Annotated in this window: 101 protein-coding genes, 7 tRNA genes, 3 pseudogenes and 1 riboswitch (1 of these 112 cut by a window edge); of the genes and pseudogenes, 67 read left to right on the top strand and 44 right to left on the bottom strand. The window is 65.5% G+C overall.

Features of this window, described 5'->3' with window-relative positions; translation table 11 throughout:
* Positions 1-1,965, bottom strand: partial view of a DNA gyrase/topoisomerase IV subunit A gene (locus ACZYZE_RS11875; protein WP_463907856.1) — the 5' portion only. 555 nt of this gene lie to the left of the window's left edge; only the first 1,965 of its 2,520 coding nucleotides appear in the window; the start codon lies at positions 1,963-1,965; its stop codon lies beyond the left edge, outside the window.
* A 67-nt stretch (positions 1,966-2,032) separates the two neighbouring features.
* Between ACZYZE_RS11875 and ACZYZE_RS11870 the strand changes: the two genes are divergently transcribed.
* The 3 genes from ACZYZE_RS11870 (at position 2,033) to ACZYZE_RS11860 (ending at position 6,798) form a co-directional block, all read left to right on the top strand.
* Positions 2,033-4,723 (top strand): bifunctional acetate--CoA ligase family protein/GNAT family N-acetyltransferase, encoded by a 2,691-nt coding sequence (locus tag ACZYZE_RS11870; protein WP_459317208.1) that lies wholly within the window; start codon positions 2,033-2,035, stop codon positions 4,721-4,723.
* Positions 4,724-4,820: 97 nt separating this feature from the next.
* Entirely contained in the window at positions 4,821-5,564 is a 744-nt protein-coding gene (locus ACZYZE_RS11865; RefSeq protein ID WP_463907854.1) for a DUF5998 family protein, read from the top strand.
* Between the two features lie 16 nt (positions 5,565-5,580).
* The gene (locus ACZYZE_RS11860) at positions 5,581-6,798 is read left to right on the top strand and encodes an alkaline phosphatase family protein (protein ID WP_463907852.1); all 1,218 of its coding nucleotides are present in this window, start codon (positions 5,581-5,583) and stop codon (positions 6,796-6,798) included.
* Between the two features lie 410 nt (positions 6,799-7,208).
* Here the strand turns inward: ACZYZE_RS11860 and sepH are convergent, their stop codons facing one another.
* The gene (gene sepH, locus ACZYZE_RS11855; protein ID WP_463907850.1) at positions 7,209-8,561 is read right to left on the bottom strand and encodes a septation protein SepH; all 1,353 of its coding nucleotides are present in this window, start codon (positions 8,559-8,561) and stop codon (positions 7,209-7,211) included.
* 359 nt (positions 8,562-8,920) lie between these two features.
* Between sepH and ACZYZE_RS11850 the strand changes: the two genes are divergently transcribed.
* Positions 8,921-9,220 carry a DUF4193 domain-containing protein gene (locus ACZYZE_RS11850; protein ID WP_459317212.1) on the top strand — a complete coding sequence of 100 codons (300 nt, stop codon included), beginning with the start codon at positions 8,921-8,923 and terminating at the stop codon, positions 9,218-9,220.
* Here ACZYZE_RS11850 and ACZYZE_RS11845 read toward each other — a convergent pair.
* Complete coding sequence (locus ACZYZE_RS11845; protein WP_459317213.1) at positions 9,217-9,702, bottom strand: DUF3093 domain-containing protein; 486 nt, start codon at positions 9,700-9,702, stop codon at positions 9,217-9,219. The two genes, ACZYZE_RS11850 and ACZYZE_RS11845, sit on opposite strands and share 4 nt — an antisense overlap.
* A 111-nt stretch (positions 9,703-9,813) precedes the next feature.
* Here ACZYZE_RS11845 and dut point away from each other — a divergent pair, with 111 nt between their 5' ends.
* The 4 genes from dut (at position 9,814) to ACZYZE_RS11825 (ending at position 12,395) form a co-directional block, all read left to right on the top strand.
* Positions 9,814-10,344, top strand: a complete 531-nt coding sequence (dut, locus tag ACZYZE_RS11840) for a dUTP diphosphatase (RefSeq protein WP_459317214.1) — start codon at positions 9,814-9,816, stop codon at positions 10,342-10,344.
* 164 nt (positions 10,345-10,508) lie between these two features.
* Positions 10,509-11,237 carry a DUF3710 domain-containing protein gene (locus tag ACZYZE_RS11835; protein WP_459317215.1) on the top strand — a complete coding sequence of 243 codons (729 nt, stop codon included), beginning with the start codon at positions 10,509-10,511 and terminating at the stop codon, positions 11,235-11,237.
* Complete coding sequence (locus tag ACZYZE_RS11830; protein ID WP_459317216.1) at positions 11,230-11,652, top strand: single stranded DNA-binding domain-containing protein; 423 nt, start codon at positions 11,230-11,232, stop codon at positions 11,650-11,652. The genes ACZYZE_RS11835 and ACZYZE_RS11830 overlap by 8 nt, the downstream gene beginning before the upstream one ends.
* On the top strand, positions 11,649-12,395 hold the full coding sequence (locus ACZYZE_RS11825) for a DUF3159 domain-containing protein (RefSeq protein WP_463907848.1): 747 nt from the start codon (positions 11,649-11,651) through the stop codon (positions 12,393-12,395). Before ACZYZE_RS11830 ends, ACZYZE_RS11825 begins: the two co-directional genes overlap by 4 nt.
* Before the next feature lie 112 nt (positions 12,396-12,507).
* Here ACZYZE_RS11825 and ACZYZE_RS11820 read toward each other — a convergent pair whose 3' ends face one another.
* Positions 12,508-13,266 carry a potassium channel family protein gene (locus ACZYZE_RS11820; protein ID WP_459317218.1) on the bottom strand — a complete coding sequence of 253 codons (759 nt, stop codon included), beginning with the start codon at positions 13,264-13,266 and terminating at the stop codon, positions 12,508-12,510.
* Positions 13,267-13,938: a potassium channel family protein gene (locus ACZYZE_RS11815; protein WP_459317219.1), complete on the bottom strand. Its 672-nt coding sequence runs from the start codon at positions 13,936-13,938 to the stop codon at positions 13,267-13,269.
* Between the two features lie 191 nt (positions 13,939-14,129).
* Between ACZYZE_RS11815 and ACZYZE_RS11810 the strand changes: the two genes are divergently transcribed.
* The 7 genes from ACZYZE_RS11810 to ACZYZE_RS11780 all read left to right on the top strand — a co-directional run bounded on the left by ACZYZE_RS11810 (position 14,130) and on the right by ACZYZE_RS11780 (position 24,602).
* Positions 14,130-16,106, top strand: a complete 1,977-nt coding sequence (locus ACZYZE_RS11810; RefSeq protein WP_459317294.1) for an APC family permease — start codon at positions 14,130-14,132, stop codon at positions 16,104-16,106.
* Positions 16,103-17,449: a class I SAM-dependent RNA methyltransferase gene (locus tag ACZYZE_RS11805; protein ID WP_463907846.1), complete on the top strand. Its 1,347-nt coding sequence runs from the start codon at positions 16,103-16,105 to the stop codon at positions 17,447-17,449. The genes ACZYZE_RS11810 and ACZYZE_RS11805 overlap by 4 nt, the downstream gene beginning before the upstream one ends.
* A gap of 155 nt (positions 17,450-17,604) precedes the next feature.
* Complete coding sequence (locus ACZYZE_RS11800) at positions 17,605-20,415, top strand: aconitate hydratase (protein WP_463907844.1); 2,811 nt, start codon at positions 17,605-17,607, stop codon at positions 20,413-20,415.
* A gap of 237 nt (positions 20,416-20,652) precedes the next feature.
* Positions 20,653-22,626, top strand: a complete 1,974-nt coding sequence (dxs, locus tag ACZYZE_RS11795) for a 1-deoxy-D-xylulose-5-phosphate synthase (protein ID WP_463907842.1) — start codon at positions 20,653-20,655, stop codon at positions 22,624-22,626.
* Positions 22,627-22,722: 96 nt separating this feature from the next.
* On the top strand, positions 22,723-23,280 hold the full coding sequence (locus ACZYZE_RS11790) for a hypothetical protein (protein WP_463907840.1): 558 nt from the start codon (positions 22,723-22,725) through the stop codon (positions 23,278-23,280).
* A gap of 54 nt (positions 23,281-23,334) precedes the next feature.
* Positions 23,335-23,553, top strand: a complete 219-nt coding sequence (locus ACZYZE_RS11785; RefSeq protein ID WP_459317224.1) for a helix-hairpin-helix domain-containing protein — start codon at positions 23,335-23,337, stop codon at positions 23,551-23,553.
* 71 nt (positions 23,554-23,624) lie between these two features.
* Entirely contained in the window at positions 23,625-24,602 is a 978-nt protein-coding gene (locus ACZYZE_RS11780; protein WP_459317225.1) for an aldo/keto reductase, read from the top strand.
* 87 nt (positions 24,603-24,689) lie between these two features.
* Here ACZYZE_RS11780 and ACZYZE_RS11775 read toward each other — a convergent pair whose 3' ends face one another.
* From ACZYZE_RS11775 to ACZYZE_RS11735, 9 genes are all read right to left on the bottom strand, one after another.
* The gene (locus tag ACZYZE_RS11775) at positions 24,690-26,867 is read right to left on the bottom strand and encodes a 3-hydroxyacyl-CoA dehydrogenase NAD-binding domain-containing protein (RefSeq protein ID WP_463907837.1); all 2,178 of its coding nucleotides are present in this window, start codon (positions 26,865-26,867) and stop codon (positions 24,690-24,692) included.
* Positions 26,864-28,135, bottom strand: coding sequence for a thiolase family protein (locus ACZYZE_RS11770; protein ID WP_463907970.1), 1,272 nt, complete (start codon positions 28,133-28,135; stop codon positions 26,864-26,866). The genes ACZYZE_RS11775 and ACZYZE_RS11770 overlap by 4 nt, the downstream gene beginning before the upstream one ends.
* Positions 28,136-28,319: 184 nt before the next feature.
* A complete protein-coding gene (locus tag ACZYZE_RS11765; protein ID WP_463907836.1) occupies positions 28,320-29,675 on the bottom strand; it encodes an HRDC domain-containing protein in 1,356 nt (451 codons plus the stop codon).
* Positions 29,676-29,772: 97 nt separating this feature from the next.
* Complete coding sequence (locus tag ACZYZE_RS11760; protein WP_459317295.1) at positions 29,773-30,420, bottom strand: DUF3000 domain-containing protein; 648 nt, start codon at positions 30,418-30,420, stop codon at positions 29,773-29,775.
* Positions 30,421-30,514: 94 nt separating this feature from the next.
* Positions 30,515-31,603: a threonine aldolase family protein gene (locus ACZYZE_RS11755; RefSeq protein WP_459317296.1), complete on the bottom strand. Its 1,089-nt coding sequence runs from the start codon at positions 31,601-31,603 to the stop codon at positions 30,515-30,517.
* Positions 31,604-31,666: 63 nt separating this feature from the next.
* The gene (locus tag ACZYZE_RS11750) at positions 31,667-32,428 is read right to left on the bottom strand and encodes an SDR family oxidoreductase (RefSeq protein WP_463907834.1); all 762 of its coding nucleotides are present in this window, start codon (positions 32,426-32,428) and stop codon (positions 31,667-31,669) included.
* A complete protein-coding gene (locus tag ACZYZE_RS11745; RefSeq protein WP_463907832.1) occupies positions 32,425-33,849 on the bottom strand; it encodes a DUF6421 family protein in 1,425 nt (474 codons plus the stop codon). The genes ACZYZE_RS11750 and ACZYZE_RS11745 overlap by 4 nt, the downstream gene beginning before the upstream one ends.
* Before the next feature lie 290 nt (positions 33,850-34,139).
* On the bottom strand, positions 34,140-34,598 hold the full coding sequence (gene msrB / locus ACZYZE_RS11740; RefSeq protein WP_463907968.1) for a peptide-methionine (R)-S-oxide reductase MsrB: 459 nt from the start codon (positions 34,596-34,598) through the stop codon (positions 34,140-34,142).
* A 44-nt stretch (positions 34,599-34,642) separates the two neighbouring features.
* Positions 34,643-35,131: a hypothetical protein gene (locus ACZYZE_RS11735; RefSeq protein WP_459317231.1), complete on the bottom strand. Its 489-nt coding sequence runs from the start codon at positions 35,129-35,131 to the stop codon at positions 34,643-34,645.
* A 197-nt stretch (positions 35,132-35,328) separates the two neighbouring features.
* Between ACZYZE_RS11735 and ACZYZE_RS11730 the strand changes: the two genes are divergently transcribed.
* Complete coding sequence (locus tag ACZYZE_RS11730; RefSeq protein WP_459317232.1) at positions 35,329-36,654, top strand: alpha/beta hydrolase family protein; 1,326 nt, start codon at positions 35,329-35,331, stop codon at positions 36,652-36,654.
* A 76-nt stretch (positions 36,655-36,730) separates the two neighbouring features.
* Here ACZYZE_RS11730 and ybaK read toward each other — a convergent pair whose 3' ends face one another.
* The 3 genes from ybaK to ACZYZE_RS11715 are packed head-to-tail and all read right to left on the bottom strand — an operon-like array spanning position 36,731 to position 38,678.
* A complete protein-coding gene (ybaK, locus tag ACZYZE_RS11725) occupies positions 36,731-37,228 on the bottom strand; it encodes a Cys-tRNA(Pro) deacylase (RefSeq protein WP_459317233.1) in 498 nt (165 codons plus the stop codon).
* 13 nt (positions 37,229-37,241) lie between these two features.
* Complete coding sequence (locus ACZYZE_RS11720; protein ID WP_459317234.1) at positions 37,242-37,700, bottom strand: SufE family protein; 459 nt, start codon at positions 37,698-37,700, stop codon at positions 37,242-37,244.
* Positions 37,701-37,760: 60 nt separating this feature from the next.
* A complete protein-coding gene (locus tag ACZYZE_RS11715; protein ID WP_459317235.1) occupies positions 37,761-38,678 on the bottom strand; it encodes a sulfurtransferase in 918 nt (305 codons plus the stop codon).
* Between the two features lie 225 nt (positions 38,679-38,903).
* On the opposite strand from ACZYZE_RS11715, the gene zapE reads away from it, so the two are divergent.
* Positions 38,904-39,941 carry a cell division protein ZapE gene (gene zapE, locus ACZYZE_RS11710; RefSeq protein WP_459317236.1) on the top strand — a complete coding sequence of 346 codons (1,038 nt, stop codon included), beginning with the start codon at positions 38,904-38,906 and terminating at the stop codon, positions 39,939-39,941.
* A 152-nt stretch (positions 39,942-40,093) separates the two neighbouring features.
* Here the strand turns inward: zapE and ACZYZE_RS11705 are convergent, their stop codons facing one another.
* The 6 genes from ACZYZE_RS11705 to ACZYZE_RS11680 all read right to left on the bottom strand — a co-directional run bounded on the left by ACZYZE_RS11705 (position 40,094) and on the right by ACZYZE_RS11680 (position 41,071).
* A complete protein-coding gene (locus tag ACZYZE_RS11705) occupies positions 40,094-40,363 on the bottom strand; it encodes an antitoxin (protein ID WP_459317237.1) in 270 nt (89 codons plus the stop codon).
* Positions 40,364-40,526: 163 nt separating this feature from the next.
* Positions 40,527-40,601: transfer RNA gene (locus ACZYZE_RS11700), tRNA-Val, on the bottom strand.
* A gap of 38 nt (positions 40,602-40,639) precedes the next feature.
* Positions 40,640-40,712, bottom strand: a tRNA-Gly gene (locus tag ACZYZE_RS11695).
* Between the two features lie 55 nt (positions 40,713-40,767).
* Positions 40,768-40,842: transfer RNA gene (locus ACZYZE_RS11690), tRNA-Val, on the bottom strand.
* Positions 40,843-40,881: 39 nt separating this feature from the next.
* Positions 40,882-40,952, bottom strand: a tRNA-Cys gene (locus tag ACZYZE_RS11685).
* A 46-nt stretch (positions 40,953-40,998) separates the two neighbouring features.
* Positions 40,999-41,071 (bottom strand) — tRNA-Gly (locus tag ACZYZE_RS11680).
* A 283-nt stretch (positions 41,072-41,354) separates the two neighbouring features.
* Between ACZYZE_RS11680 and ACZYZE_RS11675 the strand changes: the two genes are divergently transcribed.
* The 14 genes from ACZYZE_RS11675 to hisF all read left to right on the top strand — a co-directional run bounded on the left by ACZYZE_RS11675 (position 41,355) and on the right by hisF (position 53,219).
* Positions 41,355-41,426, top strand: a tRNA-Val gene (locus ACZYZE_RS11675).
* A gap of 127 nt (positions 41,427-41,553) precedes the next feature.
* Positions 41,554-42,399 carry a cytochrome gene (locus ACZYZE_RS11670; protein ID WP_459317238.1) on the top strand — a complete coding sequence of 282 codons (846 nt, stop codon included), beginning with the start codon at positions 41,554-41,556 and terminating at the stop codon, positions 42,397-42,399.
* A gap of 79 nt (positions 42,400-42,478) precedes the next feature.
* A complete protein-coding gene (gene def / locus ACZYZE_RS11665; RefSeq protein WP_459317239.1) occupies positions 42,479-43,060 on the top strand; it encodes a peptide deformylase in 582 nt (193 codons plus the stop codon).
* Positions 43,057-43,977 (top strand): methionyl-tRNA formyltransferase, encoded by a 921-nt coding sequence (gene fmt, locus ACZYZE_RS11660; protein WP_459317240.1) that lies wholly within the window; start codon positions 43,057-43,059, stop codon positions 43,975-43,977. Before def ends, fmt begins: the two co-directional genes overlap by 4 nt.
* Positions 43,974-45,620, top strand: coding sequence for an RsmB/NOP family class I SAM-dependent RNA methyltransferase (locus ACZYZE_RS11655; RefSeq protein ID WP_459317241.1), 1,647 nt, complete (start codon positions 43,974-43,976; stop codon positions 45,618-45,620). Before fmt ends, ACZYZE_RS11655 begins: the two co-directional genes overlap by 4 nt.
* 75 nt (positions 45,621-45,695) lie before the next feature.
* A complete protein-coding gene (gene rpe / locus ACZYZE_RS11650) occupies positions 45,696-46,352 on the top strand; it encodes a ribulose-phosphate 3-epimerase (protein ID WP_459317242.1) in 657 nt (218 codons plus the stop codon).
* A 496-nt stretch (positions 46,353-46,848) separates the two neighbouring features.
* Positions 46,849-47,000: riboswitch (FMN riboswitch) on the top strand.
* Positions 47,001-47,156: 156 nt separating this feature from the next.
* On the top strand, positions 47,157-48,350 hold the full coding sequence (gene ribD / locus ACZYZE_RS11645; RefSeq protein WP_463907828.1) for a bifunctional diaminohydroxyphosphoribosylaminopyrimidine deaminase/5-amino-6-(5-phosphoribosylamino)uracil reductase RibD: 1,194 nt from the start codon (positions 47,157-47,159) through the stop codon (positions 48,348-48,350).
* Complete coding sequence (locus ACZYZE_RS11640; RefSeq protein WP_459317244.1) at positions 48,350-49,000, top strand: riboflavin synthase; 651 nt, start codon at positions 48,350-48,352, stop codon at positions 48,998-49,000. Before ribD ends, ACZYZE_RS11640 begins: the two co-directional genes overlap by 1 nt.
* Before the next feature lie 65 nt (positions 49,001-49,065).
* A complete protein-coding gene (gene ribB / locus ACZYZE_RS11635; protein ID WP_463907966.1) occupies positions 49,066-49,740 on the top strand; it encodes a 3,4-dihydroxy-2-butanone-4-phosphate synthase in 675 nt (224 codons plus the stop codon).
* 13 nt (positions 49,741-49,753) lie between these two features.
* Positions 49,754-50,449: a GTP cyclohydrolase II gene (gene ribA, locus ACZYZE_RS11630; protein WP_459317245.1), complete on the top strand. Its 696-nt coding sequence runs from the start codon at positions 49,754-49,756 to the stop codon at positions 50,447-50,449.
* 68 nt (positions 50,450-50,517) lie between these two features.
* Complete coding sequence (gene ribH / locus ACZYZE_RS11625; protein WP_459317246.1) at positions 50,518-51,003, top strand: 6,7-dimethyl-8-ribityllumazine synthase; 486 nt, start codon at positions 50,518-50,520, stop codon at positions 51,001-51,003.
* A gap of 131 nt (positions 51,004-51,134) precedes the next feature.
* Positions 51,135-51,398, top strand: coding sequence for a phosphoribosyl-ATP diphosphatase (locus ACZYZE_RS11620; protein ID WP_024367461.1), 264 nt, complete (start codon positions 51,135-51,137; stop codon positions 51,396-51,398).
* 135 nt (positions 51,399-51,533) lie between these two features.
* Complete coding sequence (hisG, locus tag ACZYZE_RS11615; protein WP_459317247.1) at positions 51,534-52,376, top strand: ATP phosphoribosyltransferase; 843 nt, start codon at positions 51,534-51,536, stop codon at positions 52,374-52,376.
* Positions 52,377-52,442: 66 nt separating this feature from the next.
* Complete coding sequence (gene hisF / locus ACZYZE_RS11610; protein ID WP_463907825.1) at positions 52,443-53,219, top strand: imidazole glycerol phosphate synthase subunit HisF; 777 nt, start codon at positions 52,443-52,445, stop codon at positions 53,217-53,219.
* A 110-nt stretch (positions 53,220-53,329) separates the two neighbouring features.
* On the opposite strand, the gene ACZYZE_RS11605 is transcribed toward hisF, so the two are convergent.
* Complete coding sequence (locus ACZYZE_RS11605; RefSeq protein WP_459317299.1) at positions 53,330-53,974, bottom strand: TIGR03085 family metal-binding protein; 645 nt, start codon at positions 53,972-53,974, stop codon at positions 53,330-53,332.
* A 173-nt stretch (positions 53,975-54,147) separates the two neighbouring features.
* Between ACZYZE_RS11605 and hisI the strand changes: the two genes are divergently transcribed.
* The 14 genes and pseudogenes from hisI to ACZYZE_RS11535 form a co-directional block, all read left to right on the top strand.
* Positions 54,148-54,582: a phosphoribosyl-AMP cyclohydrolase gene (gene hisI, locus ACZYZE_RS11600; protein ID WP_459317249.1), complete on the top strand. Its 435-nt coding sequence runs from the start codon at positions 54,148-54,150 to the stop codon at positions 54,580-54,582.
* Between the two features lie 101 nt (positions 54,583-54,683).
* Positions 54,684-56,249, top strand: a complete 1,566-nt coding sequence (locus ACZYZE_RS11595) for an anthranilate synthase component I (RefSeq protein ID WP_459317250.1) — start codon at positions 54,684-54,686, stop codon at positions 56,247-56,249.
* Complete coding sequence (locus ACZYZE_RS11590) at positions 56,246-56,869, top strand: Trp biosynthesis-associated membrane protein (protein WP_459317251.1); 624 nt, start codon at positions 56,246-56,248, stop codon at positions 56,867-56,869. The genes ACZYZE_RS11595 and ACZYZE_RS11590 overlap by 4 nt, the downstream gene beginning before the upstream one ends.
* A gap of 114 nt (positions 56,870-56,983) precedes the next feature.
* Positions 56,984-57,271: an HGxxPAAW family protein gene (locus ACZYZE_RS11585; RefSeq protein ID WP_459317252.1), complete on the top strand. Its 288-nt coding sequence runs from the start codon at positions 56,984-56,986 to the stop codon at positions 57,269-57,271.
* Positions 57,272-57,273: 2 nt separating this feature from the next.
* Positions 57,274-58,092, top strand: coding sequence for an indole-3-glycerol phosphate synthase TrpC (gene trpC / locus ACZYZE_RS11580; protein WP_459317253.1), 819 nt, complete (start codon positions 57,274-57,276; stop codon positions 58,090-58,092).
* A gap of 95 nt (positions 58,093-58,187) precedes the next feature.
* On the top strand, positions 58,188-59,525 hold the full coding sequence (gene trpB / locus ACZYZE_RS11575) for a tryptophan synthase subunit beta (RefSeq protein WP_459317254.1): 1,338 nt from the start codon (positions 58,188-58,190) through the stop codon (positions 59,523-59,525).
* Entirely contained in the window at positions 59,522-60,355 is an 834-nt protein-coding gene (trpA, locus tag ACZYZE_RS11570; RefSeq protein WP_459317255.1) for a tryptophan synthase subunit alpha, read from the top strand. The genes trpB and trpA overlap by 4 nt, the downstream gene beginning before the upstream one ends.
* A gap of 3 nt (positions 60,356-60,358) precedes the next feature.
* Positions 60,359-61,624 (top strand): prolipoprotein diacylglyceryl transferase, encoded by a 1,266-nt coding sequence (gene lgt, locus ACZYZE_RS11565; RefSeq protein WP_463907822.1) that lies wholly within the window; start codon positions 60,359-60,361, stop codon positions 61,622-61,624.
* A 263-nt stretch (positions 61,625-61,887) separates the two neighbouring features.
* The gene (gene gltB, locus ACZYZE_RS11560) at positions 61,888-66,504 is read left to right on the top strand and encodes a glutamate synthase large subunit (RefSeq protein WP_459317257.1); all 4,617 of its coding nucleotides are present in this window, start codon (positions 61,888-61,890) and stop codon (positions 66,502-66,504) included.
* Complete coding sequence (locus ACZYZE_RS11555; RefSeq protein ID WP_459317258.1) at positions 66,497-67,954, top strand: glutamate synthase subunit beta; 1,458 nt, start codon at positions 66,497-66,499, stop codon at positions 67,952-67,954. Before gltB ends, ACZYZE_RS11555 begins: the two co-directional genes overlap by 8 nt.
* A 306-nt stretch (positions 67,955-68,260) precedes the next feature.
* The gene (locus ACZYZE_RS11550) at positions 68,261-68,953 is read left to right on the top strand and encodes a winged helix-turn-helix domain-containing protein (protein ID WP_463907819.1); all 693 of its coding nucleotides are present in this window, start codon (positions 68,261-68,263) and stop codon (positions 68,951-68,953) included.
* Positions 68,954-69,035: 82 nt separating this feature from the next.
* Positions 69,036-69,515, top strand: coding sequence for a thioredoxin-dependent thiol peroxidase (bcp, locus tag ACZYZE_RS11545; RefSeq protein WP_463907817.1), 480 nt, complete (start codon positions 69,036-69,038; stop codon positions 69,513-69,515).
* A gap of 530 nt (positions 69,516-70,045) precedes the next feature.
* Entirely contained in the window at positions 70,046-71,566 is a 1,521-nt protein-coding gene (gene pyk / locus ACZYZE_RS11540) for a pyruvate kinase (RefSeq protein ID WP_463907816.1), read from the top strand.
* A gap of 664 nt (positions 71,567-72,230) precedes the next feature.
* A pseudogene (locus ACZYZE_RS11535) lies at positions 72,231-72,401 on the top strand (pyruvate kinase); the annotation flags it as partial.
* Between the two features lie 91 nt (positions 72,402-72,492).
* Here the strand turns inward: ACZYZE_RS11535 and ACZYZE_RS11530 are convergent.
* Entirely contained in the window at positions 72,493-72,933 is a 441-nt protein-coding gene (locus ACZYZE_RS11530) for a DUF302 domain-containing protein (protein WP_459317260.1), read from the bottom strand.
* 146 nt (positions 72,934-73,079) lie between these two features.
* Between ACZYZE_RS11530 and ACZYZE_RS11525 the strand changes: the two genes are divergently transcribed.
* Both ACZYZE_RS11525 and ACZYZE_RS11520 read left to right on the top strand, forming a co-directional pair.
* The gene (locus tag ACZYZE_RS11525) at positions 73,080-73,448 is read left to right on the top strand and encodes a YidH family protein (protein WP_459317261.1); all 369 of its coding nucleotides are present in this window, start codon (positions 73,080-73,082) and stop codon (positions 73,446-73,448) included.
* Positions 73,448-73,831 (top strand): DUF202 domain-containing protein, encoded by a 384-nt coding sequence (locus tag ACZYZE_RS11520; protein ID WP_463907813.1) that lies wholly within the window; start codon positions 73,448-73,450, stop codon positions 73,829-73,831. Before ACZYZE_RS11525 ends, ACZYZE_RS11520 begins: the two co-directional genes overlap by 1 nt.
* A 64-nt stretch (positions 73,832-73,895) precedes the next feature.
* On the opposite strand, the gene ACZYZE_RS11515 is transcribed toward ACZYZE_RS11520, so the two are convergent.
* Complete coding sequence (locus ACZYZE_RS11515) at positions 73,896-74,501, bottom strand: ANTAR domain-containing response regulator (protein WP_459317263.1); 606 nt, start codon at positions 74,499-74,501, stop codon at positions 73,896-73,898.
* A 206-nt stretch (positions 74,502-74,707) separates the two neighbouring features.
* Here ACZYZE_RS11515 and ACZYZE_RS11510 point away from each other — a divergent pair.
* Positions 74,708-74,789 (top strand) — tRNA-Leu (locus ACZYZE_RS11510).
* An 87-nt stretch (positions 74,790-74,876) separates the two neighbouring features.
* On the top strand, positions 74,877-76,007 hold the full coding sequence (locus tag ACZYZE_RS11505; protein WP_463907811.1) for a tyrosine-type recombinase/integrase: 1,131 nt from the start codon (positions 74,877-74,879) through the stop codon (positions 76,005-76,007).
* A gap of 20 nt (positions 76,008-76,027) precedes the next feature.
* Here the strand turns inward: ACZYZE_RS11505 and ACZYZE_RS11500 are convergent, their stop codons facing one another.
* Positions 76,028-76,273 carry a hypothetical protein gene (locus ACZYZE_RS11500; protein WP_463907810.1) on the bottom strand — a complete coding sequence of 82 codons (246 nt, stop codon included), beginning with the start codon at positions 76,271-76,273 and terminating at the stop codon, positions 76,028-76,030.
* A 78-nt stretch (positions 76,274-76,351) separates the two neighbouring features.
* On the bottom strand, positions 76,352-76,591 hold the full coding sequence (locus ACZYZE_RS11495) for a helix-turn-helix domain-containing protein (protein WP_463907808.1): 240 nt from the start codon (positions 76,589-76,591) through the stop codon (positions 76,352-76,354).
* 267 nt (positions 76,592-76,858) lie between these two features.
* Here ACZYZE_RS11495 and ACZYZE_RS11490 point away from each other — a divergent pair, with 267 nt between their 5' ends.
* Positions 76,859-77,332, top strand: a complete 474-nt coding sequence (locus ACZYZE_RS11490) for a hypothetical protein (protein WP_463907806.1) — start codon at positions 76,859-76,861, stop codon at positions 77,330-77,332.
* On the opposite strand, the gene ACZYZE_RS11485 is transcribed toward ACZYZE_RS11490, so the two are convergent.
* Positions 77,286-77,609 (bottom strand): ArsR/SmtB family transcription factor, encoded by a 324-nt coding sequence (locus tag ACZYZE_RS11485; RefSeq protein WP_463907804.1) that lies wholly within the window; start codon positions 77,607-77,609, stop codon positions 77,286-77,288. The genes ACZYZE_RS11490 and ACZYZE_RS11485 overlap by 47 nt on opposite strands.
* A gap of 311 nt (positions 77,610-77,920) precedes the next feature.
* On the opposite strand from ACZYZE_RS11485, the gene ACZYZE_RS11480 reads away from it, so the two are divergent.
* The 3 genes from ACZYZE_RS11480 to ACZYZE_RS11470 all read left to right on the top strand — a co-directional run bounded on the left by ACZYZE_RS11480 (position 77,921) and on the right by ACZYZE_RS11470 (position 80,596).
* On the top strand, positions 77,921-78,706 hold the full coding sequence (locus ACZYZE_RS11480) for a hypothetical protein (RefSeq protein ID WP_463907802.1): 786 nt from the start codon (positions 77,921-77,923) through the stop codon (positions 78,704-78,706).
* A 268-nt stretch (positions 78,707-78,974) separates the two neighbouring features.
* Positions 78,975-79,484 carry a hypothetical protein gene (locus ACZYZE_RS11475; protein WP_463907800.1) on the top strand — a complete coding sequence of 170 codons (510 nt, stop codon included), beginning with the start codon at positions 78,975-78,977 and terminating at the stop codon, positions 79,482-79,484.
* The gene (locus ACZYZE_RS11470) at positions 79,484-80,596 is read left to right on the top strand and encodes a C40 family peptidase (protein ID WP_463907798.1); all 1,113 of its coding nucleotides are present in this window, start codon (positions 79,484-79,486) and stop codon (positions 80,594-80,596) included. The genes ACZYZE_RS11475 and ACZYZE_RS11470 overlap by 1 nt, the downstream gene beginning before the upstream one ends.
* A gap of 310 nt (positions 80,597-80,906) precedes the next feature.
* Here ACZYZE_RS11470 and ACZYZE_RS11465 read toward each other — a convergent pair whose 3' ends face one another.
* From ACZYZE_RS11465 to ACZYZE_RS11445, 5 genes and pseudogenes are all read right to left on the bottom strand, one after another.
* Positions 80,907-81,407 (bottom strand): DUF559 domain-containing protein, encoded by a 501-nt coding sequence (locus ACZYZE_RS11465; RefSeq protein ID WP_463907964.1) that lies wholly within the window; start codon positions 81,405-81,407, stop codon positions 80,907-80,909.
* A 60-nt stretch (positions 81,408-81,467) separates the two neighbouring features.
* Positions 81,468-82,364 (bottom strand): annotated as a pseudogene (locus tag ACZYZE_RS11460) (zinc-ribbon domain-containing protein); the annotation flags it as partial.
* 66 nt (positions 82,365-82,430) lie between these two features.
* The gene (locus ACZYZE_RS11455; RefSeq protein ID WP_463907796.1) at positions 82,431-83,117 is read right to left on the bottom strand and encodes an 8-oxoguanine DNA glycosylase OGG fold protein; all 687 of its coding nucleotides are present in this window, start codon (positions 83,115-83,117) and stop codon (positions 82,431-82,433) included.
* On the bottom strand, positions 83,114-85,231 hold the full coding sequence (locus ACZYZE_RS11450) for an exonuclease domain-containing protein (RefSeq protein WP_463907795.1): 2,118 nt from the start codon (positions 85,229-85,231) through the stop codon (positions 83,114-83,116). The genes ACZYZE_RS11455 and ACZYZE_RS11450 overlap by 4 nt, the downstream gene beginning before the upstream one ends.
* 163 nt (positions 85,232-85,394) lie before the next feature.
* Positions 85,395-86,057 carry a hypothetical protein gene (locus ACZYZE_RS11445; RefSeq protein ID WP_463907793.1) on the bottom strand — a complete coding sequence of 221 codons (663 nt, stop codon included), beginning with the start codon at positions 86,055-86,057 and terminating at the stop codon, positions 85,395-85,397.
* Positions 86,058-86,362: 305 nt separating this feature from the next.
* Between ACZYZE_RS11445 and ACZYZE_RS11440 the strand changes: the two genes are divergently transcribed.
* The 3 genes from ACZYZE_RS11440 to ACZYZE_RS11430 all read left to right on the top strand — a co-directional run bounded on the left by ACZYZE_RS11440 (position 86,363) and on the right by ACZYZE_RS11430 (position 89,750).
* Complete coding sequence (locus tag ACZYZE_RS11440; protein ID WP_463907791.1) at positions 86,363-86,692, top strand: histone-like nucleoid-structuring protein Lsr2; 330 nt, start codon at positions 86,363-86,365, stop codon at positions 86,690-86,692.
* A 305-nt stretch (positions 86,693-86,997) separates the two neighbouring features.
* Complete coding sequence (locus ACZYZE_RS11435) at positions 86,998-87,948, top strand: SIR2 family protein (RefSeq protein ID WP_463907789.1); 951 nt, start codon at positions 86,998-87,000, stop codon at positions 87,946-87,948.
* Positions 87,945-89,750: an ATP-binding protein gene (locus ACZYZE_RS11430; protein ID WP_463907787.1), complete on the top strand. Its 1,806-nt coding sequence runs from the start codon at positions 87,945-87,947 to the stop codon at positions 89,748-89,750. Before ACZYZE_RS11435 ends, ACZYZE_RS11430 begins: the two co-directional genes overlap by 4 nt.
* A 326-nt stretch (positions 89,751-90,076) precedes the next feature.
* Here ACZYZE_RS11430 and ACZYZE_RS11425 read toward each other — a convergent pair whose 3' ends face one another.
* The 6 genes from ACZYZE_RS11425 to ACZYZE_RS11400 form a co-directional block, all read right to left on the bottom strand.
* The gene (locus tag ACZYZE_RS11425) at positions 90,077-90,499 is read right to left on the bottom strand and encodes a hypothetical protein (RefSeq protein WP_463907785.1); all 423 of its coding nucleotides are present in this window, start codon (positions 90,497-90,499) and stop codon (positions 90,077-90,079) included.
* Positions 90,496-90,774, bottom strand: coding sequence for a hypothetical protein (locus ACZYZE_RS11420; protein WP_463907783.1), 279 nt, complete (start codon positions 90,772-90,774; stop codon positions 90,496-90,498). Before ACZYZE_RS11420 ends, ACZYZE_RS11425 begins: the two co-directional genes overlap by 4 nt.
* Before the next feature lie 431 nt (positions 90,775-91,205).
* Entirely contained in the window at positions 91,206-91,580 is a 375-nt protein-coding gene (locus ACZYZE_RS11415; RefSeq protein ID WP_463907781.1) for a hypothetical protein, read from the bottom strand.
* Positions 91,577-91,915, bottom strand: coding sequence for a hypothetical protein (locus ACZYZE_RS11410; protein WP_463907780.1), 339 nt, complete (start codon positions 91,913-91,915; stop codon positions 91,577-91,579). Before ACZYZE_RS11410 ends, ACZYZE_RS11415 begins: the two co-directional genes overlap by 4 nt.
* A 40-nt stretch (positions 91,916-91,955) precedes the next feature.
* Positions 91,956-93,254: a Y-family DNA polymerase gene (locus ACZYZE_RS11405; RefSeq protein WP_463907778.1), complete on the bottom strand. Its 1,299-nt coding sequence runs from the start codon at positions 93,252-93,254 to the stop codon at positions 91,956-91,958.
* Between the two features lie 47 nt (positions 93,255-93,301).
* On the bottom strand, positions 93,302-93,733 hold the full coding sequence (locus tag ACZYZE_RS11400) for a LexA family protein (RefSeq protein ID WP_463907776.1): 432 nt from the start codon (positions 93,731-93,733) through the stop codon (positions 93,302-93,304).
* A 220-nt stretch (positions 93,734-93,953) separates the two neighbouring features.
* On the opposite strand from ACZYZE_RS11400, the gene ACZYZE_RS11395 reads away from it, so the two are divergent.
* The 9 genes from ACZYZE_RS11395 to ACZYZE_RS11355 all read left to right on the top strand — a co-directional run bounded on the left by ACZYZE_RS11395 (position 93,954) and on the right by ACZYZE_RS11355 (position 105,855).
* Positions 93,954-94,241, top strand: a complete 288-nt coding sequence (locus tag ACZYZE_RS11395) for a hypothetical protein (protein WP_250821336.1) — start codon at positions 93,954-93,956, stop codon at positions 94,239-94,241.
* Positions 94,242-94,421: 180 nt separating this feature from the next.
* Entirely contained in the window at positions 94,422-95,726 is a 1,305-nt protein-coding gene (locus ACZYZE_RS11390; protein WP_463907774.1) for a type IV secretion system protein, read from the top strand.
* Positions 95,719-97,224, top strand: coding sequence for an SCO6880 family protein (locus tag ACZYZE_RS11385; protein WP_463907772.1), 1,506 nt, complete (start codon positions 95,719-95,721; stop codon positions 97,222-97,224). Before ACZYZE_RS11390 ends, ACZYZE_RS11385 begins: the two co-directional genes overlap by 8 nt.
* Positions 97,225-97,466: 242 nt before the next feature.
* Positions 97,467-98,681 (top strand): putative type IV secretion/conjugal transfer ATPase, encoded by a 1,215-nt coding sequence (locus tag ACZYZE_RS11380; RefSeq protein WP_463907770.1) that lies wholly within the window; start codon positions 97,467-97,469, stop codon positions 98,679-98,681.
* Positions 98,682-98,722: 41 nt separating this feature from the next.
* On the top strand, positions 98,723-100,504 hold the full coding sequence (locus tag ACZYZE_RS11375) for a type IV secretory system conjugative DNA transfer family protein (RefSeq protein ID WP_463907768.1): 1,782 nt from the start codon (positions 98,723-98,725) through the stop codon (positions 100,502-100,504).
* A complete protein-coding gene (locus tag ACZYZE_RS11370) occupies positions 100,488-100,997 on the top strand; it encodes a hypothetical protein (protein ID WP_463907766.1) in 510 nt (169 codons plus the stop codon). Before ACZYZE_RS11375 ends, ACZYZE_RS11370 begins: the two co-directional genes overlap by 17 nt.
* Positions 100,998-101,165: 168 nt before the next feature.
* On the top strand, positions 101,166-102,245 hold the full coding sequence (locus tag ACZYZE_RS11365) for an ArdC-like ssDNA-binding domain-containing protein (RefSeq protein ID WP_463907764.1): 1,080 nt from the start codon (positions 101,166-101,168) through the stop codon (positions 102,243-102,245).
* A gap of 62 nt (positions 102,246-102,307) precedes the next feature.
* Entirely contained in the window at positions 102,308-102,820 is a 513-nt protein-coding gene (locus tag ACZYZE_RS11360) for a single-stranded DNA-binding protein (RefSeq protein WP_463907762.1), read from the top strand.
* Positions 102,821-103,446: 626 nt separating this feature from the next.
* The gene (locus ACZYZE_RS11355; protein ID WP_463907760.1) at positions 103,447-105,855 is read left to right on the top strand and encodes an AAA family ATPase; all 2,409 of its coding nucleotides are present in this window, start codon (positions 103,447-103,449) and stop codon (positions 105,853-105,855) included.
* Positions 105,856-105,922: 67 nt separating this feature from the next.
* Here ACZYZE_RS11355 and ACZYZE_RS11350 read toward each other — a convergent pair whose 3' ends face one another.
* The 3 genes from ACZYZE_RS11350 to ACZYZE_RS11340 all read right to left on the bottom strand — a co-directional run bounded on the left by ACZYZE_RS11350 (position 105,923) and on the right by ACZYZE_RS11340 (position 111,058).
* Complete coding sequence (locus ACZYZE_RS11350; protein WP_463907758.1) at positions 105,923-106,573, bottom strand: tyrosine-type recombinase/integrase; 651 nt, start codon at positions 106,571-106,573, stop codon at positions 105,923-105,925.
* A gap of 114 nt (positions 106,574-106,687) precedes the next feature.
* Positions 106,688-107,860: a hypothetical protein gene (locus tag ACZYZE_RS11345; protein ID WP_463907756.1), complete on the bottom strand. Its 1,173-nt coding sequence runs from the start codon at positions 107,858-107,860 to the stop codon at positions 106,688-106,690.
* 411 nt (positions 107,861-108,271) lie between these two features.
* Positions 108,272-111,058 (bottom strand): DNA methyltransferase, encoded by a 2,787-nt coding sequence (locus ACZYZE_RS11340; protein ID WP_463907753.1) that lies wholly within the window; start codon positions 111,056-111,058, stop codon positions 108,272-108,274.
* 254 nt (positions 111,059-111,312) lie between these two features.
* Here ACZYZE_RS11340 and ACZYZE_RS11335 point away from each other — a divergent pair, with 254 nt between their 5' ends.
* Positions 111,313-112,014 carry a DUF6308 family protein gene (locus ACZYZE_RS11335; RefSeq protein WP_463907751.1) on the top strand — a complete coding sequence of 234 codons (702 nt, stop codon included), beginning with the start codon at positions 111,313-111,315 and terminating at the stop codon, positions 112,012-112,014.
* A 259-nt stretch (positions 112,015-112,273) separates the two neighbouring features.
* Here the strand turns inward: ACZYZE_RS11335 and ACZYZE_RS11330 are convergent, their stop codons facing one another.
* Positions 112,274-112,630 (bottom strand): helicase associated domain-containing protein, encoded by a 357-nt coding sequence (locus tag ACZYZE_RS11330; protein ID WP_463907749.1) that lies wholly within the window; start codon positions 112,628-112,630, stop codon positions 112,274-112,276.
* Positions 112,631-113,416: 786 nt separating this feature from the next.
* Between ACZYZE_RS11330 and ACZYZE_RS11325 the strand changes: the two are divergent.
* Positions 113,417-114,043: pseudogene (locus ACZYZE_RS11325) on the top strand (transposase); the annotation flags it as partial.

Below are 114,043 nucleotides of genomic sequence, written 5' to 3'. Positions count from 1 at the left end.
CTCGCGGTTCAACGGGTAGTCCGGCTGGACGCGCTTGACCACGCCCTGCGCGGTACCGATGGCGAGCACCTCGTCCAGTGGTGCGAAGGAAACGAGCGATTCGCCCTTGAGCAGGGTGATGAAGTCCTTCGCCGGCACCCCGCCGGCCAGGTTCGGTGTGCCCGAGGTCGGCGGCAGGACGGGCATGTCCATGACCTGCAGGCGCAGCATGCGGCCCTGGGACGTGACGGCGGCAATTTCGCCCCGCGCGGAGGTCTTGAGCACCGAAGTGAACACATCGTGCCTGGTCCGCGGGCCGGATTCGGCGAGGCTGTCCTGGTTGGCGGTACGCGCGATCTGGCCCGAGGCGGTCAGGATGGCCCAGCAGGGGTCGTCCGCGATCTCCAGTGCCAGCGGCGCGGCCTTGCCTTTGGCTCCCGGCGCGGCGGCCAGGGCGGCGACAGTGGGGGAGACGGCCTCGGACTCGAGCAGCACGGTGCGGCGCGGGGTGCCGTACTTTTCCGCGATGTCGGCCAGTTCCGAGGACACCAGGGCGCGGAGCCGTTCGCTGGAGCCGAGGATGGCTTCGAGCTCGGCGATTTCGCGGCGCAGCTCGTCCTGCTCCTTCTCGAGTTCAATCCGGGAGTACTTGGTCAGCTGCCGGAGCCGGAGTTCCAGGATGTAGTTGGCCTGGGTCTCGGTGAGGTCGTAGATGGACATCAGCCGGGTCCTGGCCGCGGCCACCTCGTCCGAGGAACGGATGATCTGGATGACCTCGTCGATGTCCACGATGGCGATCAGGAGGCCCTCGACCAGGTGCAGCCGGTCCTTCTTCCTGCCGAGCCGGAAGGCGGTGCGGCGCCGGACCACCGTGATGCGGTGCTCCACGTAGACGGAGAGCAGCTGCAGCAGCCCGAGGGTCTGCGGCTGGCCGTCGACGAGGGTGACGTTGTTGATGCCGAAGGAATCCTCCATCGGCGAGTAGCGGTACAGCTGCTGGAGCACGGCGGTGGGGTTAAAGCCGTTCTTCAGCTCGATCACGAGGCGCAGCCCGTGCTTGCGGTCCGTGAGGTCCACGATGTCGCTGATGCCGGTGAGCTTCTTGCCGTTGACGGCGTCCTTGATCTTCTCGATCACCTTTTCCGGGCCCACCATGTACGGCAGCTCCGTGACCACCAGCCCGGTGCGGCGGGCCGAGAGCTGCTCCACCTCCACCTTGGCCCGGGTCTTGAACGAGCCGCGGCCGGTGGCGTACGCGTCGCGGATGCCGTCCAGTCCCACGATCCGGCCTCCGGTGGGCAGGTCCGGGCCAGGGACGAACTTCATGATGTCCTCGAGCGTGGCGTCCGGGTGCTCGATCAGGTGCCGGGCGGCGGCGATCACCTCCACCAGGTTGTGCGGGGCCATGTTGGTGGCCATGCCGACGGCGATGCCGGTGGCGCCGTTGACCAAAAGGTTCGGGAACGCGGCCGGCAGCACGTCCGGCTGGGTCAGCTGGTTGTCGTAGTTGGGGACGAAGTCGACGACGTCCTCGTCAAGGTGGTCCGTCAGGGTCAGCGCCGCGGCGGCGAGGCGCGCCTCGGTGTACCGCGGGGCTGCGGGGCCGTCGTCGAGCGAGCCGAAGTTGCCGTGACCGTCGATCAGCGGCAGCCGCAGCGAGAAGTCCTGCGCCATGCGCACCATCGCGTCGTAGATCGCGGTGTCACCGTGCGGGTGCAGCTTGCCCATGACCTCGCCCACCACGCGGGCGCTCTTGACGTGGCCGCGGTCCGGGCGGAGGCCCATCTCGCTCATCATGTACAGGATGCGCCGCTGCACGGGCTTCAGGCCGTCGCGGGCGTCCGGAAGGGCCCTCGAATAGATCACCGAATAGGCGTACTCGAGGAACGAACCTTCCATCTCGGACGTGACGTCGATGTCAACGATGTTTTCTACGAAATCCTGGCTGGCTTCCCCTGCCGGGGGCGTGGTTTGGCGGCGTGCCATATGGCTGGTGGGTCCTTCTGAGGGGTACTGAACGTGTGCTGCGTAAGTTTATGACTAGGCTAAGCCTATGGTGGATCAGCCCGCGGACGGCGTATATCCGGAATATTGGGAAGCCGATGTTGTCCTGCGCGACGGCGGGACGGCGCATCTGCGTCCGATCCACCCGTCCGACGCGGACGCGGTGCAGGCCTTCCATGTGGGCCAGTCGCAGAGGTCCATCTACATGCGCTTCTTCGCTTTCAAGTCCAGGCTCTCCGCCAAGGAACTCAAGCGGTTCACCGAGGTGGACTACAAGGACCGGGTGGCCCTCGTGATCACCATCGGCGGGGAGATCATGGGGATCGGCCGCTACGACCGGCTCGATGATCCCGAGGAAGCCGAAGTCGCGTTTAACATCGCCGACGCCCACCAAGGCCGCGGCATCGGCTCCATCCTGCTCGAGCACCTCGCCGCCGCCGCCCGCGAACACGGCATCCGGAAGTTCAGCGCCGAGGTCCTGCCGGAGAACCGCAAGATGCTGATGGTGTTCTCCGACGCCGGCTACGACGTCAAACGCCACTTCGACGACGGTGTGGTCAGCCTTGAGTTCAACATCGACCCGACCGACAAGTCCCGCGCCGTGATGGAATCCCGCGAACACCGCGCCGAGGCCCGCAGCATCCAGGAACTGCTTGCCCCGTCCTCGGTGGCCGTGATCGGCGCCAGCCGCAAATGGGGCACCATCGGCTACCAGTTGCTCGAGCACATCATCGAAGGCGGCTTCACCGGCCCGGTCTACGCGATCAATCCGGAGGCCCTCGAGCTCGCCGGGATGCTCTCCTTCGCCCGGCTCTCCGAGGTGCCGGGGCCGGTCAAACTCGCCATCATCGCTGTCCCCTACGCCGAGGTCTCCAAGGTGGTCCAGGAATGCGGCGCCGCCGGGGTCAAGGGGATCGTGGTGGCCACGGCCGGCTACGCCGACGACGGCGAACGCGGCCTCGCCCGGCAGCGCGAACTCGTCCGGCAGGCCCGCGCCAACGGCATGCGGGTGATCGGCCCCGCCTCGCTGGGCATCATGAACACCAACCCTGCGGTGTCCCTCAACGCCTCGATGGCACCCTCGCTGGCGCGCCGCGGCGGCCTCGGCCTGTTCAGCCAGTCAGCGGCGATCGGCGTCTCCCTCTACGCCGCCTCCAGCCGCCGCCGTGTCGGCATCTCCACCTTCCTCTCCGCCGGCAACCGCGCCGACGTCTCCGGCAACGACATGATGCAGTTCTGGGAAGACGACGCCGACACCACCGCCGTCGGCCTCTACCTCGAATCGATCGGTAATCCACGCAAGTTCTCCCGGCTGGCACGCCGGCTGGCCCGGACCAAACCCGTCATTGTGGCCAAGTCCGACGCCACGGGGCTGGGGCTGCCGCCCGGGCATGCCGTGCGCACCACCCAGGCCCCGCCGGAGGCCCTCGACGCCATGATGCGCCAGGCGGGCGTGATCCGGGTCGAGACCATCGAGCAGCTGATGGACGTCGCCCAGATCGTCTCCAGCCAGCCGCTGCCCCACGGGCCGGGACTCGCCGTCTTCAGCAACTCCCGGGCCCTCGGCAAGGTTGTCGGGGACAGCGCGGCCGTGCAGGGCCTCGGCGTGCAGCGCATCGTCACCGACGTCGACCTCGACGCCGGGATGTCGGTGGCCCTGCCGGCCCTGCGGAGGAGCCTCCAGGAAACGCTGGCCATCGACACCGTCCACGCCGTCGTGGTGGCCCTCCTGCCGGCGCACGGACTCACGGTGGAAAAGATTGCGGCGGTCCTCGCCGAATGCTCCGTGGCCGCCGGAAAACCCGTGGTCGCTGCCTTCAGCGGGCTCCTGGACCCTTCCATCTACGTCGAAGGCATGGTCGGCGGCGACGCGGGCTCGACGGTGGTCCCCTGCTACTCCAACCCGGGCGCCGCCGTGGCCGCTCTCGGCGCCGTCGTCCGCTACGCCCAGTGGCTGAACCGGGACCAGGGTCTCTTTGTGGAGCCCGTTGGCTGCGACCCGGACGGCACCCACACCGACCTCGAAGGGCTGCTGGGCAATGTGGGCGGCGAGCACCTCGTCCGGCTGGACCAGGCGACGGCCTCGAAACTGTTGGCCCGCTACGGCATCCGGGTGATCCCCTCCGAAGGCTTCGCGACCGTCGAGGAAGCGGTTGCGGCAGCCGACAGGCTCGGCTGGCCCGTGGCGTTGAAGACGACCGACCCTGCGCTGCGGCACCGCCTGGACCTTGGCGGGGTGCGCCTGGACATCCAGGACGCCGGGTCGCTGCGCCGCAACGTGCTTGAAATGCGCAAGTCGCTGGAACGCTACGGCTCGCCGTCGCTGGAAGTGCAGACCATGATGCCCGTGGGGCAGGCCTGCACCTTCCGCGCCATCGAGGACCCGCTGCTGGGCCCCGTGGTTTCCTTTGGCCTGGCCGGGGATGCCGTCAACCTGCTGGACGACTGGGCCCACCGGGTTCCGCCGCTGTCCGGCTCCGATGTCCACGACTTCATCCGGGCGCCCCGGGCCTCGCGGAAGCTTTTCGGCTATCAGGGGCTGCCGGCCGTTGACGCCGCCGCCCTGGAGGACCTTGCGGCCCGGCTGACCAGACTCAAAGACAACCATCCCGAGATCGCCCTCGTGGAGTTCAACCCGGTGCTGGCCGGACCCGACGGCGCGTCAATCCTTGCGGCCGACGTCCGGATCGCCAACGCCGCCCAGCGCACGGACAGCGCCCGCCGGGCGATGCGGAGCTAGCGGAACCGCCCGGCGGGACCCGTCCCGGGATCCGCCGTCGGCCGTCACGGTATGCCGGCGTTAGCATGTCCCCAGCCGATCTGTGAAAATGGAGACCATGAGCTTTCCGTCTCCGACACCCAAGCCCCAGGCGCCCGTCTCCGCCCGCCCGGGCGTGCAGCACAACGGCCTGCATGACCACAGTGAGCAGGGCCACAGCCTGGAAGGGGCCCTCGAGCAGGCCGGTTTCTATCCCCGGCTGGTGGCCGACGTCGTCGCCGATGCCCTGGACGGCCGCGACTGCGTGGCCCACCTCGTTCATCTCGAGACGCACTTCGACCGCGCAGAGGTCCGCCGCCACATCACCGTGCTGGTGCTGACCGACGACATGCTGGTCATCACCCATGTGGATGACCAGCAGCTCGATGAGGCAGGGGAGCAGACCGTCGCGCAGGTGTCCACGGAATCCGTCCCGGTGACGCAGATCCGCTCCGTGGTGCTCAGCTACGTCTACGCCCAGCCCCAGGACTACAAGCCCTCGGACCCGGTCCGTGAACTGACGCTGGCGATCGCCTGGTCCGGCGGCCAGCGCCTTGACATGGGCCCGGCCAGCTGCGGCGATCCGCAGTGCGAGGCTGATCACGGCTACAGCGGCACCATCGCGCAGGAGGACATTGTGCTCCGGATCAGCGCCGAAGCAGACGGGCTGCAGGCCGTCCAGGACGCAAAACTGTTCGCCCGCGCACTCCGGGCCGTGAACACCGGATCCTCCGCCCCCGTGCCGCACACGGGCCCCGGGCTGCCGCCCCGGGCCCGGATGGGCGTCTTCGGAAACCGCCTCAGCCGCGGCCACCAGCGCTGAGATGGCGCCGGTCCGTATGCCCGAACCGCTCTCTGCCCCTGCCGCTCCGACCATGCCGCTGCCCGCGGCCCCGGCCTTCGGCAGCCGTTCCATCGCCGAGGTGCTCACGAGCGCTGCGGCCAGCCTGGGCATCCCGGGCTTCGAGAACCGGCTGAAGCTGCCTGCGGCCAAACGGGTCTGCGTTGTGCTCGCCGACGGGCTGGGCCGGAACCTGCTGAAGCAGAAATCGGCGCACACCCCATTCCTGCGCTCGGTCGCCCAGGCAGGCCAGGGCCAGGTGCCGGTGGTCCTTGATTCGGCGTTTCCCTCCACTACCGCCGCCTCCCTCGCCAGCTTCGGTACCGGCCTCCCCGCCGGGCAACACGGCATGGTGGGCTACGACGTCCTGGACCCCGACCAGGACCGGGTGGTCAACATGCTCGGCGGCTGGGACGCCGGCGTGGATCCCCGGAGCTGGCAGCCGTTCCCCACCGTGTTCGAGCGTGCCGCAGAGCATGTGGATGTCAGCACCGTCAGCCTGCCCCAGTTCAGCAATTCGGCCATGACCCGGGCCGCGCTGCGGGGCGGCCGCTTTGTCACCGCGACCACCTCGCACGCCAGGACGGCGGCGGCCGCCGAAGCCATGGCCGGTGCGGCCGGGTCGCTGATGTATTTCTACGTTAATGAACTCGACAAGGCCGGGCACCGCCACGGCTGCCAGTCACCGCAATGGGAGCACCAGCTCGAGGAACTCGACGCCACCGTGAAGCGGCTCAGCGCCACCCTGCCGGCCGGCACCACGGTGCTGCTCACGGCGGACCACGGCATGCTCGATGTGCCGGAATCCCAGCGGATCGACTATTCGGCGGAACCGGCCCTCGTGGCCGGGGTCCGGCACACCGCAGGGGAGCCGCGGATGGTCCACCTCTACCTGGAAGCGGGACGGGGCGACGCCGGACGCGCGGAGCTGATCGACGCCTGGCGGTCGCGCTTCGGCGACCGGATCTGGGCCTTCACCCGGGAGCAGGCAATTGCCGCCGGGTTGTTCGGTGAGGTCCGCGCCGAGGTTGCCCCGCGGATCGGTGATGTCATGATTGCCGCCCGGGATGCCCTGGCCTTCTATGACACCCGCCGGGTGCGTCCGACAGCCCTGGAGGTGGTGGGCCAGCACGGGTCCCTGACGAAGGCGGAGCGCGAAGTCCCGCTGCTGTGCTTCCAGGCCGACGGCAGGAAAGCACCCCGGGCCACGGCCTAGGAGCAAGCTGCCCGGGGCGTCCGCTCCCAAACAGCGCGTGGCTGGAAGTGTCTGTGTGCTGCTAGTCCGGGTCTTTTCGCTGGTTCGTGGGGGTTTGGCCCGGGCCTGGACCATGTCGCGCCGGGAGGACATGCCCATTCTTCGCGCCCGGGACTGGGCATAACCGGACTATGTCCACCCGCTGGCCCGGGCACGGGGCATGTCCGGTCCGGTGGGCATCTTCGCTGGTTCGTGGGGGTTTGGCCCGGGCCTGGAACATGTCGCGCCGGGAGGACATGCCCATTCTTCGCACCCGGGACTGGGCATAACCGGACTATGTCCACCCGCTGGCCCGGGCACGGGGCATGTCCTTGAGTCCGGCCGTCCCTGCCTGGGACCCAGACCCCCCAACGAACCAACGAAAATGCCTGCTAGTCCCCGCGGGCTCCGAAGACGATCTCGTCCCAGCTGGGCACGCTGGAGCGCTTGGGCTTGGCCGGCTGCCGCTCGGGCTGCTCCGACTCGCGCTCGGGGCGGTCAGCTGCCGGGACATCTCGGTGCTGGCGGCGGGACATCCCGCCGCCGAGGAGCTCGTCCAGTCCGGGGCTCGAGGTGGGTCCCTGCTGCCCGACGGGCCGCAACTGCGAGGCCGCGATGGTGATCTCCCTGGTTTCGGTGCTCACGCCGTCGTGCAGCTTGAGCGCGTCGTCGTCCCCGTCCTGATGCCGGGGAGCCAGGGTGAGCCGGGACAGGATGGAAGGCCGGCCGTCACGGCGGCGCTCCCAGGGGTCGTTTTCCGGGTGCGGTGCGGAATCCGGCGCAGGGGCTTCAGCATGCTTCGCCTCGACGGCCGCAACGTCCTCCGGAGATTTGTCGTCCGGTTCGGCAACCACTTCGGACGGACGCGGGTGGGCGGCCGGTACGCCGTTGGTCATCAGCAGGGCGAGGGCATCGTCGGCGTCTTCGTCCACACCGAGGCGCTGTCCGCGGCGGGAGCGCAGCATGTCGAGCAGCCCGTCCGACTCCTTCTCCTTCTGGAGCTGGAGATGCTGGACCTGCAGCTGGGCGGTCGCGGTCCGGGCGGCAACATCGGCGTCGGTTTCAAAATCAAAGGGCCGGTCCGAGACCGCCGAGAGCCGGCGAGCCGGGACGGGGCCATCGAGGGGCTCGAGTTCACTGAGCTGCTGGGCCCAGCGGTTGGCGTTCTGAAGGGACTTCCGGGTGGGGCTGAAAATCCACATGGCCGGCGGCTCTTCGCCGATGCCTGACGTTCCGCCGGGCTTCGTTTCGAAACGGGCCACCACGTTCCAGTTGCCGTCCTGGCGCCGCCAGGAGTCCCACTCAACGGCGGAGGCTTCAATGCCGTACGCGGTCAGCCGGTGAGCCACCATTTCCCCGAGGGAGGCAGGGTTGTCCCCGAAGACCGAGCGGTAGACGTCGTGGCCTGGGGCGGGGGAAGCGACTTCCACCTTGCGGGCCTGCTGGGCGACATACTCGCGCTCGGCAAGCACCGGACCCTCGTAGCGCTCGACCTTCGCGAGCGGAATGCCGGAGAGTTCCGCCACTTCCGCCGCCGTCGCTCCGCTGCGGATCCGCGACTGGATATCGCGCGGAGACATGGCAATAGGAGTAGCGCGCGCACTGGAAGCGGCCTTCGCCGACGTCCGGTTGGCCGCGACTCGAAGTGCTTCATCGACTGGCAGCCGGAACATCTCGCCGCCGGTGCCGCTCAACAGGAGATGCTCCCCGTCGTCGTGGACGCCTACAAGCCGTAGATCCTGCATACAAATCCTCCACCCTGGCATTACTAACAATCGAAACTCTGCCACCGATCCGGGGCAAATCCGGTGAGGACGGAGGGCGCGCCGCCGTTTTCCGCGAATTTCCGCGACTTTTCGGCCATTGCACCTCGGACAAGCAGCCGGTTGACGGGCTGCCCCCGGCAGCCGGCGTCATCAGTGACCGGAGGCCTCTGGCTTTCAGCTGTCGCTTAAGCAAAGATGACCCGACATCGGGCACAAAAACCGCGTGGCCGGCGTTGGCATCGGTGAGCCGATCCGGGGAGCTGCAGGGCCACCAGCCCGGCAGGACCACCCCGGGGCGGCGAGCCAACCAAAAGAATGCGGAGTGTGAGCAACAAACAATGGCGACAGACTACGATGCGCCGCGCAAAACCGAAGAGGACCTCAGTGAGGACTCCATTGAGGCCCTGAAGACGCGGCGTTCGGACAAGCCTTCCGCAGCGGTCGATGAAGACGAGTCAGACCTTGCGGAGGGCTACGAACTCCCCGGGGCTGATTTGTCCGGGGAGGAACTGCTGGTCCGGGTTATGCCGGCCCAGGCAGATGAATTCACCTGTGCCTCCTGCTTCCTGGTCCGCCACCGATCGCAGATCGCCCGCGAAAAGGACGGCCTCAAGTACTGCCGGGACTGCGAGGGCTAGGACTGCAGCGCTGCGACCAGCTGGTCCGGATGCCGGCTGGACGTCAGCCAGTACGGCGTGCGGTCGGACGGATCGGTGATCTCGATGCGGACCACCGGATCGATCCAGCCCCGGATGCACATGAACGCGAGGCCATTGAGCCGGGTGCCTCGCTCCGCCGTCGCTTCCTTGGCACGGAATGCGGCCGCGGTGCCGACAAAACGGCGTTCGATTGTTGCCCTGCCGACGCGCAGCGTCGAGGCGGTCACGGTGATGGCGGGTGTCGAAAGAATCAGCAGGACGGCGATGATCACGAACAGCACGGCGGCGGCGGTGAACCCGGCGGCCATGCTGATGGGGGCGAACACGAGGATCCCCGCGCCGGACAGCCCCGCGGACACCAGCCAGATCCAGACGTTCGGCCAGAGCTTCTCGTTGTAGAGAACGGCGGCGTCACTGGGGGAGCTATTGGCGGCAGGCACGGCTGCACTGGATTCGGGCATGTGCCCAGCTTTCCACTTTTCCCGGGCTATTTCATCTTGGCCGCCCGCCGACGGCCTCAGCCCCGGCGGCGGCTAGGCCGATCTTCGGTGCTGGCGTTAGAGTGTGGAACTGTGACTGAAGAAAACACCGCCGCGACCACCCTCCCCGACGAGCCAGCGGATCGCGGCGCAGGGCAGTACGGAACCCCCACCCTGACGGTACGGCTGAAGATGCTCGACGACGGGCTGGAGCCGCCGTCCTACGCGCACCCCGGCGACGCGGGAGCAGACCTGCGCGCCCGCGAGGATGTCGTACTGGAACCGGGGGAGCGGCGGCTGGTGCCGACCGGGGTATCCATTGCGCTCCCGGACGGGTTCGTCGCCCTCATTCATCCGCGCTCAGGCCTCGCCACCAGGCACGGACTGACAGTGGTCAATGCTCCCGGCACCGTCGACGCGGGTTACCGCGGAGAAATTGCGGTGACCCTGCTGAATACTGACCGCCGTGAGGCGGTTGAACTCAAGCGCGGCGATAGAATTGCACAAATGGTTATCCAGCGCGTGGAGTACGCCCGGTTCCTGCCGGTGGAGGAGCTGGACGGCTCGGTCCGCGGTGCCGGGGGCTTCGGCTCCACCGGCGGCTTCGGCGCACCGCAGGCCTGAGGCCGGGCGGGATGGACCCATCGGGTGTGAACTGGTCTCTTTCTGATCAGGATTTGCGAATTTTAGGCCGGCGGCTGCCCCAAGGGAACGGCAGACGCCATCCGGACAGGCGCCGCCGCGGCGGTGCCGTGCGGCCACAGGATCACAACTAAGGAGACAACCCCATGGTTTTTGGGCGTGGCAGGAAAGCCAAGCAGGAAGAGCTGATGGAGCCCGGCGAATCCCAGGAGGCAACCGCTGGCGTTTCCGCCGATGGCTCGGCCGAGACCGCTGGCACGTCCCTCCGCGGCTCCGGGGGCCCCTTCGACGTCTCCGAAATCGAGGACCAGGACGGCTACGTCGATCTTGGAGCGCTCCTGATCGCGCCCGCCGAAGGCCTGCAGCTCCGGCTCGAGGTCGAAGAGGCCACACAGCGTGTGGTCGCCGTCACCCTTGATCTGGAAGGCTCCAGCCTCCAGCTGCAGGCGTTCGCCGCGCCGCGCTCGGAAGGCCTGTGGGACGAAATCCGCGAGCAGATCGGCCAGTCGGTGGGAAGCCAGGGCGGGCAGATCGAGGAGATCCAGGGCAGCTTCGGCACTGAGCTGCTCGCAAAGCTGCCGGCCGGCGGCGCGGACGCAAGCACCGGTTACCGCGTGGCCCGCTTCATCGGCTTCGACGGCCCGCGCTGGTTCCTCCGTGGTGTGCTGGGCGGCGAGGCGGCGGTGGACCGCGACGCTGCCGCCGGGCTGGAAGGGCTGTTCCGGCGGATCGTTGTGGTCCGGGGCGAGAACCCCATGCCGCCCCGCGACCTGCTGCAGCTGCGCCTCCCCAAGGACAACGCCACGCCGGCGCCGCAGTCCGCCCCGGACCTTGAGCAGCCCGAGCGAGGACCGGAGACTACCCAGATTGGTTGATGCGCCCCGCAAGGATCCAGCCGCGTCGGTCTCAGTCCGTGACTTGCCGGAGCGCGGCCGCGTGCTGTGCCACGGCTTCATTGAGGCGGTCACCTATGCGCCTGCCAGCCAGGTGGCGGCCTTCACCGCCATCATCGTCGACCACGACCGGCCGCCGGCCAAGGTACGTGCGGCCGGGACCGTGACGGCAGCCGCCGTGCCGTCGCAGCCGGCCGACGCTGCTCCCGGCGCCCGGCGCCGGAGCGGCACCGTCCCCAAGGGCAGGCTCCGCGTCGTCTGGCTGGGACGCCGCCGCATTCCCGGGGTCGACGCCGGCTCGGAACTCCGGCTCGAGGGCATGGTCACTGTGCGTGACGGCCTGCCCACCATGTTCAACCCCCGCTACGAAATACTCTCCCGCCAGGAGGAGCAATGACCTTGCCCGAGAAGCCCGAGCCCGGGCCTGAACAGCCTGCCGCTAAACAGCCTGCGGACGTTCAGCCCTCGGTGGCTCAGCTCGCCGAAGGGTACGCGGCCAAGGCCGGGCTGCACCGTTCCAGCAACGGCAACATTGACGTGCTCAAGAGCGCCGGCGGGATCCAGGGCATCGCCGAGAGCATCCTGCCGGGACTGGTGTTCCTCGTTGCCTTCACGATCACGCGCGAGCTTCCCCTGGCCCTGATCTCCTCGCTGGCGGTCGCCGCGGCCTTTACCGCCGTCAGGCTGGTGCAGCGCAAGCCGCTGACGCAGGCCCTGGCGGGGGTCGTCGGCGTCGGGCTGTCCGCCTGGCTGGCCAATTCCACCGGCAAGGCGGAAGACTTCTATGTCCTGGGCTTCTTCACCAACATCGCATACATCCTAGCGATGTCCCTCTCGATTGCCGTCCGCTGGCCCTTTGCCGGGCTGCTCTTCGGATTCATCCGGAACGAAGGCCTGGAATGGCGCAAGTACCCGGCCCGGGTGAAGGCGTACCGGATCGGCACCTGGGTGATTGTTTCCGTGCTGGCCCTGCGGCTCCTGGTGCAGGTGCCGCTGTACTTCATGGGGGAGGCCGGCCTAGCAGGACTGGCCACGACGCGGCTCCTGATGGGTGCCCCACTGTATATCCTCGGCATCTGGGTCGCCTGGCTGCTGACCCGCCCGGCTCCGGCCCCCGTTGAAGCGGAAGAACCCAGCTAGGCCCACCGAGCCGGCTCTGTTGGGCCCAGCAGCGCTGGCTATCGGTAAGGGTGGCTGCGACCTTATGACTTTGCCGCGGGCACTAAGGACTCTTACCGATAGCTCAACGACGCTAGCCGTCGAAGCCGTCGTCCTCGGACTGTCCGTTCTCGTGGCCGTGCCGGTCCGAGGTGACCGGGTGCTGCCCGGCGCCGCCCGGTTCGTCGATTTGGGACTCGGGGGCAAGCAGCGCGCGCAGTTCATCCTCGGCCACGATGGTGGTGACGAAGAACAGTTCGTCGCCGCCGTCGATCACGTCATCCCGGCTCGGAGTGATCGGTGCCTGGTCCCGCAGGATTGCAACCAGGGTTGAGTCCTCCGGCCACACGATATCGCCGACGGTCAGGCCGATGACGTGCGAGTCGTGGGGGACGGTGAACTCGACCAGCGACGACACCCCGGTCTGCAGGGTCAGCAGCCTGACCAGGTCACCGATCTCCACAGCTTCCTCGACGAGCGCCGTCATAAGCTGAGGGGTGTTGACCGCGACGTCGACGCCCCAGGAATCATCGAACATCCAGTCGTTCTTGGGGTTGTTGACCCGGCCGACCGTCCGTCCGACGCCGAACTCGGTTTTCGCCAGCAGCGAGACCACGAGGTTGACCTTGTCGTCCCCCGTGGCGGAGACCACGACGTCGGCATCTTCCAGTTTCGCGTCTTTGAGCGTGCTTAGTTCGCAGGCATCGCCGACGAGCCAACGGGCGCCGCGCAGGCCGCTGCGTCCGATCACCTCGGGCTTGAGGTCGATCAGCAGGATGTCGTGTTTGTGGGCCAGCAGTTCACGGGCGATCGATGAACCGACGCTTCCCGCCCCGACGATGACGACTTTCACTTAGGACTCCTTGGCGGGGGACTTGGCAAGAATGTGGGCGACTTCGGTGCCGCGGTCCACGCTCAACATGGCGTGGACGGTGTCGCCGTCCTGGTACAGGGTGCCGGACACAGGGAGCATGCCTTCACCGAAGCGGGTCAGATAGGCGACGCGGATGCCGGCGGCCTTCTCGACTGAGGTCACCGGGTGGCCGATCCAGTCCGGATTCAAGTCAACCTCGGCCAGGACGAGCCGGCCGGAGGGATCACGGAAATCGCCCGCGATGTGCTGCTCGGGCAGGATCCGGCGGAGCACCTGGTCCGCGCTCCAGCGCACGGCCGCAACCGTGGGGATGCCGAGCCGCTGGTAGATTTCGGCGCGGCCCGGATCGTAGATCCTGGCGACAACGTGGGGGACATGGAAGGTTTCCCGGGCAACCCGGGTGGCAAGGATGTTGGAGTTGTCGCCGCTGGAGACGGCGGCGAAGGCATAGGCCTCCGCGACGCCGGCCTGTTTGAGGGTCTCCCGGTCGAAGCCGACGCCGGTGACCTTGCGGCCGGTGAAGCCCGTGCGGAGCCGCCGGAAGGCGCGGTCGTCCTGGTCGATGATCGCCACCGAATGTCCGGCGTCCTCCAGCGTGTGCGCCAGGGTCGCCCCCACGCGGCCACAACCCATGATCACGAAGTGCGCCACACGTGCCTCCTCAAGCTTTTGTGTCTGCTGCTGGGTAAAACTCTACCGGCCACGGCGGCCCGCGCGGCCGCCCCCGGGGCCAGCCCCGCGGGCGGCACAAGGACCGGCTTCCCCGGGGCGCCGCGCGGCTGCCGGCGGACGGGGACCGGCGCCGTCATGACATCGCGTCCGAATCAGACTAGCTTTGTGTGGTGCCGACAATATTCAATGCCGTGAAGCGGGTCCTGGTAGGCAAGCCTTTCCGGAACGACAACCTGGCCCACACCCTGCTTCCGAAGCGGATCGCGCTTCCCATCTTCGCGTCCGATGCGCTGTCTTCCGTGGCGTATGCGCCGGATGAAATCCTCCTCACCCTCGCCCTTGCCGGCGTGAGCGCCGTGGCGTTCTCGCCGTGGGTGGGGCTTGCCGTCATGGTGGTGCTGCTGACCGTCGTCGCCTCCTACCGGCAAAACGTCCATGCCTACCCCTCCGGCGGCGGCGACTACGAGATCGCCAACGTGAACCTCGGCAAGTACGCCGGGCTCACGGTCGCCTCCGCGCTGCTCGTGGACTACGTCCTGACCGTCGCCGTGTCGATGTCCTCGGCCGCCACCTACCTCACCACTGCCGTCCCTGCGCTGCACGGCCAGCAGGCCGCCATCGCCACGATCGGCGTCGTCATCCTTGCCCTCGTGAACCTGCGCGGGATCAAGGAAGCCGGCAGCGTCTTCGCGGTCCCGACCTACATCTTCATGGCGTCCATCCTGGGCATGACGGCGGTCGGCGCCTTCCAGGCGGTCACCGGCCAGCTGGCCGAGGCGCCGTCCGCGGCGTTCACAATCGTGCCCGAGGAAGGCTTCGACGAAGGCCTTGTCGGTCTCGCCGGCGCGTTCCTGCTGCTGCGTGCCTTCTCATCCGGCGCCGCAGCATTGACCGGCATCGAGGCCATCAGTAACGGTGTGCCGAACTTTCAGAAACCCAAGAGCAAAAACGCCGCCACCACATTGCTCCTGCTCGGCGTGATCGCCGCCTCCATGCTGGCTGGCATCATCTATCTGGCCAACGCCACCAAGGTGCGCATCGTGCTGGATCCGGCCAAGGAATTCCTGCTGGACGGCAAGCCCCTGCCCGAGGACTATATCCAGAGCCCGGCCATCAGCCAGATCGCGCAGACCATCTTCGGTGAGGGTTCCATCTTCTTCTTCCTGGTGGTCGCCGCCACCGGGGTGATCCTGGTGTTCGCCTCCAATACCGCGTTCAACGGCTTCCCGGTCCTCGGCTCAATCCTGGCTCAGGACGGCTACCTGCCGCGACAGCTGCGCACCCGCGGAGACCGGCTGGCGTTCAGCAACGGCGTCCTGGCGCTGGCCGCCGGAGCCCTGGTGCTGATCATTGCTTTCAACGCGGACGTCACCAAGCTCATCCAGCTCTACATTGTGGGTGTCTTCATTTCCTTCACGATCAGCCAGCTCGGCATGATCCGGCACTGGGGACGGGAACTGAAGCTCGCCAAGGACCCGGCCCTGAAGCTGCGGATGCTCAAGTCCCGCACCATCAACACGATCGGTTTCTGCATGACGGCCCTGGTCCTGGTGATCGTGCTGGTCACCAAGTTCCAGCAGGGCGCCTGGATCGCGCTGCTGGCCATGTTCGTGTTGTTCCTCATTATGTGGAGCATCCGGGCGCACTACGACAACGTGGCCAAGGAACTCGCCGTGGACGAGGACTCCTCGCCCCGGGCCCTGCCCACCCGTGTGCACGCCGTGCTGCTGGTCTCCCACGTCCGCAAGCCGGTGCTGCGCGCGCTGGCCTATGCCCGGGCCTCGCGTCCTTCCCGGCTGGACGCCATCACGGTGGACATCAGCCCCGAGGAAACCGAACAGACCATCGCGGACTGGGAGAAACTGGAAATCCCGGTACCGTTGACGGTGCTGGCCAGCCCGTTCCGCGAAACCGTGACACCCATCATGGAGTACATCAAGAACATGCGCCGTGATTCGCCGCGTGACCTGATCGTGGTCTACATTCCCGAGTACGTGGTGGGCAAGTGGTGGGAGCAGCTGGTGCACAACCAGACCGCGCTGCGGATCAAAACCCGGCTGCACTTCGAGCCGGGCGTTATGGTGGCGAGCGTGCCGTGGCAACTCAAGTCGTCCGAAGAAGCAAAGAGACTGCAGGATATCCAATGAGCCCCGACACCCAGACACACGCCCACACCGACCTCGTGGTCGACATCGGACCGGTGGCGCACGGCGGGCACTGCGTTGCCCGGCACGAGGGGCGGGTGGTGTTCGTCCGTCACGGCATCCCCGGCGAAAAGGTCCGCGTCCGCCTCACCGAGTCGGGCCCGGAGGCCAAGTTCTGGCGCGCCGACGTGGTGGAGGTGCTGGAAGCCTCCCCGGACCGGGTCGAACATTTCTGGGACCTTGCCGACTCGCAGCGTTCCTGGTCCCACCGCCACCCGCCCGTGGGCGGGGCCGAACTCGGCCACATTTCACTCGGGCGCCAGCGCAGCCTCAAGGGCGAGGTGCTGGCCGAACAGCTGCAGCGCCTGGCCGGCGTCGAACGCACCATCACCGTGGAAGCCGTGGGGGAGCCGGGAACGCCGGCGGCAGCGGGCCTCGCCTGGCGGACCCGCACCGGCTTCGGCGTGACCCCGGCCGGCAAGCTTGGCATGCACGCCCACCGCTCCGATACGGTCCTCCCCGTCCGGGAGATGCCGCTGGCCGTGGGGGCCATCAACGACCTCCGGCTCTGGGACATCGACCTGCAGGGCATCGAGCGTATTGAGGTCGCCGCCCCGGCGAACGGCTCCCGCCCGCTCGTGCTCCTGGTTCCCGCCGCCGGCACCCGGGCCAAGCGGCTCAGCGCCGTCCTCGCCCAACTGCCCGAAGACGTCTCGGTGGCCAGTTTTGACCCGGTCAAGGGCGAGGTGCTGCGGCTGCGCGGCCGCACCTACGTCCAGGAGACCGCGGCCGGCCACGACTACCGCGTCACCGGCGACGGTTTCTGGCAGATCCACCGGGAGGCCCCCGACACCCTGGTGGGGGCCGTGACCGGTTTCCTGCACGACGGCGGCTTCCTCGAGCCGGGCGCCGTGGCGGCGGACCTGTACGCCGGGGCGGGCCTCTTCACCGCGCCCCTGGCCGGCGCCGTCGGCGTGACCGGGTCGGTACTCTCGGTGGAAGGATCGCCCGGGAGCAGCCGGGACGCCCGGAAAAACCTTCATGACGCGTCCCAGGTCGAAATTGTCCAGGGCCGGGTGGAACGGGTGCTGCGCGAGAAGGCACGTGACTTTGACGCCATCCTGCTGGACCCGCCCCGGGCCGGTGCCGGCAAAGCGGTGGTGAACCAGGTGATCGGTGCCGGCGCCCGCGCCGTAGCTTATGTGTCCTGCGATCCGGCGTCGTTTGCCCGCGATCTGGGCTACTTCCAGCAGGGCGGCTGGGAGCTGTCGGGGCTGCGCGCCTTCGACCTCTATCCGCATACCCACCACATGGAGACTGTGGCGCTGCTGACGCCCCGGGGCTGATGCCACTACGATGGGCGGAGTAGTCCGACGTCGCGCTCCGTAATCACGGCTGACCTCATGCACCCTGCATTGAACCTTGTACTAGTTAGGTTTGCCTAACTAGTAAGGGGTCTGCGGCGCGACAAAGATGAAACTGTTGCGAGAGGAGTCCTGCGATGAGCATTGTGGACAGCTTCGGTTCAAAAGGCAAACTTAATGTAGCCGGTACCGAATATGAAATTTTCCGGTTGAACTCCGTTGAAGGTGCAAAAAACCTTCCGTTCAGCCTCAAGGTATTGCTTGAAAACCTGTTGCGGACCGAGGACGGCGCCAACATTACGGCCGGTCACGTCCGCGCACTGGCCGGCTGGGATCCCAGCGCCGAGCCCGACACTGAAATCCAGTTCACGCCGGCGCGCGTGATCATGCAGGACTTCACTGGCGTGCCCTGCGTTGTGGACCTTGCCACCATGCGTGAGGCAGTCAAGGAGCTTGGCGGTGACCCCAAGCGGGTGAACCCGCTGGCACCGGCCGAAATGGTGATTGACCACTCGGTGCAGATCGATGCCTTCGGCAACTCCGGCGCACTGGAGCGCAACATGGAGATCGAGTACCAGCGCAATGGTGAGCGTTACCAGTTCCTGCGCTGGGGCCAGACCGCGTTCGACGACTTCAAGGTCGTCCCGCCGGGAACCGGCATCGTGCACCAGGTCAACATCGAGTACCTGGCACGCACCGTCATGACCCGCGAAATCGACGGCGTGCTCCGGGCCTACCCGGACACCTGTGTCGGCACCGACTCGCACACCACCATGGTCAACGGCCTGGGCGTGCTGGGCTGGGGCGTCGGCGGCATCGAAGCCGAGGCTGCCATGCTCGGCCAGCCCGTCTCCATGCTGATCCCGCGCGTCGTGGGCTTCAAGCTGACCGGGTCCATCCCGGCCGGCGCCACCGCCACCGACGTCGTGCTGACCATTACCGAACAGCTGCGCAAGCACGGTGTGGTGGGCAAGTTCGTGGAGTTCTACGGCGAAGGCGTCGCGGCTGTGCCGCTGGCCAACCGCGCCACGATCGGCAACATGAGCCCGGAGTTCGGCTCCACGGCCGCCATGTTCCCGATCGACGACGTCACCCTCGACTACCTGCGCCTCACCGGCCGGTCCGAGCAGAACGTAGCCCTCGTCGAGGCCTACGCGAAGGAACAGGGCCTCTGGCACGATCCGTCGCATGAGATCAAGTTCTCCGAGTACCTCGAGCTGGACCTGTCCACGGTTGTTCCGTCGATCTCCGGCCCGAAGCGTCCGCAGGACCGCATCATCCTCACCGAGTCGAAGGCCCAGTTCCGCCAGGACCTGCGCAACTACGTGAAGGAAGAGCTGGCCGGCGGAAGCCTGGACGAAGCGATCGACGAAAGCTTCCCGGCCTCGGACGCACCGTCGTTCACCGCCTCCGGAACGCACCTGACGGACGAGGCCCCGCACGCGCACGGTCCGAAGTCCAACGGCCGCCCGGCCAACAAGGTGAGCGTCAAAACCGCAGACGGCCGCGAGTTCGAGCTGGACCACGGCGCAGTCTCCATCGCGTCGATCACGTCCTGCACCAACACGTCCAACCCGTCCGTGATGCTGGCCGCCGCACTGCTGGCCCGCAACGCCGTCGAAAAGGGCCTGGCCTCGAAGCCGTGGGTCAAGACCTCCGTGGCTCCCGGTTCCAAGGTTGTCACCGACTACTACAACAAGTCGGGCCTGACCCCGTACCTGGAGAAGCTCGGCTTCTACATCGTCGGCTACGGCTGCGCCACGTGCATCGGCAACTCCGGCCCGCTCGACGCCGAAATCTCCGAGGCCATCCAGGCCAACGACCTTTCCGTCGCTGCGGTGCTCTCCGGTAATCGTAACTTCGAAGGCCGGATCAACCCGGACGTGAAGATGAACTACCTGGCCTCCCCGCCGCTGGTCATCGCTTACGCCCTGGCCGGAACCATGGACTTTGACTTCGAAGTCGACGCGCTGGGCCAGGACCAGGCCGGCAACGACGTCTTCCTGAAGGACATCTGGCCGAACCCGGTCGAGGTCCAGCAGGTCATCGATTCCTCGATTGACAAGGACATGTTCGCCCGCGGCTACGAGGGCGTCTTCGACGGCGACGACCGCTGGAAGGCGCTCTCCACCCCGGCCGGCGACACCTTCGCCTGGGATCCGAAGTCCACATACGTCCGGAAGCCCCCGTACTTCGACGGCATCAAGGCGACGCCGGAGCCCGTCAAGGACATCACCGGCGCCCGCGTGCTGCTGAAGCTTGGCGACTCCGTCACGACGGACCACATCTCACCGGCAGGTTCCTTCAAGTCGGACACCCCGGCCGGGCAGTACCTGCTGGCCAACGGTGTGGAGCGCAAGGACTTCAACTCCTACGGCTCACGCCGTGGCAACCACGAGGTCATGATCCGCGGCACCTTCGCGAACATCCGCATCAAGAACCAGATCCTCGACGGCGTCGAGGGCGGATTCACCCGCGACTTCACGCAGGCGGGCGGCTCGCAGGCCTACGTCTACGACGCCGCCCAGAACTACCAGGCCGCCGGCATCCCGCTGATGGTCCTGGCCGGCAAGGAGTACGGCTCCGGTTCGTCCCGTGACTGGGCGGCCAAGGGCACGGCGCTCCTGGGAGTCAAGGCCGTCGTGGCCGAAAGCTACGAGCGCATCCACCGCTCGAACCTGATCGGCATGGGCGTCCTGCCCCTGCAGTACCCGGCCGGCCAGAACGCTGCCAGCCTCGGGCTCACCGGCATGGAAACCTTCGCGGTTGAGGGCGTCACAGCCCTCAACGAGGGCACCACGCCGAAGACGCTCAAGGTCACCGCAACGGCGGAAGACGGCACCGTCACGTCCTTCGACGCGGTCCTCCGCATCGATACCCCGGGCGAGGCGGACTACTACCGTAACGGCGGCATCCTGCAGTACGTGCTGCGCCAGATCTCGGCGTAGGGACCCGCGGTAAACGCGGCAACGCTTTTTCGCCGGGTTTACCGCGGGAGTGCGGAGATCGTCTCGGCCAACTAGCGGAAGGCTCCTCCCGCTCGGGGGGTGCAGCAGGCAAGCGCGAAGGCCCCGGCCGGTCACTGACCGGCCGGGGCCTTCGCGTTCCGGGCCAAGTGCCGGCACCGGGGCCGCTCCGGAGGCGTTAGAGTTAAAAGGTATGTCTACCACCCGAAGGAGGGGCCGTTGGGAATCTTGGAGACCATCCGGAATCCGCAGGACCTGAGCAAGTTGTCCGAGGCTCAGCTGGATCAGCTGGCAGCCGAGGTCAGGGTCTTCCTGATCGGCAACGTCTCCCAGACGGGAGGCCACCTCGGCCCGAACCTCGGCGTCGTTGAGCTCACCATCGCGGTGCACCGGATCTTCGATTCACCCCGCGACAGCATCGTCTTCGATACCGGACACCAGTCCTACGTGCACAAGCTCCTCACCGGACGCCAGGATTTCAGCACGTTGCGCCAGCAGGGCGGCCTCTCCGGTTACCCGGACCGCGCGGAGTCCGAACACGACATCGTGGAAAGCTCGCACGCCTCCTCCTCGCTGTCCTGGGCCGACGGGATCTCCCGCGCCCGGCAGCTCACCGGCGACGGCGACCGCTACGTGATCGCCGTTGTGGGCGACGGCGCCCTGACCGGAGGCATGGCCTGGGAAGCCATCAATAACATCGCCGCGGACAAGAAGCGCCGCGTTGTGATCGTCGTCAATGACAACGGCCGCTCCTACGCCCCGACCGTGGGCGGGTTGGCCGACTACCTAGCCTCGCTGCGCCCCACCATCGATTCCTTCCGCGCCGCGCCGGCCTACGAAGGCACCCTGGACTGGTGGCGGAAGAAGCTGCAGAACGGCGGAATCGTCGGCCAGTTCACCTACCGCAGCCTGCACGCCATGAAGAAGGGCGTCAAGGACTGGTGGGCCCCGCAGGGCATGTTCGAGGACCTCGGCATGAAGTACATCGGCCCCGTGGACGGCCACAACCTGCAGGCCATGGAGCATGCCCTCTCCACCGCAAGGAACTACGCGGGACCCGTGATTGTCCACGCCATGACCGAGAAGGGCCACGGCTACGCGCCGGCCCGCGCCCATGAGGCGGACCAGTTCCACGCCGTCGGGATCATCGACCCGGAGACGGGCGAGCCCGCCGAGGCCGGTGGCTCGACGTCCTGGACCTCCGTGTTCGCCGATGAGATCGCCGACATCGCGGACGAGCGCAAGGACATCGTGGGCATCACCGGCGCCATGCTGATCCCCGTGGGGCTGCACAAGTTCGCGGCCCGGCACCCCGAGCGGGTGTTCGACGTCGGCATCGCCGAACAGCATGCCCTCACCTCCGCCGCGGGCATGGCCTTTGGCGGGCTGCACCCCGTCGTCGCCGTGTACGCGACCTTCCTGAACCGCGCCTTCGACCAGTTGCTGATGGACGTGGCCCTGCACAAGGCCGGCGTCACCATCGTCCTGGACCGGGCGGGCGTCACCGGACCCGACGGTGCCAGTCACCACGGCATGTGGGACATGGCCATGGTCCAGATCGTCCCCGGACTTCACCTCGCCGCACCCCGGGACGCCACCCGGCTGCGCGAGGAACTCCGTGAGGCCGTCTCGATCGAGGACGCGCCCAGCGTGATTCGCTATTCCAAGGGCAGCGTCGGCGCCGAAGTCGAAGCGGTCGAACGGCTCAGCGACGGCGTCGACGTGCTGGCCAGGCGGCCGGCCGGCTCGAGCGAAAACGACGTCCTGATCATCAGCGTCGGCGCGATGTCCGAACTCGCGCTGGATGTCTCGAACCGGCTCGGAGCCCAGGGGATCAGCTCCACCGTGGTGGACCCCCGCTGGGTCCTCCCTGTCCGGAACTCCATCATCGCCCTCGCCTCCCACCACCGTCTCGTCATCTGCATTGAGGACGGGGTGCGCGCAGGCGGCGTTGGCTCCCGGATCCGGCAGGAAATGCGGGCCGCCGGAGTGGACACGGCCCTCAACGAGGTGGGGCTTCCGGTCGCGTTCCTGGACCACGGAACCCGCAGCCAGGTGCTGGCGCGCGTCGGACTGACCGCCCAGCAGATCACGCACGACGTCGTCGCGCAGGTCCTGGGGACCAAGGTGCCGTTCGCGCGGCCCCTCCCCGGGCAGGAACACCCCAGCACCGGCAGCCTGCCGCTGCTGTAGCCGGCACCTCTGAAGAGAATCACGTCTGAAGAGAAACACCGTCCAATGGCGCCACCTCCGGTGCTGTCGCGGAACGGTTCAGGAAGGAACTGGCACATGAGCGGAATTATCCGGGTCTACAAACGCAACGACGAAGGGGTCCTCGATTTCAGGGAGGCCTGGTTTGACGCTGAGTACAGCCAGTTCGTGATGAACCACGGCGTCGTCGGGCATCAGAGCAGGACCGAGGAGACCGATGTCGCCGACGCGGCCGCCGCCGACGGTCTGATGGACGCCTTCGCCGTGCAATGCGCCGAAGACGGCTTCGCCGAGATCCCCGAGCAGGAGCAGTCCTGGGTCGTGGCCCAGTATGCCCTGAAGACCAAGGACGGCACGGACCGGGACCGCTACCTCGAAGAGAAGGCAAAGGACGCCCTGATCAGCCACCTGGCCTGGCGCGGACTGGGCATTGTGGAGCGCTCCGAATTTTCCGACTCCAAGCTCAACATCTTCATCCTGACCCCGGATGTGAACAAGGCCGTGAGCGCCATCAAGGTGTGCATTCGCGGCGAGGATCTTGATTTCACCAAGCTGAGCATCGGCGCGGCGGCCTTCGGCGAGACGTCCTTCAAGCTTAAGCACTCACCGAAGCCGGCGAACAGCTTCAGCATCTAGCGGCACCGGCAACGTCCACATCTGTTGGGGGACTTCGATCGGAAGGCATTCCTCATGGCGCCAAAATCAGTTGAGCCCGGCCGCACCCCGCTTCCGCGGGGGATAGCGGCTCCCGCCCGGCGGGCCCTCGCCCACGAGGGTGTGGAGACCCTCGAGCAGATGGTGGAGCTCGGCGGGCAGCGACTCTCCGGACTGCACGGGATGGGGCCGGGGACGCTGGCCCAACTGCAGGACGCCCTGGACGAACATGGGCTGGAGCTGCCCCGGTATTAGCAGGCCATCCGTCTGGGGCCCGGCGCCGGGACCGCCTGGCCGCCGCGCCCGGCCGTTATAGGCTGAACCCCATGACTGAATACCGCCGCGTAGGAAATTCCGGACTGACCGTCTCCGTCGTGGGACTTGGCTGCAACAACCTGGGCCGGTCCAATACGGCCACCGAGTCGCAGGAGGGGACCGACGCCGTCGTGCATGCGGCCCTGGACACCGGAATTACGTTCTTCGACGTCGCGGACACCTACGGCCGGGAGCCGGGCCTCAGCGAGACGATGCTGGGCAAGGCCCTTCGGGGGTGCCGCGACGACGCTGTGGTCGCCACCAAATTCGGCATGGACATGCGGGGGGCCAACGGCAACGACTTCGGTGCCCGCGGCTCGCGCCGCTACATTATCAAGGCCGCGGAGGCCTCCCTGCGCCGGCTTGGCACCGATTGGATCGACCTCTACCAGTTCCATGTCCCCGACCCGCTGACGCCGATCGAGGAGACCCTCGCGGCCCTCGACGAGCTCATCAGCAGCGGCAAGGTCAGGTACATCGGCCACTCCAACCGGGCCGGCTGGCAGATTGCCGAGGCCGAATTCGTGGCCCGGGCCCGCGGGGGAGCGCGCTTCATCTCCAGCCAGAACCACTACAACCTGCTGGACCGCCGTGCCGAACTCGAGGTCACGCCCGCGGCAGAGGCCTACGGCTTGGGCGTCCTGCCATACTTCCCACTGGCCAACGGCCTGCTGACCGGCAAGTACGCCAAGGACGCCGCGCCGGAGGGATCCCGCCTCAGCCACACCCGCACCAACCTCGTCCACGACGCGGACTGGGAACAGCTCGGTGCCTTCAGCGCCTTCGCAGCGGAGCGGGGCCTGAACGAGATCCAGGTTGCGTTCTCCTGGCTCGCGGCGCAGCCCTCGGTCAGCAGCGTCATCGCTGGCGCCACCCGGCCCGAACAGGTCCGGCAGAACGCCGCTGCCGTGGCCTGGATCCCCAGCGCCGCGGAACTTGCCGAGCTCACCGACCTCTTCCCGCGCACGCCGAAGGTCGCGCTGTTCTAGAAAACGCCGCCGTCCGGACCGCGGTGGGGACTGCAGTCCGGACGACGGCGCCGGCCGGCGTTCGGCCCTAGGACGGGCGGCCTGGGCCTATGCCGGTTCGGACGCCACGCCGGGCGCCAGGAACTTCCTGCCGTTGACCCGCTCGGAGGCGCCCACCCGGTCCAGGTACGGGGTGATGCCGCCAAGGAACATCGGCCAGCCGGCCCCGAGGATCATGCAGAGGTCGATGTCCTCCGGTCCGGCCACGACGCCCTCGGCGAGCATCAGCCCGATTTCCTCGGCCAGCGCATCCTGCGTGCGACGCAGCACCTGCTCGGCGGTGGACGGGGTGCTGCCGAAGGACATCAGCGCCAGGGTGCCGGCCGGGATGAACGGCTTACCGTCCGTGCCCTTCTCCGGTGCCCCGTCCTGCACGGCCCAGATGGACTTCACGCCGCTGTCGATGAGTTTCTGCAGGTTTTGCGATACGGTGAAGCGGTCAGGGAACGCGGCGTTGAGGGATTCCTGGACGTGCTGCGCGACGGGCAGGCCCACCATAGAGCCGAGGACGAACGGCGTCATGGGCAGGCCCATCGGGCGCAGCGCGTTGTCCGCCACCTCGGCGGGGGTGCCCTCGTCGAAGGCCGCGGTCACTTCCCCCATCAGGCGGAGCAGCAGGCGGTTGACCACAAACGCCGGGGCGTCCTTGACCAGCACGGCGGACTTCTTGAGTCCCTTGGCGAGCTCGAACGCGGTGGCCAGCACGGCGTCGTCGGTCTTCGGAGCACGCACGATCTCCAGCAACGGCATCACGGCCACCGGATTGAAGAAGTGGAAGCCGACGAGGCGCTCCGGGTGCGCCAGATCCTCGGCCATTGCGGTGACGGACAGCGAGGACGTGTTCGTGGCGAGGATGCACTCGGGCGAAACGATCGCCTCGACCTCCTTGAAGACCTGCTTCTTCACGTTGAGCTCCTCGAAGACGGCCTCAATGACGAAGTCGGCGTCGGAGAAGGCGTCCTTGGAGACTGAACCGGAGACGAGCGCCCGGGTCCGGTTGGCGGCGTCGGAGCTGATTCGTCCTTTCGCCAGCAGTTTGTCCACCTCGGCATGGACGTAGCCCACGCCCTTGTCCACGCGGGCCTGATCGATGTCCGTCATGACCACGGGCACCTTGAGCTGGCGGGCGAAGAGCAGGGCGAGCTGGCTCGCCATCAGCCCGGCGCCGACAACGCCGATCTTGGTCACCGGGCGGGCGAGCTTGCGGTCCGGGGCGCCCGCGGGGCGCTTGGACCGGCGCTGGACAAGGTCCAGGAAGGCGTAGACGGTGGAGCGGAACTCATCGGTCTGCATCAGGTCCGCGAGGGTCTCGCATTCCAGCTCCGCGGACTGGGCCTGCGTCAGCGTGCGGTTGGCTTCCATCACCTCGAGGACCTTCGCCGGCGCGGGAGAAGCGTTGGAGGTTTTGGCCTCCACGAAGGCGCGTCCCGCAGCGATGGCGCCGGCCCAGCGGGCCGCGACCTCCGGTTCGGCGGGGTCGACGGCGTTGGCCCGTTCCGGCGTCACGGCGCCGGCGATCACCTTGGCCGCCCAGGCGACGGACTGCTCGACGAAGTCGGCGGGCTCGAACATAGCATCCGCCATGCCGAGCTTGAACGCCTGCGGCCCGGTCAGGGTGCGGTTGTTGCTCAGCGGGTTCTCGATCATCACCTTGAGGGCGTTCTCGGGGCCGATGAGCCGCGGCAGGATGTACACCCCGCCCCAGCCCGGGATGAGGCCGATGAAAGCCTCGGGCAGGGCCAGCGCACCGGCACCGGTGGAGACGGTGCGGTAGGTGGACTGCAGCGCGATCTCCAGCCCGCCGCCGAGGGCGAGGCCGTTGATGAAAGCGAAGCTGGGCACGCCCAGGTTGGCCAGGGTGGCGTACACGTCGTGGCCCAGCTGGGCCATCCAGAGCCCGTGCTCGCGGCCGCTGATGGACTTCACCGTGGACAGGTCCGCGCCGGCGACCAGGAAGTAGGGCTTGCCGGTGACGCCGACGCCGGTGATCTCACCGCGGGCGGCGCGTTCCTTCAGCCCTTCAAGGACGGTGCCGAGTTCGATCAGGGTGTTGGGACCCAGGGTGGTGGGCTTGGAGTGGTCAAGGCCGTTATCCAGCGTGACCAGGGCGAAGGTGCCGGGGCTCTTGCCATCGACGGCGGGGAGCGTGATGTCCTGGACGTAGGAGTGGGTCACCGACTCGTTCGGGAAGAGGTCGGCAAGCTTGCGGAAATCTGCGGCGCTCATGCTGCGGCTCCAGTCTCGGTGGCGGTGGTCTCGGTGTAGGCGGTGCCATAGCCGGCGTGGTGCGGGTTTTCCCAGATCACGGTGGCGCCCATGCCCAGGCCGATGCACATGGTGGTCATGCCGAAGCGGACGGCAGGGTCCTCCTCGAACTGGCGTGCCAGCTGGTTCATCAGCCGGACACCGGAGGAAGCCAGCGGGTGCCCGACGGCGATCGCGCCGCCGTAGCGGTTGACCCGGGGGTCGTTGTCGGCGATGCCGAAGTGGTCCAGGAAGCTGAGGACCTGGACGGCGAACGCCTCGTTGATTTCGAACAGTCCGATGTCTCCGATGCCCAACCCGGCGTTCCTGAGGGCCTTTTCCGTGGCGGGAACCGGGCCGATGCCCATGACCTCGGGCTCGACTCCGGCGAAGGCATAGCTGACCAGGCGCATCTTGACCGGCAGGCCGAGTTCCTCGGCGGCGTCGGCGGAGGCCAGCAGGGCGGCGGTGGCGCCGTCGTTGAGGCCGGCGGCGTTGCCGGCTGTGACGCGGCCATGGGCCCGGAAGGGGGTTTTCAGGCCGGCGAGGTCCTCCACCGAGGTGCCGGGGCGCGGCGGCTCATCCACGGTGTTGACCGTCCAGCCCTGGCCGGGCTTCATCGTGGCGACGGGCACCAGATCGAGCTGGATCCGGCCCTCCGCGTAGGCGGCGGCCAGCTTGTCCTGGGACGCGACGGCGTACGCGTCGGCGCGGTCCTTGGTGATCGCAGGGAAGCGGTCGTGCAGGTTCTCGGCGGTGTTGCCCATGTTCAGGGCGGCCGGATCCACGATCCGTTCGGACATAAAGCGCGGGTTGGGGTCCGCGCCGGCGCCCATCGGGTGGTTGCCCATGTGCTCCACGCCGCCGGCGATCACGACGTCGTAGGCGCCGAAGCCGATGCCGCTCGCCGTCGTCGTCACGGCGGTCATGGCGCCGGCGCACATCCGATCGATCGCGAAGCCGGGCACCGTGCGGGGCAGCCCGGCCAGCAGGGCCGCGGTACGGCCGATGGTCAGGCCCTGGTCGCCGGTCTGCGTCGTGGCGGCGATGGCCACCTCGTCGATCCGTTCGGCGGGAAGGGACGGGTTGCGGCGCATCAGTTCCCGGATGCACTTGACCACGAGGTCATCGGCGCGGGTCCCGGCGTAGATGCCCTTCTCGCCGGCGCGGCCGAACGGGGTGCGGACGCCGTCAACGAAAACGACGTCGCGGACGGTGCGGGAATTCGCGCTGCCCGGGTTTTCGGTGATGCGTCTTCCGCTGCTGTGTTCTCCGCTTGGGCGGTCTTGGCTCACGTGTTACTCCTCATTGAGACATGGGTGCCGGAGCCGCGCCCATGGCAGGAGGTGCCATGGGCAGCGGGAATCCGGACGACATCAATCAACATGTTACTCGCGAGTAACATAGCTGGCAAGGAGTTTGGGCGTCCGCGGCTTAAAGTGCGCTGTCGGGCGCTGCCCCGGCAGCTGCCTTGGGTGTCTTTTCCGGCAGTGGCCTGGGGTTCAGGAAGGCCTCGGTGATAAGCGGGGTGGTGAGTTCGATCTGCCACTGGCGGGCGCCGAGGTTCTGTAGCTCCTCGGCGATGCCTTCTTCGCTCAGCTCGGCCGGCGGGCGCCAGGCGACGCGGCGGAGGTAGTCCGGCGTCAACAGATTCTCCAGCGGCATGTTGATCTCATCGGCTTTGGCCTGCAGCAGGGGCCGGGCGGTGGCGAGCCTCGCGGCGGCGTCCGGATCCCGTTCTGCCCAGACCCGCGGCGGCGGGGGAGCATTGGTGGCCAGGTGGAGGGGAGGGAGCTCCTCGAGGGTCCGGGCCGTGCTGATGCAGCGCAGCCAGCGCGGGGCCTCGCGCTGGGCCGCCCGGCCGTGGAAACCCTTGGTGCCCAGCAGTTGCGGCACGGTGCCGGGCATGGCCTTCGCGGCGGCCACGAGGGCCGAGTCCGGCAGGAGCCGGCCCGGGGCGACGTCGCGCTTCTGGGCCAGCGAGTCGCGCTCGATCCAGAGTTCGCGGACAGCGGCCAGCTGGCGGCGGTCGCGGATCTGGTGCAGCCCGGAAGTCTTGCGCCACGGGTCGACGCGCGGAGGCGCCTGCCCTGACTCGAGGATGGCGGCGAACTCCTGCCCGGCGAAGTCGAGTTTGCCGTCGGCTACGAGGAGCTCGATCAGCTCCTCGCGCAGCTCGGTCAGGACCTCGACGTCGAGGGCCGCGTAGCGCAGCCAGGGTTCCGGCAGCGGGCGGGTGGACCAGTCGGCGGCCGAATGTTCCTTCGCCAGGCCGAAGCCGAGCAGCTGTTCGATCACCGCGGCGAGACCGACGCGCGGCAGGCCGGCGAGGCGGGCGGCCAGTTCGGTGTCAAAGAGTTTGTCCGGCCACATGCCGAGTTCGGACAGGCAGGGCAGGTCCTGGCTGGCGGCGTGCAGGATCCATTCGACGCCGCGCAGGGCGTCGTTGACGATCCTCAGGTCCCCGAAGGGCTCCGGATCGATCAGCCAGGTGCCGGCGCCTTCGCGGCGGATCTGGACGAGGAAGGCGCGCTGGCCGTAGCGGAAACCGGAGGCACGTTCGGCGTCGACACCCGCGGGGCCGTGTCCTGCGGCGAGGGCCGCGGCGCAGCGTTCCAGGCCGGATTGGGTTTCAATGACGAGCGGCACGCCGTCGCGGGGGGCATCGAGGTCGATAACCTCGGGGACCAGGCTGTCGAAGCCGTCCACCGCGATGTGGGCTGTGGTGTCAGCGGCCTCTGGGTTGCCTGGTGCGGCGGCCGTGGTGATTTCCGGGATGTGAGGGGTCATGATGAGTTCAGTTTACCGACAAGTGGCCAACACTCCGGCGTTGCAGGCCGCGCAGTGGGCAGAACCGCGCCGGGTGGCGGGCTGTCAGGGCCTGTCATCACGGCTGTCCGCGCCTCCGGGGCAGGGGTGTGACGCCGTCGGGCAGCGGCGGCAGGCCCGCGAAGGTGCAGACCATGTCCGACCACGCCTCGAGATGCGTGGTGATGTCGGGGGTGGCCGGGGTCCACGAGGCGCGGAGTTCGATGTCGATCGAGTTGGGCCGTTCGGAGAGCGTGCCGAAGCTTTCGGAGAGCACCCGCGTCGCGGTGCCGCCGGCGGAGCGGTAGGGGGCGGAGTGGTTTTCCAGGGCTTCGACGAGCCAGGCCCAGGCGACGGAGCCGAGCATTTCATCGTTGCCCATCTCAGGCTCCAGCTGGGCACGGATGTACGTGACGATCCGGAATTCGCCGTCCCAGACGGCGGAGCCGTCGGGGTCGTGGAGGAGGATGAAGCGGCCGGTGGCCAGTTCGACGTCGTCGCTCCCGGATGCGGGCTCAAGGCCCGCGGCCGCCGGACCGTGGGCCGCCCCGAATCCGGCCGTGTCTCCCGTGGCAATCACTTCGGCCCCGAGCGCCACGGCAAAGGGAGCCAGCCGGGCGGGCGCCGGAATCTCTTCCAGGCGCAGCTCACTGCGGCACCGTGCTTGACGAAGGGTTCCCAAGGCAAAGAGAAAATCTGCCGGAACCTGCTCGAGTGCGTTCACAATGGAAGATTATGCAACGTCCCCGCCTAAGCCCGGCAGGCTCGCCGCCGACCGGTGCTGTGGGCGCCCCGGCGGCGGCAGTGCCGGCCCGCCCGGATCAGCCGGCAGCGAGTTCGCGCTTGATGGCGGCGATGAAGGAATCAACGTCATCCTCGGTGGTATCAAAGGAGCACATCCAGCGGACCTCGCGGGCCGCCTCGTTCCAGTCGTAGAAGCGGAAGGACGTGCGCAGCCGGTCCGCCACACCCGCCGGAAGGACCGCGAAGACCCCGTTGGACTCGGTCTTCTGGCTCAGTTCGACGCCGGGGATGGACTCGACCCCCGCACGCAGCCGGGCCGCCATGGCGTTGGCGTGCGAGGCCGAGCGCAGCCAGAGGTCACCCTCGAGCAGGGCGATGAACTGGGCAGACATAAACCGCATCTTGGAAGCCAGCTGCATGTTCATCTTGCGAAGGTAGATCAGGCCGTGGGCTGCCGCCGGGTTCAGCGCAACGACGACCTCGCCGAACAGCAGGCCGTTCTTGGTGCCGCCGAAGGAGAGGATGTCCACGCCGGCGTCGCGGGTGAAGGCCCGCAGCGGCACGTTCAGGTGCGCGGCGGCGTTGGCCAGCCGGGCGCCGTCCATGTGCAGCTTCATGCCTTTGGCGTGGACGTGCTCGGCGATGGCCCGGACTTCCTCCGGGGTGTAGCAGGTGCCCAGTTCGGTGGTCTGCGTGATGGACACGGCCAGCGGCTGGGCGCGGTGCTCGTCGCCCCAGCCCCAGGCTTCCTTGTCAATCAGCTCGGGGGTGAGCTTGCCGTCCGCTGTGTGCACCTGGAGCAGCTTGATGCCGCCGATCCGCTCCGGAGCGCCGTTCTCGTCCATGTTGATGTGGGCCGTCGAGGCGCAGACGACCGCGCCCCAGCGCGGCAGCAGGGACTGCAGCGACAGCACGTTGGCGCCGGTGCCGTTGAAGACCGGGAAGCATTCGATCCCTTCGCCGAAGTGCTCCTCCATCAGCTGCTGCAGCCGGGCGGTGTAATCGTCCTCGCCGTAGGAGACCTGGTGGCCTTCGTTGGCCGCGGCCAGGGCGGCCAGCACCTCGGGATGGACGCCGGAGTAGTTGTCCGAGGCGAAGCCGCGGACGGAGGGGTCATGGAGCCGCGCTGCGGTGCTGGCAGGGGCAGTTTCAACTGTGCTTGTCATCGATTTGCTCACGCTTTCAGTCTAAGGAGGTCCGGGCCCAACGGCTAAGTCCGGTACTTGGGCTCAGCGTTGGGGGTCGGGGCCCAGCAGCAGCCGCTGGCCGTTCAGTTCCGCTGCCGGGGTGGTGAAGAGCCCCACGGCGGCAGCGGCGAGGTCCTCGACGTCGGTGAAGCCGGGGAAACTGCGTTCCGGGGACTTCTCCCGCATGGCCGCGTCCACGAGGGCCTTCACCACGAAGATCACGGCGGCGCTGTGCAGTCCAACGGGGCCGGCGTCACCGCCGGGGCCGGCGGTCCCGGACTGCCCGCGGTGGAACCCGTCCGCGACGGCCAGGGTCCAGGCCTCTGCCGCGGCCTTGGCCGCCACATAACTGGCGGTGGCCGCCGTCGGGCTGCTCACGGCGGTGGAGGAGACCATCGCGAACCGTCCGGCGTCGGAGGCTGCGAGGTCGTCGAAGAAGACCCGCGTGACGTTCCGCACCGTGGTGACGGCGCCGCGTTCCAGGAAGTCCCAGTCCTCGTCGCTCTGGTCCGTGATGCCCTTGGCGCCGCGCCAGCCGCCGACGAGGTGGATGACGCCGTCGACTTTCCCGGCCGCAGCGGTAATTGTGGCGTGCAGCGAGCGGACGTCCGCGAGGTCGCCGAGGTCGCAGACGAGCGGTGTGATACCGCTGCCGGCTTCCGCGGCGGCCGCCTCGATCCGGGGCCCGTCCGAGCCCACGGAGAAGACGGTGTGACCGGCGTTGTGCAGGGCGCGGGCGGCGGCGATCCCCGAAGGGCCGCTGCCGCCCGTGACCACCACGTTCAGGGTGCGTCCGGCACTCATCCGGCGTTCATGACTGTCACAGCCGGGTTGGCTGCTGCGCCGGCATCAGATGCGCCAGTATCAGACGTGCCGGTGATGCCTGCCGTGGACTCGATGACCGGGCGCATCTTCTTTTCCAGCGCCTCGTAGAACATGGACAGCGGGAACTCGTCGTCGAGTACCTGGTCCGTGAGGCCGCGCGGCGGGCCTGCCAGGGGCAGTGCGCCGGGGCCCTTGGCCCAGACGGAAGCCGGGTTGGCGGTGACTGTGCCGGAGATCAGCTCGTAGGCGGCGAGCCAGTGGGCCATCTTGGGACGGTCGATCGAGCGCCAGTACAGCTCCTCGATCTTTGCGCCGAGTTCAACCACGACGTCGGCCACCTCGTCCCAGTCGATGCTGAGCTTGCTGTCGGTCCAGTGCAGGACGTGGTGCTGGTGCATCCAGGCGAAGAGCAGCTGCCCGCCGAGGCCGTCATAGTTGCGGACGCGGCTGCCGGTGATGGCGAAGCGGAAGATCCGGTCGAAGATGACTGCATACTGGACCAGTTTGGCGTGCCGGCGCGCCTCCGGATCGGCGTCCTCGTCCTTCTCGATGGTCACGGATTCGCGGAACGCGGTGAGGTCACAGCGGAGTTCCTCGAGGGAGTAGAGGAAGAACGGCATGCGCTGCTTGATCATAAACGGGTCAAAGGGCAGGTCGCCGCGCATATGGGTGCGGTCGTGGATGAGGTCCCACATAACGAAGGCTTCTTCGGTCAGTGCCTGGTCCTCGAGCAGGGCCGCCGCGTCCTCGGGCAGCTGCAGCGACGTGATGTCCGCGGCGGCGCGCAGCACGCGGCGGAAGCGGGCTGCCTCGCGGTCGGCGAAGATGGCGCCCCAGGTGAAGGTGGGCGTTTCCCTGACGGCGACGGTTTCCGGGAACAGGACCGCGGAGTTGGTGTTATAGCCCGGTGTGAAGTCGAGGAACCGGATCGGGACGAAGAGCTTGTTGGAGTACTCGCCCGCTTCCAGTCCGGCGATGAACTCGGGCCAGATAACCTCGATCAGCACGGCCTCGACCAGCCGGTTGCTGCTGCCGTTCTGCGTGTACATCGGGAACACCACGAGGTGCTGCAGGCCGTTGACCCGCTGCTGCTGGGGCTGGAAGGCCTGCAGGGAGTCAAGGAAGTCGGGCACACCGAAGCCGCCGTCGGCCCAGCGGCCGAAGTCGGTCACCAGGAGTTCGAGGTAGCTGGCGTCGTGCCGGAAGGCGGGGGCGAGAGCGGTGATCGCTGCCGTGATAGAGCGGACATGCCCTGCGGCGGCTTCATGGTCGGCGGCCTCCGGAACGGATCCGTCCTGGCTCTGGAGGGCCTGCAGCGCGGTGGCGGCAGCCTTGAGCCGCAGCCAGTCCGGGGAGCTGGTGGTGATGGGTGCGGTGGCCGTGATAGCGGTGGTAGTCATCGTCGGTGGGCGCCTTTCTGGTTGCCGGGAGCGTCGCTCGTCAGTATCTACAGCGAGCGTAGCAAGCAATCAGGAGCCCTAATGCAAAATAGGCTTGAGCATAAGAAACTCTGTGGCAAGTGCGGCGGCAGCCGCGCCCCAGCTACAGCGGGGACGGGGCTGCCTGCCGAGTGCTCCCGCCCCGACGGCAGAGGGCCCCCGCCGCAGCCGCTGACGCGGCGCCGGACGGGGACCCTCTCCATTGTTCGGCCGGACTGTTCAGCCGGACTATTTTCGGCCGGGTGCCCGGGCTACTGGCCGGCGTCGTCCGCCGATACCAGCTTCAGCGAGACGGAATTGATGCAAAAGCGCTGGTCAGTGGGGGTTCCGTAGCCTTCGCCGTCGAACACATGGCCAAGGTGGGAGTCGCAGGTGGCGCAGCGAACCTCGACGCGTTCCATGCCCAGGGCGCGGTCATGGATGTAGCGGACGGTGCCCTCCGCGAGCGGTGCCCAGAACGAGGGCCAGCCGCAGTGCGAATCGAACTTCTCGTTGCTCGTGAACAGTTCCGTGCCGCACGCCCGGCACTGGTAGACGCCCGCGGTGTGGGTGTCCCAGTACTCGCCGGTATACGGGCGCTCGGTCCCGGCCTGGCGCAGGACGCGGTACTCTTCCGGCGTTAGTTCCTCGCGCCACTGCGCATCGGGCTTTTCAACGGGTGCGGCGCCGGTTTCCGGTGCGGACCCAGATTCGGGTACGGCTGCGGGCATGACCTTGGACCTGTGGTTAAAGATGCTCATAGCCTAAACAACGCTCAGGAGTCCCCGATAAATCCCGATCCCGCGTACAGATGCAGCACGGGAAGGCCCAGCTTGTCCTGCGCCTTGTTGGCCCAGTCGGTGTGGAAGGTATCCGCGACGGCGTGCGGGCGGGTGATCACCACAGCCTGTCCCGCCCCCAGTTCCTTGACCTTGGCGACAAGGCTGTCGACCGCCTTGCCTTCGACGATTTCGCCGGTGACGCCGCCGCCCAGCCCGGTCAGGGCCGCGAGCGAGACTGCCAGCGTTTCGGCCGCTTCGGCCCGTTCCCCGGCGGGGTCGGAGTGGGACGTCAGTTCACGGAAGGCCTTGGCGATCTCCAGCATGGAGAGGTTCTCCAGGAAATCGACCAGCAGGTGCCGCTCGGTATTGGCCGGAACCAGGACCACCAGGGGAGTATCACCGCCGGCAACCAGGGTTTCAATGTTGACGCGGTCATCCGCGCCGAGGGGCTCTTCTGTCAAAATGACGATTGGATCACTCATGCCCCCAGCCTAGTCCCGCGCCGTTGGCCCCGCGCAAATTATGGCTTCCAGCGCTCCGAACGCGCCTTTTTGGGCGGTCTAACGGGCAGCGTAGCGGGCTGTTGTGGAGCACCCGATGGCTGCACGCGGGACCCGTTGCCGGTCATGGACGCCGCGCGGATGCGGCCGGGAGCAGCGGGTTCGGCAAGAATGGTGCCATGGCTTCCTCCCAGCGCCTCCTGCCCCACCCGCACCGGGTCCCCACTGCCCCAGCAAATACTGCGGCTGCCCTCGCGGCCCCCGCCGGCGACGTTTCGCTGCCCGGCAGCGCCAAATGGGCCGTGGGCGGCATCATCGGCGGGAGCGTTGCGGCAGGCCTGCTCGCCGCCGGCTCCTCGGCCCTGGCCCTGTATTTCGCCCGCCGCGTGATCACGCCCGCCCGGGTCCGCGAAGAGGACCAGGAGATCCTCGCGGTGATCCGTGACGCGCAGGGGCTGCAGCTCATCCTGGCGGCCACCCCCGAGGCCACGGTTGAGGGCACCTACGGCTTCCTTTTCGATGGCGGCCGCGGTCACGCGAGGATCGGCAGGATCGTGTCCTACTCTCCGGCCGAGCGCACTGTGCAGCGCGAAGTGGAGGCCGTCTACAGTGGAGACCTCGCCACGGCGCGGCGCGGCATTTGGAGCGGCACCACCCACCCGGATCCCGCCAGTATCGGTCTCCCCTCCGAAGAGGTACAGATCGAAGTCGACGGCGGGACGGCGCCGGCATGGCTGATCCCGGCGGCAGCGGCGACGGACATCTGGGCGGTGATGGTGCACGGGCGCGGCGCCACCCGGCAGGAAGCGCTGCGGGCGGTTCGGACGGCGCGGGAACTGGGCATGTCCAGTCTGCTGATTTCCTACCGCAACGACGGACTGGCGCCGTCGGCGCAGGACGGCCGCTACGGCCTCGGTTCCACCGAATGGCGCGACGTTGAGGCCGCCATCGGCTATGCCCTGGAACAAGGTGCCCGCGAAGTGGTGCTCTTCGGCTGGTCCATGGGCGGGGCGATCTGCCTCCAAACCGCCGACCTCTCCCGCTACCACCACCTGATCCGGGCCATGGTGCTCGACGCGCCGGTGATCAACTGGGTCAACGTGCTGGCGCACCACGCGGAACTTAACCGGATCCCCTCGGCCGTGGGCCGCTACGGGCAGCTGATGATGAGCCACAAACTGGGCCGCCGGCTGACCGGCCTCGCCGCCCCGGTGGACCTCAAGGCCATGGATTGGGTCTCCCGCGCGGTCGAACTGCGCACCCCAACGCTGATCATCCACAGCGTCGACGACGAATACGTCCCCTACGGGCCGTCCGCGGCCCTGGCCGAGAAGAACCCCGAGATGGTCACGTTCGAGACGTTCAACCGCGCCCGGCACACCAAGGAATGGAACGTGGACCCGGAGCGCTGGGAGCGGCTGGTGATGGCCTGGCTCGGGCAGCAGCTCGCGCCGCGGGCGAACCCGGGACAGCCGAACCCCGAGGCACCGGCCCCGCCGAGTTGACACTTCACGGCAGTGTTTCTCGAGAACATTGCTGTGTGCTGCACACTCGGCGAGTCCTCTGCGCCCCGCAGCCCGGTTAGTTCCTGCCCGTGCCGATCCGCGCTGTCCGTGCCCCGGTGAGCCGGATCAGTTCGGCCGGGGGCAGCTCGATGTCCAGGCCGCGCCGGCCGCCGGAGACGAGGATCGTGTCCAGGCCCAGGGCGGTCTCATCCACAACGGTGGGGGAGGACAGCCGCTGGCCAAGCGGCGAGATGCCGCCGAGCACATAGCCGGTGCGGCGTTCGGCCGCGGCAGGATCAGCCATTGCGGCCCTCTTGCCTTCCATCGCCGCCGCCATCGCCTTGAGATCCAGGTTTCCGCTCACCGGAACGACGCCGACGGCGAGCCTGCCGTCGACGTCGACCATCAGGGTCTTGAACACCCGGGCGGGGTCAATCCCCAGGACCGCGGCCGCTTCCAGGCCGTAGCTCGCTGCGGCGGGATCATGGCTGTAGGGGTGCGCGACGAAAGGAACCCCGGCCGCGGTGAGTACCGCGGTGGCCGGAGTTCCTTGTGACGGGTTTTTGCGGGCCAAGTGAGCGCCCGGGTCAGGGCTGCTGCGGGAGGGCGGCAACCTGGCGCTTGATCCGGCCCAGCATCGCCGTCATTCCGCGCATCCGCAGCGGGGTGATGGCCCGGGTGAGGCCCAGCAGCTCCGGCATATCGTCCGGGACGGCCAGGATCTCCGCCGCGCTTAGTCCGTCGAGGCCGTCGTGCAGCACACTTGCGAAACCGCGCGTGGTCGGTGCCTCGGGCGGCGCCTTGAAGAAGAGCCGGACACTGTCCGGCGCGCCGCCGTCGTGCTGCTCTGTCTCAATCGTGAGGAACAGCGGCGACTGGCACTCGACCACCTGCTCCATCAGCTCCGGGTGGTCCTTGAGCCGGTCGGGGAGCTCCGGAAGCTCGCGGGAAAATTCAAGCAGCAGCTGGAGCCGTTCGGGTTCCGTTACGGCCTGGAAGTCGTCAACAATTTCCGCCAGTGCGGCGGGGAGGGCAGAAGTATTCATCCCTTCCAGCTTACGCACGCGCGGCCAATGTGTCCCGGTCAGCTCCTGTTTACGCCGGGGCTACCTGGCAACCGGAATTCCGCCGCGTTCGGCGCCCTTGACGATCGGGACGCGGACGGCGTTGCCCCATTCGGTCCAGGACCCGTCGTAGTTGCGGACGGTTTCGAAGCCCAGCAGGAACTTGAGCGCGAACCAGGTGTGGCTGGAACGCTCGCCGATGCGGCAGTACGCCACGACGTCGTCGCCTTCCTTCAACCCAGCCTCGCCGAGGTACAGCGCCTCAAGCTCGGGACGGTTGCGGTAGGTGCCGTCCTCGGCGGCCGCGCGGGCCCACGGGATGGACGCCGCCGTGGGGATGTGGCCGCCGCGCAGGGCGCCTTCCTCCGGGTAGGCGGGCATGTGGGTGCGCTGGCCGGTGTACTCCTCGGCGGAGCGGACGTCGATCAGCGGCTTGCCGAAGTGGGCCAGGACGTCGTCCCTGAAGGCGCGGATCGGGGCGTCGTTGCGCAAGACGACGGGGTACTCGGAGGGCGCGGGGGCGGTCCTGTCGGTGGTGAGGGAGCGGCCTTCGGCAATCCACTTGTCCCGGCCGCCGTCGAGCAGCCGGACGTCCTCGTGGCCGAAGAGCGTGAAGACCCAGAGGGCGTATGCTGCCCACCAGTTGGACTTATCGCCGTAGATGACCACGGTACTGTCGCGGGAGATGCCCTTGGCTGCGGCGAGGGCGGCGAACGCTGCGCCGTCGACGTAGTCGCGGGTGACCTCGTCGTTCAGCTCCGTGTGCCAGTCGATCTTGACCGCCCCGGGAATGTGGCCCGTCTCGTAGAGCAGCACGTCCTCGTCGGATTCCACCACCACCAGTTTGCCGCCGCCGAGGGCACCGGCTTCGATTGCCGCCGCCAGCCACTCGGTGGATACCAACCGCTCGGGGTGGGCGTAGGCGGAGAATTTTTCGTTCTGCTCAACGGGGTAGGGCATTGCGATGGCCTTTCACTGAAGCGGTCAGGAGGCCGGGCCGCGGATCGATCGCGGCTCCGGGTCTGCTACAACACTAGCCACGCCCCGGCGGGATTGTTCAACCGGGTTAACACTCGGAAACATGGCCTTCATCACGTGACGCTCCCCTCCGGACCATGGGACACGGGGAGCGCCCGCATTGCCGGTATTCTGTCTGGGGACAAGAGACCAGCAGAACGGACCACCTTGGTACAGATCGAACAGCTCGCCGCCCGCACGCCGGCAATTTCCGTGGATGAACTCCTCAAGGGTTTTTATCCATCGCCGCGCTTCGGTGAGGTTTCGTTTTCCAGCTACCGGCCGGATCTGTCCCAGCCCAGCCAGGCCGCAGCGGTCCGGGCGCTGGAAGGCTTCGCGGCAGGGGTCGGCGCCCGCGACAGCGACGGCCTCTTCAAACGGCTCTTCGGCAAGAAGGACACCTCTCGCGCCGGGATCTACCTCGACGGCGGCTTCGGCGTCGGCAAGACCCACCTGCTCGCCTCGCTCTGGCATGCAGCCCCGGGGCCCAAGGCCTTCGGCACGTTCGTGGAATACACCAACCTTGTCGGCGCGCTGTCCTTCCGTAAGACGGTCGAGGCCCTGAGCCACTACAGGCTCGTCTGCATCGACGAATTTGAACTCGACGATCCGGGCGACACCGTGCTGATGTCCCGGCTTATGCGCGAACTGGCCGACGCCGGCGTCAAGCTGGCGGCCACCTCCAACACCCTGCCGGGGTCCCTGGGCGACGGGCGTTTCGCCGCCGTCGACTTCGCCCGGGAGATCCAGGTGCTGGCGGACCAGTTCGACGTCGTCCGGATCGACGGCGAGGATTTCCGCCACCGCGGACTGCCGGCGGCGCCGCTGCCGCTGTCCAACGAGGACCTGACGCACCACATGCAGGCCGAATTCCACGGCAAGACGGTGGCGCGCGATGAGTTCAGCACCCTGATCAACCACCTGGCCGGCGTCCACCCGAGCCGCTACCGCCAGCTGCTCGACGGGATCGAGGGTGTGGTCTGGAAAAACGTCCACACCATCACCGAACAGGCCGTGGCGCTGCGCTTCGTGGTGCTCGCTGACCGGCTGTATGACAAGGACGTGCCGATCCTGGCCAGCGGTGTGCCGTTCGACCAGCTGTTCACCGAGGAAATGATGACCGGCGGGTACATGAAGAAGTACTTCCGGGCCGTCTCGAGGCTCACCGCCCTGGCCCGCGAGGGCCAGAACCACGAGCCCTCCTAGCCCCTAAAAGGCAACGCGGGGTCACATAGAGCCCATCCTGAGGCACCGGATGGGCTCTATGTGACCCCGCGTTGTTTGCCTGAGGGGCGTTAAACGCCGGAGGTGCCGGCGCCGCCTCTCGGCGGGACCGGCACCTCGCTGACGTATCTGGGTCAGAGGCCCTGCTGCCGGGGTTCCCCGGCTGCGGGTGGCTCACCGGCGACGGGAGTCTCCTCGGCGACGGGAGCCTCTTTCGGCTGGCCGTTCGCCTTGGCCACGAAGTCGGAAGCGCCCCGCTGAACGGAATCGATCTTGTCGGCGTGCTTTCCGCCAGTCTTCGAGTCGACGAAATCGCCGGCCTTCTCGATGCCGTCCTTGATGGCTTGTTCGTTGCCACCAATAAGTTGCTGAGCCTTGCCCTTTAGATCGTCAAGTAATCCCACGGGCACCTCCCTTCGGTCGCGGAGCCAGATCGCTCCTAGCGCTTTCGATCCTATCCGGCGCAATTGGAGGTGCCAAGGGTGTCCGCCCACAGGGTAATCGGGCACGGCAGGGAGGCCAGGACCAAACGGCACAAAAAAAGCAGCTCCGGGGGAGCTGCCTCAATGGTGGGCGATACTGGGATCGAACCAGTGACCTCTTCCGTGTCAGGGAAGCGCGCTACCGCTGCGCCAATCGCCCGCAACCGGAAGGATCCGGAGTGGAGTTGCAATCAAGAGAGCGGACGACGAGATTCGAACTCGCGACATCCACCTTGGCAAGGTGGTGCTCTACCAGCTGAGCTACGTCCGCATTTAGTCCATGCCGGCTGGGCCGGTGGTACTGGATCAAGCAAGTTGCCTTGCTCTGGTGGGCGATACTGGGATCGAACCAGTGACCTCTTCCGTGTCAGGGAAGCGCGCTACCGCTGCGCCAATCGCCCCTTGCAACCGATCGAAACCGGAAACCAGGGTTTTCACCGAGGTGGGTACGGGATTCGAACCCGTGTGAACGGCTTTGCAGGCCGCTGCCTCGCCTCTCGGCCAACCCACCGTGTAGATAAGATTCCAAAAGAACCTTACCGTGACAGTGTCCTGCGAGCGGACGACGAGATTCGAACTCGCGACATCCACCTTGGCAAGGTGGTGCTCTACCAGCTGAGCTACGTCCGCAGTATGTCAGCAATTCCGCGCCGCAATCGGCATTTCCTCGCGTTCCAACGAGTAAGAACTCTATAGGAGGTTCAGGGAATCTACAAATCGCGACGGCGTCGTCCGCAGCGAAGGCCCGTGCTTCCTTGAATTCTAGGGGGTTTTGCTAATTACAGCCATGTAATTCAAGCGGCCGCTGCGGGCCGCCGGGGTGCCCTCGCGCACGCCGCCGCAGGACGCATTCCTGCTGGCGGGAGCCCGATTTCTGAAATCCGCCGGGGTGGGCTAGCATTCAATGGCATTGGGGCGATTGGCGCAGTGGTAGCGCGCTTCGTTCACACCGAAGAGGTCACTGGTTCGAACCCAGTATCGCCCACCGCAATAGATGGTCCGTTCCGCTCACCGAGTGGGACGGACCATTCTGTTTTGGCGCGCCGTCTGGCCCGCTTGGCCTGGCCCGCGGCCGTGCTTCAACTGTCCGACCCCTGTGAAAGAGTCTTTCCATGACCGCTCCGCTCCTTGCCCACGCCACTGAATACGGCCGGATGTATGCCCGCTCGACGTCCGAGCAGTTCTCCGTCCCCTCCATCACCACCGTTATCGGCCTGCAGCCCCATGGCCTGGACGGCTGGTTCGGGTACATGGGCGCGAACAGCCTCGCCCAGGACCCCACCCTGCCGGGCATTCTTGGCAGCCCCGCGAAGGTGCGCCAGGCCGTAAGCCGCGCCGCCAAGGCCGCCGAAACATACCGGGACGACGCCGCGAAGCGCGGGGACCGGGTCCACAACTACTGCGAGCAGGTGGCCCTTCGCGCCCTCGGCCGCCCGCACGAGATGAAGGAAACCCGCGAGGCCCTGGCCGCCAACGGCGAGGAGGCGTTCGCCGCCCGCTTCGACGAATGGTGGGAGCTGTTCCAGGTGGAGCCGATCGCGCCCGAGATCACGGTCTGGAACAAGACGGTCGGCTACGCGGGCACCCTGGACCTCGTCGCCAAGATCAACGGCCGCATCTGCCTTATCGACTACAAAACCAAGGGCACCAGCCGCGACGGCACCGTCAAGCCACTCGACGATAAAGTTGTGATGCAGCTCGTGGCGGGTATGAAGGCCGAGGAAGCCCTCGTGGACCCGGTGGCCGGCGAGTGGGAGTCCTGGAAATACGGCGAATCCCCCATCCTGCTCGCCGTCGCCGTCGGGAAGACAGAAGTCCGCCCGCTGCGAGCCAACCCGGACGTCCTCAAGCACCACTGGTGGAAGTTCTGCGCGCTGCGGCGGGTCTGGGAGACGTCCGCGGACACCTCGACCGCCGGGGCGGCGCTGCTGCCACTGGCACCGCCGCCCGCCCGCTGAGCCCGCCGAACCTGAAGTGGGCCGGTGCAACTAAACTGGGTTGGATCACGTCGCCGCCCACCGTAAGGACAGATTGCCCATGGCCATTTTGAATATCCGCATCATCGGGGATCCTGTGCTGCGCACAGTTGCCGATCCCGTGACGGAGTTCGGGCCTGAACTGGCGAAGCTTGTTGCCGATATGACTGAGACCATGGAGGACGTCGAGGGCGCAGGCCTGGCCGCACCGCAGGTCGGCGTCAGCCAGCGCGTTTTCACCTACCGCATCGGCGGCGTTGAGGGACACATCATCAACCCCGTGCTGGAAAACAGCGACGACTTCCAGCCGGACGAGGTCGAGGGCTGCCTCTCCATTCCCGGCCTGGGTTTCCCGGTCCGCCGGCGCCGGCACACCCGTGTCACCGGCGTCGATCTGCACGGCAACCCCGTCACCGTGGACGGCGAGGGCATGCTGGCCCGGGCCTTCCAGCACGAGACCGATCACCTCGACGGCATTCTCTTCACCGACCGGCTCGAAGGCGAAGACCGGAAGACCGCCCTGCGGGCCATCAGGAACGCCAACTACGGCTCCATTACCGAGCAGACGGCGGCGAAGCGCGCCAGGACGGTTGGCACCAGCTTTGGGTCGGGAAGCTTTGGCTCCTTCGGTAGCCCCCAGTGAGGGTTCTCTTTGCGGGGACGCCGGCCGTGGCCGTGCCGTCCCTGGACGCTCTCATCGACGCCGGATTCGACGTCGTCGCCGTCCTGACCCGCCCGGATGCGCCCTTGGGACGTAAGCGGGTGCTGACGCCGTCGCCCGTTGCCGCCCGGGCCGCGGAACTGGGCATCAAGACCATCCACGCCTCAAAGGTCGACGCCGCGGTGACTGCGCAGATTGCCGACGCCGCCCCGGACGTCGCCGCGATCGTGGCGTACGGGGGGCTCATTCCCCGGGCGGCCCTGAATCTGCCCCGTCACGGCTGGATCAACCTGCACTTCTCCCTGCTGCCGGCCTGGCGCGGGGCAGCTCCCGTGCAGCGGGCACTTATTGCCGGCGACGACGTCACCGGCGCCGTCACCTTCCTCCTCGAGGAGGGGCTGGACACCGGCCCCGTGTTCGGCACCCTTACCGAAGCGGTCCGCCCCGGCGACTCCGCCGGCGCGCTGCTCCAGCGGCTGTCCCACAGCGGCGCTTTCCTGCTCGCCCAGACGCTGTCCGCCGTCGACGCCGGCAAGGCCGCCGCGGTGCCGCAGCAGGGCGACGTCAGCCTCGCCCCCAAACTCACCCTCGAGGACGGCCGGCTCGACTGGCGCCAGCCGGCCCTCGCGATCGGGCGGCGGGCGCGCGGCGTCACGCCCGAACCCGGTGCGTGGACCACCCTGGACGGGCAGCGGATCAAACTGGAGCCGGTGCTGCTCCGGCCCGGTGCCGCTGCCCTGCAGCCCGGCCAGCTGGCTCTGGACGGCAAAAGCGTGCTGGTGGGAACCGGTTCGCACCCGGTGGAACTCACCCGGATCCAGCCTTCGGGCAAGAAGATGATGACCGCCGCTGATTGGGCGCGCGGACAGGCAACACTTGAAAGCGTGGTATTTGAATGAGCGAGTCCGGGACGAGCGGCCGTGGCAGGGGCCCCCAGCGCGGGGGAGCAGGATCCGGTGGCCGGCGTGGCGCAGGGCAGGGTGGCGGCCAAGACGTTGGCCAGGGCGGCCGGGACGGCAGCCAGCGCGACGCGCAGGGCCGGGAGCGCAACCGGGGCCCGCAGCGCGGCTTCACCGAAAATGCACCCTCACAGCGCACCCGCCGGGCGGATCCTGCCCGGTTGGTGGCCTTCGAGGTACTGCGTGCAGTGTCCTCCGAGGACGCCTACGCTAACCTCGTGCTGCCCACCCGGATCCGGCACCACGGCCTGGACAAACGGGACGCCGGGTTCGCCACGGAACTGAGCTACGGCGCCCTGCGCGGCCAGGGCACCTACGACGCGATCCTGTCCCGGTGCGTGGACCGGCCGCTGGACCAGCTGGATCCGGCCATCCTCGATGCCCTCCGGATCGGCGTCCACCAGTTGGTGGCCATGCGCGTTCCGGCCCACGCCGCCCTGGACCAGACAGTGGGCCTCGCCCGCGCCGTCATCGGCGCCGGGCCCTCGGCGCTCATCAACGCTGTCCTCCGCAAGGTCTCCGCGCACACCCTCGAAGAGTGGCTGGACCTGTTGCTCAGCGACGAGACGGACGAAACCAAAAGAGCCGCCATCCGCTACGCCCACCCGGAATGGATTGTCCGGGCGCTCCGGCAGTCGCTCGTGGCCCACGGCCGTCCGGTCAGCGACATCAATGACCTCCTCGAGGCTGACAATGCCGCACCGGTGGTCAACCTCGTGGCGCTGCCCGGATTGGGCAGCCTTGACGAGGCCCTCGAAGGCGGTGCCACGCCCGGGGAACTCGTGGAAGGCTCGGCGCTCTCCAGCGGCGGAGACCTCGGCCGGCTCGCCTCAGTGCGCGAAGGCACCACCCGGGTGCAGGACGTCGGCTCGCAGCTCGTCGCCCGCGCCCTGGCCGCCGTCGATCTCGGGACTGGCGGCTCCGGCCTGGCCGGGTCTGGTTCTGACGGGACCGGCGCTGACGGGACGGGCGCTGACGGGACGGGCGAACGCTGGCTCGATCTGTGCGCGGGCCCCGGCGGCAAGGCCGCGCTCCTCGGTGCCCTCGCCCGGCAGCAGGGCGCCACGCTGCTCGCCAACGAACCCGCACCGCACCGCGCAAAACTGGTCCGGCAGGCCCTGGCGGCTGTGCCGCACGAGGTCTGGCATGTGCGGACCGGCGACGGCCGCGACGTTGGCACCGAAATGGCGGAGAGCTTTGACCGCGTCCTCGTCGACGCGCCCTGCACCGGCCTCGGTGCCCTGCGCCGCCGCCCCGAATCACGCTGGCGGCGCACGCCGAAGGACCTCACGGACCTTGGCCCGCTGCAGCGCGAGCTGCTCAAGTCCGCGCTGGACGCCGTCAAGCCAGGCGGCGTCGTGGCCTATGTGACCTGCTCGCCACACCCGGCGGAGACAACCGCCGTCGTGAGTGACGTGTTGCGCAAGCGCGACGACTTGGTACTGCTCGACGCCGGCGCGGCGCTGGACAGCGTCAGCCTCACCGGCCACCTCGCGGCCGGGCACGAACTCACCGCCCAGCTCTGGCCGCATGTGCACCGGACGGACGCCATGTTCCTGGCGCTTATCCACAAGAAAGCCTGACCAACACGCAATACTGGGGTACTGGAAGTCCAGGCCTCCAGCACGACATCCCAGCAGGACGACAAGGAACTCCACATGGCCAAGTGCTGTATCAACCCGAGCATTCTCTCCGCCGACTTCGCCAATCTCGAAGCCGAACTGCGAAGGATCAGTACCGCGGATGCGGTGCACGTGGACGTCATGGATAACCACTTCGTGCCCAACCTTTCCCTCGGGTTGCCGGTCGTTTCGCGCCTGCAGGAGATCAGCCCGGTGCCGCTGGACGCGCACCTCATGATCGAGCACGCGGACCGCTGGGCCCCGGCCTACGCCGACGCGGGCGTCGCCTCGGTGACCTTCCACGCCGAGGCATCGATCGCACCGATCAAGCTGGCGCGCGAGTTGCGGGCGCGCGGGGCCAAGGCAGGCCTGGCGCTCCGGCCGGGCACCGCTGTAGAGCCGTTCCTGGACATGCTGGGCGAACTGGACCTGCTGCTGATCATGACGGTGGAGCCGGGCTTCGGCGGCCAGGAATTCCTCGACCTCACGCTGCCCAAGATCCGCCGGGCCCGGGCGGCGATCGACGCGTCGGGCCTTGATGTGGCACTGCAGGTCGACGGCGGCATCACCGGGGAAACGATCATGCGGGCCGCCGACGCCGGCGCCAACGTCTTCGTGGCCGGCTCCGCCGTCTACGGTGCCGCGGATCCGGCCCAGGCCATTGAGCGGCTCCGTGAGGCCGGCCGCCGCTAGCCGGGTCCGGCCGCCGAGCAGCACTACCCGCGCACCGCACAGGGCTGAGGCACGTTGGCGACGCGGGCGTTTGCTGGTGACGCCCAGGTTTTCGCTCGACGCCGGGATTCGCGCGTCCTCCGGTATTTGGCGCGTCGCGGGCTCGTTGAGGTGTCGTGGATCTGTCCGGCCGCCGGGCAGCACTACTCGCGCCGCGCACTGGGCTGAGGCACGTTGGCGACGCGGGCGTTTGCTGGTGACGCGCAGGTTTCCGCTCGACGCCGGGATTCGCGCGTCCTCCGGTATTTGGCGCGTCGCGGCCTCGTTGAGGTGTCGTGGATCTGTCCGACGCCGCCACTCGCGCGTCCCGCCCGACGCTGCCACTCGCCTCGCGCGCCGAGGCACGGGCGCCCGCCCGGCCGGGGGCCGGTAGCGCATCCCAGATGACGCACTCCGTAACGCCTCCCGCAGGGAATAGCCGCAGCTACCCGGCAGTTGTGTCAGAATAACAACACACATACGTGCTCCGGGGTCGGTGTAAGTCCGAACCGGCGGTTATAGTCCGCGACCCGCGCGCCGGCGCTTTCCCTCGGGAAGGATGCAGGCAGACGGTTGAACCGGTGGAACTCCGGTACCGACAGTTAAAGTCTGGATGAGAGAAGCACGTACAGCTGTTACTGCGGCGCCCACCCGGCGGCGCGGAATTGCGCTGTCGTATACCCCCGGAGCCATCGCGGCTTTTGAGGGAAGGAACGACACACACATGGACTCCCTGCGATGGCTCATTAACGGTACTGCGGTCGGTGGAGGCCCGGTGGCAGGTCAATGAGCGTTCAGCAACCCACCCGTCAGCCGGCGAAGGCCGGCGTGTCCCTGCCCTCTGCAGACTTCAGCGCCGACGAGGTGACCGCCATGGGCGCGGCCCTCGCGGCGGCCGTCCAGGGGCCGCGGGGCGCAAACCCGCTGGTCGGCGCCGTCGTCATCGCCGCCGACGGCACCCGGCTGGTCACCGGCTACCACCGCGGCGCCGGAACGGCCCATGCCGAGGCCGATGCGATCGCCCAGGCGAAAGCCGCCGGCCTGGACCTCACCGGCACCACCATGATGGTCACGCTCGAGCCCTGCAACCACCGCGGACGCACGGGTCCGTGCGCCCAGGGGATCATCGACGCCGGAATTGCCGACGTCGTTTACGCGGTTGACGATCCGCACGACCCGGCGGCAGGCGGTGCCGCCACGCTGCGGGCCGCGGGCATCCGTGTCCGTTCCGGGCTCGGTGCTGTTGAAGCGCTGGAGATGAACCGGCGCTGGTTCGACGCTGTCACGGCCAAGCGCCCCTTCGTCACCCTGCACATCGCGCAGACCCTGGACAGCCGGATCGCAGCCAGCGACGGCACCAGCCAATGGATCTCCAGCCCGGAATCCCTCGCCGACAACCATGCCCTCCGCGGCCGGATCGATGCCATTCTGGTCGGAACCCAGACTGTGCTGGTCGACAACCCGCGGCTCACCGCCCGGAACGCCGACGGCGAGCCGGCCGGCAAGCAGCCGTTGCGCGCCGTGATGGGCTACCGCGGGATTCCGGCCGGTGCCGCGATCCACGGCGACGACGGCAACGTGCTCCACCTGCCGACCCGTGACCCCCGCGAGGCCCTTGACCAGTTGTTTGCCGCCGGTGCGCGGCACCTCATGGTTGAAGGCGGCTCCCGGATCCTGAGCGCTTTCCTCGCCGCCGGGCTGGTGGACGAACTCATTGTCTATCTCGCCCCGACGCTCCTGGGTTCCGGGACCCCGGCCCTTGAGGACCTCGGCATCACCACCCTGGCCGACGCCCAGCACTGGGAATGGGACCCCGCGTCCGGCGGAGCCGTCCAGCAACTCGGCCGCGACCTGCGCCTGCACCTTCGGCCCTCGCGGTCAATAGGTTCGCCGCCAGCCGGCGCAGCCAAGGCCACCAACACTTCATCCGATTCAACCCCGCACCGCGCTGGCGCGGTCACCGCCGCAGGAGGCAACTGATGTTCACCGGAATAATCGCCGAGCAGGGGAAGGTGTTGTCCGTTGAGCGCAACGGCGACATCAGCGCCACCGTGCGGCTCTCCGCGCCCGGAACCACCGAAGGGCTGGCGCCGGGCGGCTCCATCGCCGTCAACGGTGTCTGCCTCACGGCCACGGAGATCGACGGCAAGGACTTCAGCGTCGACGTCATGGGCGAGACCCTGATCCGCAGCACCATCGGTGAACTCGCCGTAGGCGACCCAGTCAATCTGGAGCGCTGTGTTCCGGCCGGCGGCCGGCTCGACGGGCATGTTGTCCAGGGCCACGTCGACGGCGTCGGCCGGCTGCTGGAGCGCGAGGCGCTCGGCAACTGGGACCGGCTGCGCTTCGGCGTTCCGGCCGGGCTGGCCCGCTACATTGCCGAGAAGGGCTCCATTGCCGTCGACGGCGTTTCCCTCACCGTCACGGCGGTGAGCCAGGCAGAGGAGCCGGCGCCGTGGTTTGAGGTTGGACTGATCCCCACCACGCTCGCCGACACGGGACTGGGCGCGAAATCGACCGGGCGCCAGGTAAATATCGAAGTCGATGTGCTGGCGAAGTACACTGAGCGACTGCTCGCATTTTCGGGAGCGGCCGGGGGAGCAGCATACGCGAAGGGGGCGACAGCGTGAACAACGTCAAGGACCTGTCCGCCCGGCAGCATATCCTCACCGAGAGACACGCCGCCGACGCCGCCCTGCCCGCCGAGCTCGCCGCGCCGGTCATCCCGCCGGAAGGCCTGGATCCGATCGAAGACGCCATCCGCGCCATCGCCGCAGGACGCCCCGTCCTGGTGGTCGACAACGAGGACCGCGAAAACGAAGGCGACATCATTTTCGCTGCGCAGCACGCCACCCCTGCCCTGATGGGCTGGACCGTGCGCTACAGCTCCGGCGTGATCTGCGTGCCGCTGGACTCCGGCCGCGCCGACGCCCTGGCGCTGCCGCCGATGGTGGAATTCAATGAAGATGCCAAGGGCACCGCGTACACGGTGTCCTGCGACGCCGCGGTGGGCGTGAGCACCGGAATCTCCGCCACGGACCGGGCCCTGACAGCCCGGATCCTGGCCGATCCGGGAAGTGAACCGGCGGCCTTGACGCGTCCCGGGCATGTTTTTCCCCTTCGTGCCGTTAAAGGGGGAGTGCGGGAACGTCCCGGCCACACCGAAGCGGCCCTGGAACTTTGCCAGCTGGCCGGACTCGAGCCCGTGGGCGTGATCGCAGAGCTGGTGTATGACAACGGAGAAATGATGCGGCTGGACGGACTTCGCGGCTTCGCCCTCGAGCATGGCTGCCCCCTGATCTCGATCGCGGATCTGGTGGCCTACCTCGAGGCTGGGCAGCCCGCCGGCCCCGCAGCGGATCCCCTGTGATGGAGGAGAAACGATGACCACATCTGAAGCCCGGGAAGACCTGACGGACCGCCGGCCACATCCGGTCAGCGCTGGACCCATCGTCCAGCTGCCCACGGCCTTCGGCGACTTCGTGGCGCAGGCCTGGACCGATCTCGCCACCGGGGCCGAGCATCTGGCGGTCAGTTCGCCGCTGTCTCCGGTCGACGGCATGGCGCCGCTGGTCCGCCTGCATTCGGAATGCCTCACCGGGGACGTGTTCGGCTCCTACCGCTGCGACTGCGGTGAACAGCTGGCCTATGCCCTCGAGCTGATCAACGAGTTCGGTGGCACCCTGCTGTACCTGCGCGGCCAGGAAGGCCGGGGAATCGGCCTGGCAAACAAGATGAAGGCCTACGCCCTGCAGGAGGCGGGCTTCGACACCGTGGAGGCCAATGAGCAGCTGGGCCTTCCGGTGGACGCGCGCTGCTACAACGCCGCAGCCCAGATCCTCGCCGAGATGGGCCTCCACGAGGTCCGCCTGCTGAGCAACAACCCGGACAAGCAGGACCGGCTGGCCCAGGCCGGTGTCCGCGTTGTGGAGATGGTGCCCACCGAAGTCCCGTCCCGCGAGCAGAATATCCGCTACCTGCAGACCAAGAAGGACCGGATGGATCACCGTCTGGTCCTCGACATGCAGCCGGCCGCGCCGGTTCCGGGCCCGCGCGGTTTCGAACACGAACAAGACTGACCCCACCACCAGATCAGACGCTGCAGGAACATCAGCAGCCGCAGACTTTACAGAACAAGGATTCCCAGATGAGCGGACACGGCGCCCCCCAAATTGACCTCAGCACCTTCAAGCCGGAGGAAACCTCCCGGCTGAAGCTGGCCATCGTGGCCGCCAGCTGGCACACCCAGATCATGGACGGGCTGCTGGACGGCGCCCTCCGCGCCGCGAACGACGCCGGCATCAGCGAGCCGACCGTGCTGCGCGTTCCGGGCACCTTCGAGCTTCCTGTCGCCGCCGCCCGGCTGGCACCGCACTTTGACGCCGTCGTGGCGCTCGGCGTGGTGATCCGCGGCGGAACCCCGCACTTCGAGTACGTCTGTGAGGCTGCCACCCTGGGCCTGACCGAGGTCTCGGTGCGCACCGGCGTCCCGGTCGGGTTCGGCGTGCTGACGTGTGACACCGAGCAGCAGGGCATCGACCGGGCCGGACTGCCGGGGTCCAAGGAAGACAAGGGCCACGAGGCCGTGACCGCCGCCCTGGCCACCGCGGTGACGCTCCAGCAGTTCAGCTAGCTCTACGTGGTCCGGCTGTGCCGCGGAATCGGCAGGGCCGAACGCGTTGAACTGTGGAATCGCTCACATCCCCGCCGTCATGGAACGGCCCGGCAGGCGACCTCCGCCTGCGAGCAAGTAGGCTGGAGGGTGTGAAGAATTTCGAATCGCTGTTCGCAGAACTGAGTGAGAAGGCAGCCGTCCGGCCGGAGGGCTCCCGCACCGTCGCCGAACTGGATTCCGGAGTCCACGGCATCGGCAAGAAAGTCGTGGAGGAAGCAGCGGAGGTCTGGATGGCTGCCGAGTACGAATCCGATGAAGCCGCCGCCGAAGAAATCTCGCAGCTGCTCTATCACCTGCAGGTTCTGATGCTCGCCAAAGGACTCAGCCTGGAAGACGTCTACAAGCATCTCTAGCCACGTCCGCGCCGGAACCCGCCAGGCCCTGATCTGCGAATCCGGTGTATTGCGTGGCCCGCTTTGCCTGAACTGGCTATTCCCGAACGGACTGTTCCTGACCGGACTTCGTCCCGACCCAGAAAGACTTCCCCAATGCTGAGAGTTGCCGTCCCGAACAAGGGATCCCTGTCCGAAGCCGCCTCCGCCATGCTCGCCGAAGCCGGCTACCGCCAGCGCCGCGACACGCGTGAGCTGGTCATGGTGGACCCGGACAACGACATTGAATTCTTCTTCCTCCGCCCCCGCGACATCGCCGTCTACGTCGGCCAGGGAACGCTCGACGTCGGCATCACCGGCCGCGACCTGCTCCTCGACGCCGAGGTTGAAGCCGAAGAACTTCTCCCGCTGGGCTTCGCCGCCTCCACCTTCCGCTTCGCCGGCCCGGTGGGCGACTTTGCCACGGTGGAACAGCTCGACGGCAAACGCCTCGCCACCAGCTACGACGGACTGCTCCGCGGCTACCTGGCCGAACGCGGCATCAAGGCCAAGGTGGTCCGCCTCGACGGCGCCGTCGAATCCTCCGTGCGCCTCGGCGTCGCGGACGCGATCGCCGACGTCGTCGAGACCGGTAACACGCTCAAGGCTGCCGGCATGGAGATCTTCGGCCAGCCCATCCTGAACTCCGAAGCCGTCCTGATCGGCCGCAAGGGCGAGCAGAACCCGGCCGCGGAGGTCCTGATCCGCCGCCTCCAGGGCGTCCTCGTGGCCCGGCAGTACGTGCTGATGGACTACGACATCCGCAAGGAACTCGTGGACGATGCCGCCGCGCTGACGCCGGGCCTGGAATCGCCTACGGTTTCGCCGCTGCGCGATTCGGACTGGGTCGCCGTCCGCTCGATGGTGCCGAAGAAGCAGACCAACCGGATCATGGACGAGCTGTACGACCTGGGCGCCCGTGCCATCCTGGTCAGCACCATCCACGCCTGCCGCATCTGATCGCGCCGCGTCCGTGCTTGAAGAGTCCGTGAAGGAATTTTCCGTGAACGAATCCCAGGAGGAGTCATGGCTGTAGCCGTCCGCGTCATCCCGTGCCTGGACGTCGACGCCGGCCGCGTGGTCAAGGGCATCAACTTCGAAGGGCTCCGCGACGCCGGGGATCCGGTGGAGCTGGCGCACCGCTACGACAACGGCGGCGCCGACGAGCTGACCTTCCTGGACGTCACAGCGTCCTCGGGCAACCGGGAGACCACGTTCGGCGTCGTCCGCCGCACCGCCGAGGAGGTCTTCATCCCGCTGACCGTGGGCGGTGGCGTCCGCGGCGTGGCCGAGGTGGACAAACTCCTTCGCTGCGGCGCGGACAAGGCGGCCATCAACACCGCCGCCGTCGCCCGCCCCGATGTGATCGACGAGATCACCCGGCACTTCGGCTCCCAGGTCCTCGTGCTGTCCCTCGATGCCCGGCGCACCCGTCCGGGCTCGCGGCCCACGGCCTCGGGCTTTGAGGTCACCACCCACGGGGGGCGCCAAGGCACCGGAATCGATGCCATCGCCTGGGCCCGTGAAGCGGCCGACCGCGGGGTGGGTGAAATCCTGCTTAACTCGATCGACGCCGACGGCACCAAGGACGGCTTCGACCTGGAGCTGATCCGGCTCGCGCGGGCCGGAGTCAAGGTCCCGCTCATCGCCTCCGGCGGCGCCGGCAAACCAAGCCACTTCCCGCCGGCCGTCGCGGCAGGCGCGGATGCGGTCCTCGCCGCGTCGGTCTTCCACTTCGGCCCGCTCGACATGATCGCCCAGGTCAAGGCCGCGATCCGCGAAGCAGGCTTCGAAGTCCGCTAGCCCCGCCACCGCTTAAACCAACGCGGGGTCACATACCGCCCGTCCCGGAGGGGATTATGGGCGGTAAGTGACCCCGCGTTGCTGTGTTCTGGGGAGGGTGGTGCGGGGCCTTAGAGCCCGACCTCGGCGGACTGCAGGAGCGCGACGGCGTCCGGCTGGCCTTCGAAGGTCACGAGGGCGTGGCGGGTGCGGCCGTGGGCGTGCATCAGCAATTCGCCCGGCTCGCCCACAATGGCCACGGACACGGGAGCACGCTTGGCCACATGGCGGGGCCCCGAGGGACGCACGAGCACGATTCCCAGGTCCACGCCGCGGTACAGGATGGCGGCCCGCTTGACCAGTTCGTCCCACAGCGCGTCCGAGTACTCCGCGTCCAGGGCACGGGGTGCCCAGCGGTCCACGGCGCGGCGGACGTCCTCGGTGTGCACAAAGTACTCGATCAGGTTGGCACTTTCGTCCAGGGCCTTGATCTTCATCGGCGAAAACGCAGAGGGGCCGGCGCGGAAGGAGTTGACCAGCTTGTTGTAGTCTTCCGGCGTCGTGAGCTTCGCTGCCAGTTCGGCCGTGGCCTGGTCGGACGCCTTGGCGAGGCGCTTGATCAGCAGTCCCAGTCCGACGGCGGCTTTCCGCTCGCGAAGGTACAGGTGGGCGGCAAGGTCCCTGGTGCGCCAGCCCTTGCAGAGCGTGGGGGAGTCAGGGCCGGCCGCAAGCAGGGTTTCGGCCAGGACTTCTCGAGACGGATCGACGAAATGCATCACTTGTGAAACTAGCACGAGACGGCGGCGCGTGTGCACTTGAACCGCCGTCGCTTTGGCCGTTCTTCGGCAGCTTGCCGAGTAGCGCGCGCCGACGGTGAGCCGCGGCTGAGCCGGGGTAGGCGCCGCCGCCGGGGGACCTGGCCCCGCCCCGAGGCACTAGACTTGGGCTGATGACTGAGCAGCCCGCCCCCGCCCCGGTGAATGAGAACACTGCCAATGGAACCGCGCCCGGTCCGGCCGCGCCCGGGAGCCGCCTCCCGGCCGGTCTCGCGGGAGCCCTCAAGCGTGACAGCGCCGGCCTGGTGGCCGTGATCGTCCAGCAGCACGACACCAACGAAGTGCTCATGCTCGGCTGGATGGACGACGAGGCACTGCACCGCACCATGACCAGCGGCCGCGTGACCTTCTACTCCCGCTCCCGCCAGGAATATTGGCGCAAGGGAGACACCTCCGGCCACATACAGTGGGTCAAGTCCCTCGCGATGGACTGCGACGGCGATGCGCTGCTGGTCCGCGTCGACCAGATCGGCGCCGCGTGCCACACCGGGACCCGGACGTGCTTCGACGGCCGCGGGCTCGACGTCGTCACCGGCCACACCGGCTGAGCGGCACCAGCACGCCCCGCCCGGCGGCGCCGCACCGGGGTAGGCCCCAATCGCACCCAAAAAGCTCAGAACCATCGAAAGAACAGGCGGAAACCACAGCCATGCAGGACCTAGGAATCATCAGCCCGGGCCTGGCGGAGTTCCGTGAACTCGCAGGCCACAGCCGTGTCATCCCCGTCCGGCTGAAGGTGCTGGCTGACGCCGAAACACCCATCGGCCTGTATCGCAAGCTGGCCCAGGGCCAGCCGGGCACTTTCCTGATGGAATCCGCGGCCGTCGGCGGCTCCTGGTCCCGCTACTCCTTCATCGGCGCCCGCTCCCGGGCCACGCTGACCACCAAGGACGGCCAGGCGCACTGGCTCGGCGAACCGCCGGTCGGGGTTCCGCTGGGCGGCAACCCGGTCGACGCCGTCCGTGACACCGTTGAGGCCCTCCGCACGGACCGTTTCGAGGGCCTGCCGCCGTTCACCTCCGGCCTGGTCGGCTTCCTCGGCTGGGAGACCGTCCGCCACTGGGAAAAACTCACCAGCCCGCCGGAAGACGATCTCGAACTGCCCGAGATGGCGCTGAACCTCGTCACCGACATGGCCGTGCACGACAATATGGACGGCACCGTGCTGTTGATCGCCAACGCCATCAACTTCGACAACAGTTCCGAACGCGTCGACGACGCCTGGCACGACGCCGTCGCCCGGGTCAAGGCACTGCTGGCAAAGGTCAGCACGCCCGTGGAACAGCCCGTCTCCGTGCTGGACACTGCAGCGCTGGACTTCGCCTCAAGCGTGCAGGAACGCTGGGACGAGACGGACTATCTGGCAGCCCTGGACCGCGGCAAGGAGGCGATAGTCGACGGCGAGGTCTTCCAGGTGGTCATCTCGCGCCGCTTCGAGATGGACTGCGGCGCCGATCCGCTGGACGTCTACCGGGTGCTTCGGAACACGAACCCCAGCCCGTACATGTACATCTTCAGCCTTGAGGACGCCGCCGGCCGGCAGTACTCGATCGTCGGCTCCTCCCCGGAAGCGCTGGTCACCGTGACGGGCGAGGAAGTCATCACCCACCCCATCGCCGGCTCCCGGCCTCGCGGCAAGACCGTCGAGGCGGACAAGGCCCTGGCCGAGGAACTCCTCGCGGATGAGAAGGAACGCGCCGAGCACCTCATGCTGGTGGACCTCTCGCGCAACGATCTCTCCAAGGTCTGCGTGGCCGGCACCGTCGACGTCACGCAGTTCATGGAGGTGGAGCGCTTCAGCCACATCATGCACCTCGTCTCCACCGTGGTCGGCAAGCTCGCCCCCGCCGCCAAGGCCTACGACGTACTCAAGGCCACCTTCCCCGCCGGAACGCTCTCGGGCGCCCCCAAGCCGCGGGCGCTGCGCCTGCTCGATGAACTGGAACCACACCGCCGCGGGATCTACGGCGGAGTTGTGGGCTACCTCGACTTCGCCGGGGACATGGACATGGCCATCGCCATCCGCTCGGCACTGCTGCGGGAAGGCCGCGCTTATGTGCAGGCCGGCGGCGGGATTGTGGCCGACTCGGTCAATGCCACCGAGGCGATGGAGACCGTCAACAAGGCGGCGGCCCCGATGCGCGCCGTTCACACGGCCCGGTCACTGCGCAACATCACGGCCGATTCCATTCCCGACGCCGGGATGCAGTCATGAGCGGCACCACGGTCAGAAGCACCAGCCCCGCCGTTCCGCGCTGGGCCCGGAAATCCACCCTGGTCCTGGTCATCGCCGCCCTGGCGCTGGCCGTCTTTGGCGCCACCACCCAGACCTGGCTCACGGTCCACCTTGACCCCACCCAACTGGGCCAGGCCGTCAACAGCCAGGACGGCCTGCAGGTCCAGGGCAGCAAGGCCGCCACCACGGTAACTGCCCTCGCTCTCGTCGCCCTCGCCGGCGGGCTCGCAGCCTCGATCGCCGGCCGGATCGCGCGCTGGATCATCACCGCGATCATCCTGCTGGCCGCCGCCGGGATCGTCGGCGCCGCCGCGATCGTGCTGGGAGACCCGCAGGCCGCAGCCCAGGGATCCATTGCCGCGGCCACCGGGATTACCGGCAGCAACGTCCAGGTCGGCGTCACCGTGTTCCCGGCACTCGCCGTCGTGGCCGGCTCCCTGCTGGGGCTCAGCGCGCTGGCGATCGTCCCGGCGGGACGCTACTGGAGGACCCGGACGAAATATGACACCGCGGCGGACGGCACCGCAGCGTCACCGGCCGGGCAGCCGGATGAGATTGACAGCTGGGACCGTCTGTCACGCGGTGACGATCCCACCTGAGCCGATGCCGCGGGCGCGGCCAGTAACCCGGTCAGTAACCCGGCCAGTAACGCGGCCAGTAACCCGGCCAAAAAATGGCAGAATGTAAGCAGTATTCATCCTGAGGAGATTCCAATGAGCAAAGCCACTGTTTCCGCACCTAACCCCACGGCCGGAACGGGCGTCTACGACGGCGTCGACCACAGCGAACCGAGCGGCCACGGCAACAGCCCCGCCGCCTGGACCACCGTTCTGGTCATGCTTGTCGGCGCACTCATCATGTCGATCGCCTACGTCATCGCCAACACTCCGGTCTTCATCGCGGGCGGCGCTGTCATGGTGATCGGACTGCTGGTCGGTTTCGCCATGCGCAAGGCCGGCTACGGCGTCGGCGGCAGCAAGCTGAAGAACTCCGGCCACTAAGGGTGACTGTTCTCGATGACATCAATTCCGGTGTCAGGGAGGATATGGAGGCGCGCCAGCGCCTCGTCACGCTCGCAGAGCTCAGGGATCGGGCCGCCGCGGCTGCCCCCGCGCGCGATGCCTGGGCCGCCCTGGGCGGCGCCTCGGATCCGCGGGACCAACTTAAAGTGATCGCTGAAATCAAGCGGCGCAGCCCCTCCAAGGGTGACCTCGCCAGCATCGCCGATCCGGCCTCGCTTGCCGTGCAGTACGCCGACGGCGGCGCGGCAGCGATCAGCGTCCTGACCGAACAGCGCCGCTTCAACGGCTCGCTCGCCGACTTCGATGCCGTCCGTTCAGCCGTGGACATCCCGCTGCTGCGCAAGGACTTCATGATCGACGAGTACCAGATCTGGGAAGCCCGGGCACACGGCGCCGACCTGATCCTGCTGATCGTGGCGTCCCTTTCCGACGCTCAGCTGCGCGAGTTCAGCGCCCTCAGCCGCGAACTCGGCATGAACGTGCTGGTCGAGACGCACACCGCAGAGGAAATCGAGCGGGCGGTTGCCGCGGAGGCGCGGATCATCGGCGTCAACGTGCGCAATCTCAAGACACTCGACGTCGACCGTTCCGTTTTCGCCGAACTCGCCGGGGGCATCCCCGCCGGCGTGCTCGTCATCGCCGAATCGGGCGTGCGCGGCGTCGACGACGTCCGGCACTACGCCGCGAACGGCGCCAACGCCGTCCTCGTGGGCGAAGCCCTGGTCAGTGACGCGGCCCCGCGGGAGCGGATCGCGGAATTCATGAGCGCCGGAGCCGAAGAAATCGCCGCACGGTCCTGACCCGCGCGCCGGCAGGGCAACGCCTGGCCGGACGCCGGCAGCGCAACCGTGCGGCACCCAGATCTAATTAGCAGTGGAACAGGATGGTGAGACTGATGGTCGATGCGCCAGCAGCCGGCTCAGACGAAAGCGCCGTGGACGCGTTCCTGCAGGGTGGAGAATCCCTGCGGCACGCCCCCGGACCCTATTTCGGCACCTATGGCGGCCGATGGATGCCCGAGTCGCTCATCGCGGCCCTGGACGAGCTCGAGGACACCTTCGAGAAGGCCAAGGCCGATCCTGAGTTCACCGCGCAGATCGCGGATCTGAACAAGAACTACTCGGGCCGGCCCTCGCTGCTGACCGAGGCCAAGCGCTTCGCCCAGCACGCCGGCGGGGTCCGGATTTTCCTCAAGCGCGAGGACCTCAACCACACCGGCTCGCACAAGATCAACAATGTCCTGGGCCAGGCGCTCCTGGCCAAGCGCATGGGCAAGACCCGTGTCATCGCCGAAACCGGCGCCGGCCAGCACGGTGTTGCCAGTGCCACGGCCGCCGCGCTGATGGGCCTGGAATGCGTCGTGTACATGGGGGCCGAAGATTGCCGCCGGCAGGCCCTCAATGTTGCCCGGATGGAGCTCCTCGGAGCCACCGTCATCCCGGTGATAAACGGGTCCCAGACCCTCAAGGACGCCATCAACGAGGCACTCCGCGACTGGGTGGCCAACGTGGACAACACCCACTACCTGCTCGGCACCGCCGCCGGCGCCCACCCGTTCCCGGCCATGGTCCGCTACTTCCACGAGGTCATCGGCGAGGAGGCCCGCGCCCAGATCCTGGAACAGACCGGCCGTCTGCCGGACGCCGTCTGCGCCTGCATCGGCGGCGGCTCCAACGCGATCGGCATCTTCCACGGTTTCCTGGACGATCCCTCGGTGAAGATCTACGGCTTCGAGGCCGGCGGCGAGGGCGTTGAAACCGGACGCCACGCTGCCACCATCTCCCTCGGCAAGCCCGGTGTGCTGCACGGCGCCCGCTCCTACCTCATGCAGGACGACGACGGCCAGACCATCGAATCGCACTCCATCTCGGCGGGCCTGGACTACCCCGGCGTCGGCCCGGAGCACTCCTACCTCGCGGACATCGGGCGGGTCAGCTACGAGCCCATCACGGACAGCGAGGCGATGGAGGCGTTCCGGTTGCTCTGCCGCACCGAGGGCATCATCCCGGCCATCGAGTCCGCGCACGCCCTCGCCGGCGCCATCAAGGTGGGCCTGCGGCTCGCCGCCGAAGCCGGCGCTGATGGCGCCGCAGGCAACGTATCGGACAAGATCGTCGTCGTGAACCTGTCCGGCCGCGGCGACAAGGACGTGGCTACCGCGGCGGAATGGTTCGACCTGCTGGATACGGACTCACCCGAGTCGGAGATCGCGAAAGAGGGGGAGCAGCTGTGAACCACGTACCGTCGACCGGCAGTCAGGACACCACCGGCATCAGCAAATCGGCAGCAGCCATTGACCGCGCCAAAGTCCAAGGCCGCGCCGCCCTGATCGGATACCTGCCCGCCGGCTACCCGAGCGTTGAAGAGACCATCGCGGCAGGAATCGCCCTGGCCGAGAACGGCGCCGACCTGATCGAGATCGGCATCCCGTATTCCGATCCGGTCATGGACGGCCACGTGATCCAGGCTGCCACCACCGAAGCCCTCGCCAAGGGCTTCCACGTCCGCCAGGTCTTCGACGTCGTCCGCGGCATCACCAGCAAGACCGACGCAGCCGTCCTCGTGATGACCTACTGGAACCCCGTGGTCCGGATGGGCGTGGACGAGTTCTCCCGCCAGCTGGCGGAAGCCGGGGGAGCCGGGCTCATCACCCCGGACCTGATCCCCGACGAAGCCTCCGAATGGATGGCAGCCTCGGACAAGTACGGCCTGGACCGGGTATTCCTGGTGGCCCCCTCCTCCTCGCCGGAACGGATGAAGCGCACCGTCGAGGCGAGCCGCGGCTTTGTCTACGCCGTCTCGATCATGGGCGTCACCGGCGCCCGCACCTCGGTTAGTTCCGCGGCCAGGGACGTTGTGGCCGCCGCGCACGCCGCCGGCGCCGAACGCGTCTGCGTCGGCCTGGGCGTGTCCAACGCGGACCAGGTCCGCGAGATCGCGGCCTACGCGGACGGCGTGATTGTTGGCACCGCGCTGGTCGTGGCCATCGGCGACGGCGGCGTGGATGCGGTAGCGTCCTTGACGAAAGACCTCAGCACCGGCCTCAGCAAGGAAGAAGCTTAACCAATGCAGTCAGTCCTCCACACGGCAGCGATGATTCCCGTGAGCATTCCGAGCCCGGACTGGTCCGGCTTCGACATCCCGCTACCATGGGGGTCACTGCGGATCCATGCCTACGCCCTGTGCATCCTCGCCGGCATCATCGTGGGCCTGTGGCTGACCTCGGTCCGCTGGGCACGGCGCGGCGCCCCGGAGGGCAGCGTCTGGGACATCGCCATCTGGGCCATCCCCCTCGGGATCATCGGCGGCCGGCTCTACCACGTCGTATCCTCACCGGACGCCTACTTCGGGCCGGGCTTTGACGGCACCGGTGACCTCTCCCTGATCCCGCAGCTCCAGCGCGGCGGACTGGGCATCTGGGGCGCCGTGCTGCTGGGCGTCGTGGGTGCGTGGATCGGCTGCCGCAAGGCGGGCGTCAAGCTGACCGCCTTCCTCGACGCCGCGGCGCCGGGGCTGCTGCTGGCCCAGGCGATCGGCCGCTGGGGCAACTACTTCAACCAGGAGCTCTTCGGCGGCCCCACCACCCTTCCGTGGGGACTGCAGGTCGACGCCGACAACCCGAACTTCCCGCCCGGCATGGCCGCAGACACACTCTTCCACCCGACCTTCCTCTACGAATCCCTCTGGAACCTAGTGGGAGTCGGGATCCTGCTGGCACTGGACCGGAAGTTCCGGTTCCGCCGCGGACGCCTGTTCTGGCTCTATGCCATCTACTACACGCTGGGCCGGGTCTGGATCGAAGCGTTGCGGATCGACGACGCGGAGCAGATCAGCCTCTTCGGCATCACCACCCGGCTCAATGTCTGGACCAGCATTTTTGTCCTCGTGGCGGCGCTGATCGCCTTTGTTCTCCTGGGCCTGCGCAAGCGCGACGATCCCGACACCCCGTACCTGCCCGGCCGCGAGCCGTCCGTGACAGACGAAGACTCAGACACCGACGCCGGCGCAGACTCAGACGCCGACACCGGCGCAGACTCAGACGCCACGAACGACGCGGAAGCCGACGCAGCAACGAAGGAACCGGCCACCGTTCCGGCCGGGACTGTTCCTGCCTACAGCGGCGATGTCCGCCATTCGGACTCTGCTGTCTCAGATAGTGAATCGGGTGGTAATCTCCGTGATAACCAAAGCGGTCCAGGCAACGGTTCCGCTGCGGCTGTTGCGTCAAAGGAATCCACCGGCGGCACCAAGCCCGCCGCGGGAGCACCGGCGGCCGGAACACCCGGCCACCACACCACCGGATCCGCGCCGGAAGCTGAGGGCACCAAGTAGCTCGGCGCCGGCAAACCGGGCCGCGGAGCCACCCCTCACAGAGCCCGATTCCACAATGTAGTGGCAGCAGGGAATGCGCCGGACGGCAGAGCGTTGCCGTCTGCGCAAGCCCTGGCCGGCGCAGCGCGTAACTGTTCGTACAGGAGGCCGCGCTGGCCTACAATTCCAGTTAGTAACACTGTGTTGTGCCCGTCACACCGGCGCACCGATTCGGGCCAACGTTGTCCCTCCCATACGCACGATCAGGAGGAAGGACGTCTCCCATGACCCAAACCCTGCACAGCCCCAGTTGGTCCGAGCCGCATCAGCCGGCCGCCGCCATGTCACCGTTTAAGCGTTTCGCTGCACTGCCCGAAGCAGCCGGACTGTACAACCCCGAGCAGGAGAAGGACGCCTGCGGACTCGCCATCATCGCCACGCTGCGGGGGGAGCCGGGCTACGACATCGTTGACGCCGCGCTGACAGCCCTGCGCAACCTCGAGCACCGGGGCGCCGTGGGCGCCGACGAAGGAACCGGCGACGGCGCCGGGCTGCTCATGCAGGTCCCGGACGAATTCTTCCGCGCGGTCACCGACTTTGAGCTTCCTGCCCCCGGCCAGTACGTCGTGGGCACGGCCTTCCTCCCTGCCGAACAGCGCGAATCCGACGCAGCCAAGGCCGGAATCGAACGCCTCGCCGCCAACGAGGGCCTGACGGTCCTGGGCTGGCGTGAAGTACCCATCGTGGCCGACCTCGTGGGCGCCATGGCCCGGGCCTGCATGCCGTATTTCTCCCAGCCCTTCTTTGCCTCCAGCACCGGCGAAGTCCTCGAGCGCAATGAACTCGATTCCCGGGCCTGGCGCATCCGGAAGCGCGCCCAGAACAAATTCGGCGTCTACTTCCCCTCCCTATCCTCGCGGACCATCGTCTACAAGGGCATGCTGACCACGGCGCAGCTGGAGCCGTTCTACCCGGACCTCTCGGACAAGCGCTTCAAGACAAAGCTCGCGATCGTCCACTCGCGCTTCTCCACCAACACCTTCCCGTCCTGGCCACTCGCGCAGCCCTTCCGCACCATCGCGCACAACGGCGAAATCAACACCGTCAAGGGCAACCGGAACTGGATGCGCGCCCGACAGTCGCAGCTGGCCAACCCGCTGCTCGGCGATTCGCCGGAGGAGCTGTACCCGATCTGCACCCCGGGGGCCTCCGACTCAGCCTCCTTCGACGAGGTCGCGGAGCTGCTGTGGCTCTCCGGCCGCCCCATCACGCACTCGATCATGATGATGATTCCGGAGGCGTGGGAAAACCACGCCACGATGGATCCCGCCCGCCGAGCGTTTTACGAATACCACTCCCTGTTGATGGAACCGTGGGACGGCCCCGCCGCCGTCTCCTTCACCGACGGCAACCTGGTCGGCGCCACCCTGGACCGCAACGGGCTGCGTCCCGGACGGTACTGGATCACCGAAGACGGCCTGATCATCTTCGCCTCCGAGGTCGGTGTGATCGACGTCGAACCGTCCAAGGTGGTCAAGAAGGGCCGGGTTTCGCCGGGCAAGATGTTCCTCGTGGACACCGAGGCCGGCCGGATCATCGACGACGCCGAAGTCAAGGCCGAGATGGCGGCCGCCAACCCCTGGGCCGACTGGGTCAAGGACAACCTGATCGACCTCAAGGACCTGCCGGAACGTGAGCACGTGCTGCACACCCCGGCGTCGGTCAACATCCGCCAGCGCACCTTCGGCTACACCACCGAGGAACTGAAGATCCTGCTCGGTCCGATGGCGCGCACCGGCGCCGAACCCCTCGGCGCCATGGGCTCCGACACCCCGGTGGCCGTGCTCTCCAAGCGGCCCCGGCTGCTGTTTGACTACTTCGTGCAGTCCTTCGCGCAGGTCACCAACCCGCCGCTGGATGCCATCCGCGAAGAGCTCGTCACCTCGCTGATGTGTGCGATCGGCCCCAACGGCAACCTGCTGGACACCAAGCAGGTCCGGCAGCCGCAGGTTTCGCTGCCGTTCCCAGTGATCAACAACGACCAGCTCGCCAAGATCGCGAACATCGAGACCGCCGACGGCGACAGGGTCGCCATGAAGGTCCGAGGCCTCTACCGCCCCGAAGGCGGCGAGAACGCCCTGCGCGCCCGGCTGACCGAAATCTGCGAACAGGTCTCCGGCGCCATCAACCGCGGCGTCCAGTACGTGGTGCTCTCGGACCGTGACTCGAACGCCCAGTGGGCGCCCATCCCGTCCCTGCTGCTCGTCAGCGCCGTGCATCACCACCTGCTCCGCAGCGCCAACCGCACCAAGACCGCCCTCGTGGTCGAAGCCGGCGACGTCCGCGAAACGCACCACGTGGCCGTGCTGATCGGCTACGGCGCCTCCGCCGTGAACCCGTACCTGGCCATGGAATCCGTGGAACAGCTCATCTCCACCGGCGACGTCGTCGGGGTCACCCCGCAGGACGGCGTGTACAACCTGATCAAGGGCCTCGGCAAGGGCGTCCTGAAGATCATGTCCAAGATGGGCATCTCCACCGTGGCCTCATACACCGGCGCCCAGACCTTCGAAGCGCTGGGCCTCGGGCAGGATCTGGTGGACGAGTACTTCTCCGGCACGCACTCCCAGCTCGGCGGCGTCGGCCTCGACGTCATCGCGGCCGAAGTCTCCGCGCGCCACCGGATGGCGTATCCCGAGAACGGCATCGAAGTACCCCACCAGGCCCTGATGGGCGGCGGCGAGTACCAGTGGCGCCGCGACGGCGAGCCGCACCTGTTCAACCCGGAGACCGTGTTCCGGCTGCAGCACGCCACCCGTGAGCGCCGCTATGACATCTTCAAGTCCTACACCCGCGGCGTGGACGATCAGTCCGAGAACCTCATGACCCTGCGCGGGCTGCTGAAATTCAAGTCCGGGCTGCGCCCCGCGGTCCCGCTCGAGGACGTGGAATCCGTCTCCAGCATCGTCAAACGGTTCTCCACCGGCGCGATGAGCTACGGCTCCATCTCCAAGGAGGCGCACGAGACGCTCGCGATCGCCATGAACCGGCTGGGCGGCAAGTCCAACACCGGCGAAGGCGGCGAAGACGAGGACCGGCTGCTGGATCCCGAGCGCCGTTCGGCCGTCAAACAGATCGCCTCGGGCCGCTTCGGCGTCACCAGCCTGTACCTTTCCAACGCCGACGACATCCAGATCAAGATGGCGCAGGGCGCCAAGCCCGGCGAGGGCGGCCAGCTGATGGCGCAGAAGGTCTATCCCTGGGTGGCCCGGACGCGGCACTCGACACCCGGGGTCGGGCTCATCTCCCCGCCCCCGCACCACGACATCTACTCGATCGAGGACCTCGCGCAGCTGATCTATGACGCGAAGCGGGCCAACCCCTCGGCCCGGGTGCACGTCAAGTTAGTCTCCGAGGTCGGAATCGGCACTGTGGCCGCCGGCGTCACGAAAGCCAAGGCCGACGTCGTCCTCGTGTCAGGGCACGACGGCGGCACCGGCGCCTCGCCGCTGAACTCGCTCAAGCACGCCGGTGTGCCGTGGGAGCTGGGCCTCGCCGAGACGCAGCAGACCCTGATGCTCAACGGACTGCGCGACCGTGTGGTGGTGCAGGTGGACGGCCAGCTCAAGACCGGCCGAGACGTCGTCATCGCCGCACTGCTCGGCGGCGAAGAGTTCGGTTTCGCCACCGCGCCGCTGGTTGTGTCCGGCTGCATCATGATGCGCGTCTGCCACCTGGACACCTGCCCGGTGGGCGTCGCGACGCAAAACCCCGAGCTGCGCTCCCGCTTCAGTGGCAAGCCGGAATTCGTGGTCAACTTCTTCGAATTCCTTGCCGAGGAAGTCCGCGAGATCCTGGCCGGGCTTGGCTTCCGGACTATCGAGGAGGCGATCGGCCACGCCGAAATGCTCGACACCCGCCAGGCGATCAACCACTGGAAGGCTGAAGGGCTGGACCTGGACCCGATCCTGCACGGACTCGAGTTCGACGACGATGCCCCGCTGCGCAACCTCACCGGCCAGAACCACGAGCTGGACAAGCACTTCGACCAGCGCCTGATCGCGATGGCCGCCGAGGCCCTGAGCGACCGTACCCCGGTGAAGATCGTCCTCGACGTCATCAACACGGACCGTTCCGTCGGCACCATGCTGGGCCATGTGGTTACTAAGACCTTCAGCACGGACCTGCTGGCGACCGACACGATCGATATCACGCTGACCGGAACCGCCGGGCAGTCGCTCGGCGCCTTCCTGCCGGCCGGCATCACGCTGCGGATGTTCGGCGACTCCAATGACTATGTCGGCAAGGGGCTCTCAGGCGGACGCATCATCGTCCGCCCGGACCGCACCAACGTCTTCCCGGCGGAGCGCAATGTGATCGCCGGCAACGTGATCGGCTACGGCGCCACGAGCGGCGAGATGTTCCTGCGCGGCCAGGTCGGGGAACGCTTTATGGTCCGCAATTCCGGCGCCACCGCGGTGGCGGAAGGAATCGGCGACCACGGCTGCGAGTACATGACCGGCGGCCAGACGCTCATCATCGGGCGCACCGGCCGCAACTTCGGTGCCGGCATGTCCGGCGGCACGGCCTACGTGCTGGACCTGCAAACCGAACGCGTCAACAAGCAGGCCCTGGAGTCCGGGGAGCTACAGTTGCACGAACTGGACGCCGAGGACCGCGACATTGTCCACGGACTGCTCGTGAAGCACTCCGAGGAGACCGGATCGCTGCTCGCGGCTCGGCTGCTCGAGAACTTCGACGACACCGCAGCCCGCACAACCAAGGTGCTGCCGCGGGACTACGCGGCCGTACTGCAAACCCGTCTCGACGCCATCGAAGAGGGTCTTGACCCCGACGGCGAAGAAGTATGGGCCCGAATCCTGGAGGTGACCGGTGGCTGATCCACGCGGATTTCTGAAAGTACGTCAGCGCGAAACCCAGCCCCGCCGTCCCGTTCCGGTCCGCATCATGGACTGGAAGGAAGTCTATGAGGCCCAGGAAAAGGGTGTCCTGAAGTCCCAGGCCGGCCGCTGCATGGACTGCGGCGTGCCGTTCTGCCACCAGGGCTGCCCGCTGGGCAACCTCATTCCCGAGTGGAACGACCTCATCTGGCGGGACAAGGGGGAGGAAGCGATGGAGCGGCTGCACGCCACCAACAACTTCCCCGAATTCACCGGGCGGCTCTGCCCGGCGCCCTGCGAGGCGTCCTGTGTGCTGGGCATCAACCAGCCCGCCGTCACGATCAAGCAGGTCGAGGTCTCGATTGTGGACCAGGCCTTCGAGAACGGCTGGGTCACCCCGCTGCCGCCGGCCAGGCTCACCGGCAAGACGGTCGCCGTCGTCGGCTCCGGCCCGGCCGGGCTTGCCGTCGCGCAGCAGCTGACCCGGGTGGGCCACACCGTCGCGGTGTACGAGCGTGACGACAAGATCGGCGGACTCCTGCGTTACGGGATCCCGGACTTCAAGATGGAAAAGGAGCACGTCGACCGCCGGCTGGAACAGATGAAGGCCGAAGGCACCCGCTTCCGTACCGGCGTCGCCGTCGGCACGGACGTGACCTGGGAGCAGCTGCGCCGCCGGTACGACGCCGTAGTGGTCGCCACCGGCGCCACCGTGCCGCGTGACCTTCCGATCCCCGGCCGTGAGTTCGAGGGTGTGCACTTCGCGATGGACTACCTGGTCCCGGCCAACCGTGTTGTGGCGGGGGAGACGGTGGAGAACCAGATCAACGCCGCCGGCAAACACGTTGTCATCCTCGGCGGCGGCGACACTGGCGCGGACTGCCTCGGCACCGCACACCGCCACCAGGCCGCCTCCGTCACCACCCTGGCGATCGGCAAGCAGCCGCCGGCGGAACGTGCCGGCCACCAGCCGTGGCCGACGTTCCCCACCCTGTTCGAGGTAGCCAGCGCCCACGAGGAAGGCGGCGAACGCACCTACCTCGCGTCCACCATCGAGTTCGTCGGCGCGAACGGAAAGCTGACCGGCGTGAAGGTGGCCGAGACGGAATTCATGGACGGCAAGCGCCTGCCGAAGGCGGGCACCGAGCGGATCATCCCCGCGGACCTGGTCCTCCTCTCCCTGGGCTTCACCGGCCCGGAACCGGCCGGGATCACCGAGCAGGTCAGTGCCGAGTTCGACGGCCGCGGCAACGTGGCCCGTGACGGCTACTACATGACCAACACGGAAGGCATCTTCGTTGCCGGCGACGCCGGCCGCGGCCAGTCCCTCATTGTCTGGGCCATCGCGGAGGGGCGCGCCTGCGCCGCCGCGGTGGACAAGTTCCTGATGGGCAGCACCATCCTTCCGGCCCCTGTGGCGCCGACCGACCGGGCCATGGCCGTCCTGTAACCGGCTGCCGGCTCCCCAACGGCCACCAGCCGTTCACTCCCGCAACAACTCCATCCACGCAATCGACTACTAGGGTAGGTAAATGAGACGCGCTAAAATAGTGGCCACCTTCGGACCGGCAATCGCGAGCTTCGAGAACACTCTCGCCGTGCTCGAGGCCGGCGTCGACGTCNAAGAACCCCATTACCCCCTACGACGGCAAAGCACTCTCCGGCGTGGTCCGCAAAACCTTCCTGCGCGGCAGCATCGTGGACGGCAAAACCGCCACCGGCAAGCTGATTCGCCGCGGCGGTATCTGAGGCATGCGTGGCAGTACCGGTGCATCACCCCAGACGAGGTGCCAGTCCTTCAACGGCCCCGGCATGTCCACCTCCATCTGTACGCGGTCTGGCGATCTGGATCACCTGCGGACCGGAATCCGAGCTGGACGAAGCCACCCTGGCGCATGCCGCCATGCTGGTGCTTGAACGCGCCCTGAAATTTGCTCCGGAGGCGGAAGTCCATTGGCCTGCCTCCGGAGCTGCCACGTCCGCCGTGGAGGGAGCAACAGCCGACTCCTCTCAGCCTCCGTCCACGGCGGAGGCTCCTCCGACAACAGGAAAGGCAGCAACAGGAAACCCCGCGGCACATGCCGCGGATACCGACGGACCCCGGCTGCCGCCGTCGGCCGGTCCGGTCAGCCGCATGGCTGTCGACCTTGCCGACAACGAGGTTCTCCTGGACGGAAAGCCGGTGCCCCTCACGGGTGTTGAGTTCAAGGTCCTGCGGTACCTGGTGACCCATCTGTCCCGCATGGTGGGACGGGAGGAGCTCCAACAGTTCCTCGACTCCTTTGAAACCCCCGGCGCCTCAGCCCGTTCCATTGATGTCTATGTGGGCAGGATCCGGCGAAAGCTGGGAAATGCCCGCCATGCTGTGGCCACCGTCCGCGGCGGGGGTTACCAGTTCGTGCCCGGCACGTGCGCCACTGTCCGCGGTCCGGCGGAATACTGCATATAGCGCCGGTGCTGATATCTCAGCGGGAAGCCGCCTCACATAATGTCTTGCCTGCAAACCGACACAATCTACCAAAGGAGATGCCATGAGCCCCACCATGACCACCAAACTCCAGCCCGGAACCCAGGCCCCTGATTTTACCCTCACGGACGCCCAGGGCCGCGAAATATTCTTGACCGATTACCGCGGGAAAAACGTCATTGTGTACTTCTACCCGAAGGCCGCCACGCCTGGCTGCACCACCGAGGCTTGCGACTTCCGCGACAACCTGGCATCTCTACAGGGCAAAGGCTACGAGGTCATCGGCATCTCCCCCGACGCCCCCGAGGTGCTGGCCGGTTTCACCAGCGATTTCTCTCTGACCTTTCCCCTGCTGTCCGACGAAGATCACGCCGTCGCCCTCGCCTACGGCGCCTGGGGCGAGAAGCTCATCGACGGGCGCGTTACTGAGGGCGTGATTCGTTCCACTGTGGTTCTGAACGCCGATGGAGAGATAACTTCCGCCAATTACCGAGTCGACCCCGAGGGTCACGTGGCAGCACTCAGGAAAGAGCTGGGCATCTGAGGGCGCCCCTCAGAGTCCCTGGATGCCATCGCATCCTGGGCAAGTGGACGTCCTTGGCAGCCGAACCCACAGTATGGCTTACACCCCTAAAGGAGGGATTGGCATTGCCACAGCATCATGTGAAAAAGGACAGCAGATTCAAGTTCAGGCCAGGAGACCGGGTCGAAGCCTTCGACGGAACGGGCCTGAGTGTCCAGGGAATAGTCGAGTTAGTAGCTACCAAGCAACGCATCCTTTGGATACACACGCCGGCAGGCGACCGGAAACTCCTCGACGCTACAGAACACACAATCGGGCTCTGCGGCAGGACCCTGGTGGAATAGCGGGACTCCCTTCTCTGGGAGAAGAAATCCGCCGCTGCGCTTCAGCGAGACGAAGTCGCGATGGCTACCGGAGAGCCCGGGCATCGAGGAGTGGAAGAGTTGCCTCTTGACTGACAACTTAGCGTTGCCTGACGAATCTGCGCCCCATGCCTCACTAGTTCAGTTCAAGGACAGCTCCAACCATGCAGGAAAATATGAGGAAGAAATTTGAGACGCGCTAAGATCGTGGCCACGTTCGGACCGGCAATCGCGAGCTTTGAGAACACTCTCGCGGTGCTGGAAGCCGGCGTCGACGTGGCCCGCATGAACATGAGCCACGGCGACTACGCCGTGCACGACACCACATATGAGAACGTCCGCAAGGCGGCAGGACAGCTCGGCAAGGCCGTCGCCATCATGGCGGACCTGCAGGGCCCGAAAATCCGGCTGGGCCGCTTCGTCGACGGCCCGCACCTGTTGGCCGTCGGTGACACGTTCACCATCACCACCGCGGACGTCCCGGGTACCAAGGACATCTGCTCCACGACGCTCAAGAGCCTCACGGAGGACGTGAACGCCGGCGACGCACTGCTGATCGACGACGGCAAGGTGGCCCTGCGCGCCATTGAGGTCGACGACGTTCGGGTCGTCACCCAGGTGATCGTCGGGGGGTACGTCTCCAACAACAAGGGCATCAACCTGCCCGGCGTCGCCGTCAACGTTCCGGCGTTGAGCGAAAAAGACGAGGACGATCTGCGCTGGGCCATGCGCCGCGGCGTGGACATGATCGCCCTGTCCTTCGTCCGTGATGCCTTGGACATCACCCGGGTCCACGAGATCATGGACGAGGAAGGCCGCCGCGTGCCGGTGATCGCGAAGATCGAGAAGCCGCAGGCAGTGGAGCAGCTGCCCGAGATCATCGACGCCTTCGATGCCATCATGGTGGCCCGTGGTGACCTCGGCGTGGAGCTTCCCCTCGAGGAAGTGCCGATCGTGCAGAAGCGGGCCATTGAACTGGCACGCCGCTGGGCCAAGCCGGTCATCGTGGCAACCCAGGTGCTGGAGTCCATGATCGACAACCCGCGGCCGACACGCGCCGAGGCCTCCGACTGCGCCAACGCGGTGCTCGACGGCGCCGACGCGGTGATGCTCTCCGGTGAGACCAGCGTGGGCAAGTTCCCGATCGAAACCGTCAAGGTCATGGCCCGGATCATCGAATCCACCGAGGTCCACGGCCTGGAGCGCGTCCCGCCGCTGGGGACGAAGCCCAAGACCCGCGGCGGCGCCATCACCCGTGCCGCCGTCGAAATCGCCGACCAGCTGGATGCGAAGTACATCTGTACTTTCACCCAGTCCGGCGACTCCGCCCGCCGCCTCTCGCGGCTCCGTCCGATCAAGCCGGTGTTCGCGTTTACTCCGGTGGAGCACGTCTGGAACCAGCTCGCGCTGACCTGGGGCATCCAGCCGGTACTGGTCCCGATGGTGGGCCACACCGACGAGATGACCGCCCAGGTTGACCGCAGCCTGCTGGAACTGGATCTGGTGGACGACGGCGACCTCGTGGTCATCGCCGCCGGTTCCCCTCCCGGAAAGGCCGGTTCCACGAACCTGCTCAAGGTCCACAAGGTGGGCGACCTGGCGGACTCCGGCAGCCAGGGCGAGGCGACGGTGACCAGGGACAAGCTCGGTCCGTGGCCGGAAAGAAAGAAGAAGAAGATCAAGGCCGGGCCCAGACCGCGACTTCAATAATCCTGAGGAGTCAGGGAAACGAGGGGTTCCCGGGGCAGCGGTAATCCTTTCTCTCGGCATTTCAGCCCTGCTGTGTGAGCTTCTTCAGAGAAATTTGGCGGGGCGCAGGGCCCTTTCGGCAAGGGAGCCGTAGAAGATTCCATCAGAAAAGCCGGGACGGGTCGTGGATTTTGGGGCTGGAAACTACCCCGCAGGGGGCCGACGACTGTTAGCCTGTTGAGCGCGCTAACCTGCTGCTCGGGTAACTAGTGCCTCAAGCGCTCCCCACGGCACACCCGCAGGCCGGAGCCTCCAGGGCGACATATTGTACATTTTCGGCATTCCGTGATCAGTCTTCAGTGGATGCATAGCGTGCCTTATTCAGAGGAATCCATCGTTGGGCGGATTGCTGATCGGCCCGCACTTTGCTTCATCTGGACCTCAATTAGCAGCCTCTGCAGATTGTCGGACCGTTGCCGAGTTCCTGATGCGTGCCGACGACGACGGGGATGTTGCCGGAATCGCCTCTCAGCCGTTGGCGCTGCCGTGGCCAAATGCGGCCAAGACGGATCCTGATCGTCCAAGGCCTCCCCGTTTCCCTGTGAGTCTTCCGGTCACCCGCCACATGCCGCCTGACTGTCGCCCGTCTGACCGAGGTTGAGCGATCCTTCCGGTCCTGGAGTTNCTCGTGGTCATCGCCGCCGGTTCCCCTCCCGGAAAGGCCGGTTCCACGAACCTGCTCAAGGTCCACAAGGTGGGCGACCTGGCGGACTCCGGCAGCCAGGGCGAGGCGACGGTGACCAGGGACAAGCTGGGTCCGTGGCCGGAAAAGAAGAAGAAGAACAGCCCGGCCTAGTCTCTACCGTTCGTCATAGGTTCTGACATAAAGGGAGGGCCCCCGCCGGCGGCGGGGACCCTCCCTTTTTGGTCTTGTGTTGTTCGGCCGGTTACGGCTGAGGCGTGGCACCTTCCGCTGCCCCGGATTCGGTGAGGGCGGCAAGGGCCTTTCGGAGCCGGGTGTCTGCATCGTTGGCCACGTCCTGGACGGCAGCGCTGTCGCTGAGCTGGACCATCGTCTGGGGGTCGATGGCGTTGATGGTCGTTACGACGTCGTCCATGCCGCGGCGGACGACAACGTTGCAGGGCAGCAGTGCACCGAGTTCAGGTTCGGCGGCGAGGGCACGGCTGGCCAGAGCCGGGTTGCAGGCACCGAGGATGACGTAATCGCCGACAGCGCCAGCCGCGTCAGCGCCGAGCTTGGCCTCGAAGGTCGCACGGACGTTGATTTCGGACAGGATTCCGAAGCCTTGTTCGGCCAGGGCATCGCGGGTCCGTTGCACTGCCTCTTCCCAGGCAAGGGGAAGAGTCACGGTGTGGGTGTAGTTCATGCGGGGCTCCTATCGATATCTCATTGTATACCCCCAGGGGTGTTTGACTACCCCGGGTGGTATCTGCAATGCTCGAATGGACCCCGGGCACTCCGCCCCGAAAGGCATCAGCGGCCCGGTGGGCACCCCCTCAACCAGAAAGTGCCATGACTGACGCAACGAGACGATTTCCGGCAGCCCTGTTTTCCCAGGGATCAGATCCGGACGCACGGTTCAGCCTCGCCAACGAACGCACATTCCTGGCCTGGATACGGACCTCCCTGGCGCTGATTGCGAGCGGCGTTGCCTTGGAGGCGCTGGGACTGAACCTGCAGGACGGTTTGCGCCTTTCGGCCTCCATTGTCCTCATCGTCGCCGGGATCGCGGCGCCCGTGCAGGCCTGGGTCGGCTGGATGCAGATCGAGCGCGCACTGCGCCTCGACAGGCCCCTGCCGGCCGCCCGTCTCACGTTCCCGATGGGGGCCGCGGTTTCGGTGGCAGGGATCCTGGTCCTCCTCGGCGTCGTCCTCGCCTGATGGCAGCCGGTGCTGAGTCTGAAGACAGCCGGAGCAGCCGTCCGTTTGACGCCGGACTGCAGCCGGAACGGACCGCTCTGGCCTGGCGCCGGACTGCGCTGGCGGTCGCCGTCGCATCCCTGGCGGCGCTTCGCATTCTGCCGGAGGCTTTGGGCTCGTGGGCGCTCATTCCAGCAGCCCTTGGCGCTGGCGCGTCACTCGTGGCGCTTACTCTCACGCAGCGGCGTTACCGCCGCAGCCACACGATGCTCACCTCGTCCGGGAACGACAGGGTGGCGCTCAGCGGAGGAATCTTGCCGGCCTTGTTGGCCGCGGCCACGTTTGGTGGCGGAACTATGGCGCTCGTTGCCGTGTTGCGTCTCAGCGAGCACCTAACGCACTAGCAGTTTAACTGCCGGATCCGGGAGGCCACGGCTGCGGCCGTCCCGGATCCGGGGGAGATGTGAACTAGTTGACCTGGTTGATGATGGTCTCGGCGACCTCGCGCATGCTGAGGCGGCGGTCCATCGAGGTCTTCTGGATCCAGCGGAAAGCTTCCGGCTCCGTGAGCCCCATCTTGGTGGTCAGGAGACTCTTGGCGCGCTCCACGAGCTTGCGTGTGGCGAACTGCTCCTGCAGGTCGGTCACCTCGCTTTCGAGTGCCTTGATTTCCTCGTGCCGGGACAGGGCGATTTCGAGGGCGGGGATGAGATCCGCGGGAGTGAAGGGCTTGACCACGTAGGCCATGGCTCCGGCGTCACGGGCGCGCTCCACGAGTTCTTTTTGGCTGAACGCCGTCAGCAGGACCACGGGGGCGATCCGGGCCTTGACGATCTTCTCGGCGGCGGAGATGCCGTCCATGATGGGCATCTTGACGTCCATCAGGACCAGGTCCGGCCGGAGTTCTTCGGCAAGCTGCACGGCCTTCTCGCCGTTGTCCGCTTCGCCGACGACGTCGTAGCCTTCGCCCCGCAGGATTTCGATGATGTCCAGGCGGATGAGGGTCTCATCCTCGGCGACAACGACGCGGCGCGCCGGCTTGGACGTGGGGTTTGGCTCCGTCTGTTCTGACACGGGGAACTCCTTGGAAAGGTACGGCGGGAAGGGGACCATCTTAGGTTCTGCCCGCTGGTGTACTTGGACCGGTTTGGTTCGATGCGGCGTCACTGGCGCGATTCTGGAATTCAGCCTATCTGCATGTAGAGTAATTTCGCGCACTGGAAGCGATCGCGTTGCTCACAGCACTGTGGCCGAGCGATTGTTACTCCGGTGGAGTCCGCGCCCGAGTGGCGGAATTGGCAGACGCGCCGCACTCAAAATGCGGTATCGAAAGGTGTGTGGGTTCGAGTCCCACCTCGGGCACAGTGTTTCCGCAGGTCAGTCGCATTTGAGGGCGCTGAGTGTGGACAAAAGTACTAAAAGTGTGGACAGCGGCGTAGCATTTTTCCTATGGCCAGCATTCGAAAGCGCACAAAAAAGGACGGTACGACGTCCTTTATGGTGTGTTGGCGGGACCCGGCCAACCGCCAGGAACAAGGCATCACGCTGCCAACGGAATCCGAAGCGATCACCCTAAAGCGCCTCCTTGACGCCAACAACCAATCGTTTGAGATCGCCCAGCATGCGATGCTCGCGAACCAGACCAAAGCGCCCACCGTCGCGGCCGTGATCCAAGAGCACATCGACCTTCTAGTCCGGCCTTCCGTTGGTACCGTCCACACGTATCAGACCATGCTGAAGTTGCACATCGCGGACGTGATTGGCCATATCCCGGTGGACAAGCTCGACTACCGGCATTTGACCTACTGGATGAAGACGATGCAGACCAAAGGCCGGTCGGCGAAAACCATCAAGAACAACCATGGCTTGATTTTCTCGGCGATGGAGACGGCGGTCCGTCTTGGCTACCGGAAGGATAATCCGTGCCGGGGCGTCCAGTTGCCCTCTGGCGAAAAGGCAGAGGATGAGGTCAGGTTCCTGACGCACGCTGAGTTCGGGCTGATCCTGGAATGCATGGGGGAGCGGTACAAGGCATTCACGGAGTTCCTGGTTATGACGGGAACGCGGTTCGGCGAAGCGACTGCGGTGACTGTGGCGGACGTTGACCTGATGTCGAAGCCGGCAACGATGCGGATTAGCAAGGCATGGAAACGCGGTGCTGATTCCGAGTATTACATTGGCGCGACCAAGACCGGTGCCGGCAAGAGGACGGTTTCGCTGAATCCGCACTTGGTGGAGGTCCTGATTCCACTGGTGGCCAGCCGCCCTGGCTCGGAACTCCTGTTCACCACTCCCAAAGGCGAACGCATCGTTCACAAGCTGTATTGGCACCACTACTGGACTCCCGCCGTGAAGGCGGCCCAAGTGCGTGGACTGAAGAAGTCACCACGGATCCACGATCTGCGCCATACCCATGCGTCCTGGCTGATCCAGGATGGCGTCTCGCTGTTCACGATCTCCAGGCGACTCGGGCACGCATCTACGCGAACGACTGAGCAGGTGCATGGCCACTTGATGCCGCAGGCGCTCCAGGATGCCGCCGACGCCGTCGAGCGTTCGGCGGTTGTGTGGCGCGGATAGCGTCTGGGTGGATGGTTAACCTAAGAGTACTTCTGGCGAGCCTGTGCTCGCGTCCCGATCATGCGGACGGCCGGCGACGTAGTGCCAACAGCCCGGACTTCACGAAGTTCTGCAATCTCCCGGAGGTGGACCGACGTGAAGACAATCTTCCCCTTGCCCCAGACGGTGTGCGGGAACTCCCCTTTGGCTGCCCCGTCCCTAAGCCATGCCTCTGAACATTTGAGGACGGTGGCAGCCTCTGCTGGTTCGAAGAATTCAAGTTTCATGCCCCTGACCAATCCTTTCGTCGTTATGCGGCGAGGACGGCTTGCGCGAGTCCTGCCCCAGTTCATGTAGCCCGGAAATCACGGCGGCATGATGGTGACCTGGAAACTCGCTTCGAGGGCCGCAGCATTGAGCTGCACCTGCTCGGCGGAAGCACTGAACTGAGTCGATGAGCACTGCACCAGCCCGGCATCGAGGAGGAGGCCAAGTTGCCTTCGGACGGCTGAAGGCGAGACGCTGAGTTCCCTGCCGATCTGGCCACAGGTCGAGGGCCCGTTCCTGAGTAGGAATCGGATAATTCGGCTTCGTGTTCGGTTCATCAAAATGCTCGGCATGGGGACCACAACCAGGGGAATGGTGGAGGGTTGCTGTAGACGGGTCTACAGCAGCAGGTTACTCCGGTTGAGGTCATGTTGGATAGACCAGAGTGCGTCAATGAATCCTCAACTTGTAGACGCGGTTGATTGCCGCGCCGGACGACTCAGGTAATACTGGGCGAAAGGGGGTCGTAGCGCCTGACCGGGCTCTCGGCCCCGCATCAGATCGAGGGGTGGGCAGCGCGGATGGACGAGGTAGGTCGCGGTGACATGTTGTCTCCCCAGGCCCAGCTGGCTCGTCGTCTGAATCTGCTGCTCGACGTCGTGGTTGCCGAACGTGGGAAGCCCGTAACGTTCCGCGAGGTCCAGGCCGAACTCGAAGCCAGGGGCATCAAGTTGTCCCGCGCGCGCTGGTTTTACATGAAAGAGGGGACCGGTCGTCTGGTCAGTGATCCGGCGCTATTGGCAGAGCTGTGCAACATCTTCAACGTTGACCCCTCGTACCTGATCGGCGACAGCGCCGACTTGCCCGAGCGGATCGATTCGCAACTCGAGTTTGTGAAGTCGCTCCGCGCGGCCAGGGTGAAGACCTTCGCGGCGCGGACGTTGGGTGACGTTTCTCCGGAGACGCTAAGGGCCATCTCTGAATACCTCAACAAGGACATTGATCGCCATCCTGGAGCGGAAGAGGCAGCATCTAATCCTCCAGAAGATACTGAAGATGAGCCGCCAGCAACTCCTTGATCCGCGCGGAGTTGGCTGAATAGCGCGGCGAGCGGCCATGTCGCCGGCCCGGCTCAAGGTCCACCGCAATGGCACCGGTCTCCTCAAGTGCAAGCAGGTGCTTCGCTACGCTCGGCTCACCGGCGCTCACTGCCGCCACGATGTCACCGCGGGTAGCCGGACCGTGCGCGGAAAGGTAGCGGAGGATCTCATTCCGCGATCTGTTGCCAAATGTCGCGACAGCGGCCTCGACGTCGTTCGACCAGGCTTCGTCGTGAGGCTGCGTGATCCTGGGCATGGAACCATTCTCACCGAACGATCCCCGAAAAGTAAGACCCGCAGTCTTGACGATACTTTAATTATCTTCGAAAATAGTTTGTATAGCTTTCCTGTCGTAGTGGTCGGCCTTGGCTTTCGCTGCCACTCTTAGGGCGCCGGTCGTGCCGGCGCCGGACTTATTGGAATCGTTGAGTCGAAGCGGTGAAGACCATGCGAGTCGAAGCCAGGTTGAATCAGGCCCCACAAGATCATCCAAATGTAGGAAGTATCGACATCTCCCTGCGCGGTGCGCCGGAGCCCGCCGCGGTTGTCGTTCCGATAGATCAAATCATGATCGCCGTCGACGCTGTACAGCGATACGTGGTTTCGCATCTCTCGCGGATCGGCCGGGCCTGCGACGTGGACGACGTTATGCAGGACATCCGGGTCGCGGTGTGGGATGGGGTGACCCGGGGGCATTACCGCCAGCTCCCCGGTATTCCCTTTGGTGCGTGGGTTCAGGGGGTGTGTGCGAACGTGTGCGCCGCGCACGTCCGTCGGGAGCTGAGCCATCGGACGCTCCCGCTGATCGTGGAACCAGGGAATGCCGACGGGCAGACGCCGATCGTTACTCTGGCGTTGCTGGGCATGGACCGGGGTGGAGGTCAAAGTGCCGAGCAGATTATTGACCAGCAATGGGCACGAATGATCATTGAGCTGACCCGCGCCAGCCTGCCAGCAGGAGTTTGGGATCTTGCCCTCGAGAGTCTCACCGGGCCGCGACACTACGGTCCGCCGTCGCCACAGGACCGCCGGCGCTGGCATGCGGTGACCGTGGTCCGCCAGACGGCGAAAACCGTTCGAAATGCCCTCGACGTCGAGCAGACGGCCATTAGCAATATCGGAGACGTATCCCAGCGCGCAGCAGAGTGCCTGCCCACACCGGTACTCCGCAGAACGGCTGAAAGTATCGTTCGCCCGGGACTGCGAGGACCCGAACGGAAGAGGGCTTTGGAAGCGTTGGCCGCCCAGTTGGGCGTCACCGAGCGCTATCTGGCCGTCCAGATCGGCTTCGCGCGCCGTCTCTATCAAGCGGCATGGCGGATTCTCCAGGCCGGGACGCGGACTGCCTGCTGAGTCATGTTGTGGGTACGTCCGCTCGCCATGAACAGGCGAGAAGGAGGCCCGTATGTCCGTATTGCGGAGAAGCTTGCTACCTGGCCCACAGAGCCAGCGGCGATGGTGGATCACAGCAATCGCGCTCGTGATTGTGGTCACGGCGCTCATCGCTGTCATGCGGCCGACGCCCACGCCCGCAATGGCTCCGGTCCCACCGTCGTCGACGACGCCGATCCCTAAGGGCCCGGCGAACGCTTCCGCCGGGACGCCGGCACAACCTTCGACGGTGGCTCCTGACGTTGTAATTGCCGATGCGGAGGGCGCACCCCGCACTGCTGACTTCCGCCAGCTCGCTGCCGCGGCGGCGACGGCGATTTACACCTGGGACACGCGAACGACGACCTACTCGGAGGTCTACTCACGGCTCCGTGACTGGTGGGACGTGCTGCCGGACGGGTCCAATCCCTTGGCCGTCCTGGTGCAGGAGTTCGAAGCGACCGGGGTCAACGCGGGAAGCTACGCGACTTTGGCTGATCAGCAGGCGCACCGTTCGGCCGCGGTGGAATCCCTGCACTGCGACAGCGAGCTGGCCAAGGTTCGGGAGCGGCCGGCGCCATGGGAGGGACTGCATGTGTGCACAGCCTCCGTCAGCGTTCTGGAACAATCAATTTCTGCCCGCAACACCTACACGGCACCTGTCAGCGTGATGGTGAACTGCCCGCCGGCTGTGACGGCCCCGGCGGACCACTGCGTCATGGTCGGCTTTTACGCCGATCCCAGCAGGATCCTCTATTGATGCCGGCCGCCGTGGTGTTGGCTGGGTTGGTCAAGCGCCGGGCCCTTCTGCGGGTTTCGCTGGCCGCGGCATCAATCTTGATCCTGGTGGGTTCCATTGCGTTTAGCGCAGCCGTGGCGGTGCTCGGCGCTGGCGCGGCCGACACCCCGTCCGTCTGCTCGCAAGATGGCGTGGTCGGCCAGCCAGCCAGCGAACCCGGCGCGCTGAGCATCCGCACAATCGGCCGGGCCCCGGTCAGTGTGACCGACAGGCAAATGGCCGTCGCAGGGGACTACGTTTCCATTGGCCAACAATTGGGGGTCCCCCGGGAGGGCCGCATAATTGCAATCATGATGGCGCTGCAGGAATCCAGCCTCAGAGTCCTTGCCAACGTGAACGTACCTGCCTCGCTCCAGTACCCGCATGACGGCCTCGGCAGCGACCACGATTCCCTCGGCACCGCCCAGCAACGGCCCGCGGCCGGCTGGGGGACCGTTGAGCAGTTGATGGATCCGACGTACAACGTCCGAGCCTTTTACGGCGGACCTGCCGGCCCCAACCATGGCAGCCCGCCCGGGTTGTTGGATATCCGGGGTTGGCAATCCATGAACAAAGGCCAAGCTGCGCAAGCCGTTCAGGTGTCGGCATTTCCGGAGCTGTATGCGCGGTGGGAGGCTGAAGCAACGGCTATCGTTGAGGCGCTCGACGGCGGGATCACACCGGCTAGGTGCTCCGAACCGCTGCCTTCCTCGACGGACCCGGTCGTTCCCACAAATCTTAGCCAAATCCGCAAGGACATCCTGCGATTTACCGAGGAAGGGGTCGGCGGCGCCTACGTATGGGGTGGCACGGCGTACAAGGCGTGGGACTGTTCCGGTTACGTCCAATGGATCTACAGGCAGGCCGGAGTCAATCTGCCGCGAGTGGATCAATGGAGGGTCGGTTCGCGGACCGACAATCCGCAGCAGGGGGACCTAGTGGTCCAGAATGCACAGGGGCCAGCCGACTGGGGACACGTTGGTATTTATGCGGGGGACGGGATGATGTACAGCGCGCTAAATCCCGCGGTGGGTACGCTACTGCATCCAATAGCTTGGAATACGGATACGGCGTATTTTGATCTCTTGAGGTGATGTGAAGTTATTTCGAACCTGTGACCCCGCCGAATTTAGGTCGCTCGGGCCAGGCAGGAGTGCAAGGATCCGAAGTGGCGGAAGACCGGGGCTGTACGCACGTACACGTGATGAGGCGTTTCGGTTCGGTCGCAACACACTGATCGTGGCAACAGGGCCCGAATCAGCGACGGCGAGCCATGACGCCCAGCCGAAAGCCGGAACCACCCCGGCCCCTCCCAAGGCCACCGTAAACGACGACCACCCACCTCAACAGGGGGTACTTAAGGGATACAAGCTCTAGTACTACTGAGGGCGATTGTCCGCACTTCTAGAAGAGTGTGGCGGTGTCTCTTCCTTCTGCCGCCTTCCGGCCCCTTGCGGCCCTGACGCTAAACGGCACGAACCGTTCGGACGGGGGCAGGGACTGGTAAATCTGCTCGGCCCGTTCTGTTGCCCACGGTTCTGGTGAGGCCAAGTAAGCACCGGTGGTTTCCGGGCCGATCCAGCCCAGATCAGTCATGTGTTGCAGAACCTTGCTAGTGATGGCTTTCGCGTCCGGCACACGGATCTGTTCAACGCTTATGTCGTGCTGGAGGTCTAGGAGAGCCAGAGGTTCCTCCCTGATACGCACCACCCTGTAACCGGCATCGCGGAGCCGTTTCGTTTTTGAATGGTCGCGCTCTTCTTGGGCTTTGCCCTTGTGGGAGTAGGAGCCGTCGAACTCGATTACAACCTTAAGGGAACGGATGAGGACATCGACGGTATGGGGCCTGTTATGGCCAAGATCAAGACGTTCCTGCCTTACAGGGTCCACGTCCTGCGGGAACACCGCAGCAAACTCACAGGCCAGGGCGATATCGATCCTGGACCGTATGGCCGGTGCGCACCATTTGCAGCCGTCGCCGTCGAGGGCGCGCGCACGAACTTGAGATGACCACACATGAGTAGCATCCTGAGGGCAGATCCATCGGACGCGTAGGTTGCTACCCATGGTTACGTCCGCGGGGGTCAGTGCCCCATTTTCGGTGGGGTGCCACTGCTGGGCCAGCAATGGCCGGTTCACGTCCAGGCGGTTACGGTCCGTGGGTCGCTTCCCGTCGCAGAAGGGGCACCCGGTCCCGTTGGATGGCCGGGAGCTGACGGCCGCAGTCCACCTGTGGGTGCCGTCCTTCCGGCAGATCCAGTCCGCAGCGTAGTCACTGCCAGCCGCCACGTCCTCGGGCCGCCTGGCGTTGGCTGGATCCCACTCAGCGGCCAGAATGGGTCTGGTTCCCGCGACGCTGTTGGACGGGTTGACCTTCTTTCCGGCGCAGTAGGGGCACCCCGAGCCGCGAAAGCGGGCCGCGGGGGATGCAGTGTACTCATGGTTCGGGTCGTTCGGGCAGATCCACCAGACGTCCTTGTTGGACTGGGGCAACACTTTTGTGGGGCCCAGGCCCAGTTCGGTCTGGTTTCGCTGATGGTGCCATGTGGGCATCAGATCCGGCCGAGAAGACGCGAGGTTGTTGTCTGGTGTGGCTTTCATGCCTTTGCACGAGGCGCAGCCGTGCCCTTTGGCTCGGGTATGAGGGGCAGCAAGCCAGGAATGTCCGTTGTCGCAGATCCACCATATGGGGCGGTTGCTTCCGGGTCGGACGTGCGAAGGAGGAAAGGGGTTCTTTACCGGATCCCATTGAGCGGCGACGTCCGGACGTAAATGCGCCAAGGACAGTGTGCCTTCGTCGCGTACAGGCTGTTGCCGTTTTCGACGCGGGCTGGGTGGTATGGCGGCTTCTCCGTCGGTCATGGACCATCCTCTCCGGTCAGGCGCGCGCAAGGGTGAAGGGATGGTTCCCCTCATGGCGGCAGGGGTCTAGCTGCGGAAAAGTGTGTACTCGATCTCGTCCGGGCGCACGTCGTGTTCTGCCCGGTCGGTGGTTTCGCGTGCCCAATTATCCATCAGCGTGCAGTAACTGGCGAAGGTCTCCGGCCACCATCCCTCGGTGGGTGAGTGGGGCCATGCAAATGGTCGGAGTTTTGTGGCCACCACCTTGTCGAGTATCAGGAGGTGAGGATGTGCTTTCGGTCCTTGGGCAAAGTAAAGGAATTTGGTAGCGAATGCCGGTCCCAGCATTGAGATGCGGCCTGCGCCGCGTTCCGTGGTTAGGATCCGGTACGCGTATTTTGGATCCGCGCTTGTCCGGACCGATTCCCACGCTTCGGTTAGCCTCTCGGCGGTACCGTGAGGATCGCGTTCGATAGCATCCAGCCGCGCTTTGAGCCGCGGGGCCCGCATTCCGAGGCCCCATGCCATGGACACCAAGAGGAGCGGCAACGCTACTTCCGGGGAAGGTTGACCGGCGCCAAGAGCAAATACTTCGGCTCGCGAAATCCTGAATCGTCCGGAGTTCACGGCAAATGTGGGCGGTACCGGGAGCCCGCGGTCCGCTAGTAGCTTCCAGCGATCAGCATCGCTGGTGGTGCGGTGGTTCATGACCGCTTGAGCGCCGGGCAAGGCCCGGTAGAGCACATCCGGCAGCGGCGCGGTCGGATCGATCATGCTTCTGAAAGTATGCGGGGAAGAGTTCCGGTGGAGCCTTCGTCCATGGCGCACTTCCAGTGAGAGGGGCGGAGGTCCCCGATATTCAGCAAGCCGTCCTTAGGGGCGGATGTTGAACTGAGTGACGGAGCGGATGGATCAGGCCACGCAACCTGTGGGCTGATCTCCGTGCCGCAGAAGTGGCACGTCCAGCCGTGGATGGAATACACCGCTTGGAGATGCCCGTCTGCGCCGGCGCCCATCGTACGAGCTGCATAAGAGACTGTCATCTGCCGCTTACGTTTGGCAGTGTTGCTGGAGACGGCCATGCGCTCGGGCGTCCACAATGACGCGTGGGCAAGCGGAGTCCACACCTGAGCCTCCCACCTGTATTTAACGTCGTCCTCGACGTGGGAAATGAATTCTGTGTGGAAGCTGATGCCATCCAAGACCGTTCCAGTACCTGACACTGGGCGCCCGTACGCGATGCGCAGGACATCCCCGTTGAGGAAGACACCTGGCAAGTAGACGCGGTCGGGTGTTCCGTTAGCGGTGCTTTTGGCGTAGCCGATAGCACCGCTGTTCAGGTGCACCACTGCGATCATCAGTGAAGCGTCAAATGCATGGCTTTCAGCAAGCTGGCGGCCGTACGAAGCCGCCGCCGAGGGGAGCCTGGGATCGTTCAGCTCCAAATACTCTGTGCGGTGGCCATGGCGTTCGATCACGTCGCCGACCATGGGGTACCGGTCGAACTCGTAGGGGAAGTCTCCTGCGCCACGAGTGCCCAAGGCCCGCGGCCCTGTAGTCCGTTTCAGGGGGAACTCCTCCGACACCAGGAATCCGCTCTCGGCCTGGGCAGGGGACGTGAGGATGCCGATGCCGTCACGGGCCCACATCCGTTTTGCCGCCCGCATCAGCAACTGGTTGCACTGGCTGCTGCATAACCCTCGGTCCCGGATCTTCCAAGGGACCTTGTCAGGGATGATCCCGTCGCAGTAACAGCAAGTATCGCCGGCGGCCGCGCGGCCGCTCGGGTGCTTCAGCACCGCATCCTGCCACGCGAAATGATCCATGTTTGCCTGGTCCAAGCTGTGGGACGTCGTAATGACATGGTCCGGGAGGTTCCTGCGGCCCGGGGATTGTGCCGGTCTGGACTGTGCGGCTTCTTCGTCGCTGATTGCCAGCATTTCCATGAATTCCGTTTCGTTGATTACGACTATGCGCTGGCCCTGGCGTGCAAGGTCGATTGCTCGGCGCATCTTGTTGGTGTAGGCGTCATCTGGCTGAACGTTGCTCGGGTCGAAGTCGGCGTTGACCAGGATTGTGGTCTTCTGTGTGACACCCTTTGACGGCTGGCCGCCGCGTGCGCCGACCATGCCCCAGGCATTGTCCCTCGACATGGTTTGAAGCGTTCCCGTGAAACAAATGACCGAACCATACAGTGCCCCGTCAGGGTCCGCCGCGGCGTTGACCTCGATTTCGGATGCTTTTGGAGACGTTGACGAGCTCCGGGTCCGATTTCCGCTCGGGGTGGATATCCGGAGCTTCGTCGCTCCCCGCCATCCTTCCGAAGTAATCGTTCCCATAACAGTTGCGGTAGCTTCCGCCAGCTCTTCCATAGTTGCCGATCCGGTCCGCGCTGCTATATCCAAACAGATCTGCGCACAGGCATGTGCATCCTGGACGGCGTCGTGATGCTCGAACGGGTCGAGCCCTAGCTCGTGAACTAGCCAGTTGAGCTTGTGGACGGGAAAGTTGTACGCCGCCCGGGACATGACCAAGGTGCACATGTATTTGAGGTCCGGGTACTCCAGCCCGGTCCAGTCGCAGGCCTGGCGGAGAGCGCCTAGGTCGAATCCGGCGTTATGAGCAACGAGGATGTCTTCACCGGCAAATGCCATTATTTCCGGGAGGACCTGTGACCAGCTGGGTGCGTCAGCTACATCATCGGCCGTAATGCCGTGCTTGCTGATATTTATCGGATGAAAATCGTTGATGCCTTCCGGGGGTTGAATCAAGGTTGAGTATCGGTCCGTGATGGCTCCGTCTGATACCTTTACGAGCCCTACGGCGCACACCGAACCCCGCTCACTGTTCGCGGTTTCGAAGTCGATGGCTGTAAAACTTATCCCCACAAGAGCCCCTCACATTCGCGGATCACAACACTGTCCCCCGCAAGTTATCCAACATTTTCGACTCCTGCCCATTGCGGTCGAGGCAGGGACGCTGTCCGCGTGTTGCAACGCAAATCGTCGCCGTATTCAGCCCGGGTTTCCGCTCCACCGGCCTGATCTTGGCTTAGCGGACCGGTTCCTTCAGCGCAGTCGCGGGAACCGGCCAGGAACGAACGGCCGAACCACCAATCCCGTTGAAGTACTTACGTGACGCGCGCAGGCGGTCGTTTTCGATCTCCAGCCAGTAGTTCAAGAGTTGGATGCACCCGTTGGCGACCCGCAGCGCTTCCCGGTTCACTGGCTCGACACATTCCACCGTGCTCTCCCAGGCCGAGGGGAGCGGTGGCGCCGGCCAATCGATGTCCTGAAGCGGGCCCAGTCGCTGATACTCCGGAAGAGGTTCGCCGGCGGCACGGGCGTTCTTGCGCGCTTGAACCTTGTCGGCGTTATGGGAGGCACGGCGGTCATTCTCTGACCAGAACAGGTCTTGGAGCAGATCTACCCAGGAAGTACAGTCGCTGACAAAGACCTCCGGATCGAACGCCGGAGCTTCCAGTACAACCGTCTCGGTGCAATGCTTCCGCGCCCGCGAAGTGAGAAGAACAGGGCGCTTATACGAGAGACTGTGAAACACCCGTTCATCAAACCCATCAGTGACTACGGCATTCGTTGCCGAAGCTCTCAACGAACCGGTCAGCGACATTGCTGAAACCTGCCAGAGGGCCCATCTGTCTTCGTGGATATCGAGAACAGCAATTCCGTGTACGACAGCGTCAGATGCCAGCATCTATTCCCCCATGGTTGAGACTTGCGCTCATCCTAGCCGGAAGAAATTGCGCTGACCGGTCGAAATGGATCGTGACGCGCAGAAGTTCCCGATAACGGGCAGCCCCGAGCGTCCGTTGTGCCTTTTTCTGACACCTGACCGAGCGGATCTATAGGGTCAACCTGACACTCGGCAACGGCTAGTCAGCCGTTTTACCCTGACAAATGGCGTGGTCTCCGTGGTGCCAGAAATTGGAATAGTGTGGAAGGCAAATACTGACGTTGGCGTGGGGGCGACAGCATGAACGCCTAACAAAGGACCCCCTTTTGGCCCGTAAAATCAATATCCAGCTGATCGATGATCTTTCCGGAGAGGACGCCCAGGAAACCATTAGGTTCTCCATTGACGGTGCCGATTTCGAAATCGATCTCTCAGCAGATAATGCCGCTGACCTGCGCGACACGCTGAAAGGGTACGCCGCTAAGGGCCGGCGCCTTCGGGGCCCGCCCGGTACCATCGGTGGACGTACCTCGGCGATGGGTAGTGAAGAGACTCAGAAGATCCGTAAATGGGCCGCTGAGAACGGGTACAACCCCAGCCCTCGTGGCCAAATTAGTCAGGCCATCAAGCAGGCCTACAACGCCGCCCAGGGCTAGAGCTCAGATGGAAACGGTGCCTTGACCCGATGTGGGCGTTGTCGTCGGCGCCACGTATGCGTTGATAGCGGCGCCTGCAGAGTGCTGACCGGCTCGAAATGTTTCCGCCGATCGACGGCTTTTCAGGCTGATGGTCGAGTCGAAGCCTTGGATATCCGGTTCCATCGCGCACAATTGGCACGACACATCTACTAGGGGGTAATTTGGAGCGGAATGCGCTCTACGCACACACGCAAAGTCTTTTCCGGAAGGGCTTAGTGACCTTAGTCGGGTCCGGAGCTTCCTGTGCAAAGGGTCTTCCGACGATGGGGCGCCTCGCCGAGCAAGTCCTTCTACGTGTGGACTCAGCTCTCAAAAACGGCTATTTCAGTGAAGAAGTTCACACAGAGTGGAAGAAAGTCGCGGTCGCGCTGGAAGATGGCGAAGGCCTTGAACAGGCCATCCATGCTGAGTCAATGCCCGCCGAGCTGGGAGAGCTGATCGCTCTGCACGCCTCTGAATGTGTGAGGGAAGATGAGGCGGTGGCCATTGATGCGATGTCGCGCAGCGACCAGCCAGGCGAGTTCAGCCGCATAGCAAGGCATCTCGCTCGGGTCGACGGGCAGCCCTCCATAATTACCACCAACTACGACCGTCTCATCGAGGTGGACCTTGCTTTGTCGGGAGTGGGAGTCGACTCCATGTTTGCAGGTCACACTATTGGGCGATTGGACGAGAAGCTGGCTCGTCAGGAACACGAGTACGTTGAACGGACGGCATCGTCGCGAAGCCGGTCGAGGACTTTAGCCCGCCCCCATGTCCAGCTCGCCAAGCCCCACGGGAGTCTCGATTGGTTCACCTCCGGAAGCGGTGATGTTGTCAGATCTGATTTGACTCTCGCGGGGCCTCGCAGAGTCGTAGCTCCCGGTGGAAGCAAGTACAGGCTCGGCTATGAGTCGCCTTTCGACGTGCACCGAGAACGGGCGAACCGGGCGATCGACCGGGCAGGGGCTTTTCTTATCGTAGGTTACGGATTCAATGACGACCATTTGCAGACCCACCTCAAGCCAGCTTTTGCGAACGTGCCTTCGCTCGTGGTCTCGTACGCATTGACAGAGAATGCGCGTGCGTTTTTGTCCACCAACCCCGATGCAGTGGGAATTGAACGAGGTCCTACAGACGATTCATCAGTCATCATGCATGAAGGCAACCAGGAAATCGTCAACTGCGGTATCTGGAAACTCGACGTTCTGCTAAGAGAGGCGCTCCAAGTATGACCAATCAGACTGTGCTGGACTTTGCTCCGGAGGGGGCACTGGGTCGCGTCTTTCGCGTGGACACAGGGAGCGTATGGGCGGAGGCACTCGATCACGAATTGCTGACCCGAGTTGCTGTCGGCAGCCTGATCGCTATCCAAGGAGCAAATGCGAGCGAGTATCTCGTCGGATTGCTCGACCGGGTAACGCGGGATGTCTATGAGGACGTTGACGTCGATGAAGAAGGCGATCTCCCGGAGGCGAAGCAGCGGGATTTGTTGCGTGTCGTCTTGGTGGGCACATACCGCACGGTCGACGGTGACCGCGTCAACACGTTCAAGAGGGGTGCGGATTCGTATCCACTGATCGATGCCTCGTGCTGGGCTATTTCTGGGTCAAATCTTCAGAGGCTTATGGGGCTGCTTAGCCAAAAGGTCGACCCGGAACGGCGCTTGAATTTAGGGACGTTTGTAGCCGATGCGTCAGCCGAGGCGGTTGCGGATGGGGATCGATTGTTTCAGCGACATGCCGCTCTCCTTGGGAGTACCGGCTCCGGCAAAAGCTGGGCAGTTGCCCTGATCTTAGAAAAAGCCAAGCGCCTGGCCCATCCCAATCTCATCGTTTTTGACATGCACGGAGAGTATGGGCCGCTTACGGAAGGCGATAATCCCATAGCAAAGGGATTCAAAGTAGCGAATTCCGGTATCGCTGAAGGTGGCACGTCAGAGGCTCTAAACCTGCCTTGGTGGCTTCTCAACCAAGAAGAGATGCAGGCACTTCTACTGGATCGCTCGGAGACGAATGCTCCTAACCAGGCGGCTCGACTATCCCACCACGTTCGTGCCTTGAAACTCAAAGCGCTTGAGGACGACAGCAGGGAAGATGTGATTCCACATTTTACGGTCGACAGTCCCATACCCTATTCGCTTTCAGAGCTTCTCCGAGCGCTGCAAGCAGACGATGAAGAGCGCGTGCCAGGCGCCCGCGCCGGGGTGGATAAGGGGGGTCCGTTCTTCGGCACGCTCTCCCGATTCATTGCGCGCCTACGCAGTCGAACAGAAGACCGCCGCTATTCCTTCATGTTCGATCCTCACTCTGAAACGAATGAGTATGTCTGGTTGCACGGTTTCGCAGAGATGCTGCTGAGCACTGACCCTGGTATTAAGATCGTTGACTTCAGCGAAGTGCCCAGCGATGTCCTGCCTGTAGTGGTTGGTGTGCTCGCGAGGCTACTCTATGAGGTTCATTTCTGGACGGACCCCGAGAAACGCACACCGGTCACCTTCGTTTGCGACGAGGCACATCTCTACCTGCCTGAAACTGCCGATGGCGTTGTTTCACAACGTGCGGTGGAGGCCTTTGAGCGGATTGCCAAAGAAGGTCGAAAGTATGGCATTTCACTCATGATCGTTAGCCAGCGACCATCAGACGTAAGCCGCACAGTTCTGTCGCAGTGCAATAACTTCATCGTCCTTCGACTAACTAACGACCAGGACCAGTCACTAATTCGTAGACTCATGCCGGACAGCCTTGGGGGAATAACTGCTGCGCTTCCCCTCCTGGATGTTGGGGAGGCTATCGTTCTGGGCGACGCAATGGTTTTGCCTACAAGGGTCCGGCTTCACAGGCCGTCCGTGAAACCACGCAGTGCAACGATGGATTTTTGGACCGAATGGGGAACTCGGAAGGTGCAGTCGGAAGACTTGATCTCAGCCGTCGAAGCCATGCGTAAGCAGTCCCGACTCCAGATCCCTCGTGAGCATGCAGCCGAGGCCGGAGCCGCTGAGTCGTCCCAAATGGCGACTATCGCGAGCGGGGGCTAAGGGTTCACGGTTGGGCGGTGCTCCCGATGGAATCGTGCGCTGGACGATGAGGTACACCGTGCCGCGGGCGACCTCGAACAGCCTGGCGGTCTCGTCGGTAGCGTGTTGTTCTCCGTAACCACTTCTTGCGCATGATCTGTGTCCGCAGGATATGCGATGGAGACCAGGGATTGTGGGCAAGACGATGTCGAATCTGGCCCGCGCCGCTGGGCATCTCAAATACGATCCATAGATGATGCAGCGAGCTGTGGTGGGCGCCGGTGCGAAAGACTTCGGAAAGCGACACCACTGGACCCGCGCTGCACCGGCCCTGCTCCCATAAGGTCCTAACGCCACTCCGGCACGGGGCTCAAGTCCTCGCGCCAGAGCCGGTACCGCCTCCGCTCCTCCGGCAACGGGGTCGCGTCGTCACCGTCGATATGCGAAGTCATCATGTCAGGGACGTGCTCGCTTGCCGCGCGCAGCGCCTGCTCCAAGAGCTGTCTGACATCGATGAGCCAGACTTCGATCTGCGTGAGCGGGATGCCGGAGAGCCACACCTCGTTGTTGTCTGGCATCGGCAGTTCGAACACCGCCCACGGGTCTTCCTCCGCCAGCGTACGAAACCGCGAAAGCTCCTCCAGCCCGCGCATCGCGGCGAGTTTCTCCTGAATCTTGAAGAACAGCTTGGCGTGCCCGGTCTCCAAGAGGTTCTTCGCCGACCGCCCGTGTTCGTCCCAGTGCTCGGAGATGTTCCGGAGGTCCCTCAATACTGGCTCCTCCTCCATCGCAGTCTTCGGTTTTCCAGGAGCCGGTCCTGCGAACGGAACACGTTGTTGATCGCAGAGAGCAGGAACGTCCGCTCGATCCTCTGTTGCATGTGTATCGCCACGGTCGGGACAAGCACCGGCGGATTCGGGCCCTTGCGCATCTCGGGCAGAACACCAGCCAGCGATCGCGAGTCAGCCTCCACCCGCGCGATCGTGTTGAACGCCGAGACGCGGCGGAACCGTGCGCACTGCATCTCCGCCGCCTCGACCCACATGAGTCAGGTGGACCAGATCTCGACCTCGGACCTCGGAGCTCGGACCTCGGGACACGCACCTGCTTTGCCATGCAACCCATGCTCGCACCCAAGATGCAGCAAATGACATTCGTGCAGACGCCTTCTGAAACGTACATCCGGATGGAGTGCGCCTTAACCAGATAATCGTGCATTCGAGCTCGGACATCCGTGCAGTCGTCTTCGGAAAATTTCAGCTGTTTAGATGCACACTGGGGCGGCAGCGTCTCAGGGGCAGTCGCACTCCCACCAGTTGCCGCCGCAGATGCTGCACGGGATTGGAGCCGCACTAGGGCATGGCTCAATGTGGTGATAACGCGTTACCCGCCCAGATGAAGAGGTCGCGATTTCCTGACCCGCCACGATCGACGCGCCGCATCCAGTACATGTACCGGCGAGGTCAAGGGCCAGTTTTAGCGCCAGCGGAAGGATTCCATCGCGCATAGCAGGGGAGCGGGGTCGCGTTTCAGGTGGTCAACGGGGCGTGCTCCGGCAAGTCCCTTGGAGGGGGTGACCATCCAGAGGGTGAAGTAGTTGTGCGGGATGTCCAGCTCCATGGCTCTCCGGAAGAGCGCTGTGACGACTGGGTGGAGCTGTCCGTCGGGGAGGAATTGGAATCCCGGGCAGAAGGTGCCGTCTTCGATGAAGACGCGGACGAGCTGCCGCATGACGGGGTCGGGGTCTTCCATGAGCTCGGAAAGCCGCCGGCGTACCTGCCCGAGAGTCGGCAGAGTGAATTCGATCCGGACCCTTTCCCACGTCTGATCGCTGATGGTTTGGCCGTTCACTCTTCTTCGGTTGTTTCGTCGGCGTCGCTGATGTTTTCCAGCAGCCACTGGGTGGACGGCGGTTCCCGGCGGAGCGTGACGGTCCGGAGGGCTGAATGGGTGCCGGGACGGACCTGGATGCGCCAGAATTCGATGCTGACCAGGTCGCCGCTTCCGACGGCCGCTGTGCGCCTGGTGTTCCACCAGGCGTCTCGTCCGAACCACTGCTGAGAATCCGTGTCGGGATCGACAAGCCATATCTGTCCGTCATGGCGGATGGCAAGGGGTTTGCCTGCCGGGTCGAGCCGGACCTGCAGCTCGTGGGTCTGGACGGGGACTTCGATGGTGAGGGTCATGAGGCGCGTTTCCTTCGTGGTGCTGTGCTGGCGAATTTGGTTAGGCGGCTTTGACGAGGGGGAGTTCGTCCCAGTGGGTGGTGTAGCGGGGGGAGAGCATGTCCCGTTTCATGGTCCAGTCCGGCCCGCCGCGGATGCCGCCGTGGCCGAGGCCGATGGATCCGCGCCCGTAGCGGCGGGTGATGTCTTCCAAGAGGGTTCCGACGTGGCGTTCCTCGTGCGGGTTCTCGAACAGGGCCAGGGGTGCCTGGTTGCCGCTGGGCCTCAGGTCGGTGACCATGATCCCGGCCCTGGCGTACCGGATGCCCTCGCAGATGCGGGGCAACAGGGCGTGGGCTGCCTTGGTAAGCAGGACCGGGTCCGCGGTCGGCATCGGCAGCGGCACGCAGACCGAGGGGTAGGAGGTGTCTTTCGGGTTGAAGTGTGAGGTGCCGGCGAACGCGGTGAGGACTTTGGCCTGGAGTCCGTGTTTGGCCAGCCGCGCCGAGGCCTGCTGGCCGTAGACGCTCATGACCTGCCGGATCCCGGCGGCAGTGGTGATCGGGGTGGCGAAGGAGCGGGAGAAGATGAGCTGGTCACGGCCGATTCGTTCTTCCTCCATCGGGATGCAGGGGGTTCCCTGGAGTTCCAGGACGGTGCGCATCATGACCACGGAGAAGCGGTCACGGATCATCACCGGATCCGCCCGGGACAGATCAAGGATGGAGTGAATCCCCAGGGCGTTGAGGCGTTTGGTCAGCCGGGTGGCGACACCCCAGATCTCGATCACGGACAGGCGGCGCATCAGGGATTCCCGGTCCGCGGCGGGCACGGAGTCCCAGTGGCAGACCCCGTCGAAGGCGGGGTTGTTCTTGGCCCATTTGTTGGCCAGTTTCGCCAGGGTCTTCGTGGGTGCGATTCCTAGGCAGACCGGCACGCCGACGTTTCGCCGCACGGTTGCCTTCATGGTCCGGCCTAGGGCCAGGAGTTCTTCCGGGGTGCCTTTGACGCCGAGGAACGCCTCGTCGATGCTGTAGACCTCCAGCCAGGCGCTGTACCGGCCGAGCAGTTCCATCACGCGGGCGCTGATGTCGCCGTAGAGTTCGTAGTTGCTCGAGAGGGCAACGAGTCCCCATTCCTTGGCGCGCGGGGCGAGTTTGAACCACGGCTCACCCATGGGGATGCCGAGGGCTTTGGCTTCGGGGGAACGCGTGACGGCGCAGCCGTCGTTGTTCGAGAGCACAATCACGGGCCGGCCCTCCAGAGACGGGTCGAACGCCCGCTCGGCCGAGGCATAGAAGCAGTTCACATCTATATGCGCGATCTGCGGCATATTCCGCATGAGGGCCGACTTAGACATTGCTCGCCCCATGTCGGCAAAGCTCCCGTTTAACGCAATAGCGCCCCCTAAACATGGTGCAGGCACCGGGTGGCGACGCCCCACACGACCAGATCGGATAAGGACGGTACCCGGATGTCCGGGTAGGCCGGGTTCTCCGCCTGCAGCACGACACCGCGGGCGGTGATCCGGAGCCGTTTGATGGTCAGTTCCCCATCCAGGACCGCGACGACCACGGACCCGTCCACTGGTTCCAGGGCCCGGTTGACGATCAGTTCATCGCCGTCGCTGATGCCGGCACCTTCCATCGATTCCCCGGACACCCTCACAACGTATGTGCTGGTGATGTCTTTGATCAGGTGCTCGTTCAGATCGATGCGGCCGTCAAAGTAGTCCTGCGCGGGCGAGGGATACCCGGCCGCGACGGGGACCGGAGAGATCAGAACCGACAACAACGACATACCCGCGTCTATCACACGGGGACCAACTACAACGCCCACAACACACCCTTTATTCGAATATATGTTCGATACATTCAGTGTAGCCCCGGGTGCTGACATTGAGCATTTTCCACCATGTTGCATCTGATGCAGGATGCCCAAGGAGGTACGAACCCGTCCCGAAAATCAACAACAGTCATGTAGCCCCGCCCCGCAACCTCTATGAAGTCGTGAGCCCAAAACCCTCATCCCCATTCGAAGACGACAGATGGAGCCCCCGATGTTGCTGGCAGCTGTGGATCCCGGAATCACCCCGAACGCCAACTTCCCCTTTCTCGAATCGCTGAAACAGATCGGCGGCGGCATCCTCGTCGGCGCCTTCATCGTGATCGCCATTGTCGCGATCATCGGAGCAGCGATGCTGTTGGCAGGCAAATTGAGCCAATCGTCGCGCCTGGCATCCGGTGGGGGCATGATCCTGCTCTGGACTGGCCCGGTGGCAGCAATCCTGGGTGGCATTAACGGCTACATCCTTTGGTCCCAGTCGGCGTTCAATCTCGGATTCTAGGCCCGATTCATCATGCCGGTTGACTGTGATCTCAACGGATGGTGGCCGCCAGGGTGCGGGCTTGTCTCCCAAGCGAACGACGGCATACAGGGTTCAATCACGTCGTTCTTCGCAAACATTCTCCAAAACATCGCCTCCTGGATCTGGTCCTTCATCACGGGCGCGTTCAGCTTCTCAGACGTGGATGATTCGCAGTGGACCGCCGTCGAAGGGCTCACGAGTTGGTGGGTCGTCGTCATGATGACGCCCCTTGTCGTGGCCATGATCCTTCAGCTGCTGTCCGGTTTGATCAGCCAACAACCCCGCCGTCTGGTGCGGGCCCTGGTAGGCGGGGCCGCCGCTGTCCCGATGGTGGCAGGTGCGGTGTACTTGGTCCGCCAGCTCACCAAAGTCAGTGATTCGGCGTCGACGGCGCTTCTCGGCTCCATGGGAACGGATCCCTACGTACTGTTCATGCGGCTCTTCGGCTTCGAAAAGGCCCCGGCCGGCGCCGGAAGAGAGTGGAACGTCGTCTCTCTGGCTCCCGGGTCCACGGGAGGCGCGGCCGGGGCGGTAGTCGTCACCGCCATGGCAGTCATCGTTGTCTGGGTCCTGGCGTTCATCCTGATGTGTTCCATGATCTTTCGATCCTTTGCGCTCCTCGTGCTTGCCGCAGTCGCCCCGGTCGCTCTCATGCTCATGCCGTGGGAGAAGACTCAAACGTGGGCTCGGCGGTGGTGCGAGATCGTCGTCGCGTTGCTTCTCGCCAAGCCGCTTGCCGCCACCGTGCTGGCCGTGGCCATCAAGCTCTTTGCCGAGTCGAAGTCATTCGCCGGACTGGCAGCCGGCGTGGTCGGCATGGCCTTGGCTTGTGGTGCGCCGCTGATGGCGTTACGCCTCGTTAGTTTCGCCGGTGGTGAGCTAGCAGCAGCAGCACAAACTGCGGGCGGCGGACACGTACTTTCTCGAAGCTCTGGCTTTGCCGCCAGGCAGATCAGCCGACAGACCGCCGGCCGCTTCACGCTCGCGGGCCTGGCATCGCACTCAGCTGCGAATCGTCCGATCCAGTCGAGCCGACCGCAGTTTCCCACTCGCGTGCTGCCGCCCTGGGCACCACTGCCGCAATCGCAGACAGGCACGATGTCGCCCCAGACCCCTGAGGGTAGTGGCACTTCGTTGATGCTCGACGCCGGCGCCACGGCTACCGAGCGACAGTCGCCCCGGGCACGTGGAAACCGGCGCGGGTCGGATTCGAATCCGGGGTCACCGAGCACCGGGCCGGGCCCGCGTGCAATTGGAGAGCAGCCCCCGCCGCCGAGCCAGTCGACTGATCCGGCGGCCTCTCGCTCGGCATCACCGCCAGCGGCCACCCGACCGGCACCGGCTCCTCGACCGGGACCACAGCCGGCCACCCCGCCGGGGCCGCCGATGGCAACACTTGGCCACCCGCCCATCAGGCAGCAACCAGTCGTCCAGTCCCCGAATGATGGTGATTCCCATGTCTGAAAATTCAAGGGCCCTCGAGGCCGTCAAATTCCCCAGGTACGAGCGTCGCGGCATATTTATGGGCTTGAAGTGGTACCAGTTGCTGCTGCTGGCGGCCGGGGTCCTTGTAGCCAGCACGGCATCGGCACTTCGCGGACCAGTTGGCCTCTTCGCATCGGGACCAATGTGGCTGTCGCTCATCCTGCTCGGGTTGCTCCAGTATTCGAGGATTCCCTACCCGGTCTGGGCCGGGCATGCAGCCCTGTTCGTCTACCGGTTGGCCGCCGAGCAGACCCGCTTCCTGGTCAGGCCTGAGCGCCCGGCCTTGGCGGGGCGCCTGGCGCTGCCGGGCGGATTGGGAAACCTGGAATTACGTAGGACCTCAACCGGTGAGTCGTTCATCGTGGACGCCCGAGGCAGGGAGGCAATCGCCGTGCTGCGCTGCAGCACCAGATCCTTCGCGCTCCTGGACTCTGACGACAAGGCCTGGGCGGTTCAGGCCTGGTCCAGGGTGCAGGCAGGCATGGCCCAGCGCAGCAGCGTCGCCAGAATCGCCGTCCAGGATTACACCGTCCCGTATCCCTCGTCGGCCCTGCGCGACTTCTACGAACGCACTGCCCCAGAGCGGGCGAGCACACCTAAAGACCTCACCTGGGGTCAGCGCGCTTACGAGGACCTGATCGCTGCGGCCGGATCGGCGATGAGCCACGACCTCTTGCTCGCTCTTGTCGTGGATACCGCCAAGGCCCGACGCCGAATCAAGGAGTCCGGCGGAGGACTCGTCGGCGTCGAACAAGTCCTGCGGTTGGAAGTCGAGGCCATGACCACCGCGCTGGGCACCCACAATGTCAGGGTGGAAGAGTGGCTTCCGGAGACGGGCCTCCTCGACGTCGTCCGCGGCGCCTTCGATCCGGCCGCCCCAGCAGCCGCGGTCCGGCAGTCTGCAGTCTCCACCACAGCGCCGGGGCCGCAGAACGATACGGAACTAATGGCGCCCGGCGTCGCTGCCGGGCCAATGGCGGTCGATGAGCACTGGACCTATGTGCGGACTGACTCCGGTTTTCATCAAACGTTCTGGATCGCCGAGTGGCCTCGGCAGAAGGTGTTTCCGGGCTTCCTCCACCCCCTGATCTATGTCGGCGAGTTCCGCCATACGGTGACCGAGGTGATCCGGTCCGTACCCACGACCGAGGCGCTGCGGGACATCCGCTCCGCCCAGGAAGCCCACGAAACGCGCCGGCGGATCAACACGCGTTTCGACAGGCCGCTCACCCGCGAGCAACGGGCAGAGGAAGAAGAAGTGACGCAGCGCGAGGAGGAGATCGTCGCCGGTCACGGAGACGTCCGGCCGGCCGCGTACGTGACCATCACGGCGGCCACGCTCGAAGACCTGGCTCGGCACAGGCAGGAGCTCGAGTCGGCGGCGGCGGGTGCCTTCGTCGAACTGCGGCTTCTGGCCGGGCAGCAGTGGGCGGCCTTCGTCGCTGGTGCGCTCCCTTTTGGGCGGGGACTGCGATGAAGAGAACACGCCAATCGGTTCACTACGTCCCGGCGGGTGGGAACCGCCAGGAGCGGAAGGAACGACGCCGGCAGGACGCCAACGCCCACAGCCAATCGTGGGAGTCCGCGCTCCGCAGCTTAGGAGAGACAGTCGGCGCCGGGCTTGACAAAAGAGAACACGGCGGCGACTGGGGGAGCCATGAAGCGAATTCTCTGCGAGGCCCGCACCGCCTGCGCCCGGCACCGCACCGAGCGTCCACCATGACCTTCGCCGCGGCCTACCCGTTTATCACCGAATCAGGCCTGGGCCACGAAGGAACCTACATCGGCACAGACGTGTTCGGCTCAGGAGCGTTCTCCTACGATCCGTGGATTCTCTACGACAAAGGCGTCATCAGCGGCCCGTCGATCGTTGTCATCGGCACCGTGGGGACAGGGAAGTCCATGTGCGGAAAGTCCCTGGTGGCCCGGTCGATCACGCTGGGTCGGAAAGCCGCCGTCGCCTCTGACCCTAAGGGCGAGTGGGTCGCCGTCGCGAACGCCGTCGGCGGGAAGGTCATTTCTGTGGGCCCCGGCCGGGCTGCCCGGGTCAATCCGCTCGACGCCGGTCCGCGGTCCAGTGCGCTGAGCGAGGCGCAGTGGCAGGCGGTGGTCCGTCAACGACGGCGCTATCTGCTGGTTGCGCTGGTGTCCCTCATGCGGCAGGGGATGCCGCTGCATCCAGTCGAGCACACAGCCCTGGACATGGCGCTCATGGAGACTGTGGCGCAGAACTCGAATCCCACGCTGCCGATGGTCCTGGACCACTTGTTGAACCCGTCTAGGGAAACCATTGGTCTGGTCGGCAAGGATGGGGGACAGGCAGTCAGCCACTCGCTACGGCGTACCGTGTCCGGCGACTTGGAAGGCATGTTCGATGCACCCTCCACCGTCTCCTTCGATGCTGGTGCGCCCATGATGGTGATGGACACGTCAGCGCTGATCGGTGCCTCGGAGCAGGCACTGTCCCTAGCCGCGGCGTGCGGTGCCACCTGGCTGGAAGCGGCCGTCACCAACCCCGACGGCGGCAAACGGCTGGTGGTCTACGACGAAGGCTGGCGCATGCTGGCCGACCCCTACATGCTCGCCAAAATGAGCGAGCAATGGCGGCTGGCCCGAACCTACGGCATCGCGAACCTGCTCATCATGCATAAAGTGGCCGACCTCAATGAAATCGGAGACAGCACCAGCGGCCACCGCCAAAAGGCCCTCGGCCTGCTCACCGAAGCCGACACCAGGATCATCTACCGGCAAAAGCACGATGCAATGCGCCTGACCAAGGAAGCGCTGGGTCTTTCAGAGGCGGAATGTGAGCACGTGGAGAACCTCCCCAAGGGCGTCGGGCTCTGGAAAGTCGGGAACCGTTCCTTCATCGTCGCCAACCGGGTCACCACCGACGAACTGGCAGTCTTCGGCACCGACGACCGGATGGTCTGAAAGCCGCCATGAACCGGCGGGCGGGAGACAGTACTCCACTCGTGACGGCCGGGCTTATCGCAACAGCCGGCTACGTTGCCCTGTGCGTCCTCGTCCAGAGCGCAGCACATCTCCAGATGCTCTGGCGTTGCGGCGGCAGTCCGCCGTCGCCCTTCAACCCGGCTGCCGCCGTCGGGCTCCTCCTCGGCCGGACTGATTGGATTGTTGGTCAACCAGAGGGATGCGACGTCGGCGCCGGCGCCGTCTGGTGGGTGGTCGGCCCGGTGCTTCTGCTGGTGGCGGCGCTCGCCGTCGGGTCCGTCCTGGCATGGCGGAGGTGGAAGCAATCGAGTGCGTGGCTGCGCCAGGACATCCTGAACCGCGAGGGTATCGCCCGGCGCTCCGAGATCCTCCACGACTTCGGAGCCAGAGCCGTCCGAAGGCGAGGAAAATTCACGCGGCCGGGCTTGGCCAAACCCCGGATCGAGGACGTGGCCTGGACGCTGGGCCGATCCCGCGGCGTCACGATCCACGTCTCCACCGAGGAATCCATGGTCATCCAAGGCGCGCCCCGATCCGGCAAGGGCCTCTACGTGGTCATCAATGCGATCCTCGACGCGCCGGGCGCCGTGGTCACCACGTCCACCCGCGCCGACAACCTGGTGGTGACCATGAAGGCTCGCGCCACGGGGAGCAGACCGGTAACAGTGTTCGATCCGCAGGGCATGTCCGGGCTGCCTTCAACGCTTCGCTGGTCTCCCGTCCGCGGCTGCGAGGACCCGGACATCGCCACACGCCGGGCCCTCGTCATTACTGCGGACACCGAGATGAAAGGCGAAAACGCGGCCTGGCAAAAGCGCTCGCTGATTATCCTGCAATGCCTCCTGCACGCTGCGGCACTGTCCGGGGAAGGCGTCCGCGCGTTCCGCCGCTGGTCCTCGAGCCCTGTCCTGGCGCGTGAGGCGTTGGAGGTACTCAGCCGGCCGCAAGCAGCGCTGGGATGGCAGGCCGATCTCATGGGCATCCTTGAGGATGACCCCAGGAACACCTCCAACTCCTGGATCGGTGTCTCGGCCGCTGTGGCGCCGCTGTCATCGCCGAAAGTACTGGCCGCCTTGGACCCCTTGGACGAATCCGAGGAATTTGACCCCAAAACATTCATCCGTGACTGCGGGACCCTCTACCTGATCGGGACCCGCGCTGGAGCCGCCGCGGCTGGTCCGTACCTTTCGGCCTTGATCGACGACATCGACAATGCTGCCCGCGAGATGGCCTTCATCGCCCCTGGTGGCAGGCTGGATCCCCCGCTGTCCCTCATCCTGGACGAGATTGCGAACCTGGCACCGTGGCCGGGCCTGCCCATCGCCCTCTCTGACGGGGGCGGGATCGGGATTTCCACTCTAGTGGTCCTGCAGTCCCTATCCCAGGCGCGGACAGGCTGGTCTATCGATGAGGCCGCAACCATCTGGGATTCGGCCATCATCAAGGTGATCTTCGGCGGCGGCTCTGACGAGCGTGACCTTCGTTCGCTCGCCGGGTTGCTGGGGGAGAGGAGCCTGATCCTGAATACCCGTTCCTGGTCCGCGCAGGGCCGCCAGGACGGCGAGCAGATCAGGGAGAGCCCGGTCCTGGCGCTGCATGAGATCCGGCGTCTGCCGACCGGCACGGCCCTCATGCTGGGGCGGCGAACCCGCCCCATTCTGTTGGACCTGCGCGAGTGGCACAAGCGCAAGGACGCGGCCGAACTTGGCCGGTCGAAGCTGGAGCTTGAACAAGCACTGGCGGACGGGCACCGTCTGCGTCAGCAAACAAGCGTGGAGGTGAGCGATGGCGAGCCAGGATGACACCGAACGCTTTGAGATCCCCTCAGCAGGAGGAGAGGACGATGACCTGACGGCCGAGCTTTTCCGATCCGCATTCCGGCCGCCCGGGAGGGTCACCGGCGTGACGTACCGTTGGCGGGAAATGACGGCGGCGCAGGCCGGCACCGTCTGGGGCGACCTTGCGGTGTGGGTCAGATGGCTGGTCGCCACGTATCAGCTGACGACGTCGGTGGTTCCGGATTGCTGGTGGCGCCACACCGAGATCGTTGCCGAGCTCTACGCGCTGCACCGGGCGGAACTGGCCTCCTACGCCAGCGACGACCCCGGTTTCGGGCCGCTCGCCTTTCACGAGCGGCTGCCACACGCCATCGAGCGCCTGCGGACCCATACCCGGACGGCCGGCTGTGTAGGCCTGCAAGCGCACAAAGAGCCCGCGTTGAGAATCCTTCGGTTGGACGCGCCGGGCTTCGTTGAGTGGCAGTCGGCTTCCCACCAGGTCGGTGACGAGTTCTGAAGTCATGCTGTTCGTGTCTCTCAGGACATGAATGGGTATCCGCAGGGTAGTCCCGGCGGGAACCCTAGAAGCATGGAGGCGGCTGTCGTGGGCCCTGAAGCTGAAGATGCATCCATCGATGTGGCAGCAGATGCCGCGTTCAACGCTAGCGATCCGAGCAATTCGCGCATGACACCTGAAGAACGCATCGCTGCGTTAACGGATGGTCTCCACAGGATCCTGGAAAAGGCTGTTGAATCTCCGTCGCATTGGCAGGTGCTGCTGGACGCCTCGGCAACATTGTGGCGTTACTCGGGCGGCAACGTGGCCCTGCTCATGATGCAGATGTCCCAGCGCGGCACCGAAGAACCCACCCTAGTGGCCGGTTACAGGGAATGGGCTCGCCACGGCCGCACCGTGTCGCGGGGTGAGCATGCACTCTGGGTTATCGCGCCCCGCACGGCCCGAGTCCAGTACGTGACACTTCCTGACGGTACCCGGCGGCGCGTCGCGTCGGGGGATCAGTTGCCGCGCGGCGCCGTCGACGATGGAACGAAAACCGTCATCACCGGTTGGCGTGGGCAGGCAGTCTTTGACGTCTCGCAGACGCAGGGGACACCGCTGTTGGTGCCCCGCGGTGCCGCCGCTGGCGTGGATGCGGGTGAGCTATGGCGATCCCTTGCTGCTGCCGCCGCCAGCCACGATTTCGACGTCGATTTGACGGACGCCCAGTATGGGCTGACAAGTGGCTTTACGGACTTCGCCGGACACCGGGTCCAGGTCGGCGCCTGGCTGGGTCCGGAAGAGCGCACAGCCGTCCTTGCCCACGAGCTGGGGCATGTGCTGCTCCACGGTCCGGACGACGAGACCGGCCGGCTCTACGGCAGCAGCGCGGACCACCGGGGGCTGGCTGAAGTCGAGGCTGAATCCGTCGCCTACACGGTACTCAGGGCCCACGGGATTGACCGCGGACCGCAATCCGCCACCTACCTGGCCGGATGGGCCGACGCCGTCATTGAGGCAGAGAACGAAGCGATGGCCCATGACCCCGGCAGCAAGCTAGCAAGGTCCCGCGCGGACATCGCCAAGTCAGTATTGGGCCGCGTCACCGCTGCCAGCAAGGGAATTCTCGAAATCACCCATCCGCCGGGATTCGGCGGCAAGATCTCCGCAGTTGACGCGGATCCTCGCGTGAACCCCGCAGCGTCCTACATGGGCCCGGAACGGCCCGTGCGGTCTGTGGACGGGCCAGTAATGGCCGGGCCGTAACGACGGCTGTACCAAATCTGTCCGGCGGGAGAGTCCCGCCGGCAACTGAAAGGACAAGATCAATGAGCACCAAGATCCCGGTTAGCATCGCGGGCAATCTCGTCGCCGATCCCGAACTGAGTATCGGTGAAAGCGGCGTGGCCCACGCTAAGCTTCGTGTCGCCGTCAACCAGCGAATCCAGGGGGCAGACGGCACTTGGCGCGACGGAGAACCCGTCTTCCACAATGTCTCCGCCTTCCGCGCCTTGGCGGAAAACGCGGCGACGTCGCTGAAGAAGGGCGACCCGGTCAGTGTCGCGGGGGAGCTGGAATTCCGCATTTACGAGAAAGACGGCGAACGCCGCGAAGCCCGGCGCATCGTCGCCGATACCATCGGACCGGATCTCCGTTTCGGCACCGCGGTGTACCAGCGTTCCTCGCACATGGCAGACGTTGGGACGTCCGCTCAGGTTCACGTGGGTCCCGAGGCGCCCATTGCGGCAGAGCCTGGTCCGCCGGCATACAACTTGACCTCCAAGAGTCCGGTGGTGGTGCCCCCTTTCGGGAAAGCGGTAGGGACTGAGATGAGTTTCTGAAACGGGGTCCGTCAGCCTGAGTGACGGGACGAGGTAATAGCTGACGCGTGTGAACGACATTTCCTCGGAGTAGAAGTACGCGATCGTGCTTGATGCCATGAGATTCAGAGCGGGTTCCCCCGGTGTTCTGTGCCGGCTCAGCCGCCGGTCACTGTGACTGTCCAAAACACTCACCGGATGTAGTCAGAAGCTCGCATCGCTGGAGTGCCAGCCAATGGCTCGGGCCACATCGTCAGCGACGCGGTGCGGGGATGACAGGATGCTCGAGGGGAGCCCCGACAAGGCTCCTTTTTGTCGCATCACGACGGCGTGGATCTCTGCCCAAGTTATCCATGCGACGCAGGCCTCGGCGAAGCGAGAGCCTTTGTACATACGGCAGCCGGCAGACTGATTTGTTTCTTGCCGGCTAGGAAGTGGTCCTGACCAAATTCTGGGCGCTCCTGACGCGTCCACAGGATGCATATTCTGGTCGAGCACGACATTCTGGGTAGGGTCGTGCGGCCCCTACGGCGAGCAGCCAGAATTAATCCTTTCCGATACGCGGCATTGTCGGGTCAAAGATACAAGGGCACCTAGAATAATTAGGCACTCTCGCTAGAACCCATTTACCGCGAAGCAGGCCGGGCATGGCAACCGGTCGCTATCGCGCTGACTCGACTTCGGCGAGAACACGGCCACGGCGGGAAGTGCATGTCGACGACGAGCTGGCTGGAAATACAACGGGGGAAAAAATGAGCCTGACCGAAATTAAGGTTACTGCGGAGTACTGCTTTGGCAGCAGTCCGATGGTGCTCGCCAACCTTGCCAAGGTCAACTTCATTCACGCGCCCAACGGCTCAGGCAAGACGACGATCTCGAACGCGCTGTCCCGGCAGCCGCGCGATCCAGATTCACGTTTGCACTGGCCGGTGGCGGCAACTGCGACGTCCATTCGCGTGTTCAACGAGGCCTACCGGTCAACGGTTCTCAACGAGCACGTCGAAGGCATCTTCACAATTGGTCCAGAGTCGGGGGACGCGCATTCCAAAATCACCCTCTTGGATCAGGAGCGTGTCGCTCGCCGTGCCGATCGAGATGAGTGGATTAAGAGAATCGGCTCTGACGATGATCGCCTTCCAGTGAGTGGATTGCTCGGCGAGATTGAGACTGAACTTCTTGCCGCCAGCCGTGCCGTCTTCGAGAGACACAAGGACGTGCCCGAGGCAGTCCGAGAGACCGTCTTCAAGGGCTTCAGGGGAAGTAGGGATAAGTTGTTCAAGGAAGCCCAATCTCGATATAAGCCCGAGTTGGTTGTCGAGAACAATCTGACGTGGGACACGCTCGAGGCTCGCCACGCTACGCTGACCGGCGAGCTTCATCACCGCTCCCCGATACACGGCACCTCTGTGAACTCCCTCCTCTCTGAGGAGCGGATCGCGCAACTCCGCGTGGATGACGTCACGACGGGAACCGGGGACCTCGCCGCTCTAATACAGCACCTCGCGAACGGGGACTGGGTTAGTCAAGGACGCCAGCATCTCGGGAACACGAATAACAAATGCCCGTTCTGCCAGGAAGACCTCCCAGAAGGATTTGGGGCCAGGCTTACTGCGTACTTCGCGGCAGGTTACGACGAAGCGCTCTCACTCGCAAAGAGCATCAAAGCACAGGTGGAGTTGCGCTCAGCGACCCTCCACGCGGACCTCGCCAGCCTCAAAGCCGCCATCGAGGCTGACGCTTCGATCGACGCACAGCGCTTGATTGAGGCCATAGACGCTATTCAAACCGCAGCCGAACTCGTCCTGGCTAAGGTGGGTCACAAACTCCGTCATCCCACAAATCGAGTCGACGTCACCGACATCGCACCGCTAATCAGTCATTTGGACGAATTGATCGAGGATGTGAACGCGGACGTCACTCGACACAATGAACTGGTCGATCACTCGACCGTGGAATTGCAAAAGCTGGTCAACGACGGTTGGACCCTGTTTCTCACGCGTGGAGAAACATCGAAACATTTGAAGCGGTACAACGGAATCAGCGCCAAAAAGCAGTTGGAGATTGAAGAACTGCGTTCCAAAATCGATGCAAGCCGCCAAACCGATAAAGCCAGCGCGGAAGAGATCGAAGAGCTCCGCAACTCGATCTCGAATACCTCAGAAGTCGCCGAGCGCATTAACAAGCTTCTTGAGGCGCTGGGGTTCCACCGGTTCCATCTCGCAATCACAGACGCAGTCGCGGGTGGCTACCGGATCATACGCGACGATGGCTCGCCGGCGTTCGATTCACTATCCGAAGGCGAGAAGTCCTTCATCTGCTTCGCCTACTTTGTGGAGTCCTTGACTGGAAGCGCCGAGTCAGGTGGCACTGCCGAGCCCGTCATTGCGGTCATCGACGATCCAATCTCCAGCCTCGATAGCGACACTCTCTTCATCGTCGCAGCCTACATTCGCGACATCGCCAAGCAGGTCATCGACGGACAGACGAACATCGAGCAACTCATCGTGCTGACGCACAACACCCAGTTCCACCACGAAGCGGCGTACGCGACGGACGCTGCAAAGACCGGCGACCGCCGTCACTATCGACTGAGGAAGGGCTTCGACAAGATCACATCAGTTCAGGACGACGGCCTGCGCAGCAAGATCCGCGGCAGTTATGAGCTGCTCTGGCAGTCGGTAGTCGATATCGCCGGCGGCGATGAGGACTCGCCGATCGCGCAAGTCGGTGTGTTCAACATCGTCAGACGAATCATCGAAGGCTATTTCAAGACGGTGGGTTCGACGCAAAGTCACGGGCGACAGCAACCACTCTCCGTCGCGGACAAGCGGCTAATGTCAATGTTCATGACCTGGGCAAACTCGGGATCACACACGATCATCGATGATTTTGCTCAGTCTCACTACATCGGGGACGCCAAAAATTTCCTAAAGCTCCTTCAGCTGTTCTTTGAGCAGCAGGGACACAGCGCGCACTTCGACATGATGGTCCGATCCTGCGGTGGCGAGTCACTATTGGAAGCAGGCTCAGTCTTCGCCAGAGACGTGGCGGCGTAGGGCAACCCCTGCCCGCCGGGCAGTAGCTGAGATCAACACCGACGGAATTTGACCGGTCCCCTGCCCCTCACCCTGCGAGGGATCGATTACCGTGCGCCGAGGAGACTCCCGCGGCCTGGGGTAGACGATCATCGGAAACGTCAAGGATCTGCTTGTCTCGTAGTTGCTCATGGCGATGTCGTTCGAGGGCGTCGACGACGCTGTCCAGGTCATCGGGGAACAATACGGCGTAGGTATCCAAAGTGACCTTGGCCGACTTATGACCAAGCATCCGCTGCACGACTTTCACGTTTGCCCCAGCGCTGATCGCGAGCGATGCAGCTGTGTGCCGCAGGTCGTGGGGCGTCACTCGCCGGAAGGTTTTGTCGGCTATCTGGGCGCGCTTGACCGCCCCGGCGAACCATCCTGAAGCCGCATTGCCGGGTCGAAGGTAGCCGCTCTCCTCCGAGTTCCAAAGGCGGTCTTCCTGGCCTTTGCCCTGGCAAGCAGCCCTGACCGCGGCATCGAGGAATTTTGGATATGCCACAGTGGAACTTGGCCTCGTTTGCTCCGTTCGGTCCAACCGGTGGACGGTGATCTTGGACGCTTGTTCGCGTCTGCGGTCCTCAGCTGTCCGTCGCCTGTCTCTCGTTCCTTGGATAAACAAGGCGACGGTGACTATTGCTAGAAAAAGGTTCAAGATGAACTGGGCAAAATCGACCCAAGACTTTTCGGCCACGTTTCTGACTCTCCTTGACTGAGGAGCATACAACGCGACTCTTTATAGGAGAATACGTTGGTTTCCCTAGCAATTCAGGTCGGAAAGTCCGGAAGGTCATCAGCGTGTCTTCGGTTAGAAGAGCAACCCGTATCCTCTTCCGGAGTGCATTGAGAGCTCGACGCTGTTTGAGGCAGCCTTTTTCAGGCCAGCAAGTCCTTCTGCGTCGGTCACGGTAAGGGTGAACTGGCTACGTCCGGTGCTCGAGAGCATGTCGCGAGAGAAGACCAAGAACGAGCCTTCGTAGCTTTCTAGACCGTTCTGCTCGGGGATCGGTAGGCCGATGATGTCCATGCTGTTATTGGCGAACCGCACTGAGCGTTCGACGTACGGATAGTTGCCGACTCGGATATTGACATAACCCAGCGTCGTGTCCCTGGGGACGTTTTCCGAGCCGAACCCGAAGAAAACCCTTGTTCCACGGGTTGTGTTCAACTGGTTCCCTGGACGAGGTTGACGATTGTGGATGATGGAAGATCCGTCCACCCACAGCGACTTTGCGGCAGCGAGCTGCACGGGCAGTGTCCCGCTGATTACATGTTCGTCTAGGGAGGCGAGGTAGCTGCGGGTCGCAGGGGTCGTTTCCTCTTGCGGCTGCGGAGGCCCGGGCTGTGAGCGGTAGCGCGACTGATACTCCTGAAGCACGTCCGGCAGTGGGTCTGCGTTTTCCCATGTGTCGTCGAACCAGTCCAGAAGGGGCTCAGCGAGCTTCAGGTGGTGCCATTCTTCAGTCGCTGCGAGACCCGTCCACACCTGCTTCGTAACGACCTCGGCCCCGGTGGAGAGTGCGCTAGCGGTGAGGTTGGCCGATCCTACGATTAGCGCCTTTAGGCCAAGAGGCCTAATGTCCTGCCACTCGTTTGCGATGTTGAGCCACTCGTTTGTGCGGAAGGCGAATGTCTTCGCGTGGAACGCGGATGGGGGCCGCAGCGTCGGTGACGCCAGCACCGCGCGTCCATTCGGGATGCGTACATCCGCGTTATCGAGTTGGCTGAGGCGTACGAGCGCACTTGGCTGGGTGAAGCCAAAGTCAATGCTCACGAGGAACCGCTTGCGCGACGCAGCCCAAGTTCCGCTGGACAACTTGTCATCCAGTAGGCGGACACCCTCGTCCGAGGCATACGCCACCGCAACGTCGACGTAGTCGTAAGCGCCAGCACGTTCTGAGGCGTCCGCGAGAGCCTCGAGCACCACGCTGACTCTGCCGACGCTCGAATCTTGCGCATGGACCGACGTTTCGTACGCCATTAGGTTCCCTCTTCCCCTGAGTTCGTGCACGCTGTACTCACTGTGATCCCGCCGCGGTCCGATTGCCCGACGCGGGAATGGCTGAAAAAGCGTCGTAATCGTGCCGGAAGATTGTTGCCCTAATCAGGAGGCTGGAGGCATCGGATGGAACGGCGGCGGCCGCAGTGCTGGAACGTGCTCTCGAAGAACGCGAAGATTGTGCACGCCTGCTTGCAGGAGAAGTGAACGGTACGGTGGTGGTCGGACGGAGGAGGGTTCCTTGACCGAGACGTGACCATCTCGGTCTGTGTGCCCCCAGGTCTTCGTCTCGGGTCAGTCTTACTCGCCCGCACTTGGTTCGCCTCGCCGCCGTCCTGGGTGGCTTTCCGTCTACAGGCCCCTGCGGGTGCAGCCACTGGACGAGCTCCTCGCTCATACTGCGCTTCGGACTGTTTGCCGACGCGCCGGCTTTGCCGGCAGGCGAAGCTGTCCTTCAGTGGTGAGCTTTGAGTAGCTGGAGAACAGCGCACGTAGCCGCTGGTTCTCGGTGACGGGGCTGCGCAACCCAAAGGCCTTATCGACAGCAGCGTCAAGCTCGCGGTGTGCTCGCAGTAACTCGGGGGCCATCGCGAGTGGGTTGTAGTGGTCCGCGAGGGACCTCTGCGGCTGGAGCGCTCGCGCGTCCAGCACGGCCCGGCCGCCCATGATGATCGCGGTTCGCTGGTCGTGGGTGAGTTCCGGCAGAGGGAACGTGTTCCACGTCAACGTGTTTGAGAAGCGCAGGTCCGACTTGATGCGGCCGCCGACAGCCCGCTGCCATGCGATGAACGCGGAAGAGGAAATCACAGCAAACGCGACGCCATCGGGGTCATCGGCTTTGAAGTTCGCGTCACCGCAGATGACATCGGGGCCGAAGAGCGCGGTCGGGAAGAACCGCCGCGTTTCACTGACGTGACGAGGCACGCAAACGTACGGAGTGTCGGGCTGGGAACGTTGCCCGAACAGGTGTGGGGTTTCAGACATCTGCCTGGTGGATTCAGCTTTGGACTCTGCGCGGAACCGGCGAACGGACTCAAGCCGTTGCCGGAGGACCGGCGATCGTGTGATGTCGTGCGGGTCGAGATCCACCAGCCAGAGACACCAACGTGGCTCGTTATGGATCAGCTGACGAGCACCAACGAATGGCCGGATGTACTTGGCGGCGAGTGGGTCGGCAGCGACGTGATCGTAGTCGTCAGGCTCGATGAGCAGGTTGCCGTCGTCGCGGGCCATGTTGCCGAAAACCATCGGTGGGAGCGCTTTTGCTAAGGGAGCGCGCCGCTGCTCAATAAGAACGTTTGGCCCGTCGACCAGATAGCCGTTGATCTGGTCGACCACTGGGATCTCTATAGGTTCCCCTCGGAGATTGCCTTCGTACTCGAACAGCCGTGCCCGTCTCCTCGCTACGCGGTCAAACCCGATCACCGAACAGTGCACGGCGGCGGCACCGGGAGCTTCGCTGGTCCACGCGAAGGTGCGATGGGCGAACTTCACCCGCCATCCGGCCGCGAACAGCGGGCCGAACAATGCTGGTACCGGCTCGCCCTGAGCGATCGAATTCGTCGATACGAAAGCGAATTCGCCTGAGTACCCAGGGCGGCTCATAAGTTCAACAGACTTTGCATACCAGCCGGTTACGTAGTCGAGTCGGCCGATGTCGTCCCTCCCCCAGACGTCCCGTAGCTCCTGTGCCTGCTCGAGTGAGCGGGTCGCGTGTCCGAGGAAGGGCGGGTTGCCCATGATGTACATGTGCTCGCTGGGCTCGACGACCTCGGCCCAGTCCGTGCGTAGTGCGTTGCCGATGTGGATGCTGCGTACTTTGTCGAGCGGCAGCGGGTCGGGTGCGGCGCCGAGTGCCAGTTCCATTGCTTGGTTGGCCTGGTGCTCCACCAGGTGCAACGCAGTCGCAGCGATCTGCGCCGGCCACTCTTCCAGTTCGATGCCGTGGAAGCTGGAGAGCCTCACGGCGAGATGTTCCTCGGTGAAGAACATCGTGGTCGCCGTCTCCTTGGTGAGTTTCTGAATCCGCTGGAGCACTTCCAGATCGAGTGCGCGCATGTGGCGGTAACCGACTACGAGGAAGTTGCCACACCCGCATGCCGGATCAAGAAACCGCATATCGCTCATATCGCTGCGCAGCTTCTTCAATGCCCGAGCATCGTGGAATCCATCAATGAAACGCTGCCGGAGTCCGTCGAGAAACATCGGTCCGATGACCTTCATGATGTTCGTCTCGGTCGTGTAGTGCTCGCCGAGTTCGCGCCTCGCAGTCTTGTCCTTGACTGCTTGGAACAGGCTGCCGAAGATAGCGGGGGAGATCGTGGACCAGTTGAACATGGCCGCATTGACTAGACGTCGTCGCATCTCCCCATCGAATGACGGAATAGACAGGGGCTCCTCGAAGACGCCGCCATTAACGTAGGGGAACCGGGCGATCAGCTCATCCAGGTTCGACTGTCGGCGCGAGGGGTCGCGGCCCATGACCTGATAGAGCAGCGACAGTTGTGGGCCTAGATCCGAACCGTCCTGCGCGGTGCGGGTTTCCAAGAACTCGAGAAACAGGTCGCGCTCCCACATGCCAGCGTCGTCGGCGTATAGCGCGAATAGCGTGCGCACAAGGAACACCGACGCCTCGTGGTCGTCGTACCCGGAGCCCTCGAGGGCTTCGTACAACGACGCCATCAGTTTCGCGGCCTTGATCGACGCGGCCTCCTGCGCCTTCGATCCGAAAGTACGCTCACCATACCCCGCCAGGAACGCCAGCTTCTCTGCGTTGTCCCGCAGCTGGCTTATAGAGAATTCCACCGGATCCGTGTCAACTTCTGACCGCAAGTCCAGCAGCCGAAACCTGTGGAAGTCGCTTGTGAGCACCCATCTAGGAACCTCCGGGTCGGGCAGGTCATCGATATAGTCGAGAGCCTGCTGCTCAGCAGCGATGAGATCTTTTCCCGCTGACTTCATCTCGATCAGCGCTACACCGGGAATGAGTGCGTCGATGTAACCGCGGGAGCCGGTGGAGGAACGCTTGACACGCTTCTCGTAGAATGCGGCGCGGGTCTGGGTTATTCCGTACACACCGAGCAGATCCCGAAGGAACGACTGCGCCTGCTGCCGCTCATCGCCAGGCTCCTCCTGCCACTCACGGGTGAACCTCGCAGCTCGAGTGCGGATCTCGTTCATAGACAGCGACCTTTTCACACGCCTACGTTACCTGCCTCAGTCCGTGCATCCGTGGTTAACGCCATGAATGTTTCAGCTGTGGCGGGACATTGCCGTGCAGACAGCGGGACATCCTTTGTGGGACTCCCCACGGGACGGTCAGGTTACGCGACAGTCTGTGGATATTGCGGCGGGTGGGAACGACTAGATCGGATCAACTGGCCTAGAGTTCGACACAACACAAGTTCTGTCCGCATCGAAGCCATAGGGGCCCCTTGGATCTGCCAGAAATCCTGTCCGAAGACAACGTCAGCACAGCTGCGAAACTCCTCAACCGCTACTACCTTGTGAGGGATCCGAAGACCGGCCTGCTTTCCACGGGCAGTTCATTTGACAGCTGGGCGGGCGGTGGCGACTCCGCAAAGGACAGGGACAGGATTACCGACAGCGACCTCATTGCGGTGTCCATGCTGTCCGTCACGGTCCCGGCCAAGGCGGCCGTCGGTTTCCGAGAACCCGCAGTAGCGGAGCAAATCACCGACCTGCTCTCCCGGATCCCCACCGACCTCCACATGAGCGACCTCACTCCCGAGCAAGCACAGACGCGCTTCGGTAAGGGTTCCCCCGCGCAGACCCTATGGGGCGTTCTCCGCGCCGACGACGCACGCCGCTGGGGCGTCGGCCCAACGACAGCGAGTAAGATTCTGCACCGAAAGCGGCCGCATCTCATCCCTATCTGGGATGTCGTCATCGGCCAACTCATTGCCAGACGCAGCTCCCGGAACCAGTGGCTCGACTGGCACACCCTCCTCCAGCCCGGCGCGCCCCTGCCGGAGCGTCTCCGACGCATTCATGAGCTATCCGAGGTCACCCAAGAACTCTCTGAACTCCGAATCATGGACGCCGTTCTCTGGCTGCACGGACGCGACCTCGGCTATAAGGGCAGTCGGGGGTCGAACACCGCGACGCCTGAGTAAATCTTCGGCATCAGCCTCGATAAGGTGCCATTTTGCACTTTATCGGGGCTTTTTGGTCTAAACGCAGAGCGCGGCATGTTCCGCCGTGCACACGACTCCTGCAAGCACTATCGACTGCCCAATAGAACGAGGAACCATCCTCATGGATACTCTCGAGCTCGTCACCAAGGCCTACGTCTCCACCTTCCAGAAACACCGCGGCCGGACCACCAAAACCGCCTACGCCGGACGTGAGAGTCTGCCGGGCGGAGTGCCGCGTTTATCGCCTGGGTGGCCGCCCGCGGGTCCGGCCGGTCTGCCAGCCGGGAACGGTGTCGTCCAGCAGATTGATCTTCGCCGGGTCGAGTTCCCCGCGGCGGCGCTTCTGCCGCTGGGCATGGACCCACACTCCGAGGGTATGTTCCAGGTCTGAGGCGTAATTTCGGTGGCGTGGCCAGTCGTTACCTCCGGCGCGGAAGTCGGCGAGCTGGGCGAGACGGGCATGCCACCGGGCGTCGTCGGCCGCTGCCCTGGGGTTCTCGGCCCACCCGGACATCCCTGCCAGGCTGTCACGGTAGGCCGGGTGAAGGGTGCCTCCGGCTGCTTCGCGGCGTCGGTCCGAGAGCCACCTAGCCATCGACTGTTCCCCCTTGTCTTCGGAGCGGTCGCGGGGAACCGGTGCTCGGCCGAAATCCAGGCGATGATCTCATCCATGCGGGCAAGGGACGCAAGGGAGGGGCTGCGTCCGGTGGCGGCGGCAGCCAGATGTGCTGCCCCGAGCTCCGGATCCCGGCGGCGTGCGATGACGAGGTGGTAGCCGACAGTGGCGGGCTCGGCGCCAACGAGGTCAGCAATGCTATTCCGGCTCAGCCCGAGTCGGTACATCAACACCCACTCTGCGTCAGGGGCGCGCCGCAGTCGCTTGTCCATGATGGGAGACATCCTGCCACAGTGCCGGCTCGAAACGATGCCCCGATAGATGCGTGTGCGAACATCGCCTGACAAGGCCTGGAGGCGATGCTTGTCACGAGTCGTCAAGGCTTCGCATGGGCCTATATAAGAATATAAAGCTGCATAAAAGATGGCCTGCGGAGATTCCGTTCAAGCCGGCCCGGGCGTGGGCGTCCACCTGCCAGTTGGGGGCACGCTATTGAGCAGTCGCGAGTGCTCGGTCGTCCGGGTGGCACATCAAGACAGCGGTAGCCGTCGGCTCCACAAGCGCCGTTCGGACCTGGCACCCGGAAAGGTATAGGAAGTTCTAGGGGGTTATAGGAATTTTCGTATAACACGCTAGAACTTCGTATAACTCGGTGTGACTGCGGTTTCGACCCTGCGAAGCCCCGTGGTTGGGTCCCCAGGTAGAAGTCCAGTGTCTGTGTGAGTTTCGTGTCCGAGAATGGACACAGGAGGAAATTCACGAATCATGGCACGCAGACACACCCCCGAGCAGGTCATCGCCAAAGTCCGGCAGGGCCAGAAGATGCTCAACGACGGACGCCCGATGGTCGAGGTCATCAAGGAGCTTCAGGTCACCGAGGCGACCTGGTACCGATGGCTGAACCAGTACGGGTCCGAGAAGAACGCCGAGGCGTCCAAACGGACGAAGGAGCTGGAGAAGGAAAACGCCCGCCTCAAGCGCCTGCTGGCGGAGAAGGAACTGGCCATCGACATCCTCAATGAGGTGGCCAAGGGAAAATTCTGAGCCCCGAACCCCGCCGCCGTGCCGTGCGCATGGCGGTGGAGAAGTTCGGGGCATCCGAACGCTTCGCCTGCGCGGTCCTGGGCCAGAACCGGTCCGCGTTCCGCAAGAAGAAACCCGACATGGGCTTCGAGGAAATGCAGCTCCGCGCAGCCCTGCGCGCCGTCGCCGTGAAGCACCCCGCTTGGGGCTGGCGGAAAGCCCGCTGGCACCTGCTGGCACATCCCGAGTGGGACGGCGTGGCACTGAACAGGAAGCGGGTGCGCCGGCTCTGGCGCGACGAAGGGCTGACCTGCAAACCCAAGGCGCGGAAGAAGCGCCGCACCGGGCCCGGAGCCGGGGAGCAGAAAC

This window comes from Pseudarthrobacter woesei (assembly GCF_055412745.1).
This window is presented reverse-complemented; position numbering and strand designations above follow the sequence as displayed.

Excerpts from the sequence above, each read along its gene's own strand:
- ACZYZE_RS11870 (WP_459317208.1), top strand. The coding sequence starts at position 2,033 with ATGGTGGATCAGCCCGCGGACGGCGTATATCCGGAATATTGGGAAGCC.
- ACZYZE_RS11865 (WP_463907854.1), top strand. The coding sequence starts at position 4,821 with ATGAGCTTTCCGTCTCCGACACCCAAGCCCCAGGCGCCCGTCTCCGCC.
- ACZYZE_RS11860 (WP_463907852.1), top strand. The coding sequence starts at position 5,581 with ATGCCCGAACCGCTCTCTGCCCCTGCCGCTCCGACCATGCCGCTGCCC.
- sepH (WP_463907850.1), bottom strand. The coding sequence starts at position 8,561 with ATGCAGGATCTACGGCTTGTAGGCGTCCACGACGACGGGGAGCATCTC.
- ACZYZE_RS11850 (WP_459317212.1), top strand. The coding sequence starts at position 8,921 with ATGGCGACAGACTACGATGCGCCGCGCAAAACCGAAGAGGACCTCAGT.
- ACZYZE_RS11845 (WP_459317213.1), bottom strand. The coding sequence starts at position 9,702 with ATGCCCGAATCCAGTGCAGCCGTGCCTGCCGCCAATAGCTCCCCCAGT.
- ACZYZE_RS11835 (WP_459317215.1), top strand. The coding sequence starts at position 10,509 with ATGGTTTTTGGGCGTGGCAGGAAAGCCAAGCAGGAAGAGCTGATGGAG.
- ACZYZE_RS11825 (WP_463907848.1), top strand. The coding sequence starts at position 11,649 with ATGACCTTGCCCGAGAAGCCCGAGCCCGGGCCTGAACAGCCTGCCGCT.
- ACZYZE_RS11805 (WP_463907846.1), top strand. The coding sequence starts at position 16,103 with ATGAGCCCCGACACCCAGACACACGCCCACACCGACCTCGTGGTCGAC.
- ACZYZE_RS11800 (WP_463907844.1), top strand. The coding sequence starts at position 17,605 with ATGAGCATTGTGGACAGCTTCGGTTCAAAAGGCAAACTTAATGTAGCC.
- ACZYZE_RS11790 (WP_463907840.1), top strand. The coding sequence starts at position 22,723 with ATGAGCGGAATTATCCGGGTCTACAAACGCAACGACGAAGGGGTCCTC.
- ACZYZE_RS11785 (WP_459317224.1), top strand. The coding sequence starts at position 23,335 with ATGGCGCCAAAATCAGTTGAGCCCGGCCGCACCCCGCTTCCGCGGGGG.
- ACZYZE_RS11780 (WP_459317225.1), top strand. The coding sequence starts at position 23,625 with ATGACTGAATACCGCCGCGTAGGAAATTCCGGACTGACCGTCTCCGTC.
- ACZYZE_RS11775 (WP_463907837.1), bottom strand. The coding sequence starts at position 26,867 with ATGAGCGCCGCAGATTTCCGCAAGCTTGCCGACCTCTTCCCGAACGAG.
- ACZYZE_RS11765 (WP_463907836.1), bottom strand. The coding sequence starts at position 29,675 with ATGACCCCTCACATCCCGGAAATCACCACGGCCGCCGCACCAGGCAAC.
- ACZYZE_RS11755 (WP_459317296.1), bottom strand. The coding sequence starts at position 31,603 with ATGACAAGCACAGTTGAAACTGCCCCTGCCAGCACCGCAGCGCGGCTC.
- ACZYZE_RS11750 (WP_463907834.1), bottom strand. The coding sequence starts at position 32,428 with ATGAGTGCCGGACGCACCCTGAACGTGGTGGTCACGGGCGGCAGCGGC.
- ACZYZE_RS11745 (WP_463907832.1), bottom strand. The coding sequence starts at position 33,849 with ATGACTACCACCGCTATCACGGCCACCGCACCCATCACCACCAGCTCC.
- msrB (WP_463907968.1), bottom strand. The coding sequence starts at position 34,598 with ATGCCCGCAGCCGTACCCGAATCTGGGTCCGCACCGGAAACCGGCGCC.
- ACZYZE_RS11735 (WP_459317231.1), bottom strand. The coding sequence starts at position 35,131 with ATGAGTGATCCAATCGTCATTTTGACAGAAGAGCCCCTCGGCGCGGAT.
- ACZYZE_RS11730 (WP_459317232.1), top strand. The coding sequence starts at position 35,329 with ATGGCTTCCTCCCAGCGCCTCCTGCCCCACCCGCACCGGGTCCCCACT.
- ACZYZE_RS11720 (WP_459317234.1), bottom strand. The coding sequence starts at position 37,700 with ATGAATACTTCTGCCCTCCCCGCCGCACTGGCGGAAATTGTTGACGAC.
- ACZYZE_RS11715 (WP_459317235.1), bottom strand. The coding sequence starts at position 38,678 with ATGCCCTACCCCGTTGAGCAGAACGAAAAATTCTCCGCCTACGCCCAC.
- ACZYZE_RS11670 (WP_459317238.1), top strand. The coding sequence starts at position 41,554 with ATGACCGCTCCGCTCCTTGCCCACGCCACTGAATACGGCCGGATGTAT.
- def (WP_459317239.1), top strand. The coding sequence starts at position 42,479 with ATGGCCATTTTGAATATCCGCATCATCGGGGATCCTGTGCTGCGCACA.
- ACZYZE_RS11655 (WP_459317241.1), top strand. The coding sequence starts at position 43,974 with ATGAGCGAGTCCGGGACGAGCGGCCGTGGCAGGGGCCCCCAGCGCGGG.
- rpe (WP_459317242.1), top strand. The coding sequence starts at position 45,696 with ATGGCCAAGTGCTGTATCAACCCGAGCATTCTCTCCGCCGACTTCGCC.
- ribD (WP_463907828.1), top strand. The coding sequence starts at position 47,157 with ATGAGCGTTCAGCAACCCACCCGTCAGCCGGCGAAGGCCGGCGTGTCC.
- ACZYZE_RS11640 (WP_459317244.1), top strand. The coding sequence starts at position 48,350 with ATGTTCACCGGAATAATCGCCGAGCAGGGGAAGGTGTTGTCCGTTGAG.
- ribA (WP_459317245.1), top strand. The coding sequence starts at position 49,754 with ATGACCACATCTGAAGCCCGGGAAGACCTGACGGACCGCCGGCCACAT.
- ribH (WP_459317246.1), top strand. The coding sequence starts at position 50,518 with ATGAGCGGACACGGCGCCCCCCAAATTGACCTCAGCACCTTCAAGCCG.
- hisG (WP_459317247.1), top strand. The coding sequence starts at position 51,534 with ATGCTGAGAGTTGCCGTCCCGAACAAGGGATCCCTGTCCGAAGCCGCC.
- hisF (WP_463907825.1), top strand. The coding sequence starts at position 52,443 with ATGGCTGTAGCCGTCCGCGTCATCCCGTGCCTGGACGTCGACGCCGGC.
- ACZYZE_RS11605 (WP_459317299.1), bottom strand. The coding sequence starts at position 53,974 with ATGCATTTCGTCGATCCGTCTCGAGAAGTCCTGGCCGAAACCCTGCTT.
- hisI (WP_459317249.1), top strand. The coding sequence starts at position 54,148 with ATGACTGAGCAGCCCGCCCCCGCCCCGGTGAATGAGAACACTGCCAAT.
- ACZYZE_RS11595 (WP_459317250.1), top strand. The coding sequence starts at position 54,684 with ATGCAGGACCTAGGAATCATCAGCCCGGGCCTGGCGGAGTTCCGTGAA.
- ACZYZE_RS11590 (WP_459317251.1), top strand. The coding sequence starts at position 56,246 with ATGAGCGGCACCACGGTCAGAAGCACCAGCCCCGCCGTTCCGCGCTGG.
- ACZYZE_RS11585 (WP_459317252.1), top strand. The coding sequence starts at position 56,984 with ATGAGCAAAGCCACTGTTTCCGCACCTAACCCCACGGCCGGAACGGGC.
- trpB (WP_459317254.1), top strand. The coding sequence starts at position 58,188 with ATGGTCGATGCGCCAGCAGCCGGCTCAGACGAAAGCGCCGTGGACGCG.
- lgt (WP_463907822.1), top strand. The coding sequence starts at position 60,359 with ATGCAGTCAGTCCTCCACACGGCAGCGATGATTCCCGTGAGCATTCCG.
- gltB (WP_459317257.1), top strand. The coding sequence starts at position 61,888 with ATGACCCAAACCCTGCACAGCCCCAGTTGGTCCGAGCCGCATCAGCCG.
- bcp (WP_463907817.1), top strand. The coding sequence starts at position 69,036 with ATGAGCCCCACCATGACCACCAAACTCCAGCCCGGAACCCAGGCCCCT.
- ACZYZE_RS11530 (WP_459317260.1), bottom strand. The coding sequence starts at position 72,933 with ATGAACTACACCCACACCGTGACTCTTCCCCTTGCCTGGGAAGAGGCA.
- ACZYZE_RS11525 (WP_459317261.1), top strand. The coding sequence starts at position 73,080 with ATGACTGACGCAACGAGACGATTTCCGGCAGCCCTGTTTTCCCAGGGA.
- ACZYZE_RS11520 (WP_463907813.1), top strand. The coding sequence starts at position 73,448 with ATGGCAGCCGGTGCTGAGTCTGAAGACAGCCGGAGCAGCCGTCCGTTT.
- ACZYZE_RS11505 (WP_463907811.1), top strand. The coding sequence starts at position 74,877 with ATGGCCAGCATTCGAAAGCGCACAAAAAAGGACGGTACGACGTCCTTT.
- ACZYZE_RS11500 (WP_463907810.1), bottom strand. The coding sequence starts at position 76,273 with ATGAAACTTGAATTCTTCGAACCAGCAGAGGCTGCCACCGTCCTCAAA.
- ACZYZE_RS11495 (WP_463907808.1), bottom strand. The coding sequence starts at position 76,591 with ATGAACCGAACACGAAGCCGAATTATCCGATTCCTACTCAGGAACGGG.
- ACZYZE_RS11490 (WP_463907806.1), top strand. The coding sequence starts at position 76,859 with ATGTTGTCTCCCCAGGCCCAGCTGGCTCGTCGTCTGAATCTGCTGCTC.
- ACZYZE_RS11485 (WP_463907804.1), bottom strand. The coding sequence starts at position 77,609 with ATGCCCAGGATCACGCAGCCTCACGACGAAGCCTGGTCGAACGACGTC.
- ACZYZE_RS11480 (WP_463907802.1), top strand. The coding sequence starts at position 77,921 with ATGATCGCCGTCGACGCTGTACAGCGATACGTGGTTTCGCATCTCTCG.
- ACZYZE_RS11470 (WP_463907798.1), top strand. The coding sequence starts at position 79,484 with ATGCCGGCCGCCGTGGTGTTGGCTGGGTTGGTCAAGCGCCGGGCCCTT.
- ACZYZE_RS11455 (WP_463907796.1), bottom strand. The coding sequence starts at position 83,117 with ATGATCGATCCGACCGCGCCGCTGCCGGATGTGCTCTACCGGGCCTTG.
- ACZYZE_RS11445 (WP_463907793.1), bottom strand. The coding sequence starts at position 86,057 with ATGCTGGCATCTGACGCTGTCGTACACGGAATTGCTGTTCTCGATATC.
- ACZYZE_RS11435 (WP_463907789.1), top strand. The coding sequence starts at position 86,998 with ATGGGGCGCCTCGCCGAGCAAGTCCTTCTACGTGTGGACTCAGCTCTC.
- ACZYZE_RS11430 (WP_463907787.1), top strand. The coding sequence starts at position 87,945 with ATGACCAATCAGACTGTGCTGGACTTTGCTCCGGAGGGGGCACTGGGT.
- ACZYZE_RS11420 (WP_463907783.1), bottom strand. The coding sequence starts at position 90,774 with ATGTGGGTCGAGGCGGCGGAGATGCAGTGCGCACGGTTCCGCCGCGTC.
- ACZYZE_RS11410 (WP_463907780.1), bottom strand. The coding sequence starts at position 91,915 with ATGACCCTCACCATCGAAGTCCCCGTCCAGACCCACGAGCTGCAGGTC.
- ACZYZE_RS11405 (WP_463907778.1), bottom strand. The coding sequence starts at position 93,254 with ATGTCTAAGTCGGCCCTCATGCGGAATATGCCGCAGATCGCGCATATA.
- ACZYZE_RS11395 (WP_250821336.1), top strand. The coding sequence starts at position 93,954 with ATGTTGCTGGCAGCTGTGGATCCCGGAATCACCCCGAACGCCAACTTC.
- ACZYZE_RS11385 (WP_463907772.1), top strand. The coding sequence starts at position 95,719 with ATGTCTGAAAATTCAAGGGCCCTCGAGGCCGTCAAATTCCCCAGGTAC.
- ACZYZE_RS11380 (WP_463907770.1), top strand. The coding sequence starts at position 97,467 with ATGACCTTCGCCGCGGCCTACCCGTTTATCACCGAATCAGGCCTGGGC.
- ACZYZE_RS11370 (WP_463907766.1), top strand. The coding sequence starts at position 100,488 with ATGGCGAGCCAGGATGACACCGAACGCTTTGAGATCCCCTCAGCAGGA.
- ACZYZE_RS11365 (WP_463907764.1), top strand. The coding sequence starts at position 101,166 with ATGACACCTGAAGAACGCATCGCTGCGTTAACGGATGGTCTCCACAGG.
- ACZYZE_RS11360 (WP_463907762.1), top strand. The coding sequence starts at position 102,308 with ATGAGCACCAAGATCCCGGTTAGCATCGCGGGCAATCTCGTCGCCGAT.
- ACZYZE_RS11355 (WP_463907760.1), top strand. The coding sequence starts at position 103,447 with ATGGCAACCGGTCGCTATCGCGCTGACTCGACTTCGGCGAGAACACGG.
- ACZYZE_RS11345 (WP_463907756.1), bottom strand. The coding sequence starts at position 107,860 with ATGGCGTACGAAACGTCGGTCCATGCGCAAGATTCGAGCGTCGGCAGA.
- ACZYZE_RS11340 (WP_463907753.1), bottom strand. The coding sequence starts at position 111,058 with ATGAACGAGATCCGCACTCGAGCTGCGAGGTTCACCCGTGAGTGGCAG.
- ACZYZE_RS11330 (WP_463907749.1), bottom strand. The coding sequence starts at position 112,630 with ATGGCTAGGTGGCTCTCGGACCGACGCCGCGAAGCAGCCGGAGGCACC.